General features: G+C 69.7%; 98 protein-coding genes and 1 other RNA gene (2 of these 99 only partly in view). 46 read left to right on the top strand and 53 right to left on the bottom strand.

The window, feature by feature from the left end:
• The 3 genes in view from DES41_RS19205 to DES41_RS19195 are tightly spaced (at most 8 nt apart) and all read right to left on the bottom strand, a layout consistent with a single transcriptional unit that may run on beyond the window.
• A protein-coding gene (locus DES41_RS19205) for an amidohydrolase (protein WP_114469265.1) crosses the window boundary here: on the bottom strand, window positions 1–1,545 show its 5' portion. The gene continues 354 nt to the left of window position 1, outside the view; 1,545 of the gene's 1,899 nt are visible here — the first part of the coding sequence; its start codon is at window positions 1,543–1,545; its stop codon lies beyond the left edge, outside the window.
• Window positions 1,538–1,810 carry a DUF1427 family protein gene (locus DES41_RS19200; protein ID WP_114469264.1) on the bottom strand — a complete coding sequence of 91 codons (273 nt, stop codon included), beginning with the start codon at window positions 1,808–1,810 and terminating at the stop codon, window positions 1,538–1,540. Before DES41_RS19200 ends, DES41_RS19205 begins: the two co-directional genes overlap by 8 nt.
• 8 nt (window positions 1,811–1,818) lie before the next feature.
• Window positions 1,819–2,643 carry an alpha/beta fold hydrolase gene (locus tag DES41_RS19195; RefSeq protein WP_114469263.1) on the bottom strand — a complete coding sequence of 275 codons (825 nt, stop codon included), beginning with the start codon at window positions 2,641–2,643 and terminating at the stop codon, window positions 1,819–1,821.
• A 322-nt stretch (window positions 2,644–2,965) separates the two neighbouring features.
• On the opposite strand from DES41_RS19195, the gene DES41_RS19190 reads away from it, so the two are divergent.
• Entirely contained in the window at window positions 2,966–4,051 is a 1,086-nt protein-coding gene (locus DES41_RS19190; protein WP_114469262.1) for a porin, read from the top strand.
• On the opposite strand, the gene DES41_RS19185 is transcribed toward DES41_RS19190, so the two are convergent.
• Entirely contained in the window at window positions 4,048–4,401 is a 354-nt protein-coding gene (locus tag DES41_RS19185) for a DUF1622 domain-containing protein (protein ID WP_211333008.1), read from the bottom strand. The two genes, DES41_RS19190 and DES41_RS19185, sit on opposite strands and share 4 nt — an antisense overlap.
• A 213-nt stretch (window positions 4,402–4,614) precedes the next feature.
• On the opposite strand from DES41_RS19185, the gene DES41_RS19180 reads away from it, so the two are divergent.
• Window positions 4,615–5,607: an SLAC1 anion channel family protein gene (locus tag DES41_RS19180; protein ID WP_170168225.1), complete on the top strand. Its 993-nt coding sequence runs from the start codon at window positions 4,615–4,617 to the stop codon at window positions 5,605–5,607.
• Between the two features lie 133 nt (window positions 5,608–5,740).
• On the opposite strand, the gene DES41_RS19175 is transcribed toward DES41_RS19180, so the two are convergent.
• Window positions 5,741–6,442, bottom strand: coding sequence for a hydrolase (locus DES41_RS19175; RefSeq protein ID WP_114469260.1), 702 nt, complete (start codon window positions 6,440–6,442; stop codon window positions 5,741–5,743).
• Window positions 6,443–6,730: 288 nt separating this feature from the next.
• On the opposite strand from DES41_RS19175, the gene DES41_RS19170 reads away from it, so the two are divergent.
• Window positions 6,731–7,660, top strand: coding sequence for a LysR family transcriptional regulator (locus DES41_RS19170; protein ID WP_114469259.1), 930 nt, complete (start codon window positions 6,731–6,733; stop codon window positions 7,658–7,660).
• Between the two features lie 4 nt (window positions 7,661–7,664).
• On the opposite strand, the gene DES41_RS19165 is transcribed toward DES41_RS19170, so the two are convergent.
• Both DES41_RS19165 and DES41_RS19160 read right to left on the bottom strand, forming a co-directional pair.
• Entirely contained in the window at window positions 7,665–9,188 is a 1,524-nt protein-coding gene (locus tag DES41_RS19165; RefSeq protein WP_114469258.1) for an ATP-binding protein, read from the bottom strand.
• A 2-nt stretch (window positions 9,189–9,190) separates the two neighbouring features.
• Complete coding sequence (locus tag DES41_RS19160) at window positions 9,191–14,239, bottom strand: AAA family ATPase (protein WP_170168224.1); 5,049 nt, start codon at window positions 14,237–14,239, stop codon at window positions 9,191–9,193.
• Between the two features lie 519 nt (window positions 14,240–14,758).
• On the opposite strand from DES41_RS19160, the gene DES41_RS19155 reads away from it, so the two are divergent.
• Window positions 14,759–15,034, top strand: coding sequence for a hypothetical protein (locus tag DES41_RS19155; protein WP_114469256.1), 276 nt, complete (start codon window positions 14,759–14,761; stop codon window positions 15,032–15,034).
• A gap of 13 nt (window positions 15,035–15,047) precedes the next feature.
• Here the strand turns inward: DES41_RS19155 and rng are convergent, their stop codons facing one another.
• The 11 genes from rng to DES41_RS19100 form a co-directional block, all read right to left on the bottom strand.
• Window positions 15,048–16,547: a ribonuclease G gene (gene rng / locus DES41_RS19150; protein ID WP_114469255.1), complete on the bottom strand. Its 1,500-nt coding sequence runs from the start codon at window positions 16,545–16,547 to the stop codon at window positions 15,048–15,050.
• Between the two features lie 102 nt (window positions 16,548–16,649).
• The gene (locus DES41_RS19145) at window positions 16,650–17,657 is read right to left on the bottom strand and encodes an aminotransferase class I/II-fold pyridoxal phosphate-dependent enzyme (RefSeq protein ID WP_114469254.1); all 1,008 of its coding nucleotides are present in this window, start codon (window positions 17,655–17,657) and stop codon (window positions 16,650–16,652) included.
• An 18-nt stretch (window positions 17,658–17,675) separates the two neighbouring features.
• Complete coding sequence (locus DES41_RS19140; protein ID WP_114469253.1) at window positions 17,676–18,134, bottom strand: SRPBCC family protein; 459 nt, start codon at window positions 18,132–18,134, stop codon at window positions 17,676–17,678.
• A gap of 78 nt (window positions 18,135–18,212) precedes the next feature.
• Window positions 18,213–18,515, bottom strand: coding sequence for a hypothetical protein (locus DES41_RS19135; RefSeq protein ID WP_114469252.1), 303 nt, complete (start codon window positions 18,513–18,515; stop codon window positions 18,213–18,215).
• A gap of 264 nt (window positions 18,516–18,779) precedes the next feature.
• Window positions 18,780–19,382 (bottom strand): Maf family protein, encoded by a 603-nt coding sequence (locus tag DES41_RS19130; RefSeq protein ID WP_114469251.1) that lies wholly within the window; start codon window positions 19,380–19,382, stop codon window positions 18,780–18,782.
• Window positions 19,383–19,394: 12 nt separating this feature from the next.
• Window positions 19,395–19,874 (bottom strand): 23S rRNA (pseudouridine(1915)-N(3))-methyltransferase RlmH, encoded by a 480-nt coding sequence (rlmH, locus tag DES41_RS19125; protein WP_114469250.1) that lies wholly within the window; start codon window positions 19,872–19,874, stop codon window positions 19,395–19,397.
• 7 nt (window positions 19,875–19,881) lie between these two features.
• Window positions 19,882–20,625 carry a ribosome silencing factor gene (gene rsfS, locus DES41_RS19120; RefSeq protein WP_114469249.1) on the bottom strand — a complete coding sequence of 248 codons (744 nt, stop codon included), beginning with the start codon at window positions 20,623–20,625 and terminating at the stop codon, window positions 19,882–19,884.
• Entirely contained in the window at window positions 20,622–21,242 is a 621-nt protein-coding gene (gene nadD / locus DES41_RS19115; protein WP_114469248.1) for a nicotinate (nicotinamide) nucleotide adenylyltransferase, read from the bottom strand. The genes rsfS and nadD overlap by 4 nt, the downstream gene beginning before the upstream one ends.
• Window positions 21,233–22,150, bottom strand: a complete 918-nt coding sequence (gene hemF / locus DES41_RS19110) for an oxygen-dependent coproporphyrinogen oxidase (protein ID WP_114469247.1) — start codon at window positions 22,148–22,150, stop codon at window positions 21,233–21,235. The genes nadD and hemF overlap by 10 nt, the downstream gene beginning before the upstream one ends.
• Entirely contained in the window at window positions 22,147–23,439 is a 1,293-nt protein-coding gene (purD, locus tag DES41_RS19105; RefSeq protein WP_114469246.1) for a phosphoribosylamine--glycine ligase, read from the bottom strand. The genes hemF and purD overlap by 4 nt, the downstream gene beginning before the upstream one ends.
• Window positions 23,436–24,155 (bottom strand): YebC/PmpR family DNA-binding transcriptional regulator, encoded by a 720-nt coding sequence (locus tag DES41_RS19100; RefSeq protein ID WP_114469245.1) that lies wholly within the window; start codon window positions 24,153–24,155, stop codon window positions 23,436–23,438. Before DES41_RS19100 ends, purD begins: the two co-directional genes overlap by 4 nt.
• A 70-nt stretch (window positions 24,156–24,225) precedes the next feature.
• Between DES41_RS19100 and DES41_RS19095 the strand changes: the two genes are divergently transcribed.
• The 7 genes from DES41_RS19095 to DES41_RS19065 all read left to right on the top strand — a co-directional run bounded on the left by DES41_RS19095 (window position 24,226) and on the right by DES41_RS19065 (window position 32,079).
• The gene (locus DES41_RS19095) at window positions 24,226–25,749 is read left to right on the top strand and encodes a helicase HerA-like C-terminal domain-containing protein (protein WP_114469531.1); all 1,524 of its coding nucleotides are present in this window, start codon (window positions 24,226–24,228) and stop codon (window positions 25,747–25,749) included.
• A 205-nt stretch (window positions 25,750–25,954) separates the two neighbouring features.
• Window positions 25,955–27,433 (top strand): amidase, encoded by a 1,479-nt coding sequence (locus DES41_RS19090; protein WP_114469244.1) that lies wholly within the window; start codon window positions 25,955–25,957, stop codon window positions 27,431–27,433.
• A gap of 162 nt (window positions 27,434–27,595) precedes the next feature.
• Entirely contained in the window at window positions 27,596–27,826 is a 231-nt protein-coding gene (locus tag DES41_RS19085) for a hypothetical protein (protein ID WP_114469243.1), read from the top strand.
• A gap of 176 nt (window positions 27,827–28,002) precedes the next feature.
• Entirely contained in the window at window positions 28,003–29,298 is a 1,296-nt protein-coding gene (locus tag DES41_RS19080; protein WP_114469242.1) for a GTP cyclohydrolase II, read from the top strand.
• Window positions 29,295–30,572, top strand: coding sequence for a URC4/urg3 family protein (locus DES41_RS19075; RefSeq protein ID WP_114469241.1), 1,278 nt, complete (start codon window positions 29,295–29,297; stop codon window positions 30,570–30,572). The genes DES41_RS19080 and DES41_RS19075 overlap by 4 nt, the downstream gene beginning before the upstream one ends.
• Window positions 30,573–30,602: 30 nt before the next feature.
• On the top strand, window positions 30,603–31,232 hold the full coding sequence (gene upp, locus DES41_RS19070; RefSeq protein WP_114469240.1) for a uracil phosphoribosyltransferase: 630 nt from the start codon (window positions 30,603–30,605) through the stop codon (window positions 31,230–31,232).
• 13 nt (window positions 31,233–31,245) lie between these two features.
• Window positions 31,246–32,079 (top strand): LOG family protein, encoded by an 834-nt coding sequence (locus tag DES41_RS19065; protein ID WP_170168223.1) that lies wholly within the window; start codon window positions 31,246–31,248, stop codon window positions 32,077–32,079.
• Here DES41_RS19065 and DES41_RS19060 read toward each other — a convergent pair whose 3' ends face one another.
• Genes DES41_RS19060 through DES41_RS19050 form a run of 3 tightly spaced genes read right to left on the bottom strand, consistent with a single transcriptional unit; the run spans window position 32,080 to window position 34,101 of the window.
• The gene (locus DES41_RS19060) at window positions 32,080–33,078 is read right to left on the bottom strand and encodes a GGDEF domain-containing protein (RefSeq protein WP_114469238.1); all 999 of its coding nucleotides are present in this window, start codon (window positions 33,076–33,078) and stop codon (window positions 32,080–32,082) included.
• Between the two features lie 31 nt (window positions 33,079–33,109).
• Window positions 33,110–33,721, bottom strand: a complete 612-nt coding sequence (locus DES41_RS19055) for a chemotaxis protein CheC (protein ID WP_114469237.1) — start codon at window positions 33,719–33,721, stop codon at window positions 33,110–33,112.
• Window positions 33,718–34,101, bottom strand: coding sequence for a response regulator transcription factor (locus DES41_RS19050; RefSeq protein ID WP_114469530.1), 384 nt, complete (start codon window positions 34,099–34,101; stop codon window positions 33,718–33,720). The genes DES41_RS19055 and DES41_RS19050 overlap by 4 nt, the downstream gene beginning before the upstream one ends.
• A 192-nt stretch (window positions 34,102–34,293) precedes the next feature.
• Between DES41_RS19050 and DES41_RS19045 the strand changes: the two genes are divergently transcribed.
• From DES41_RS19045 to DES41_RS19035, 3 genes are all read left to right on the top strand, one after another.
• The gene (locus tag DES41_RS19045) at window positions 34,294–35,595 is read left to right on the top strand and encodes an amidohydrolase family protein (RefSeq protein WP_114469236.1); all 1,302 of its coding nucleotides are present in this window, start codon (window positions 34,294–34,296) and stop codon (window positions 35,593–35,595) included.
• 79 nt (window positions 35,596–35,674) lie between these two features.
• On the top strand, window positions 35,675–39,382 hold the full coding sequence (locus tag DES41_RS38455) for a patatin-like phospholipase family protein (protein WP_170168222.1): 3,708 nt from the start codon (window positions 35,675–35,677) through the stop codon (window positions 39,380–39,382).
• An 84-nt stretch (window positions 39,383–39,466) separates the two neighbouring features.
• Window positions 39,467–40,171: a glutathione S-transferase N-terminal domain-containing protein gene (locus DES41_RS19035; protein ID WP_114469235.1), complete on the top strand. Its 705-nt coding sequence runs from the start codon at window positions 39,467–39,469 to the stop codon at window positions 40,169–40,171.
• 7 nt (window positions 40,172–40,178) lie between these two features.
• Here DES41_RS19035 and DES41_RS19030 read toward each other — a convergent pair whose 3' ends face one another.
• From DES41_RS19030 to DES41_RS19010, 5 genes are all read right to left on the bottom strand, one after another.
• Window positions 40,179–40,598, bottom strand: a complete 420-nt coding sequence (locus tag DES41_RS19030; RefSeq protein ID WP_114469234.1) for an RcnB family protein — start codon at window positions 40,596–40,598, stop codon at window positions 40,179–40,181.
• 105 nt (window positions 40,599–40,703) lie between these two features.
• Window positions 40,704–41,516, bottom strand: a complete 813-nt coding sequence (locus DES41_RS19025; RefSeq protein ID WP_211333007.1) for an NAD-dependent protein deacetylase — start codon at window positions 41,514–41,516, stop codon at window positions 40,704–40,706.
• A gap of 1 nt (window position 41,517) precedes the next feature.
• Window positions 41,518–42,969 (bottom strand): exodeoxyribonuclease I, encoded by a 1,452-nt coding sequence (gene sbcB, locus DES41_RS19020; RefSeq protein WP_114469232.1) that lies wholly within the window; start codon window positions 42,967–42,969, stop codon window positions 41,518–41,520.
• Window positions 42,970–43,028: 59 nt separating this feature from the next.
• Window positions 43,029–43,478 carry a ribonuclease HI gene (rnhA, locus tag DES41_RS19015; protein ID WP_114469231.1) on the bottom strand — a complete coding sequence of 150 codons (450 nt, stop codon included), beginning with the start codon at window positions 43,476–43,478 and terminating at the stop codon, window positions 43,029–43,031.
• On the bottom strand, window positions 43,475–44,302 hold the full coding sequence (locus DES41_RS19010) for a class I SAM-dependent methyltransferase (protein ID WP_425466377.1): 828 nt from the start codon (window positions 44,300–44,302) through the stop codon (window positions 43,475–43,477). The genes rnhA and DES41_RS19010 overlap by 4 nt, the downstream gene beginning before the upstream one ends.
• Here DES41_RS19010 and gloB point away from each other — a divergent pair.
• Window positions 44,301–45,092, top strand: a complete 792-nt coding sequence (gene gloB, locus DES41_RS19005) for a hydroxyacylglutathione hydrolase (protein WP_114469229.1) — start codon at window positions 44,301–44,303, stop codon at window positions 45,090–45,092. The genes DES41_RS19010 and gloB overlap by 2 nt on opposite strands.
• Window positions 45,089–46,621 (top strand): transglycosylase SLT domain-containing protein, encoded by a 1,533-nt coding sequence (locus tag DES41_RS19000; RefSeq protein WP_114469228.1) that lies wholly within the window; start codon window positions 45,089–45,091, stop codon window positions 46,619–46,621. The genes gloB and DES41_RS19000 overlap by 4 nt, the downstream gene beginning before the upstream one ends.
• Here DES41_RS19000 and DES41_RS18995 read toward each other — a convergent pair whose 3' ends face one another.
• The 4 genes from DES41_RS18995 to DES41_RS18980 all read right to left on the bottom strand — a co-directional run bounded on the left by DES41_RS18995 (window position 46,622) and on the right by DES41_RS18980 (window position 52,076).
• Window positions 46,622–48,250 carry a methyl-accepting chemotaxis protein gene (locus DES41_RS18995; protein WP_114469227.1) on the bottom strand — a complete coding sequence of 543 codons (1,629 nt, stop codon included), beginning with the start codon at window positions 48,248–48,250 and terminating at the stop codon, window positions 46,622–46,624.
• 107 nt (window positions 48,251–48,357) lie between these two features.
• On the bottom strand, window positions 48,358–49,515 hold the full coding sequence (locus tag DES41_RS18990; RefSeq protein WP_114469226.1) for an alpha-hydroxy acid oxidase: 1,158 nt from the start codon (window positions 49,513–49,515) through the stop codon (window positions 48,358–48,360).
• Window positions 49,515–50,609 (bottom strand): TRAP transporter substrate-binding protein, encoded by a 1,095-nt coding sequence (locus DES41_RS18985; protein ID WP_114469225.1) that lies wholly within the window; start codon window positions 50,607–50,609, stop codon window positions 49,515–49,517. The genes DES41_RS18990 and DES41_RS18985 overlap by 1 nt, the downstream gene beginning before the upstream one ends.
• Window positions 50,610–50,642: 33 nt before the next feature.
• Window positions 50,643–52,076 (bottom strand): aldehyde dehydrogenase family protein, encoded by a 1,434-nt coding sequence (locus DES41_RS18980; protein ID WP_114469224.1) that lies wholly within the window; start codon window positions 52,074–52,076, stop codon window positions 50,643–50,645.
• Between the two features lie 145 nt (window positions 52,077–52,221).
• Between DES41_RS18980 and DES41_RS18975 the strand changes: the two genes are divergently transcribed.
• On the top strand, window positions 52,222–52,974 hold the full coding sequence (locus DES41_RS18975; protein WP_114469223.1) for a FadR/GntR family transcriptional regulator: 753 nt from the start codon (window positions 52,222–52,224) through the stop codon (window positions 52,972–52,974).
• 9 nt (window positions 52,975–52,983) lie between these two features.
• Here DES41_RS18975 and DES41_RS18970 read toward each other — a convergent pair whose 3' ends face one another.
• The 4 genes from DES41_RS18970 to dnaX all read right to left on the bottom strand — a co-directional run bounded on the left by DES41_RS18970 (window position 52,984) and on the right by dnaX (window position 56,963).
• Window positions 52,984–54,030 (bottom strand): ABC transporter substrate-binding protein, encoded by a 1,047-nt coding sequence (locus DES41_RS18970; RefSeq protein WP_114469222.1) that lies wholly within the window; start codon window positions 54,028–54,030, stop codon window positions 52,984–52,986.
• 126 nt (window positions 54,031–54,156) lie between these two features.
• On the bottom strand, window positions 54,157–54,747 hold the full coding sequence (gene recR / locus DES41_RS18965) for a recombination mediator RecR (protein WP_114469221.1): 591 nt from the start codon (window positions 54,745–54,747) through the stop codon (window positions 54,157–54,159).
• Between the two features lie 19 nt (window positions 54,748–54,766).
• Window positions 54,767–55,099 (bottom strand): YbaB/EbfC family nucleoid-associated protein, encoded by a 333-nt coding sequence (locus DES41_RS18960; protein ID WP_056902480.1) that lies wholly within the window; start codon window positions 55,097–55,099, stop codon window positions 54,767–54,769.
• Window positions 55,100–55,124: 25 nt separating this feature from the next.
• Window positions 55,125–56,963: a DNA polymerase III subunit gamma/tau gene (dnaX, locus tag DES41_RS18955; RefSeq protein ID WP_114469220.1), complete on the bottom strand. Its 1,839-nt coding sequence runs from the start codon at window positions 56,961–56,963 to the stop codon at window positions 55,125–55,127.
• A 57-nt stretch (window positions 56,964–57,020) separates the two neighbouring features.
• Here dnaX and ffs point away from each other — a divergent pair.
• The 3 genes from ffs (at window position 57,021) to DES41_RS18940 (ending at window position 62,852) form a co-directional block, all read left to right on the top strand.
• An RNA gene (gene ffs / locus DES41_RS18950) (signal recognition particle sRNA small type) lies at window positions 57,021–57,117 on the top strand.
• Window positions 57,118–57,468: 351 nt separating this feature from the next.
• Window positions 57,469–61,797 (top strand): response regulator, encoded by a 4,329-nt coding sequence (locus DES41_RS18945; RefSeq protein WP_170168221.1) that lies wholly within the window; start codon window positions 57,469–57,471, stop codon window positions 61,795–61,797.
• On the top strand, window positions 61,794–62,852 hold the full coding sequence (locus DES41_RS18940) for a response regulator (protein WP_211333006.1): 1,059 nt from the start codon (window positions 61,794–61,796) through the stop codon (window positions 62,850–62,852). Before DES41_RS18945 ends, DES41_RS18940 begins: the two co-directional genes overlap by 4 nt.
• A gap of 24 nt (window positions 62,853–62,876) precedes the next feature.
• Here DES41_RS18940 and DES41_RS18935 read toward each other — a convergent pair whose 3' ends face one another.
• The 3 genes from DES41_RS18935 to DES41_RS18925 form a co-directional block, all read right to left on the bottom strand.
• Window positions 62,877–64,775 (bottom strand): MacB family efflux pump subunit, encoded by a 1,899-nt coding sequence (locus DES41_RS18935; protein ID WP_211333018.1) that lies wholly within the window; start codon window positions 64,773–64,775, stop codon window positions 62,877–62,879.
• 122 nt (window positions 64,776–64,897) lie between these two features.
• Window positions 64,898–66,109: an efflux RND transporter periplasmic adaptor subunit gene (locus DES41_RS18930; protein WP_114469216.1), complete on the bottom strand. Its 1,212-nt coding sequence runs from the start codon at window positions 66,107–66,109 to the stop codon at window positions 64,898–64,900.
• 51 nt (window positions 66,110–66,160) lie between these two features.
• Window positions 66,161–67,441, bottom strand: a complete 1,281-nt coding sequence (locus tag DES41_RS18925) for a TIGR03862 family flavoprotein (RefSeq protein WP_114469215.1) — start codon at window positions 67,439–67,441, stop codon at window positions 66,161–66,163.
• Window positions 67,442–67,583: 142 nt separating this feature from the next.
• Between DES41_RS18925 and trxA the strand changes: the two genes are divergently transcribed.
• From trxA to DES41_RS18900, 5 genes are all read left to right on the top strand, one after another.
• On the top strand, window positions 67,584–67,916 hold the full coding sequence (trxA, locus tag DES41_RS18920) for a thioredoxin TrxA (RefSeq protein WP_056673284.1): 333 nt from the start codon (window positions 67,584–67,586) through the stop codon (window positions 67,914–67,916).
• A 201-nt stretch (window positions 67,917–68,117) separates the two neighbouring features.
• Entirely contained in the window at window positions 68,118–69,380 is a 1,263-nt protein-coding gene (rho, locus tag DES41_RS18915) for a transcription termination factor Rho (RefSeq protein ID WP_056902475.1), read from the top strand.
• Window positions 69,381–69,505: 125 nt separating this feature from the next.
• A complete protein-coding gene (locus DES41_RS18910; RefSeq protein ID WP_114469214.1) occupies window positions 69,506–69,763 on the top strand; it encodes a type B 50S ribosomal protein L31 in 258 nt (85 codons plus the stop codon).
• An 87-nt stretch (window positions 69,764–69,850) separates the two neighbouring features.
• Window positions 69,851–71,542, top strand: coding sequence for a hypothetical protein (locus DES41_RS18905; protein WP_114469213.1), 1,692 nt, complete (start codon window positions 69,851–69,853; stop codon window positions 71,540–71,542).
• Complete coding sequence (locus DES41_RS18900; RefSeq protein WP_114469212.1) at window positions 71,542–72,882, top strand: MATE family efflux transporter; 1,341 nt, start codon at window positions 71,542–71,544, stop codon at window positions 72,880–72,882. The genes DES41_RS18905 and DES41_RS18900 overlap by 1 nt, the downstream gene beginning before the upstream one ends.
• On the opposite strand, the gene phoR is transcribed toward DES41_RS18900, so the two are convergent.
• The 7 genes from phoR to pstS all read right to left on the bottom strand — a co-directional run bounded on the left by phoR (window position 72,866) and on the right by pstS (window position 79,559).
• Window positions 72,866–74,206 (bottom strand): phosphate regulon sensor histidine kinase PhoR, encoded by a 1,341-nt coding sequence (gene phoR, locus DES41_RS18895; RefSeq protein WP_114469211.1) that lies wholly within the window; start codon window positions 74,204–74,206, stop codon window positions 72,866–72,868. The genes DES41_RS18900 and phoR overlap by 17 nt on opposite strands.
• 37 nt (window positions 74,207–74,243) lie before the next feature.
• Complete coding sequence (gene phoB, locus DES41_RS18890) at window positions 74,244–75,002, bottom strand: phosphate regulon transcriptional regulator PhoB (protein ID WP_114469210.1); 759 nt, start codon at window positions 75,000–75,002, stop codon at window positions 74,244–74,246.
• Complete coding sequence (gene phoU / locus DES41_RS18885) at window positions 74,999–75,700, bottom strand: phosphate signaling complex protein PhoU (RefSeq protein WP_114469209.1); 702 nt, start codon at window positions 75,698–75,700, stop codon at window positions 74,999–75,001. Before phoU ends, phoB begins: the two co-directional genes overlap by 4 nt.
• A 31-nt stretch (window positions 75,701–75,731) precedes the next feature.
• The gene (gene pstB, locus DES41_RS18880) at window positions 75,732–76,517 is read right to left on the bottom strand and encodes a phosphate ABC transporter ATP-binding protein PstB (protein WP_056902469.1); all 786 of its coding nucleotides are present in this window, start codon (window positions 76,515–76,517) and stop codon (window positions 75,732–75,734) included.
• Between the two features lie 25 nt (window positions 76,518–76,542).
• Entirely contained in the window at window positions 76,543–77,439 is an 897-nt protein-coding gene (pstA, locus tag DES41_RS18875; RefSeq protein WP_425466375.1) for a phosphate ABC transporter permease PstA, read from the bottom strand.
• On the bottom strand, window positions 77,436–78,398 hold the full coding sequence (pstC, locus tag DES41_RS18870) for a phosphate ABC transporter permease PstC (RefSeq protein WP_114469208.1): 963 nt from the start codon (window positions 78,396–78,398) through the stop codon (window positions 77,436–77,438). The genes pstA and pstC overlap by 4 nt, the downstream gene beginning before the upstream one ends.
• Window positions 78,399–78,518: 120 nt before the next feature.
• Complete coding sequence (gene pstS, locus DES41_RS18865) at window positions 78,519–79,559, bottom strand: phosphate ABC transporter substrate-binding protein PstS (protein WP_114469207.1); 1,041 nt, start codon at window positions 79,557–79,559, stop codon at window positions 78,519–78,521.
• A gap of 177 nt (window positions 79,560–79,736) precedes the next feature.
• Between pstS and DES41_RS18860 the strand changes: the two genes are divergently transcribed.
• From DES41_RS18860 to DES41_RS18825, 8 genes are all read left to right on the top strand, one after another.
• Complete coding sequence (locus DES41_RS18860) at window positions 79,737–81,242, top strand: Ppx/GppA phosphatase family protein (RefSeq protein WP_114469206.1); 1,506 nt, start codon at window positions 79,737–79,739, stop codon at window positions 81,240–81,242.
• A gap of 173 nt (window positions 81,243–81,415) precedes the next feature.
• Window positions 81,416–83,200, top strand: coding sequence for a nitrite/sulfite reductase (locus tag DES41_RS18855; protein WP_114469205.1), 1,785 nt, complete (start codon window positions 81,416–81,418; stop codon window positions 83,198–83,200).
• A gap of 15 nt (window positions 83,201–83,215) precedes the next feature.
• On the top strand, window positions 83,216–83,608 hold the full coding sequence (locus DES41_RS18850; protein ID WP_114469204.1) for a DUF934 domain-containing protein: 393 nt from the start codon (window positions 83,216–83,218) through the stop codon (window positions 83,606–83,608).
• On the top strand, window positions 83,608–84,396 hold the full coding sequence (locus tag DES41_RS18845) for a phosphoadenylyl-sulfate reductase (protein WP_114469203.1): 789 nt from the start codon (window positions 83,608–83,610) through the stop codon (window positions 84,394–84,396). The genes DES41_RS18850 and DES41_RS18845 overlap by 1 nt, the downstream gene beginning before the upstream one ends.
• Window positions 84,393–85,355, top strand: coding sequence for a sulfate adenylyltransferase subunit CysD (cysD, locus tag DES41_RS18840; RefSeq protein WP_425466374.1), 963 nt, complete (start codon window positions 84,393–84,395; stop codon window positions 85,353–85,355). Before DES41_RS18845 ends, cysD begins: the two co-directional genes overlap by 4 nt.
• Entirely contained in the window at window positions 85,355–86,686 is a 1,332-nt protein-coding gene (locus DES41_RS18835) for a sulfate adenylyltransferase subunit 1 (RefSeq protein ID WP_114469201.1), read from the top strand. The genes cysD and DES41_RS18835 overlap by 1 nt, the downstream gene beginning before the upstream one ends.
• A gap of 124 nt (window positions 86,687–86,810) precedes the next feature.
• Window positions 86,811–87,140: a ferredoxin FdxA gene (fdxA, locus tag DES41_RS18830; protein ID WP_114469200.1), complete on the top strand. Its 330-nt coding sequence runs from the start codon at window positions 86,811–86,813 to the stop codon at window positions 87,138–87,140.
• 7 nt (window positions 87,141–87,147) lie between these two features.
• On the top strand, window positions 87,148–88,176 hold the full coding sequence (locus DES41_RS18825) for an NAD(P)/FAD-dependent oxidoreductase (RefSeq protein ID WP_114469199.1): 1,029 nt from the start codon (window positions 87,148–87,150) through the stop codon (window positions 88,174–88,176).
• 27 nt (window positions 88,177–88,203) lie between these two features.
• Here the strand turns inward: DES41_RS18825 and DES41_RS18820 are convergent, their stop codons facing one another.
• Genes DES41_RS18820 through DES41_RS18805 form a run of 4 tightly spaced genes read right to left on the bottom strand, consistent with a single transcriptional unit; the run spans window position 88,204 to window position 98,512 of the window.
• Window positions 88,204–94,164: an alkaline phosphatase D family protein gene (locus tag DES41_RS18820; protein WP_114469198.1), complete on the bottom strand. Its 5,961-nt coding sequence runs from the start codon at window positions 94,162–94,164 to the stop codon at window positions 88,204–88,206.
• A gap of 45 nt (window positions 94,165–94,209) precedes the next feature.
• Complete coding sequence (locus DES41_RS18815) at window positions 94,210–95,961, bottom strand: hybrid sensor histidine kinase/response regulator (protein WP_147282893.1); 1,752 nt, start codon at window positions 95,959–95,961, stop codon at window positions 94,210–94,212.
• The gene (locus tag DES41_RS18810; RefSeq protein WP_114469196.1) at window positions 95,958–97,829 is read right to left on the bottom strand and encodes an FAD-dependent oxidoreductase; all 1,872 of its coding nucleotides are present in this window, start codon (window positions 97,827–97,829) and stop codon (window positions 95,958–95,960) included. Before DES41_RS18810 ends, DES41_RS18815 begins: the two co-directional genes overlap by 4 nt.
• A complete protein-coding gene (locus DES41_RS18805) occupies window positions 97,829–98,512 on the bottom strand; it encodes a response regulator (protein WP_114469195.1) in 684 nt (227 codons plus the stop codon). The genes DES41_RS18810 and DES41_RS18805 overlap by 1 nt, the downstream gene beginning before the upstream one ends.
• Window positions 98,513–98,695: 183 nt before the next feature.
• Between DES41_RS18805 and DES41_RS37840 the strand changes: the two genes are divergently transcribed.
• From DES41_RS37840 to DES41_RS18780, 5 genes are all read left to right on the top strand, one after another.
• Window positions 98,696–99,343 carry a helix-turn-helix transcriptional regulator gene (locus DES41_RS37840; protein WP_147282892.1) on the top strand — a complete coding sequence of 216 codons (648 nt, stop codon included), beginning with the start codon at window positions 98,696–98,698 and terminating at the stop codon, window positions 99,341–99,343.
• 46 nt (window positions 99,344–99,389) lie between these two features.
• Complete coding sequence (locus DES41_RS18795) at window positions 99,390–100,451, top strand: SAM-dependent methyltransferase (RefSeq protein ID WP_114469193.1); 1,062 nt, start codon at window positions 99,390–99,392, stop codon at window positions 100,449–100,451.
• 65 nt (window positions 100,452–100,516) lie between these two features.
• Window positions 100,517–101,047 (top strand): DUF2878 domain-containing protein, encoded by a 531-nt coding sequence (locus tag DES41_RS18790; RefSeq protein WP_170168220.1) that lies wholly within the window; start codon window positions 100,517–100,519, stop codon window positions 101,045–101,047.
• On the top strand, window positions 101,040–101,837 hold the full coding sequence (locus DES41_RS18785) for a DUF1295 domain-containing protein (RefSeq protein ID WP_114469191.1): 798 nt from the start codon (window positions 101,040–101,042) through the stop codon (window positions 101,835–101,837). The genes DES41_RS18790 and DES41_RS18785 overlap by 8 nt, the downstream gene beginning before the upstream one ends.
• Before the next feature lie 10 nt (window positions 101,838–101,847).
• Entirely contained in the window at window positions 101,848–102,477 is a 630-nt protein-coding gene (locus tag DES41_RS18780) for a DUF6134 family protein (RefSeq protein WP_114469528.1), read from the top strand.
• A 6-nt stretch (window positions 102,478–102,483) separates the two neighbouring features.
• On the opposite strand, the gene DES41_RS18775 is transcribed toward DES41_RS18780, so the two are convergent.
• The gene (locus tag DES41_RS18775) at window positions 102,484–103,407 is read right to left on the bottom strand and encodes a LysR family transcriptional regulator (protein ID WP_114469190.1); all 924 of its coding nucleotides are present in this window, start codon (window positions 103,405–103,407) and stop codon (window positions 102,484–102,486) included.
• Window positions 103,408–103,515: 108 nt separating this feature from the next.
• Here DES41_RS18775 and DES41_RS18770 point away from each other — a divergent pair, with 108 nt between their 5' ends.
• Both DES41_RS18770 and DES41_RS18765 read left to right on the top strand, forming a co-directional pair.
• Window positions 103,516–104,280 (top strand): SDR family oxidoreductase, encoded by a 765-nt coding sequence (locus tag DES41_RS18770; protein WP_114469189.1) that lies wholly within the window; start codon window positions 103,516–103,518, stop codon window positions 104,278–104,280.
• Between the two features lie 120 nt (window positions 104,281–104,400).
• Complete coding sequence (locus DES41_RS18765; RefSeq protein WP_114469188.1) at window positions 104,401–105,642, top strand: serine hydrolase domain-containing protein; 1,242 nt, start codon at window positions 104,401–104,403, stop codon at window positions 105,640–105,642.
• Window positions 105,643–105,656: 14 nt separating this feature from the next.
• Here the strand turns inward: DES41_RS18765 and DES41_RS18760 are convergent, their stop codons facing one another.
• Window positions 105,657–106,448, bottom strand: coding sequence for a PilZ domain-containing protein (locus DES41_RS18760; protein ID WP_114469187.1), 792 nt, complete (start codon window positions 106,446–106,448; stop codon window positions 105,657–105,659).
• Between the two features lie 252 nt (window positions 106,449–106,700).
• On the opposite strand from DES41_RS18760, the gene DES41_RS18755 reads away from it, so the two are divergent.
• The 6 genes from DES41_RS18755 to DES41_RS18730 all read left to right on the top strand — a co-directional run bounded on the left by DES41_RS18755 (window position 106,701) and on the right by DES41_RS18730 (window position 113,219).
• Window positions 106,701–107,285 carry a DUF2760 domain-containing protein gene (locus tag DES41_RS18755; protein ID WP_114469186.1) on the top strand — a complete coding sequence of 195 codons (585 nt, stop codon included), beginning with the start codon at window positions 106,701–106,703 and terminating at the stop codon, window positions 107,283–107,285.
• A 64-nt stretch (window positions 107,286–107,349) separates the two neighbouring features.
• Window positions 107,350–109,188 carry an Hsp70 family protein gene (locus DES41_RS18750; RefSeq protein WP_114469185.1) on the top strand — a complete coding sequence of 613 codons (1,839 nt, stop codon included), beginning with the start codon at window positions 107,350–107,352 and terminating at the stop codon, window positions 109,186–109,188.
• Window positions 109,189–109,261: 73 nt separating this feature from the next.
• Complete coding sequence (locus DES41_RS18745; protein ID WP_114469184.1) at window positions 109,262–109,588, top strand: type II toxin-antitoxin system RelE/ParE family toxin; 327 nt, start codon at window positions 109,262–109,264, stop codon at window positions 109,586–109,588.
• On the top strand, window positions 109,581–109,898 hold the full coding sequence (locus DES41_RS18740) for a helix-turn-helix domain-containing protein (RefSeq protein ID WP_114469183.1): 318 nt from the start codon (window positions 109,581–109,583) through the stop codon (window positions 109,896–109,898). Before DES41_RS18745 ends, DES41_RS18740 begins: the two co-directional genes overlap by 8 nt.
• Before the next feature lie 120 nt (window positions 109,899–110,018).
• Window positions 110,019–112,736 carry an Hsp70 family protein gene (locus tag DES41_RS18735; protein WP_114469182.1) on the top strand — a complete coding sequence of 906 codons (2,718 nt, stop codon included), beginning with the start codon at window positions 110,019–110,021 and terminating at the stop codon, window positions 112,734–112,736.
• A gap of 54 nt (window positions 112,737–112,790) precedes the next feature.
• Window positions 112,791–113,219, top strand: coding sequence for a DUF2177 family protein (locus DES41_RS18730; RefSeq protein ID WP_342769668.1), 429 nt, complete (start codon window positions 112,791–112,793; stop codon window positions 113,217–113,219).
• Window positions 113,220–113,221: 2 nt separating this feature from the next.
• Here DES41_RS18730 and DES41_RS18725 read toward each other — a convergent pair whose 3' ends face one another.
• The 3 genes in view from DES41_RS18725 to DES41_RS18715 are tightly spaced (at most 28 nt apart) and all read right to left on the bottom strand, a layout consistent with a single transcriptional unit that may run on beyond the window.
• Entirely contained in the window at window positions 113,222–113,617 is a 396-nt protein-coding gene (locus DES41_RS18725; protein WP_170168219.1) for a tautomerase family protein, read from the bottom strand.
• A gap of 28 nt (window positions 113,618–113,645) precedes the next feature.
• A complete protein-coding gene (locus tag DES41_RS18720) occupies window positions 113,646–114,308 on the bottom strand; it encodes a ChrR family anti-sigma-E factor (protein WP_114469180.1) in 663 nt (220 codons plus the stop codon).
• Window positions 114,305–114,434, bottom strand: partial view of a sigma-70 family RNA polymerase sigma factor gene (locus DES41_RS18715; RefSeq protein ID WP_114469179.1) — the 3' portion only. Its footprint extends 548 nt past the window's final position; 130 of the gene's 678 nt are visible here — the last part of the coding sequence; its start codon lies off the right edge, out of view; its stop codon occupies window positions 114,305–114,307. The genes DES41_RS18720 and DES41_RS18715 overlap by 4 nt, the downstream gene beginning before the upstream one ends.

Genomic DNA, 114,434 nt, shown 5'->3' with positions numbered 1-114,434 from the left:
GCAGGCGAAGACGTCGCGGTCCGGCACCATGAGGTCGGCCAGCATGCCTTCCTCGATGCGGCCCTTCTTGCCCACCTCGTTGCTGAACCAGGTGACCTTCTCGGTCCACATGCGCAGCGCGGTCTCGCGGTCCAGGCAGTTGCGCTGCGGGGTCAGCTGCATGCCACCCACGGTCTTGCCCGTGATGAGCCAGGACAGCGACACCCAGGGGTTGTAGGAGGCCACGCGCGTGGCGTCAGTGCCGGCGGACACGTTCAGGCCCTTCTCCAGCATCTTCGCCACGGGCGGCGTGGCCTCGGCCGCGCCATGGCCGTAGCGCTCGACGAAATACTCGCCCTGGTAGGCCATGCGGTGCTGCACGGCCACACCGCCGCCCAAGGCCGCGATGCGGTCCATCGAGCGCTCTGAGATCGTCTCGGCGTGGTCGAAGAACCAGTTCAGGCCCTGCAGCGGGATGTCCTGGTTCACCTTCTCGAACACGTCGAGCGAGCGGCTGATGGTCTCGTCGTAGGTGGCGTGCATGCGCCAGGGCCAGCGGTTCTCGGCCAGCACGCGCACCACCTCTTCGAGCTCGCCCTCCATCTCGGGCGCCATGTCGGGCCGGGGCTGGCGGAAGTCCTCGAAGTCGGCGGCCGAGAACACCAGCATCTCGCCCGCACCGTTGTGGCGGAAGTAGTCGTCGCCCTGCTTGTACTTGGAGCCCGCCGTCCAGCGCAGGAAGTCGTCCTTCTCCTGCTTGGGCTTCTGCGTGAAGAGGTTGTAGGCCAGGCGGATCGTCAGCTGCTCCTCCTTGGCCAGCTGCTCGATGACGGCGTAGTCCTCCGGGTAGTTCTGGAAACCGCCGCCTGCGTCGATGGCGCCCGTCACGCCCAGGCGGTTCAGTTCGCGCATGAAGTGGCGCGTGGAGTTGACCTGGTATTCCAGCGGCAGCTTGGGGCCCTTGGCCAGCGTGGCGTAGAGGATGGCCGCGTTCGGCTTGGCCAGCAGCAGGCCGGTGGGGTTGCCGGCGCCATCGCGCAGGATCTGGCCACCCGGTGGCTCCGGCGTGTCCTTGGTGTAGCCCACGGCGCGCAGCGCCGCGCCGTTCAGCAGCGCCCGGTCGTACAGGTGCAGGATGAACACCGGCGTGCTGGGCGCCACGGCATTCAGTTCATCGATGGTGGGCAGCCGCTTCTCGGCGAACTGGTGCTCGGTGAAACCGCCCACCACGCGCACCCACTGCGGCGCGGGCGTCACGTCGACCTGGCGCTTGAGCATGCCCATCGCATCGGCCAGGCTGCGCACACCGTCCCAGCGCAGCTCCATGTTGAAGTTGAGGCCGCCGCGGATGATGTGGATGTGGTTGTCGATCAAGCCTGGCAGCACGCGCTTGCCGCGCAGGTCGATCACCTTGGTGCCCGGCCCGGCATGCGCCATGACCTCTTGGTCGTGGCCCACGCGCAGGAAGCGCCCATCCTTGATGGCCACGGCCTGGGCCGTGGGCTGGGCGCGGTTCAGCGTCGCGATGAGGCCGCGGTGCAGGATCAGGTCGGCGGTCTCAGCCATGGTGGGTCTCCTTGGAAGTCTTGGTGTCTGCGCATTGGGGCAGCGCGCCGAACATGTGCGGCTTGACCTGGTCGTGCAGCCAGGACACGTGCGCCGTCTCGGCGCCCATGACCTTCTTGACCAGCGGCGGAATCTGCTCGCCGAGCAGGATGCCGAGCAGCCCCACGAGGGCGATGACGGGCGGCGCCGGAGAGCGCACGTTGAGCAGGGCGTAGATGACGCCCACGAGCAGGCCGACGGCCAGCGTGATGAGGTAGGTCTTCATGGCGCGGCTCAGCTCTTCAGGAAGGCCAGCAGGTCGGCGTTGAGCTTGTCCTTGTGGGTGTCCGTGAGGCCGTGCGGCGCGCCCGGGTAGACCACCAGTTGGGCGTTCCTGACCAACCTGGCGGAGGCACGGCCGGCGGCGTCGATGGGCACGACCTGGTCGTCGTCGCCATGCACCACCAGCGTGGGGATGTCGAATTTTTTCAGGTCTTCGGTGAAGTCGGTCTCCGAGAAGGCCTTGACGCAGTCGTGCGTTGCCTTGTTGCTGGCCAGCATGCCCTGCATCCAGAACCAGTCGACGAGGCCTTGCGAGACCTTCGCGCCCGGACGGTTGAAGCCGAAGAAGGGGCCGGATGCGATGTCCTTGTACAGCTGCGCACGGTTGGCGCGCTCGCCGGCGCGGATGCCGTCGAACACCTCGATGGGCAAGCCGCCGGGGTTCTTCTCGGTCTTGACCATCTGCGGCGGCACGGCCGAGATCAGGCCGGCCTTGGCCAGGCGCCGGGTGCCGTGGCGGCCGATGTAGCGCGCCACCTCGCCGCCGCCCGTGGAAAAGCCGAACAGCGCCGCGCCCTGCAGGTCCAGCTGCTCGATCAGCGCGGCCAGGTCGTCGGCATAGGTGTCCATCTCGTGGCCGCCCCAGCTCTGGCTGGAACGTCCGTGGCCACGGCGGTCATGGGCGATCACGCGGTAGCCGTGCTCGGCCAGGAACAGCATCTGCGATTCCCAGCTGTCGGCGTTCAGCGGCCAGCCGTGGCTGAACACGACGGGTTGGCCGGAGCCCCAGTCCTTGTAGTAGATCTGGGTTGCGTCCTGGGTGGTGATGAAGGGCATGGCGAGGTCCTTGGTCGGTGATGGGATGTGACGTGTGAGGTGCGGGAGGCGGCCAGCGGTCGCGCTCGGGAGAGCGGCGCCGCTTGGCTGCGGTGGGTCGGGACATCGTAGGCAAGGGGGCCGCGGCGGGCCAGTCCAGCAAGAGGGGCGCGGGCCCTTCTCGTTCGAGGGAGACGGCCCACGGCGCGCCGGGCGTCGGCCCTGCGCGGTGCCGCCCTCTTCCTTTTGCGAGAGGCGTGCGGGCCCGCGCGTCCTTATGGTCGGCGGCTCTTGCGGCAACGCCTTCGCTGCCGCGCCAGCATCCATCCTTCGAACACCACGCATGAACCCATCCCCTCTCCTGAAGGCCTGCATCGCGGCCGCCAGCGCCTGCGCCCTGCAACCGGTCCACGCACAGTCGAGCGCCACGATCTACGGACGGCTCAACGTGGCGATGGAGCACGCCAGCCAGAGCGGCGCCGGCAGCCTGAACCGCCAGGCCAACCACCGCTCCGTGCTGGGTTTTCGCGGCGAGGAGGATCTTGGCGACGGCCTGCGCGCGCTGTGGCAGCTCGAAGCCGCGGTGGCGCTCAACACCGGAGAAGGCGGCGCCTTCAACCGCGACGTGCGCGTGGGCCTGGCAGGGCGCTGGGGCACCGCTTTCGCGGGCGTGTGGACGCTGCCGTACACGGCCGCCACCTCGGCCTTCGATCCGTTCTACGCCACCACGGCGGGCTACATGGCATTGCTGGGCAACGGCTCGGCCTCGCAGACCGACCACGCGCAGAACACCAGTGCCTTCGACCGGCGCCAGGTCAACCAGGTCCAGTACTGGTCGCCCACCGTGGCGGGCGTGAGCGCGCGCCTGGCCTACGGGCTCAACGAGGGCTTCGTCGCCGCCGATGGCGCCCGGCCGTGGCTGGCCTCGGGCTCGGTGAGCTATGCGCGCGGCAACGCCTTGTTCACCGTCGCTGCGGAGCACCACGACGCCTACCAGGCCCGGGGCACATCCGACACCGCCGCCAAGCTGGGCGTGGCCTACCAATGGGGGCCGGCGCGCCTGACGGCCATGGCGGAGCGGCTGCGCTACGGCACCGCCACGGGCCGCCTCACGCGCAACGCCTGGCATCTGTCGGCCAGCTGGCGCGCCGGCACCGGCCTGCTCAAGGCCGGCTACGGCCGCGCCGGCAACGGCCAGGGTGCTTCGTCGGACACGATCGGCGCCGTGCGCAGCGGTGCGGGCACGGGCGCGGCGCAGTGGACGCTCGGCTACGACCGCGAACTCTCCAAACGGACCACGCTGTTCGCGTTCTTCAGCCGCATCCAGAACCGCAGCGCGGCGGCCTACGACTTCGCGATCAACGACCTCGGCGCGCAACCGGGCAGCCGGCTCGGTGTGCTGGCCGTGGGCCTGCGGCACAGCTTCTAGGCACTGCGGCCGCCCTGCTCTTCTTCCCGCATCTCCAGGCGCAGGAAGTGGTTCAGCGCGGTGCGGATCACCGCGATGGCGGCCAGCTTGCCGATCTGGTCCCAGTTGGGCGAGACGGCGGTGGACAGCACGTCGGCCGCCAGCTGCAGCTCCAACGCGAAGGTCAGGTAGCGCGCGAAGGTGACGCGTGCCTTGCCGAAGCCGCCCTGCGGTCCGTCCTGCCGGCTGCGCCACAGCACCTGCACGGTGGCGAGCAGGCCCAACAGGATGGCCACGGCCCCCAGGCCTTCCACCAGCAGGCGCAGCCACTCCACGCTCAGACGGACGAGATGTTCCAGGTGCTCGAACATGTGGGGGTGCATTCGCCCGCAGGGGACGAGGAGAGGTTGCCAAGGGCCCGGATGGTGGCCGCGGGCGCCCTGCGCCGCATCGCTCTTTCGAGCCAGCCGAATGGGTCCGAGCGGGGCATGCGACCCACGCGGAAGGGCTGCAGACTGCGCCATCCCTCCCTGCGGACCGCACTGCCGTGTCTGCAGACAGCGCGAACCCTGGAACACACCACCATGAACCCCACCATCCCCGCCCCTGGCACCAGCCCGGCCGTTCGCAAGCCGCTGCTGGCCCGGCTTTCCGTTTCCATGTTCGGCATGGTCATGGGCGTCGGCGGCCTGGCCAATGCCTGGGCCGCCGCGAACCGCATCTTCGGCGCGCCCATCGCCATCAGCCAGGCGCTGCTGGCGCTGGCCGTGCTGTGCTTCGGCGTGCTGGTCGTCGCGCACCTGGCCAAGCTGGTGCTGCAGTTCGACGAGGTGGCCGAGGAGTTCGCGCACCCGGTGCGCTCCAGTTTCTTCCCGGCCATCTCGGTGGCCGCCATCGTGCTGTCCATCGGCGTGCGGCAGTACTCCCTGGCCGCGGCGCACGCGCTGTGGTGCGCCGGCGCGGCGCTGCACCTGGTGTTCGCCGTGGTGCTGATCCGGCGCTGGATCCTGCATGCGCAGGACGAGGGCGTGATGACGCCCGCCTGGTTCATCCCCGTGGTCGGCAACATCCTCGTGCCGGTGGGCGGCGTGCCGCTGGGCTACATCGAGATCAGCTGGTTCTTTTTCTCCGTCGGGCTGATGCTGTGGCTGTCGTTCTTCACCATCGTGCTGCACCGCGTGCTGTTCGTGCCCGCGATGAGCCAGCGCAGCATGCCCACGCTGTTCATCCTGCTGGCGCCGCCCTCCATCGGGCTGTCGGCCTACCTGGCCTTCACGGGCGGGCAGGCCGGTGCCATGGGCGACATCCTCTACTGCCTGGCGCTGTTCATCGCCATCCTGCTGATCAGCCTGGCGCGCTACATCGCGCACGGCGCCTTCTTCATGAGCTGGTGGGCCATGACCTTCCCGATGGACGGCTGGGCCGGCGCCACCATGGGCTACTACGCGGCGCGGCCGAGCTTCTATACCGCGGCCATCGCGCTGGTCGCGCTGACACTGGCCAGCGGCATCGTCGTGTGGATCGCATGCCGCACGGCGCTGCACATGGCCAGCGGTGCGGCCTTCAACGAAGACTGAGGGAGATCCACCGCCGCGCGTCCGGTGGTCGAACGCGGCGGCGGTGAAGGGGCCAGCCCGACCATCCGTGGGGACAGGCTTGCCGGCCTGCCCGGGGCCCGGCCTGGGGGACCGGGCCGGGCAGGCCAGGCGATCAGCGCTCGATGACGGGTGCGTGCACCGGTGCCAGCGATTCATGCTTGGTGGCGGTGCGCTGGTCGGCCTTATGGACCATGGTGTAGGCGTAGTCCACGCCCATGCCGTAGGCGCCGGAGTGCTCCTTGGCCACCTTCATCACCGCGTCGTAGGTGTCGCGGTTCTTCCAGTCGCGCTGCCACTCCAGCAGCACCTGCTGCCAGGTCACGGGCACCACGCCGGCCTGCACCATGCGCTGCATGGCGTAGTCGTGGGCTTCCTTGCTGGTGCCGCCGGACGCGTCGGCCACCATGTAGATCTGGTAGTCGCCTTCGAGCATGGCGCACAGCGCGAACGTCGTGTTGCAGACCTCCGTCCACAGGCCGGCGACGACCACCTTCTTGCGGCCGTTGGCGGCCAGTGCGTCGCGCACCTTCTGGTCGTCCCACGAGTTCATCGAGGTGCGCTCCAGCGTCTGCTTGCCGGGGAACACATCGAGCAGTTCGGGGTAGGTGAAGCCCGAGAACGACTCCGACTCGACCGTGGTGATGGTGGTGGGCACGTCGAAGATCTTGGCGGCCTTGGCCAGCCCGACGACGTTGTTCTTCATGGCCTGGCGGTCCATCGACTGCACGCCGAAGGCCATCTGCGGCTGGTGGTCGATGATGATGAGCTGGCTGTTCTTGGGGGTCAGGACTTCAAGTTTGCTTTGGGTGGACATGTTGGTTCCAGAGATGTTGGCGACTGCCGCTGCCCCGAGGGGTCCGGCACCGTGCGCAGGCGGCGATCCACGCGATCGCCGTGCCCGCGCGTCCATGAGGACACCCCGAGCGTAGGCAGTCGCAGCCCATTCGGCATCTCCAATTCGGATAGGACGCGCGTGCCGCGTCCGATGGCCCCAGCCGGTACAGTCCACGGCCCGCTGCGCATGGCGTCCTGTCATCCTCCTTCGGCAAGAGGCGCAGGCGAGGCCGAGCCCGTAAGGTCGGGCCCCCCATTTGGAGATTGCATGGACAGAATCGTCGCCCTGCGCGCTTTCGGACGCGTCGTCGAAACGGGCAGCTTCACCAAGGCCGCCGACACGCTGGAGGTCAGCAAGGCCTCGGTCACGCGGCTGGTCCAGCAGCTCGAGGCCCACCTGGGCACCAAGCTGCTGACGCGCACCACGCGCAAGGTGACGGTCACGCGCGAAGGCGCCTCGTACTACGACCGCACCATCGCGCTGCTGCGCGAGCTCGAGGAGGTGGATGTCGAGGTCGGCGTCGAGCAGAACATCCCCAAGGGTCGGCTGCGGATCGAGATCAGCGCGGCGCTCGGGCAGCGGGTGCTGATCCCGCACCTGCCGAAGTTCCAGGCGTGCTATCCGGACATCCACCTGGACTTCGGCGCGAGCGACCGGCGCATCGACATCGTGGTCGACAACGTCGACTGCGCGATCCGCGCGGGCGCCATCACCGACGAGTTCCTGGTGGCCAAGCGCATCGGGCATTTCGAGTTCGCCACCTGCGCCTCGCCCGACTACCTGCGCCGCCATGGCGTGCCGCAGCACCCGAACGACCTGCTGCAGGGGCACCGGACGATCGGCTTCACGTCGGCGCGCACCGGCCGGGTCTTCTCGTTCGATTTCAGCCGCGCCGGCGAGCGGCTGGAGGTGGAAGGCCACAGCACCGTGTCGATCAACGAACTCAACGCCTATGTGGAGGCGGGTGCCGCCGGCCTGGGCCTGGTGCAGACGGCGCGCTTCGCGCAGCAGCCCTTCATCGACGCGGGCACCCTGGTGCCGGTGCTGACGGACTGGCGCTCGGCCGGCCTGGCGGCGCACATCGTCTACGCGCCCAACCGCTATGTGAGCGCGCGGCTGCGGGTGTTCATCGACTGGGTGGCCGAGCTGTTTGCACAGCATCCGGCGCTGGCGCCACGCCGCAGCGGCGGCGATTGAGTGTTCAACCCGGCGGCGCGGCCGGGGGCATGCCGGCGGCCAGCGGCAGATCGAAGGTGAGCACGGTCCCGTGCGGCAGCATCGGCGTGGCGGCCAGGCTGCCGCCGTGCGCCTCGACGATGGTCCGGCAGATCGCCAACCCCATGCCCATGCCGTCGGCCTTGGTCGTGAAGAAGGGCTTGAAGATGTCGGCTGCGGCACCGGGCGGCAGGCCGGTGCCGGTGTCGGCGACAGCGAGATGCACCTTCCCGGCTGCAGGGTCGATGCGCAGGCTGATCGTGAGGCTGCGCGCCCCGGGCGGCTGGGCGGCCATCGCGTCGATGGCATTGGCGATCAGGTTGATCAGCACCTGCTGGATCTGCACCCGGTCGGCCAGCACCTGCGGCAGCGTGTCGCGGGACTGCACCTGCAGCCGCACGCCGTGGCGGTCGATCTCGGGCCGCATCAGTTCCACCGCTTGCCGCAGCAGGGATTGCAGGTCCAGTTCTGCCACCGAGGTGCCCGCGCTCTTCACCAGGTTCCGCAGGCTCGCGATGACGTCCGCGGCGCGGCTGCCGTCGGCCTTGATGCGTTCCAGGCACTGGCGTGTCTCGTCCAGTTCCGGCGGGGCCTTGCGCAGCCAGTTGAGCCCGGCGCTGGCGTTCGTCACGATGGCGGCCAGCGGCTGGTTGATCTCGTGGGCGATCGATGCCGTCACCTCGCCCATGCTCGTCAGCAGCGAGGCCTTGCCCAGCTCCCGGTGGGCGTGGCGCAGGGCGCGCTCCATCGCCCGGCGCCCGGACAGCTCGCGGAACACCAGCACGGCGCCCGCGGAGGTCTCGCGCTCGCCGGCCAGCGGCGTGCTCTGCTCTTCCACAGGCCATTCCTCGCCCGTCCGGGACAGCAGCAGCGCAGTGCGCACGAGCTGGCCGCCCTGCGCCGGATCGCGCAGCACGTCCAGCGCGGTGCAGCGCAACGGCGAGCGCATCGTCTCGTCGACGACACGGAACACCGCGTCCAGCGGTTGGCCTTCGGCCTTGCCGGCAGGCCAGCCGGTGAGCCGCAGCGCGACCGGGTTGATGTAGGAGACCAGGGCGCCGGGGTCGACCACGATGACGGCGTCGCCGATGCTGGCGAGCGTGGCGGCATAGCGCCGCTCGCTCTGGCGCAGCCGGCGCTCGGCCGCGTGCTTGTAGACCGCCATCTCCACCACGGTGCGCAGCTGCGAGGTTTCGAAGGGCTTGAGCAGGTAGCCGAAGGGCTCGGTCAGGTTGGCGCGGCGGATGGTCTCGTCGTCGGCGTAGGCCGTGAGGAAGATGACCGGGATGTCGCACTGTTCACGGATGGCCCTGGCGGCCTGGATGCCGTCGACGGCGCCAGCCAGGCGGATGTCCATCAGGACCAGGTCGGCACCGGCGCTGCGCGCCAGGGCCGGCGCCTGCGCGCCATCCGCCGTCATGCCGGCCACGGTGTGGCCCATGGCTTCGAGCTGCTGGCGGATGTCGCGCGCGACGATGCGGTCGTCCTCCACGATCAGGATGTTGGCCATGCTCAGCGCCCTCCTCTGGCGTCCTGGCTGGGAAAGCGGATGCGGAACACCGCCCCGTCGCCCTGCTCCACCGCCAGCACGCCGCGCAGCTGCGCGGTGAGGTCGTCGACCAGTTGCAGGCCCAGCGTGGCCGCGCGCGCGACCTCCAGCCCCGTCGGCAGGCCGATGCCGTCGTCCGCCACGCGCAGTTCGCACTGGCCGTCTGCCACCACGTGCAGGCCGACCTGCACCCGGCCGCGCTCGCGCTGCGGGAAGGCGTGCTTGAGCGCGTTGGACAGCAGCTCGTTGATGATGAGCCCGCAGGACACCGCGCGGTCCAGGTCGAGCTGGATGTCGTCGACATCGATCTCCACCGCGATGCGCTGCGCTGCCGTGCCGTAGGCGCGCGCCAGCTCGGCGCACAGCTTGCCGATGTGCGGCGGCATCGGCACCCGCGCGAAGTTGCCGGCGCGGTACAGGTTCTCGTGCACCAGCGCCATGGAGCGCACCCGGTGCCGGCTTTCGGCAAACAGTTCGGCCACGCCGGCATCGTCGATGCGGGAGGCCTGCAGGCTCAGCAGGCTGCTGATCAGCTGCAGGTTGTTCTTCACACGGTGGTGCACCTCCTTGAGCAGCGACTCCTTCTCTTCCAGCGAGGCGTTCTCGATGTAGAGGGCGGCCGTCACGACGAGCAGGTTCAGCAGCGCCACCCGTGACTGCGTGAACACATGGCTGACCAGGCTGTTCTCCAGGTACAGCACCGCGATGAGTTCCTTCTTGCGGATCAGCGGCAGGCACAGCAGGGAGCGGCAGTGCCCCTGTGCGATGTAGGGGTCGGCGCAGAACGCCTCGGACGTGCGTGCGTCGTCCAACAGCACCGTGCCGGCGGTGCGGATCACGTGGCGCAGCACCGCGAGCGGCAGGTCTTCCTCAGAGACGGCCACAGATTGCAACCGCACCTGCGCACCCTTGGCGCCGAAGCGGGCCAGCGCCTCGATGCGCAGCGCATCGCCCTTGGGCAGGATCAGCAGGCCCCGGTTGGCGCCGGCGTGCTCCAGCGCGATCTCCATCAGCGCACGCATGAGTTCGTCCAGGCCGGCATCGTGGCTCACGGCCTGGGAGGTCTTCAGCATGGAGGCCACGTCGGCATCCTGGACGGGGGCCGCAACGGTGTCGGGCGCCGCGGCCCGCAGCGCGTGGAGACGGATCTCCGGGAAATCGCGCTCCAGCTGCGCGACCTTGCCGTCCGCGCCCCAGCGCCGGTAGGCATCGCGCGCCTGTGCCAGCAGGCTGTGCGCCGTGCTGCCCAGGCCGCTGCGCCGGTAGAAGCGCGCGGCGCTCTCCAGCGTCAGCGCGATGTGCTGCGGGGCCTGCGACCGGTGCACCTCTGCCAGGGCGCGCTCGTAGCCGTGCATCGCCTCCAGCACCCGCCCCTGCACGCCGGCCACCTCCGCCTCGACCAGGCTCACGCGGAAGCCGAAGGTCTCGGGGCAATGGATGGCCCAGATGCGCAACTGGTCGAGGTGGGCCTGCACCCGGGCCATCAGCGCATCGCGCTGCGCCGCAGTGGCGCCGTGGCAGTTGGCGGTGCGCGTGAGCGCCGCGCCGAAGTGGTACTGGGCCAGCTCGAAGTGGCCGGTGGAAGTCCACAGCAGCGGCTCGGCCTGCTGCAGGGCCTGCTCGGCTTCCTCGAACCGGGTGGTCATGAAGCGCGCATGGGCCTTGCGGATCCAGTACCAGCAGCAGGCGATGTCCAGGTTGCGGTTGGCCGCCAGGCGGGCCTCGTGGGCGCGTTCCGAGAAGTGCTCGTCGTCGAAGCTGCCGATCTCGCGCGTCTGGCCGCGCAGCGTGGCGATCAGCTGCAGCTGGGCCGTCATGATGTCGCTGACCAGCCCGAACTTGGCGTGTGCCACGTAGCGCAGGCGCTCGCGCGCCTCTTCCTGCACGTCGGCCAGATGGGTGCCATGGGACAGCAGGCTCGTCACCAGCGTGCAGGAGCTGAAGCCTGCATAGGTGACATCGCCGCCGTCGCGCGCGATGCGGTAGGCCTGGCGCAGCAGGTCGAGCGTGTTGCCCAGCGGCCTGGCCCAGGCGCTGACGTGGTAGGCGAAGGTCATGTAGACGCGCCCGCGGTAGCGGTTGCGCGGGTTGCGCTCGACGAGCTCGTAGCCCACGCGCCCCAGCTCGAAGGCCAGCGGATAGGCCCCGAAGCGGTGGCTGATGACCATGCCCAGGTACGCATAGGCGAGAGCCGACGCGTCCCCGTTGCCGTGGGCCAGGCTCAGGCGCGCCATCCGGCACAGCGCGTAGCAGACCAGGTTGGGATCGCTGAAGAACGCAGGCGGCAGCATGGACGCGAGCACGTCCAGGATGGCACGCTGCGCGGGGGTGCTCGCGTCCGGCAGCGCGAGCAAGGCATGGGCCCCGCCCTGGGCGTCGAGCTGGCGCACCAGCGCCTGGTATTCGCGTTCGACCTCGGCATCGTCGGGGCTCGGCGGAATGCCCACGCCCGCGGCTTGGAGGAACCGAAGGCAGGTGCGGATGGCCTCGTCGCTGCGGTCCAGCGCCGTGTAAAGCGTGACCTGCCGCCAGGTCACCGCGGCACGATCGACCGTGTCGCGTGCGCGGCCCTGGATGTCCAGCAGCAGCGCCTCGGCCGCGGGCATGTCCCCGAGCAGGAACCTGCATTCCGCCAGGCCGAGGGATACCGCCAGGGCCAGGGGGTAGCACGCTGTCCAGCGGTCGCTGCCCAGCAAGGCATCGGCGTGCTCGAAATGCCGCTGCGCGGCCTCGTACGCCGTCTCGGCCCTGGCGCGGTCGCCTGCGGCGCGCAGGTGGCCGGCAGCGCGCAGCCGCTCCTCGTCCTCGATCAGCGCCAGGCCGGGGGCGAGCTGGTTGGCGATGTCGAAGATGTGCAGCTTCACCTCGTCGGTCGACAGGCCCGCACAGAGCCTGCGGGCGATCTCCAGGTGCCGCAGCGGCCGGGCCGCCTCGGGAATGAGCGCGTACGCAGCCTCCTGGATGCGGTCGTGCACGAAGCGGTAGCCGCCTTCGGTCTTGCGGATCAGGCCGGCCTGTTCTGCCGCATCCGCGTACGCGCTGCACTGGGCGGCTTCCACGTCGCAGGCGACCGCCATGCAGCGCGTGCTGGCCATGGAGCCGAAGCAGCTCAGCGTCTCGATGCGGTAGCGCAGGTCCGCAGGCAGGCGTGCGAGCTTGGCGATCAGGAACTCCCGGACGTCGTTCTTCTGGCCCTGCGCCTCGATGGCACCCAGATCCCAGGTCCAGGCCTGGCCGGCCGCATCGAACTGCAGCAGGCCGTCGTCGGCCAGCGCCCGCAGCAACTGCAGTGCGAAGAAGGGGTTGCCGCCCGTGCAATCGGAGAGATGGGCGGCAAGCGGGGCGACGCGCTCCGGCGCGGCGTCCAGCACGTCGGCAAGCAGGCCCTGCAGCCCCGCCACCGACAGGCTGTCGAGCGGCACATCGGTGGTGCGCACGCCGTGTTCGCGCACCGTGGCGGCGAGCCTGTGCAGGCCGTGCCCGGCGTCCACTTCGTTGCCGCGGTAGGCGCCCACCAGCAGCAGGTTGGCTTGCGCATCGTGCGTGCCCAGGTGCACCAGCACATCGAGCGTCGATTCGTCGAGCCACTGCAGATCGTCGATGAACAGGACCAGAGGCTTGCCGGCCTCCGCCAGGGCAGAGGCGAGTTGGGCCATCGCGAGCTGGAAGCGCTTGGCGGCGTCCATCGGCGACAGGTCGGGCGCAGCAGCATGCACACCCGGCAGCGCCTGCAGTTCGGGCAGCATGCCCTGCAGGCTGGCCGCGTTCGCACCCAGCGCGGCGGCGAGCCTCTTCTGCCAGCGCATGCGCTGCGCACCGCCCTGCTGCAGCACATCGGCCAGCAAAGGGCCAAATCCCTGGGCCAGCGTCGCGTAGGGGGCGTCGTTCTGGTGCTGTTCGAACTTGCCCGCCGCGAAGAGGCCGCCCTGTTTGGCGACATGGACGCGCAGCTCCTGCACGAGCGCCGACTTGCCGACGCCGGAGCTTCCGCTGACCAGCACCAACTCGACGGTGCCGGTCTTGCTGACACGCTGGTAGGCCGCCACCAGTGCATCGCACTGCGCTTGGCGGTCATGCAGCCGCGTGGGATCGGCGAGTCTGTGCAGGTGCTGCGCCGCTGGCGCCGAAGCGGCGGCGGAGCCCCCGTGGTGGCGTGTGTCTTCGATGGCCTTGTCGAGGTCTTCGATCAGTTCGGCCGCCGTCTGGTGGCGGTCCTCGGCGGCCTTGGACAGCAGCCGTTCGACGATGGCCTGCACCCTCGGCGGGCAGTTGGGAACCTTCTGGACAAGCGCCTGCGGCGGCCGCGCGACGTGGCAGTGGACCCACTCCATCGGGCTGTCGGCCGCGAAAGGCAATTCGCCGGCCACGAGTTCGTACAGCAGCATGCCGAGCGCGTAGAGATCGCTGCGCGCGTCCACGGGCCGGTTCATGCGGCCGGTCAGTTCCGGCGACATGTAGGGCAGTGTTTCCGCCGCTTCGGTCAGGACCAGCGCCATGGGCGGATCGCCGGCACAGGCGGCGCGGCCGAAGCCGAGCAGCCGGATGCTCCCATCGTCCAGCAGCAGCATGTTGGCCGGCCGCAGGTCGTTGTGGACGCAGCCGCACACGTGGCTTGCGCCCACCGCCTCGGCCATGCTGCGCAGCAGACGCAGCGCCCGGCCGACCGGCAGCCGCCCGGGGGAGCGGTGGCCGAGGGGCCATCCCCCCGGGTCGTCGAGCAGCAGGCACAGCCCCGCCTCGGTGTCCAGCGCCCCCCGCACCGGCACCGCGGATCTCCCCAGGAGATCTGGCGGCTGCGAGGCGGCACGCCGCAGGCGCTGCCGGATGAAATCGGGCGCGTCGGCATGGGCCACCAGCACCAAGGTACTGCCCGGCCTGTCCGCGTAGTGGACGCGGACCAGCCGCGTCCAGGCGTCCCGGCGCAGCTCCGTGAGGTCGAGCGGCAGTTCCAGGCCCCGGCCCATCAGGGCGTCGACGATGAACACGGGCAGCGATGGGCGTGGGTCTAGCATGCGGTGGCGGCCGAGCGGTGCGCATGCGCCCGTTGCGTGGCAGTTCGGAACGATGGCATCCGGCGATTGTTTCAAAGTTCGGCGGATGACACGCACCGCAGAAGCCGGGCGGCGCCCTGCATGGAGATGTCGGCGTGCCGGGCTGCCGGCACGCACGCCGCCCGGCATGCTGCAGCAACGCCAACCGCTGGGCAACTACACCTTCGTATAGTCGACCGCGCTGCGGTCTCGGGCCCTGGGCCCTGGGCTGGCGCAGAGCCTCGCGCCTGCGCGACGCTCCGACCAGGGGCATTCGCCACACAGGACCGCGGAGCCTGCGCCAAGCACGCTGGCGCACGGCGCCATCGACGAGGAGCCGGCCTCGGCGGCGACTTCGCCTGGCCCCGAACTGCGCATCGCAGACGGTGGACGTTGGCACCGGGTCCAAGGCGCCGCGAAGTCGAATCGGCCACAATGCCCCGGCAGCCTCCTTCGTGCCCTGGTTGTCCTTGCGGTCTGAATGCACTCTCGAAAGTGCGCATGCCAGCATCCAGGGCCTTCCAGGAATGGAGGGAAGCCGAACGGCTTTTCCGCAAGGCGTTCGAGGCGCAAGCCCTCCGAATCGCCAGGCACGAGACACCATCCCCATCGGAGCGAGAGCTTGTCGCGGCGTTGCGCTTGCGTGCATCCGAATTGCTGCACCTGATGCTCGCCGACATGCGGGAGCGGGCAGCGCAACACGACTGGACGAGCCGCGTGCCGGGCAAGGTGGAGCCGTCGGGCAGCGGCGGCGAGGGTTCGCCCCGCGTTCAGTAGGCGCTGTGCAAGCTCAGAGCAGGATGATGTCGTACTGCTCCGGCGCCATCGCGCTTTCGGCCTGCAGCGAGATCGGTTTGCCGATGAAGTCCGACAGGCCGGCCAGGTGCTGGCTTTCCTCGTCCAGGAACAGCTCGACCACCTTGGGCGAGGCCACGACGCGGAACTCGCGCGGGTTGAACTGGCGCGCCTCGCGCAGGATCTCGCGCAGGATGTCGTAGGTCACGCTGCGCGCGGTCTTCACGGCACCGGTGCCGCGGCAGATCGCGCAGGGTTCGCACAGCATGTGGGCCAGCGATTCGCGCGTGCGCTTGCGCGTCATCTCCACCAGGCCCAGCGGCGAGAAACCGCTGGCCGTGGTCTTCACGCGGTCGCGGCCCAGCTGCTTGCGCAGCTCGGCCAGCACGGCGCTGCGGTGTTCGTCGCGCACCATGTCGATGAAGTCCACGATGATGATGCCGCCCAGATTGCGCAGCCGCAGCTGGCGCGCGATGGCGCCGGCCGCCTCCAGGTTGGTCTTGAAGATGGTGTCGTCGAAGTTGCGCGCACCGACATAGCCGCCGGTGTTCACGTCCACCGTGGTCAAGGCTTCCGTCTGGTCGACGATCAGGTAGCCGCCGGACTTGAGGTCCACGCGCCGGCCCAGGGCCTTGGCGACCTCGTCGTCGATCGAGAACAGGTCGAAGATCGGCCGCTCGCCCTTGTAGTGCTGCAGCTTCTGCGTGGCCGCCGGCATGAACTCGCCGCCGAAGGCCTGCAGCTTGTCGAACTGCTCGCGTGAATCGAGCCGGATGCTCTGCGTCTCCTCGGTCACCAGGTCGCGCAGCACGCGCTGCAGGAGGTCCAGGTCCTGGTGCAGCAGCGAGGCCGCCGGCAGCTTCTGCGCTGCGGCCTTGGTGCGGCCCCAGGCCTTGCGCAGGTAGGCGATGTCTTCGGCGAGTTCGGCGTCGCTGGAGTCCTCGGCATTGGTGCGCAGGATGAAGCCGCCACCACCGCCGCTGGCCGCATCGCCCACCAGGGCCTGCAGGCGCCGGCGCAGGTCCTCGCGCTGGGCGGCGGGAATCTTCTGCGACACGCCCACATGCTCGTCCTGCGGCAGGAAGACCAGCAGCCGGCCGGCGATGCTGATCTGCGTGGACAGCCGCGCGCCCTTGGTGCCGATCGGGTCCTTGATGACCTGCACCATGATGGCCTGACCCTCGAACACCTGGCGTTCGATCGGCACCTGGCCGTTGCCGCCGGGCCTGGGCTGGCTCGGCTCGCCTTCGCCGCGCACGGCGGCCGCGCTGGGCAGCAGGTCGGCCACGTGCAGGAAGGCGGCGCGCTCCAGGCCGATGTCGATGAAGGTGGACTGCATGCCGGGCAGCACGCGCACCACCTTGCCCATGTAGACGTTGCCGACCAGTCCGCGCTCCAGCGTGCGCTCCAGGTGCAGTTCCTGCACGGCCCCGTGTTCGACGATGGCCACGCGGGTCTCCTGCGGCGACCAGTTGATCAGGATGTCCTGCTGCATGCGTTCCTTGCTGTAGAGCGCGCGCGCAGCCGCCCGTCGGCGGCGACGGTGCGCACAGCGGCTCCTCGTTGTTCGTGTTGTCCGGGTCTGGATCGTACGCGCTCAGCGGCGCGCCCAGGCCTGCGCCAAGGCATCCTGGTGCGCCGGCGCCAGCGCGCCCAGCCGCACATGGCCCGGCAGGCCGAAGGAGGCGCAGTCACGCAGCTGCACGCCCTGCGCGCGCAGCCGCGCCAGGTCCTCGGCCAGGCGCGCCGGCTCGGGCGGACGCGCGCAGAAGAAGTTCGCGTCGCTGTCCAGCACCTGCCAGCCCAGGTCGGAGCACAGCAGCGCCTGCCGTGCCTTCCACACGCGCAACCGGGCCAGGCTGGCGGCCAGCCAGTCCTGTGCCGCGCGATCGGTCCAGGCCTGCAGCATGGCCACGCCGTGCGAGCCGACCGGCCAGGATGGCGCCAGCTGCGCGAGCCGCGCCAGCAGCTGCGGGTCGGCCTGCAGCGGCGCGACCGCGTAGGCCGCGCGCACGCCGGTCAGTCCCAGCGCCTTGTTCGGCGACCACAGCTGCCAGACCTGCTGGCGCTGCGCACCGTCGAGCGAGGCCTGGCCGGCCAGGCGCAACGGCGCATAGGCGCAATCCAGCACCAGCGGCACCTGCGGCGCCAGGGCCTTGAGCTGCGCGGCCAGGCCGGCATGGGCCTGGCCCAGCGGCGAGGACGGCTCGCAGGCCCAGAGCAGCTGCGCCGGCCCGTCCGCGCTGCGCACGGCCATTCCCTGCGCCTGTGCAGCCCAGGCGTAGTCGCCATAGGCATGGGCAGGTACCTGGACGAAGGCGCCCGGCCGGGCCACGGCGGCGGTGATGCGCATGATGAATTCGCTGGCGCTGGCCGCCACCAGCACGCGCGCCGGCACGACGCCGTGGAAGGCAGCGAGCTGCTCGCGCAACACGCCGTAGCCAGGGTCGGGGTAGCGCGTCGGATCGGCGAACTGCAGCGCCTGCAGCGCCGCAGGGCATGGCCCGCAGGCGTTGGCGTTGGTCGAGAAATCGTGTGCCGCCGGGCCCTTGGCATCCGGCCCGCCGTGCACGCGGGCCGCCTGCACCGGGTCAGCGCCGGCCACGGCGCGGCCACGCCTGCGTCATGCGCCGTCGGGGATCTCGGGCTCGACCAGCTGCGCCAGCAGGGTGAGCGACTCCTGCCAGCCCAGCATGCAGGCGGCAGCCGGGATCACGGCCGGAATGCCCTCCTGCTGCACATGCATCTCGGTGCCGACCACCGTCTTGGTCAGCCGCACCGTGATCTGCATCTCGCCGGGCAGGTTGGGGTCGTCGAAGCGGTCGGTGTAGCGCAGCAGCTCGCCGGGCACCAGTTCCAGGTAGGTGCCACCGAAGCTGTGGCTCTGGCCGGTCGTGAAGTTGGTGAACGACAGGCGGTGGCTGCCACCCACGCGCGCGTCCATGGCGTGCACCTTGGCCGTGAAGCCGTGCGGCGGCAGCCACTTGACCATGGCCTCGGGGTCGACGAAGGCGCGGTACACCCGTTCGGGCGGCGCGCGCAGCACGCGGTGCAGGCGAACGGTGTGGGTGGAAGCGGACATGTGGTTCTCCTGATCAAGCCGAGGACGACCCTCTGCGCCCACGACGCATGGCGCGGGCCGGAATCGACAACGGGCGGATCAGGACTTGGAGGACCTGGCCTGCTTGGCCACATCCTCGGCCAGCAGGCGGCGCACTTCCAGCGCGTCCAGCGCGTAGGGCAGCAGCGAGATCGCATGCTCGGGCCGGGCCTTGTCGCCGAACACGGCCTGGGTGGCCGACCACATGAATTCCAGCGTCTCGGTGACTTCGCCCAGCGCATCGCGCGTCATGTTGGGCAACAGTGCTTCGACCTGTGCGGATTTGGCCGCCGCCTTGCGCGCAGGTGCGGCAGCTTTGGCCTTGGCGGTGGTGGACTTGCGGGCAGGCTTGGCGGTGGTCACGGCGGCTCCTTGTTCTGGGTCGGTCTGGTGTGGCGAGAGTGTAGTCGCGCCCACGGCCGCCCCAAGACGCACAAGCCCCGCGTGTGCGGCAGCCAGGGGCAAGGTGCTGCGCATGAAGGGCCGATCTTCCACAGCGGCCGGGCTGCCCAAATAGCAGGCAATCCTGTGGCAGACCGCATGGATGCTGGCATGGCGCCACCCCCTCCCAAGCCTGTCCCCAACGATATCCACAGGCAGCCGGGACAAGTCCGGCGCGCGGAAATCTCAGCAGGGCAGCCCGGCCTGGCGCAGCAGCTGGGCGGTCTCGAACAGCGGCAGGCCCATGATGCCCGTGTAGCTGCCGCGCATCGTGCGGATGAAGGCCTGAGCCCTGCCCTGCACGGCGTAGGCGCCGGCCTTGCCGAGCGGCTCGCCGCTGGCCACGTAAGCCGCGATCTGCGCGGGCGTGAGCGCGTCGAAGCAGACCTCGGACACGCTCAGGGCCCGCAGCCGCTGGTCGCCGTGCTGCACCGCCACGGCCGTCAGCACGCGGTGCGTGTGGCCCGAGAGCGCGGCCAGCATGCGCCCTGCATCCTCCGCGTCTTCGGGCTTGCCGAGGATGGTGGCACCCAGCGCCACGGTGGTGTCGGCACACAGCACGGGGGCCGGCGGGAGGCCGCGCGCGCGCTGGCGCGCCACGGCGGCGTCGAGCTTCAGGGCCGTCACGCGCTGTACGTAGCGCGCAGGTGCCTCGCGGCCGCGCACGGCTTCGAGCGCCTCGGCGTCTTCGCCGGGCTCGGCCAGCAGCAGTTCATGGCGCACGCCGATCTGGTCGAGCAGCTGGCGCCGGCGCGGGCTCTGCGAGGCAAGGTAGACGCAATCGGGCATGCCGGGAGAAACCTACTCGCGGTGGTAGGGATGGTTGGCGTTGATGGACCAGGCGCGGTAGAGCTGCTCGATCAACAACACGCGCGCCATGGCGTGCGGCAGCGTCATGTCCGACAGGCGGATGCGCTCGTGCGCGCCCTGGCGAAAGGCAGGATCCAGGCCGTCGGGCCCGCCGATGACGAGGGCCACGCCATCGCCTTCGAGCTGCCAGGTCGACAGCCGGGTGGCCAGGGCCTGCGTGGTCAGCGTGGTGCCGCGCTCGTCGAGCGCGACCACGTGCGCATTGCGCCCCACGGCCGAGGCGATGGCCGCCTCGATGCGCTCGCGCTCGGCAGCCTGCATCTGCGCCACCGTGCGCGAACCGCGGGGCTCGGTCTTGACGGCGCGCAGTTCGACGCGCAATTCGGCGGGGAAGCGCTTGGCGTAGTCGTCGTAGGCCGTCTGTGCCCAGTCGGGCACGCGCAGGCCCACGGCCACGATGACGAGCTTCACGCGCGGATCAGGCGCGGCGCTGGGGCGCCTTCTTGGCGGGCGCCGCCTTCTTCGCCGCCGCAGCCTTCTTGGCCGGTGCCGGCTTGCCCACGACCAGGGTCTTGGGCTTGGAGGTGGCCTTCAGGGGCGCCTTCCTGGCTGGCGCGGCGGGCGCAGCGGTCTTGGCGGCAGGTGCGGCCTTCTTCGCCGGCGCCTTCTTGCGGGCCGGCACCTCGATCACGGGGCGCTCGGGGGCGTACTCGGGCTCGGGCTTGCGGGCCTTCTTGGCCGCGGCCTTCCTGCCTGCGGGCGTCTTGCCCGCGGCCGTCTTTGCAGCGACCTTCTTGGCCGGCGCCTTCTCGACCGCCTTGACCGGCGCGGCTGGCTTGGGCGCACCGAGCTTCAGGCGCACGGGCTTGTCGCCCCACAGCTCTTCCAGGTGGTAGTACTGGCGGATGCTGGGCTGCATGATGTGCACCACGGCCGGGCCGCAGTCCACGATGATCCACTCACCGTTGTCCTCGCCCTCGATGCGCGGTTTGGAGAAACCGGCCTCGCGCACGGCATCGCGCACGCTGGCGGCCAGTGCGCGGGTCTGGCGATTCGAGGTGCCCGAGGCGACGATCACGCGCTCGAACAGCGGGGACAGGTGCTCGGTGTTGAAGACCTGGATGTCCTGCGCCTTGACGTCCTCGAGGCCATCGATGATGGACCTCTGCAGCTTCTGGGTGTCTTTCTTGGCGGCGGATTCCGTGGAGGTGCCAGTGGTCATCGAGCGGTTCGGTAGAGGTGGTGTTGGTCAATATAGCCTGCAACGGCTGGCGGAACCAGATGGACAATGCCCTGGCCCGCCGCGACGCGCTGGCGTATTTCAGTGGCGCTGGTCGCCACCGGAACGGTGTGGAGGAAGTCGATTGTCGCGCCCGGCAATGCCAGGTCGGGCAGCCGGCCTTGCGGCGAGGCGTCGTCCACACGGGCGGCGACGCACAGATTTGCCAGCGCCACGATCTCCTGCCACGCGTGCCAACTGGTCAATGCACGCGCTTGATCGGAGCCGATCAGCAGGTGCAGCCGGGCGCGAGGATAGCCGATTTGCAGTTCCCGCAGGCTGTCCACGGTATAGCTGGGGCCGGTGCGCTCGATTTCGCGCGCGTCCACGACCACGCCCGGGATGCTTTCGAAGGCCAGTTCCGCCATCACCAGCCGGTGCACCGCATTGGTGGGTTGCTTGGGCCGGTGCCAGGGCTGGCCGGTGGGCAGCACATGGAGGCGGTCGAGATTCCACTGGGCCATGGCGGCGCGCACCAGGTCGACATGGGTGTTGTGCGGCGGGTCGAACGCGCCCCCATAGACGCCGACACGCAGCATCGTGGCGTCCGTCAGATCCATGCGCGCGGCACCAGGAAATGCTCGGTCAGCTGCGCCTCGGCCGAGCCGGGCTCCGGCGTGTGGCGGTAGGACCAGGCGGCCTGCGGCGGCATGGACAGCAGGATGGACTCGGTGCGTCCACCCGACTGCAGGCCGAAATGCGTGCCGCGGTCCCAGACCAGGTTGAACTCGACGTAGCGGCCGCGCCGGTACAGCTGGAAGGCACGCTCACGCTCGCCGTAAGGCAGGTCCTGGCGTCGCGCCAGGATCGGCATGTAGGCGCCCAGGAAGGCCGCGCCCAGGGCCTGGGTCATGGCCGCGCTGCGCTCCATGCCCAGCTCGGAGAAATCGTCGAAGAACACCCCGCCGATGCCGCGCGCCTCCTGCCGGTGCTTGAGGAAGAAGTATTCGTCGCACCATTGCTTGAAGCGCGGGTACTTGTCGTCGCCGTAGGGCGCGAGCGCGTCGCGGCAGGCCTGGTGGAAGTGCCGCGCATCGTCCTCGAAGCCGTAGACGGGCGTGAGATCCATGCCGCCGCCGAACCAGCAGACCGGCACCTCGCCCGGGTGGCCGGCCGCGATCATGCGCACGTTCATGTGCACGGTGGGCGCGTACGGGTTGCGCGGGTGGAACACCAGCGAGACGCCCATGGCCTCGAACGGCGCCCCTGCCAATTGGGGGCGGTGCTGCGTGGCCGACGGCGGGAGCTTCGGCCCGCGCACATGCGAGAAGCCGCAGCCGGCGCGTTCGAACACCGCGCCGTTCTCCAGGATGCGCGTGACGCCCTCGCCTTGCAGCACCTCGCCTTCGCCCTTGGTCCAGGGGTCGGTCACGAAGCTGCCGCCGTCCACCGCGGCGACGGCGCTGCAGATCTCTTCCTGCAGGCCACGCAGCCAGGCCGCGAATGGCGCAGCGGCAGACGCCGTCATTTGGCGGCGCGGTGGCCGATGTCGCGGCGGTATTGCATGCCGTCGAACTGGATGCCGCGCACGACCTCGTAGGCCCGTTGCTGGGCCAGCTTGACCTTGTCGGCCAGCACGGTCACGCAGAGCACGCGGCCACCGGTGACGCGCACGGTGCCGTCGTCATCGCGCTGGGTGCCGGCGTGGAAGACGACGGCATCCATCTCGGCGGCCGGCAGGCCCGTGATCGCATCGCCCTTGCGCGGCGTCAGCGGATAACCGTGGGCGGCCAGCACCACGCCCAGGGCGATGCGGCGGTCCCACTCGAGCTCGACCTGGTCGAGCTTGCCGTGCGGGCCCGGCTCGGTGGCGGCCCAGAGCACCTCGAACAGGTCGGACTTCAGGCGCATCAGCAGCGGCTGGGTCTCCGGGTCGCCCAGGCGGCAGTTGAACTCCAGCGTCTTGGGGCGGCCCTGCGCGTCGATCATGAGGCCGGCGTACAGGAAGCCGGTGTAGGCGATGCCGTCCTTCTCCATGCCGCGGATGGTCGGCAGGATGATCTCGCGCATGGCGCGCGCGTGCACGTCGGCCGTGACCACGGGGGCCGGCGAATAGGCGCCCATGCCACCGGTGTTCGGGCCCTGGTCGCCGTCCTGCAGGCGCTTGTGGTCCTGGCTGGTGGCCATGGCGGTCACGTTCTTGCCGTCGCACAGCACGATGAAGCTGGCTTCCTCGCCTTGCAGGAATTCCTCGATCACCACGCGTGCGCCGCCCTCGTTGTGCGTGACGCCCAGCGTGTTGTCCACCAGCATGAAGTCGATGGCCTCATGGGCCTCGGCCAGCGTGGTGGCCACGACCACGCCCTTGCCGGCCGCCAGGCCGTCGGCCTTGACCACAATGGGCGCGCCCTTGGCGTCGACATAGGCATGGGCCTGCGCCGGGTCGCTGAAGGTCTGGTACTCGGCCGTCGGGATGCCGTGGCGCTGCATGAAGGCCTTGGAGAAGGCCTTGGAGCTTTCCAGCTGGGCGGCGGCCTTGGTCGGGCCGAACACGCGCAGGCCGTGGGCGCGGAATTCGTCCACCACGCCGGCGGCCAGCGGGCCCTCGGGGCCGACCACGGCGAGGGCGATGTGCTCCTTCTGCGCCCATTCGCGCAGCGCCACCACGTCGGTGATGGGCAGGTTGACCAGGCGTTCGTCCAGCGCCGTGCCGCCATTGCCGGGTGCCACGTAGACGCGCGTGACGCGGGACGATTGCGCCAGCTTCCAGGCCAGCGCGTGCTCGCGTCCGCCGCCACCAATAACCAATACTTTCATAGCGCCCCGTTGTGGTACACGTTCTGCACATCGTCCAGGTCTTCCAGGACGTCCAGCAGCTTTTGCATGCGTTCGGCGTCTTCGCCGGTGAGTTCGATGGTGTTCTCGGCCCGCATGGTCACTTCGGCCAGCTCCAGCTGGAAGCCGGCGGCCTCCAGTGCGTTCTTGACCGTCTCGAATTCAGGATAAGGCGTCAGCACCTCGATGGCGCCGTCGTCGTCGGTGATCACATCGTCGGCGCCGGCCTCCAGCGCCACCTCCATGACCTTGTCCTCGTCGGCGCCCGGTGCCAGCACGATCTGCCCGCAATGCCGGAACTGGAAGGCGACCGAGCCGTTGGTGCCCATGTTGCCGCCGTACTTGCTGAAGGCGTGGCGCACCTCGGCCACGGTGCGCACGTGGTTGTCGGTCATGGTGTCGACGATGATGGCCGCGCCGGCGATGCCGTAGCCCTCGTAGCGGATTTCCTCGTAGTGCACGCCTTCGGCATTGCCAGTGGCCTTGTCGATGTTGTACTTGACGCGGTCGGCCGGCATGTTGGCGGCCTTGGCCTTGTCCACCGCCAGCCGCAGGCGCGGATTGGCCGACAGGTCGCCCCCACCCTGGCGGGCCGCGACCGTGATCTCACGGATGATGCGCGTCCAGATCTTGCCCCGCTTTTCGTCCTGCCTGCCCTTGCGGTGCTGGATGTTCGCCCATTTGCTGTGTCCGGCCACGAAGAATCCTTCTATCGGTCTGATTTAATCTCGGGCGCGGATTTTACTTTTCGATTGAAGGATGGACGCCATGGCCGAGCCGCTCGTGATCGCCAAGAACAGCAACACCCAGTGCGAACTGCTGCCGGGCCTGGCCAACCGGCATGGACTGATCACCGGTGCCACGGGCACCGGCAAGACGGTTTCGCTGCAGACGCTGGCCGAGAATTTCTCGAAGATCGGCGTGCCGGTGTTCATGGCCGACGTCAAGGGCGACCTGACCGGCATCAGCCAGCCCGGCACCCCCAACGCCAAGATGGCGGCTATCCTGGCCGAGCGCGGTATCGCGGCCCCGGCGCCGCTGGCCTGCCCGGTGCAGCTGTGGGACGTGTTCGGCGAACAGGGCCACCCGGTGCGCGCCACCGTCTCCGACATGGGCCCGCTGCTGCTGGCGCGCATGCTGAACCTGAACGACACCCAGGCCGGCGTGCTCAACCTGGTGTTCAAGATCGCCGACGACAGCGGCATGCTGCTGCTGGACCTGAAAGACCTGCGTGCCATGCTGCAGCACGTGGGCGAGAACGCCAAGAGCTTCACCACCGAGTACGGCAACATCAGCGCTGCCAGTGTGGGCGCGATCCAGCGCGGCCTGCTGCAGATCGAGGGCCAGGGCGGCGACAAGTTCTTCGGTGAGCCGATGCTGGACATCGCCGACTTCATGCAGACCGACCAGGCCGGCCACGGCATGGTCAACGTGCTGGCGGCCGACAAGCTGATGAATTCGCCGCGGCTGTACGCCACGTTCCTGCTGTGGCTGCTGTCCGAGCTGTTCGAGCAGCTCCCGGAAATCGGCGATCCGGACAAGCCCAAGCTGGTGTTCTTCTTCGACGAGGCGCACCTGCTCTTCAACGAGGCGCCCAAGGTGCTGGTCGAGCGCATCGAACTGGTGGTGCGGCTGGTGCGTTCCAAGGGCGTGGGCGTGTACTTCGTGACGCAGAACCCGCTGGACATTCCCGACACCGTGCTCGCACAGCTGGGCAACCGCGTGCAGCACGCACTGCGCGCGTTCACGCCGCGCGACCAGAAGGCCGTCAAGGCGACGGCCTCCACCATGCGCCAGAAACCCGGCCTGGACATCGAGGCCGCCATCACCGAGCTGGCCGTGGGCGAGGCCCTGGTCAGCCTGCTGGATGCCAAGGGCCGGCCCGGCATCACCGAGCGCGTGTACATGCTGCCGCCGGGCAGCCAGATCGGGCCGATCACGCCGCCCCAGCGCCAGGCCTTGCTGGCCAGCTCGCTGGTGGCGGGCGTGTACGAAAAAGTGGTCGACCGAGAGTCGGCCTACGAGAAGCTCAAGGGCCGCGCCGAGGATGCCGCCGCCGGGGCGGCGGACGCCAAGGCCACGGCCGGCGCGCGCCAGGGCAGCGGCGCCGACAGCGGCCTCATGGACGGGCTGAACGACATGCTGTTCGGTTCCACGGGCCCGCGCGGCGGCAAGCGCGACGGCCTGGTGCAGACCATGGCCAAGTCCACCATGCGCACCATGGGCACCAAGATCGGCAACGAGATCCTGCGCGGCGTGCTGGGCGGCATCTTCGGCGGCCGCAAGCGCTGAAGCCTTGGATTCCCGGCCCAGGTGCAGCGGCCTGCCCGCGGCTGCAACAGCGCGCGGCCCCGCCGTGCGTTGCACCCGGCGCCCACTCTGGCACCGGCGCGCCGTGCAGCAGCCGCCTTTCTCGTTCACCCGTTTCAGCCCACCCCTTACCTTCACGGACGTACACCATGGATAGCCTGTTGATTGCACCGAAGGAGACGCTGGCATGACGCTCGCGATGTCCTGGGACGAATGGACTGCGCACGACGGCACGGCGCTGGCCGCGCGCGTGCGCGCCGGCGAACTGACGCCCGCCGAACTCGCGGCCCAGGCGGCGGCCGGCATCGCGCTGACCAACGGCCCGACCAGCGCCGTCGTCGAGGTCTTCGACGATGTCGTCGCCGAGCCCTTGAAGGACGGCATGGACCCCGACGGCGTCTTCGCCGGGCTGCCCTACCTCATGAAGGACCTGGGGCCCACGCTCAAGGGCCGGCTGCAGGAGATGGGCTCCCAGCTGATGCAGGGCAACCGCGCCAGTGCCGACAGCTTCCTCGCCGGCAAGCTGCGCCGGGCCGGGCTCAACATCATCGGGCGCACCACCACGCCCGAATTCGGCGTCTGCAGCTCGGTCGAGAACGACTTGTTCGTCACGCGCAATCCCTGGAACCTGGACTACACGACCTGCGGCTCCTCGGCCGGCTCGGCGGCCATGGTGGCGGCCGGCGTGGTGCCCATCGCGCACGCCACCGATGGCGGCGGCTCGATCCGCATCCCGGCCGGCGTCAACGGCGCCATCGGCCTCAAGTGCTCGCGCGGCGTGTTCTCGATCGCGCCGGGTCTGTCGGACCTGTCCGGCCTGGTGTCCACCCAGGGCGCCATCAGCCGCAGCGTGCGCGACATGGCCAGCTTCGTGGACCACTGCCGCGGCGGTGCGCCGGGCGAGTTCATGCCCTACTGGACCGCGCCCGAACCCTATGCCGAACTGGTGCAGCGCGAGCCGGGTCGGCTGCGCATCGCGCTCGTGCACGCGTGGGGCGACTTCGCCGCCACGCCGCACATCGCGGCCGAACTGGCGCGCGTGGGCCGTTTCCTGGAGGGCCTGGGCCACCACGTCGAGTGGGCCAAGCCGTCCGTGAACATCCGCGCCGCCTTCCAGGCCCAGACCTTCTGCTACATCAGCAACTTCGCACAGACCATCGAGACGATGTTGCGCACGCTGCGCCTGGATCGCCCGCCCGCCGACAAGGTCGAGCCCATCAACATCAAGATCTGGGAAGCCGGCCGCGACGCGAGCTATGCCGAGCGATTCCAGATGCAGGCCGCGTTCAACGACACGGCGCGCGGCTTCGGCGCCTTCTTCGAGGATTGGGACATCCTGCTCTCGCCCGTGACTGCACTGCCGACGCCGCGCGTGGGCACGACCGAATACCTGACGACCAGCGACAACCCCTCGGTGCACGACTGGTTCGAGAACCTGTGGCGCAACTTCGCCTACACGCCGATCGCCAACCTGTGCGGCATCCCTGGCATCTCGCTGCCCATGGCCTGGAACGAGCACGGCCTGCCGCTGGGCATGCACGCGCAGACGCGCCAGGCCGGCGACGGCCTGCTGCTGCAGTTGGCCGCGCAGATCGAGCGCGCGCTCGGCGGGCGCTGGAACGACGGCCGCAGGCCGGGCGTGCACGTGACGGCCGGCCAGGCCTAGCAGGTTTTCGCGGCAGGCTGTGTTGCATCTGTCATCTGCGCACACGCACGGGCTGTCGCTCCGCGCGCAAGCCGCCGCGTTGTGGTTCCAAGCCAGGCAAATGCCCAGCCCACTCGACCGACTCGGAGTTGCAACGAGTCTCGCCCCTCGAAGGACCGCACCATGACCCGCACCAAGACCCTGATCGCTGCCGCTGCCCTGGCCCTGGCCGCTTCGGCCAGCTTCGCCCAGGCACCGGCCGCCGCCCCTGCCGCCCCGGCCGCTGCCACCGCACCCGCGGATGCAGCGCCCGCGGCCGCCAAGGCCACGCCGGCCAAGAAGACCGTCGCCAAGAAGAAGAGCCACAAGGCCAGCCACGCCGGCAAGAAGGCCACGGCCGCGCCCAAGGCCTGATCGGCCATGCGCCTGTGGCGCGGATGCACACCGCGCCACTGCGCCGCATGCACGCCGCATGCACGCCGCGTGCATGACAGTGCGGCGAGTCGCTATGCTTGGCGAACACCACCATCCGGTGTGCCAGCAGGCCGGCTGTGTTTCTCCGCGCAGCCGGTCCCTTTCGAGGAACGACCATGTCTGCAGAAGCCGGCGCTGCCACTCCCACCCCCTCCCCTGCGGCCAGTCCCAGATCTGCCGCGGGCCACATCCGGCTGACCTCGCATAGCGGCGGCTTCGGCGCCCTGCCGATCCGTTGGGATGCCACCACTGCGGCCGAGCGTGGCCCCGTGGTCGGCACCACCTCCAAGCGTGCCCACCGCAACGTGATCGGCACGCACAGCGGCTCCTACAGCGTCTACCGTGCGCTGGCCGTCGCGGCCGGAGCGCTCTCGCGCCAGCACAAGGCCGACCTCACCAACACCATGCCGACCGACCTGATCGGCCCCTACCCGCAGTGGAGCGAGCCCGGCCGGATCGTGAGCCTGGACCCCTGGGGCGCCTCGGTGGCCGATGTGTTCTCCACCGAACTGGCGGCCGGCTACGACATCCGCCCGACGATCGCCGTGACCAAGGCCCATGTGATCCTGCCCGAGGTGCTGGAGGCCTTGCAGACGGGGCGCCTGAAGGCCGACGGCAAGTTCCTGACCGCGGGCGGCGCGGCCATGGTGACCAAGGCCGCGATCGAGCCCGTCTGGTACCTGCCCGGCGTGGCGCAGCGCTTCAAGTGCTCGGAGACCGACCTGCGCCGCGTGCTGTTCGAGGAGACCGGCGGCATGTACCCCGAACTGGTGACGCGCTCGGACCTGGAGGTGTTCCTGCCGCCCATCGGCGGGCAGACCGTCTACATCTTCGGCGACCCGCGCGACCTGGCCAATCCCGACGTGGAGCTGACGGCGCGCGTGCACGACGAGTGCAACGGCTCGGACGTGTTCGGCTCGGACATCTGCACCTGCCGGCCCTACCTCACGCACGCCATCGAGGAATGCATCCAGGGCGCGCAGCGCGGCGGCGTGGGCCTGGTGTCGTACTCCCGCAAGGAAGGCCGGGCCCTGGGCGAGGTCACCAAGTTCCTCGTCTACAACGCACGCAAGCGCCAGGTCGGTGGCGACACGGCCGACCAGTACTTCGCGCGCACCGAGTGCGTGGCCGGCGTGCAGGACATGCGCTTCCAGGAACTCATGCCCGACGTGCTGCACTGGCTGGGCATCCGCAAGATCCACCGCCTGGTCTCGATGAGCAACATGAAGTACGACGCCATCACGGGCTCGGGCATCGAGGTCGGCGTGCGCGTGAACATCCCCGACGCACTGATCCCGGCCGATGCGCGCGTGGAGATGGACGCCAAGATGGCAGCCGGCTATTTCACACCGGGCGTGGTGCCCGACGCCGAGGAACTCAAGAAGGCCAAGGGCCGGGGATTGGACGCATGACATTCGACGGCACTTCCCTGGAACTGGACACGGGCCATCCCGAAGGCGCAGCGACGGCCCTGCGCACCACGGTGGCCGTGCGTGCACGCGCGCGCCAGCTGCTCGAGCGCGCGCGCGTCGGCGCCTCGCGCTGGTTCGTGGTGAACGACGACGCCCTGCAGGGCGTCGCGGCCGATGTGGCCGCGCTCACGCGCCAGCGCTACCCTGACCTCAGGATCCCGTTCCACAGCCGCTGGCGCCATTTCGAGGCTGGCGGCGTGGACCGCAAGGCCGAACTCGACGCCCGGCTCGCACCGCTGGACCCGCCGGCGCGCGCGCGCGCCATGATCGACCTGGCGCTCGTCAGCGTGCTGCTGGACGCTGGCGCCGGCCCGGACTGGAGCTATCTGGAGACTTCCAGCGGCCAACGCTTCGCGCGCTCCGAAGGCCTGGGCGTGGCCAGCTGGCATGCCTTCCTGGGCGGGCTGTTCTCCAGCGATCCGGCACACCCGCTGCAGGTCGACGCGGTCGGCCTGCGCAGCCTTGTTCCCGAGCGGCTGGCCCAGGCCTTCCAGGTCGGCAGCGGAAATCCGCTGGTGGGACTGGACGGCCGCGTGCTGCTGCTGCGCAAGCTCGGCGAGGCGCTGGCGGCCCAGCCCGAGGTGTTCGGCCCGCAGGGCCGGCCGGGCGGGCTGTTCGACATGCTGATCGCGCCGCTCGGCCCGACCGGCATCGCGCCCACGGCCACGGTCGCCGCGCACGACATCCTGTCGCAGCTGCTGATGTCGCTGTCCGGCATCTGGCCCGCGCAGAACACCATCGGCACGCAGCCGCTGGGCGACTGCTGGCGCCACGAGGCCGTGACCGGGCCTGGCCTCACCGCGGGCTGGATGCCGTTCCACAAACTCTCGCAATGGCTGACCTACTCGCTGCTGGAGCCGTTCCAGTGGGCGGGCGTGCACGTGGACGGCATCGACGCGCTGACCGGCCTGCCCGAGTACCGCAACGGCGGCCTGCTGCTGGATGCCGGCGTGCTGGCGCTGCGCGACCCGGCGCTGGCCCAGCGCAGCTGGCAGCCCGGCGACGAACTCGTGGTGGAATGGCGGGCCCTGACCGTCGCGCTGCTCGACGAGCTCGCGCCCATCGTGCGCGCCCAGCTCGGCGTGTCGCCCGCGCAGCTGCCCCTGGCCTGCGTGCTCGAAGGCGGCACCTGGGCCATGGGCCGGGTGCTGGCCCAGCGCTTGCGTGGGGGCCTGCCGCCGCTGCAGATCGCCAGCGATGGCACCGTGTTCTAGACCATTGTCCAAGCCAACCAAGAAGACGCCATGTCCAACGTCCACCTGATCGACCACCCCCTGGTGCAGCACAAGCTGACGCTGATGCGCCGCAAGGATGCCAGCACCAACACCTTCCGCCGGCTGCTCAACGAGCTGTCCAGCCTGATGGCCTACGAGGTCACGCGCGACATGGCCATGCAGGAGATCGAGATCGAGACGCCGCTGGAGACCATGCGCTCCAATGTCATCGACGGCAAGAAGCTGGTGTTCGTCTCCATCCTGCGCGCGGGCAACGGCATCCTGGAGGGCATGCTCAACATCGTGCCGGGCGCGCGCGTGGGCCATGTGGGCCTGTACCGCGACCCCAAGACGCTGGTGGCTGTGGAGTACTACTTCAAGATGCCGCAGGACATGCACGAGCGCGACATCATCGTCGTCGACCCGATGCTGGCCACCGGCAACTCCGCCAGCGCGGCGGTCGAGCGGCTCAAGGAGCTCAACCCCAAGTCGATCAAGTTCGTCTGCCTGCTGACCTGCCCCGAAGGCATCGCCACCATGCAGAAGGAGCATCCCGACGTGCCGATCTACACGGCGGCGATCGACCGGCAGCTCAACGAGCACGGCTACATCCTGCCCGGCCTGGGCGATGCGGGCGACCGCATCTTCGGCACCAAGTAGCCAGGGCATCGCCATGCGCGCCGCCTGCCTGTCCGTCGTCTCCGTATTGGCACTGCTGCAGGGCTGCGCCACGCCCCCTGCACCCATGGCATGCACCAGCGTGGCGCCCAACGCCGCCTACACCGGCCCGTACAAGGGCGAGGAGAACCGGCTCACGGCTGCCGACATGGCGCGCGACCTGCACTGCGCCGAAGCCTTCAAGGCCGCCAGGTACCCGCGCGGCTTCGTCGTGGTCTACGGCAGCTCGCGCCTGGGCGAGGACAAGGCTGGCGTGCCGCCCACCGAGAGCGGCCGGCTCTACCAGGGTGTGCGGCGCTTCGCGGCCGACTGGACGCGTGCGCACGGCGCTCTGTTCCCGATCCTGACCGGTGCTGGCCCCGGCATGATGGAGGCGGCCGCGCGCGGCGCGACCGAAGCCGGCGGCCCCAGCATCGGCTACACCACCTACTACGGCCCGGCGCGCGACAAAGCCGATGCGCGGCTCGCGTTCCAGACCTGGCAGGGCCAGCCCATCGTCAGCGACGGCTTGGTGTTCACGAGCGTGGCCATGCGCGAATCCATGATGGTGCTGCACGCCGCGGCCGTGGTCGTCACCCCCGGGGGCACCGGCACCGAATGGGAGATTTTCCAGACCGTGGAGTCGATCAAGAGCCGCCAGCTCGACCCGGTGCCGATCTACCTGGTCGGCCCCCGTGCGGTCTACTGGAAAGGCTTCGAGCAGCGCGTGCAGGAGATGGCGCGCCTGGGCACCATCCGCGCGGCCGAGGTGACCGACCTGGTGCGCTTCGTCGAGGATCCGCAGACCCTGGCCGAAGCGCTCGCACGCGACATGCGGCTGGCGCGCTGATCAGCGCGGCGTCGGCGGGAAGATGTCCAGCAGCGCGGCGCTGCTGAGAGTCCAGCGCACCTGGTTGCGGCCATTGCGCTTGGCCGCATAGAGCGCCCGGTCGGCCAGTTCCAGCAGCTCGTGCGCGCCGGGATCGCCGTCGCGCGGATCGTGGCAGGCCACGCCCAGGCTCACGGTCACGCAGGGCGCCACACTGGAGGCCTGGTGCGGGATGGCCAGTGCCTCGACCGCCGCGCGGATCTTCTCCGCCACCAGTTGCGCGCCGATCTTGTCGGACGCTGGCAGCACCGCCGCGAATTCCTCGCCGCCGTAGCGGGCCAGCACATCCGTGGCGCGGTTGATCTGCTCGCGGGCGGCATGGGCGATGGCCACCAGCACGCGGTCGCCGGCCGGATGGCCGTAGGTGTCGTTGTAGGCCTTGAAGCTGTCCACGTCGAACATCACCAGTGCCACCGGAATCTGGTTGCGTTGCGCGCGCTCGAGTTCGGCGCGCAGCCTGTCGTCCAGGTGCTTGCGGTTGTAGATGCCGGTCAGGCCATCGACCACGGCCTCGCGCGACAGCCGGTCCGAGCGCAGCTGCAGCACGCGCTCGCGCGTGGCCAGTGTGCTGGTGTCGGTCACCTGCAGCAGGCACAGGTGGCCGGCACCGGGCTGCACCACCGGCGTGATCGTCACCGACTGCGGCAGCCGCTGGTTGCCGGCGCGGTGCTCGGGCCGCGCGTAGAGCGGCAGCGGCGAATGGTGCAGCACGTTGGACAGCACGATGGGCAGGCGGTGCCGCAATGCGTTGGCGAGCGCCTTGCGGAACGGCGCGGAAAGCGCCTGGGGAAACAGCTGCTCCAGCGTGCGGCCCTGTGCATCGGCGAGGGCGATGCCGGCGTAGCGGCTGATCCAGCTGTTCCAGTGCAGCACGCGGCCCTTGGCGTCGAGCAGGACCAGGCCCAGCGCCAATGCGTCGGACAGCACGGGCCAGTCGACCTTCAGATGCGGTGCTGTCATCGGTACCGGGGGCACGAAGCCTCTCGCGCGCTCAAATGCGCGCCAGGAACCTGTCGACGGCGGCGATCAGATCGTGGAACGACGCCGAACTCAGCAGAAACACCAGCGCGCCGTGCGTCTCGCGCTTCTCGATGGTGAGGTCGATGTGCAGCACCAGCACCACCGGCTGCTGCATGTCCGAGGTGAGCTCGTGCAGCACCGTCTCGGTGCGGTTCACGATGTACTGCGGCAGCGTGCTGGTCATCTCCACGTCCAGCATTTCCGAGATCGAGGCCATGCACGCGTTCAGGATGATGTTGCCGAGTTCGCACATCGCCTCCTGCTCGAACTCGGGCAGGTCGTCCACGCTGACCTGCGATCCCAGCATCTCGTGCACGATCTCGAGCGCCTTGTCTTCGGTGAACAGCAGCGAGGCGTTGACCGCGAAAGCGCCGCTGAAATCCTGCCGCACCGCACCCAGGCGCTCGCTGCGCAGCAAGGCCAGGCTGGTGCCGAGTTCGTCGCGGCCGCAGAACGCGATGCGCGGGATCGACAGCAGCACCTCGTCGCCGACGATCTCCGACAGGCTGGCCGCGGCATGCCCTGCGCCGACGTTGAACATTTCGGCCAGCGCGTCGGTCTGCAGCTCCGTCAGCGTGATCACGCGGCCTCGTCGTCGAAGAAGCTCAGCGCCAGCTGCACGCTGCGCTCGCTGACCGGCTTGGGCACGAAGCACGCCCCCATGGCCGCGGCCCTCGCCTTGTGCGCCGCCTGCACGTTGGCCGAGAACACCACCATGCGCACCTGCGGGTAGGCCTGCAGGATGCGCTCGGCCACATCGGTGCCGATGGTGCCGGGCATGTTGATGTCCATGCTCACGTAGTCGGGCACGGCCTGCGCCAGCCGGACCAGCGCCTCGTCGCCGCTTTCGCATTCCTGCAGGGCCCAGTGCGGCTTGCGGGCCGCCACCAGGGTGCGGATCATCATGCGCGACACGCGGCTGTCATCGACGATCAGAAGGGTCTTGGGGGGCGCGCTGGACATGGAGCCAATGGTGCGCAGGCGGTGGGGCCGGCGCAATAGTCGAATACCTGGGGCGAATTCTAGGCGCCAGCATCGCACAATCCGGCGCCCGCAGCCCCCAGTGCAACGCACCGGTTCGGCTCCCGTGGCATGGATACTGCGAGGCAACGCCACTGCTTCTGCCCGCCGGACCGCGCGGCTTCCACCATCTCCATGCTCGACCTTCTCGTCACCCATGCCACGCTGCCTGACGGCGCATCCGACATGTCCATCGCCGTCCAGGACGGCCGCATCGTCGAGGTGGCGCCCGGACTGCAGGCCCCCGCCCACGAGACGCTGGACGCGGGCGGCCTGCTGGTCAGCCCGCCCTTCGTCGATCCGCACTTCCACCTGGACGCCACGCTGAGCCGCGGCCTGCCGCGCATCAACCAGAGCGGCACCCTGCTGGAGGGCATCGCGCTGTGGGGCGAACTCAAGCCGCTGCTCACGGCCGAGGCGCTGATCGAGCGTGCCGTGGCCTATTGCGACTGGGCCGTGGCCCGTGGCCTGCTGGCCATCCGCAGCCATGTGGACACCAGCGATGCAAGCCTGCTGCCGGTCGAGGCCATGCTCGAGGTGCGCCGGCGCGTGGCGCCCTACCTGGACCTGCAGCTGGTCGCCTTCCCGCAGGACGGCGTGCTGCGCAGCCCGGGCGGCCTCGCCAACCTGCAGCGCGCACTCGACCTGGGCGTGGACGTGGTCGGCGGCATCCCGCATTTCGAGCGCACCATGGCCGAGGGCGCGGCCAGCGTGAAGCTGCTGTGCGAGTTGGCGGCCGCGCGCGGCCTGCCGGTGGACATGCACTGCGACGAATCGGACGACCCGCTGTCGCGCCACATCGAGACGCTGGCCTGCGAGACACAGCGCCTGGGCCTGGCGGGGCGCGTCAACGGCTCGCACTGCACCTCCATGCACAGCATGGACAACTACTACGTCAGCAAGCTGCTGCCGTTGATCGCCGAGAGCGGCGTCAGCGTGGTGGCCAATCCGCTCATCAACATCACGCTGCAGGGCCGCCACGACAGCTACCCCAAGCGCCGCGGCATGACGCGCGTGCCCGAACTGCTGGCGGCCGGCGTCACCGTGGCCTTCGGGCACGACTGCGTGATGGACCCGTGGTACGGCATGGGCTCGGGCGACATGCTGGAGGTGGCCCACATGGGCCTGCATGTGGCGCAGATGACCGGCGAGGCCGGCATGGCGCAGTGCTTCGAGGCCGTCACCAGTGCGGCCGCCCGGGTGATGGGGCTGCGCAGCTACGGGCTGGCACCCGGCTGCGACGCCAGCTTCGTGCTGCTGCAGGCGCGCGACCCGGTCGAGGCGATCCGGCTGCGCGCCACGCGGCTCAAGGTCGTGCGCAAGGGCCGGGTGCTGGCCGAGAGCCCCGCAGCCACGGCCACCCTGCACCTGCCGGGCCGGCCCGATGCGACGGCGTTCATGCCGCCCCGCCACCGCGGCGGCAACGTAACGAAATAATTCGCGGCGCGCCTTTCGCGCGCGGCCCCGCTAGCCTCGTTCCCGGCACAACAGCCGCCGGGCGCGGCGGGAGGCTGGCGTGGACAACGAATTGCGCAAGCAGGTGCAGGCGCGCCGGCAGGCCTGGGCGGCCGCCGGCACCGACGACGAGCTGGGCAAGCCGCTGGAAGAAGCAGGCCTGTGGGGCCTGGCGCTGTCCGGCGGCGGCATCCGCAGTGCGACCTTCTGCTTCGGCCTGCTGCGCGCACTGGCGCGCGAGGGTCTGCTGCTGCGCTTCGACCTGCTGTCCACGGTGTCCGGTGGCGGCCACATCGGCGGCCTGCTGGGCCGCCTGTTCTCACGGGCCAGGACACCGCAGGAGGCGGCCCAGGTGCAGCAGGCCCTGGGCGCGGCCCGCACCAACTGGTTCGTCTGGTGGCTGCGCGCGAACGGCCGCTACCTGATCCCGCGCGGCGCGCGCGACGCCACCTTCGTCGCCGCGCTGTACCTGCGCAACCTGGTCGCCATCCATTTCGAGCTCGGCATGCTGGCGCTGCTGCTGGGCGTGCTGCTCACGGCGGCCAACCTGGCAGGCTGGCAGTTCATGCACCAACTGGGTTTCACGCACGCCACGCCGGTGTTCGCCATGCTGCGCAACCTGCCGGACTGGGTACCGCTGTGGCTGCCCATGGCCTGGCTGCTGCTGCCCTGCGTGGTGCTGGTGGGCGCCACGCGCGCCATGGCCTACTGGATCGTGCCCTGGCTCACGCTGGCGCGGCACTGGGCCGTGGCCGGCTGGCTGGCCGTGGCGCTGGCCACGGCCTGGCTGGTGTCGTGGTATTGGCGCCTGGCAGCGGCCAGCATCAGCCCGGTCGGCGAGGTCATGCGCAGCACGCTGTGGGCGGTCACCGCCGCCTTGCTGCTGCTGTGGCTGCTGGCCGTGCCGGTGGGCGCGCTGGCATTGCGGCGCGCGCGGCTGCGCTGTGCGGGCCCGGCCGCCGAAGCCGCGCGCAGCGATCTCACGGCCTGGCTGGCCCATTCCTTCCGCTGGTTCAGCGCGGTGGCGCTGGCCGGCCTGATCGACCGCGCGGCCTGGTTCCTGGCCTTCGAGCTGGAACCGCTGACCGAGGCCGGCCAGGGCGCGGCCGCGCTGTGGCTGGCGGTGTGGGCCGCGGCCATCCGCACGGTGCTGCCGCTGGCCTCGCAATTGCTGCCCGGGCGCATCCTCACGCGCGCGCTGCTCGTGGTCGGCCGCGTGCTGGGCTACGGCCTGTCGTTCGCGCTGTGCGTGTGGTGGGTCTCGCTCGTGCACAAGGCGGTCATGGGCGCCGTGTTCAGCTACAACGGCGCGCAGTTCGCGCAGGGCTGGCAGATGTGGCTGCTGTTCCTGCTGCCGCTGGCCGCCTTCTTCCTGGCCACGGCGCGCAACGTGGAGTTCCTCAACCTGTCCTCGCTGCACGCCTTCTACCAGGCGCGCATCGTGCGCAGCTACCTGGGCGCGGCCAATGGCGCGCGGCTGGGCGCCGGGCCCGGTGCGCTCTCGGCACTCGGCGAGGTGCCACCGGTGCTGCCGGTGCGCCGCCGCCACATTCCGGTGGACGACCTCAATGCGGACGACGACATCGCGCTGGAGCGCTACCGGCCACAAGACTGCGGTGGCCCCGTGCACCTGCTGAACTGCTGCATCAACCAGACCCGGGACCCGCGCGGCGGCCTCTTCAACCAGGACCGGCGCGGCCTGCCGCTGTCGGTGGCCTCCGGCGGGCTGGTCAAGGTCTCGCAGGAAGACTGGGAGCGCCCACCCACCACGGGCCTGCCCAGCCTGGGCGGCTGGATGGCGATCTCCGGTGCGGCCATCGCGCCGGGCCTGGGCAACCTCACGCGCGGCGGCATCTCGGCGCTGGCCACCTTCGCGGGCATCCGGCTGGGCTATTGGTGGAATGTGTCGGCCCGCACCGGCACCGAGCGCCGTTGGCCGCGGCTGTTCGTCAAGTCCTGCGGCGTGCTGAGCGAGACCTTCGGCAGCTTCCTGGGCGGGCGCGGCGACAACTGGTTCCTGACCGACGGCGGCCACTTCGAGAACACCGGCGCCTACGCGCTGCTGACCGAGCGCGCCCAGGTGATCGTGCTGGCCGACTGCGGCGCCGACCCGCGCTACGGCTTCGACAACCTGGAGGACCTGGTGCGCAAGGCGCGCATCGACCTGCAGGCCGACATCCTGTTCCAGCGCCCGCGCCGCGCACCGGCGGGCTCGGGTGAGGGGCCCGCCGGGCTGGCCCGCTTCGGTTCGCTCAACGACCTGGCCTCGCCCGAGAGCACGGCCTGCCTGGCGCTGGCCAAGGTGCTGTACGGCGGTGCACAGCCGAGCACCGGCATCCTCATCGTCATCAAGCCCAACCTGTGCGACGGCCTGCCGGTGGACCTGGTCAACTTCAAGCGGCAGAACCCCGACTTTCCGCAGGAGACCACCGCCGACCAGTTCTTCTCGGAAGCCCAATGGGAGAGCTACTTCCACCTGGGCACCTTCCTGGGCCAGAACCTGAACCGCAGCTGGATCGCCGAGTTGCTGCGCAACCCCGGCGCCTGGTTCGAGGACGACGACTGCTCGCCCTTCGCCGCCGCGCAGGCCAGCCGCGCCGCCCAGGAGCACGAAGGCGCCCGCGCGGTCGCCAGCGGCCGGCTGCCTGCGCGCATCAGCGGCACCGCGACGGCGGTGGGCGCCACGCTCAGCCTGGGCGCCGCCGCCACGCTGGGCGTGACCGTGTGGCAGGCCATCGAGACGGCGCGCACCGTGTTCACCAAGCAGACGCTGGACGAACGCGCTGCGCTCAAGGAACTGGCCGAGCTCTGGGCCAAGGCCACGCCCGGCGGACAGGCCCGGCCCGACCCGGCCGCCGCCGGCAACCTGGCGGCCGCCTTGCTGCGCACGGCCGACACGCTGTGCCCGACCGACGAGGCGCGCTGGTTCACGCGCTCCGACCTCGCGCGGCGCATTCACCAGTCGGCCATGCAGCAGTGCGCGGCGCTGAGCGAAGCCCTGCCCGCTGCCTGTGCCGCGCTGCTGGCCACCGGCGAGCGGCACGCCGACACCCGTGCCAACAGCAGCTGCCTGGTGCCCGCGCCCGAAATCCTGGCCGTGGCCCCGCCGCCGCGCTACTGGGTCTACGACTACACGGGCAAGGGCGCAAGCTCCAGCTCCCACCCGTGCGACCCGGTCGTTGCCGAGCGGGTGTATCTGCAGCAGGCCGCCACCGGCGCGCCGCGCGACGGGCCGCCGGCCAGTTGCCACTACACCGGCCGTTTCGCGGAGGGCGTGTTCGCGCGCGCGCCGGCGGCGGGCACCGTGCCGGCCGCGCCGCCCTCGCCGACGGCCACGCTGCCGCCATCGCCCCAGCCCGTGCCCAGCCATGAATGCGCGGGCGTCACGGTGTTCATGCAGATCTACGGGCCCAGCCAGCGGCGCGCGGTCTGGCCGCTGCGCCGCACCTGGCGCGCCATGGGCGCCGAGGTGCCGCCGCTCGAGGACGTGGTGGAAACCGCCAACGCACGCGGCTACGCCAGCCCCGTGCCGGTGGAGAAGACCACGGTGCGCTTCCACGACAGCGCTTCGCTGGCCTGTGCGCGTGCGCTCGGTCCCAAGGCCGGCTTCATGGACTGGATCGTCGAGCCGCTGTCGGCCCGCTACCGGCCGCGGCCCAACACCGTGGAGGTCTGGGTGGCACCGGGCGACACCACCTTGCAGGACCATCCGCTGCCCTCGGTGGAGAGCCGGCCGGCGCCGCTGCCCAGCTCGCGCGCCACGCCCTGAGCCGCAAGACCCCTGGCCGCGCGCGGCAGCCCGCTCCGGCCTATGCTGCGCGCTTCGTCCATTCCTTGAACGTTCTCAAGCACCATGCCCGATCTGTCCGCATTCGCCATCACCAAGAAGTGGCCCGCGCGCCATCCCGAGCGCCTGCAGCTGTATTCCCTGCCCACGCCCAATGGCGTCAAGGTTTCCATCGCGCTGGAAGAAACCGGACTGCCCTACGAAGTACACCGGGTCGCCTTCGACACCAACGACCAACTCTCGCCCGAGTTCCTGTCGCTGAACCCGAACAACAAGATCCCGGCCATCCTCGATCCGAACGGCCCGAACGGCCAACCGCTGGCGCTGTTCGAGTCCGGCGCCATCCTGGTGTACCTGGCGGCCAAGACCGGCCAGCTGATGCCCACGGACGACGCCGCGCGCTACGAGACGCTGCAGTGGCTCATGTTCCAGATGGGCGGCATCGGCCCGATGTTCGGCCAGCTCGGCTTCTTCCACAAATTCGCCGGCAAGGACTACGAGGACAAGCGCCCGCGCGACCGCTACGTGGCCGAGTCGCGCCGCCTGCTGCAGGTGCTGGACGGGCGGCTGGCCTCGCGCCAGTGGATCATGGGGGACGAATACAGCATCGCGGACATCGCGGTGTTCCCCTGGGTGCGCAACCTCGCGGGCTTCTATGGCGCCGGCGAGATCGTCGGCTTCGACGACTTCCGCGAGGTTCGGCGCGTGCTCGACGCCTTCGTGGCACGGCCGGCCGTGCAGCGCGGGCTGGCGATCCCGCCAGCCCCCTGAGCCCGGCTTACTGCGACAGCAGCACCTGGGCGATGATGCCGGTCGCGATCGCGATCAGCACGTACTCGGCCCCCACCTGCACCCAGTGGTAGCCGCGCGGCGGCCGCTGCAGGCGGTGGCCGCGCCAGTCGTCGATGACATAGGTGCGTGCGCGGTACGCAGGCGGCAGGCGGTCGCCGCGCTTCCAGTGGCCCGGAGGGCCGCCGTAGGCATGGCCGGGCGGGCCGCCATGCGGGTGGCGCGAAGGCTTGCCGTGGTGGCGGTCGTCATGGCGGTCCGGGCCGCGCCGGTCGTCGCGGTCGCCGCGGCGACCCCTGTCATCCCGGTCGCCGTCGCGGTCGCGGTCGCGCGGCTGGGCGATCGCGCCGATGGACGGCACTCCCAGGGCCATGGCCACCAGGGCTGCGGTGAAGATCGAGCGTTTCATCTGGACTCCTTTCAAGGCCCGGTCTGTGCTGCCGGGCTGCGACAAGCTTAGGTGGCCAATGTAAAGCAGCGGTGGCGCAATGCAGGCCTCGTGCAAAGCCGCGTATCAGCCCGGCAGTGCCGCCAGTGCGGCCCCGATGGGCAATTCGACCTTGAGCGCCAGCAGCGCGTCCGCGCGCGTGCGGCCCAGGTTCAAGGCCGCGATGGGCTTGTGCTGCTCGGCCGCGGCCAATGCGAAGCGGTAGCCCGAATACACCATGAGCGAGGAGCCGACGACCAGCAGTGCGTCGGCCCGCTGCAGCGCCGCCATGGCCTGCGCCACGCGCTCGCGCGGCACGGACTCGCCGAAGAACACCACGTCGGGCTTGAGCATGCCGCCGCAGCGGCTGCAGGGGGGCACCTGGAAGCGCGAGAAATCCGCATGCTCCAGGTCGGCATCGCCATCCGGCGCGGCGCCGGCCGACAGGCTGGCAAAGAGCGGGTTGCGCGCCACCAGATCCTGTTGCAGGGCAGCGCGCGGCGAGCGCGTGCCGCAGGCCAGGCAGACCACGGTGTCGATGCGGCCATGCAGGTCGACCACCTGCCGGCTGCCGGCCGCGCCGTGCAGGCCGTCCACGTTCTGCGTGAGCAGCAGCTCCACATGGCCTGCGGCCTCCAGCCGCGCCAACGCCAGATGCGCGGCACCGGGCCGCGCATGGGCCATGGTCGACCAGCCGAGCAGGCTGCGCGCCCAGTAGCGCTGGCGCGTGCCCTCGTCGCCCGTGAAGGCCTGGTAGGTCACGGGCTGCGGACGCTTCCAGTCGCCGTTGGCATCGCGGTAGTCGGGAATGCCGGACTCGGTGCTGACGCCTGCGCCCGTCAGCACCATGAGGCGCGGGTGGCGTGCCACGAAATCGGCCAGTGCAGCTTGCGGATCCATCTCAGCCCAGATCGGAAGCGATGTCCTCGACGTAGGCGTGCAGGGCTTCGAGGATCTCGGCGCCCCGCGCATCGGCGCTCTGGCCGTGGCGGTCGAGCTCCTCGAGCAGCTGGTCCACGTTGCGGACGCCGCCCTCGCCTTCGATCAGGCGCGCGGCGCGGTGCTGCAGCCAGCGCTCCTGTTCTTCCTCGGACAGCGTATCGGGGAAGTTGCGCGCGCGGTAGCGGAACAGCAGCTCCTCGAGCCGCCCGTCATCGAAGCTGTTGCGGGCCGTGGCCAGCGCCTGCGGCGACTGCTCGCGCAGCTGGTTGAGGCGGCGCCGGTCGGCCGGACCGATGAAGCCACCGTACAGGTCTTCGTCCACGTCGGGCGTGGCCTGCGGCTCGCGGCGCAGCAGGCCCTCCCACAAGGCCGAGAGGTCGGGCAGCGCCGCCGCATGGGCTGCGTTCTGCAACTGGACGGAGAAGTCCAGGCCCCAGCGCTCGGCCATGGCCGGTGTCAGCGTCTTGAGGTTGCCGACGACCATGGGCGACTTGTTCAGGTGCACGCTCTTGAGCGGCAGCCGTGCGACACCGGGCGGCAGCTCGGCCGTGCGCGAGTACAGGCGCAGCCGCGCGTCCTCGACCGTGAGGCCGTCGAGCTGGCGCGGGTCGTGCGCGAGGTCCCAGGCCAGCAGCTCGTTCTTGTTGGTGGGGTGCATGGCCAGCGGCCACATCAGTGCCAGGCAGCCGCGCTCTGTCCCGAACATGCCCGAGACATGCAGGAAGGGCCTGGCCGCCTGCGGCGTGGTCGGCAAGCCCAGCTCGGTGGCCACGCGGTCCTTCTTGTGCAGGGCCAGCGCGAAGTCGAACAGCTTGGGCTGGGCATTGCGGATCAGCCGCGCCAGCGCGATCGTCGCGCGCACGTCGGACAGCGCATCGTGCGCCGCCTCGTGCGCCAGGCCGTTGGCCGCGCTCAGGTGCTCGAGCCTGAAGCTGGGACCGCCGCCTTCCTCGGCGGAGCGCTGCGGCCACTGGATGCCTTCGGGCCGCAGCGCGTGCGTGAGCCGCACCACGTCCAGCAGGTCCCAGCGGCCGCAGCCGTTCTGCCATTCACGCGCATAGGGGTCGATCAGGTTGCGCCAGAACAGGAAGCGCGTGACCTCGTCGTCGAAGCGGATGGTGTTGTAGCCCACGCCGATGGTGCCGGGCTGGCTGAAGGCGGCCTCGATGCGTGCGGCGAACTCGGCCTCGGGCAGGCCGCGCTCCAGGCACAGCTGCGGCGTGATGCCCGTGATCAGGCAGGACGCGGGATCGGGCAGGTAGTCCGGCGCCGGCTGGCAGTACAGCATGATGGGCTCGCCGATCTCGTTGAGGTCGGCATCGGTGCGGATCGCGGCGAACTGCGCAGGCCGGTCGCGCCGCGGCACGACGCCGAAGGTCTCGTAGTCGTGCCAGAGAAAGGTATGGGGCATCGGTGAACCTGCGCCCTCTCGGGCTGCGGTGCGAGCGCCTGCTGGCGGCCGGGCGGCGCTCATATCCGCCCCAGCGCCTTGTCCACGCCCTTGTTGGCCAGCGCATCGGCGCGCTCGTTGCCGGGGTTGCCGGCATGGCCGCGCACCCAGCGCCAGTCGATCTTGTGGCCGCCGGCGGAAACCAGCGCGTCCAGCTTTTGCCACAGCTCCACGTTCTTGACGGGCTGCTTGGTCGAGGTGATCCAGCCGCGCGCCTTCCAGCCCTTCATCCACTCGGTGATGCCCTTGCGCACGTACTCGCTGTCCAGGTACAGCGTGACCTCGCAGGGCTTCTTGAGCGCCGCCAGCGCTTCGATCACGGCGGTCATTTCCATGCGGTTGTTGGTGGTGGCCAGTTCGCCACCGAACAACTCTTTTTCGAGCGTGCCCGACTTCAGCACCACCCCCCAGCCGCCCGGGCCGGGGTTGCCCTTGCAGGCGCCATCGGTGTAGATCTCGACGTGGTTCAACGGATGCCTTTTTCTCTCTTGGAAACAGAAGGAGGAGCCTGCGCAGCGTGCGCCGGCTCGTGGACGGGGCGCCGCGGGCGCCGGTTGGCCAGCGGCACGGGCGCGGCCTTGAGCTTGCGCGCGCCCTTCCAGTTGGCTTCGAGCAGGCGCATGCCGCGCACGCGCTTGACGGCGGTGACGAAGTAGACGGCGCCCAGGATGGGCCAGCAGCGCGCGCCCAACTGCTCCATCCAGCCAAAGCGGCCCAGCGTGGCCTCGCTGTTCACGGCCGGCCGGTAACAGCCGAAGCTGCTGGACTCGACCTCGAACGACAACAGGCGCAGCCAGTCGCGCAGCCGCAGGTAGCCGATGAAGTCGCCATCGGCCGGCAGGTACAGCTGGCCCAGGCCCAGCCTGCGGTACAGGCGTGCACGGCGCTGGCGCAGACCCCACAGGCTGGCGCTGTTGAAGCCGCAGATCACGGCCTGGCCCTCGGGAACGAGCACGCGCTCGACCTCGCGCAGCGTGGCGTGCGGATCGGGGCTCAGTTCCAGCGCATGCGGCAGCAGCACCAGGTCCAGGCTGTTGGACTCGAACGGCAGGGCCGAGAAATCGCACGCCAGCGCGGCCCGGCCCATGGCCCCGGATGGTTCCGAAGCGGCCAGCCAGCGGTTCTGGATCCGGCAGGCGCGCAGGCCGTCGAGTTGACCCGCACCCAATTGCAACGCGTGGTAACCGAAGACGTCGGCCACCGCCCTGTCGAACGCGGCCTGCTCCCAGGCCAGCAGATAACGGCCGGGCGGGGTCTGGAACCAATCGTGCAAACCTATAATTTGACCGCTCATGGAACTCATTGCGCTGCCCGCTTTCGCCGACAACTACGTGTGGATGCTGCACGACGGACAGGCGGCGCTAGTGGTCGATCCGGGCGATGCCACGCCGGTCTTCGAGGCCTTGCAGCGCCGCGGTTTGCAACTGCGCTCGATTCTAGTCACGCACCACCATGCCGATCATGTCGGCGGCGTGGCGGCGCTGCGCGAGGCCACCGGCGCCCGCGTCTTCGGTCCGTCGCGCGAGCGCATCCCCGAACCGCTCACGCGCCTGGCCGGCGGCGACCGCGTGCCGGCCGATGCCGCCACGCTGGGGCTGGCCTTCGAGGTGATCGACGTGCCGGGCCACACGGCCGGGCACATCGCCTACTGGTGTGCCGCTGTGGGCGACGCCGATGGCAGCCCCGTGCTGTTCTGCGGCGACACGCTGTTCTCCGGCGGCTGTGGCCGCCTGTTCGAAGGCACGCCCGCGCAGATGCTGGACTCGCTCGACCAGCTGGCCGCGCTGCCCGGCAACACGCGCGTGTGCTGCGCCCACGAGTACACGCTGTCCAACCTCAAATTTGCGCGCGCCGTGGAACCTGGCAGCGCCGATCTGCTCCACTACAGCGCGCAGTGCGAACAACAACGCGCGCTGAACCAGCCCACGCTGCCCTCGCGCATCGCGCTGGAACGGTGCATCAATCCCTTCCTGCGCGTACGCGAACCTTCGGTGGCCGCAGCGGCCCGCGGCTTCGATGCCAGCGCGCTCGATGCCGTCGGTGTGCTGGCCGCGCTGCGGCAGTGGAAAAACGAATTCAAATGAATGTCCTGATGAAGTACCTTGGCGTGGCAGCCCTGCTCTGGCTGACCGGCTGCGCCAGCATCGACCAACCCGCCTCCCCGATCTCCGCCAATGCGCCACAGCCGCCCACCACCGTGCAGGTCGACGGCGCCGCCATCCCCGCGGGCCCGCGCCAGGCCATCATCCCCACCGGGCCGCTGAGCCCGATCGCAGCGTCGGAGCTGCGCTCGGGCACCGTCACGCTGCAGCTGCCGCCGGCCGACCTGTGGGAGCGCATCCGCCGCGGCTTCGCCATGCCCGACCTGGACACCGACCTGGTGCGCGACCGCGAGCAGTGGTACGCCACGCGGCCCGACTACATGCAGCGCATGACCGAGCGTTCGTCCAAGTACCTGTTCCACATCGTCGAGGAACTCGAGGTGCGCGGCATGCCGACCGAGCTGGCGCTGTTGCCCTACATCGAGAGCGCCTTCAACCCGCAGGCCGTGTCGGTGGCCAAGGCCGCCGGCATGTGGCAGTTCATGCCGGCCACGGGCACCTACTTCGAACTCAAGCAGAACATCTTCCGCGACGACCGGCGCGACGTGCTGGCCTCCACGCGCGCGGCACTGGACTACCTGCAAAAGCTCTACGGCATGTTCGGCGACTGGCACCTGGCCCTGGCCGCCTACAACTGGGGCGAAGGCAGCGTGAGCCGCGCGATCCAGCGCAACCAGCGCGCCGGCCTGCCGACGGGCTACATGGACCTGTCCATGCCCAACGAGACGCGCTACTACGTGCCCAAGCTGCAGGCGGTCAAGAACATCGTGGCCCGGCCCGAGCGCTTCAGCACCGACCTGCCGCTGATCGAGAACCACCCCTACTTCCAGATGGTGGACCTGGCGCACGACATCGACGTGGCGCTGGCCGCGCAGCTGGCCGATGTCTCGCCCGAAGACTTCCGCGCGCTGAACCCGTCCATGAACAAGCAGGTGATCCTGGCCGCTGCCACGCCACAGATCCTGCTGCCCTGGGACAACGCCCTGGTCTTCAAGCGCAACCTGGACGCACGCGGCAAGGGCCAGCATGCCAGCTGGGGCGCCTGGGCCGTGCCCACCACCATGACCGTGGCCGCCGCGGCCGACCGCGTCGGCATGAGCGAGGCCGATCTGCGCACCGTCAACAGCATCCCGCCGCGCATGCTGATCAAGGCCGGCTCGGTGCTGGTGGTGCCACGCTCGGGGAAGATGGGCGACGTGGCCAGCCACCTGGCCGACAACGCATCGCTGCAGCTGGCGCCCGAGATCGTGACGCACCGCACCGTGGTCAAGGCCGCGCGCAAGGACACCGTCGCCAGCCTGGCGCGGCGCTACCGGGTGAGCGCCGCACAGGTGGCCGACTGGAACGACATCTCCGCGTCGGCCGCGCTGCGCGCCGGCCAGGCGATCACGCTGTTCCTGCCGGTGCGCGCCACCGCTGGCCGCAGGACCGTCGCGGCCAAGAGGCCCGTGACGCGCCAGGTGGCGCCTTCCGCCAGGCAGCCGGTCACCAAGAAGCGCGCCGCACGCTGATCAGGCCGGTTCCTCGGCCAACTCCTGGCGCGACGCGCGCCGCAGTGCCACCGCGTCGACCTCGGCCAGCGACTGCTCGCCGCGCACCAGCCGGAACAGCCGCATCGAGTCGCTGACGCCCTGGGCCCGGCCCTGCAGCGACTGCGCCGCCGCCGCCAGTTGCTCGACCAGCGCCGCGTTCTGCTGGGTGATGCCATCGATCTGGTTCACGCCCTCGTTGATCTGCGCGATGCCCTGCTGCTGCTCACGCGCGGCGGTGCTGATCTCGTCCAGTGTGGTGCGCACCTTGGCCACCGAGGACAGCGCCTGCTGCATGCGCTCGCGTGCCTCGGCAGTGCGGCTGGCGCCCTGCTCCACGCGCCCGGCCGATTCGACGATGAGTTCGCGGATCTGGCGCGCCGCGTCCGAACTGCGCTGCGCCAGCGCGCGCACTTCGGAGGCGACGACGGCGAAGCCGCGGCCGCTCTCGCCGGCACGCGCCGCCTCCACCGCTGCGTTGAGCGCCAGGATGTTGGTCTGGAAGGCCACGCCTTCGATGAGCTGCACGATCTCGCCGATCTGCCTGGACGACTGGGTGATGCCCTCCATGGTCTCGGCAGCGGCCAGCACCGCGGCGTTGCTGCGTTCCGTCACCTCCGCGGTGGCGTGGGCGAGTTCGGCGCCGCGCGCGGCCGATGTGGCGCTCTGCTGCACCGTGCCGTTGATCTGGTCCATCGACGCGGCCGTCTGCTGCAGGCTGCTGGCCTGCGATTCGGTGCGGGCCGACAGGTCGTGGTTGCCGGCGGCGATCTCGCCCACCGCATCACCGAGCTGGCCCACCTCCGAACGCACGTCGGACACCACTGTGCGCAGGTTGACCGACATCTGCATCAGCGCGCGCTGGAGCCGCCCCACCGCGCCCGTGGCATCGGTCGATACGCGGTGCGACAAATCGCCGGAGGCCAGCCGGTTCGCGTCCACCACCAGCCCCTTGAGCGGGGCCAGCATCAACTGGCGCACGCCCCAGACCGCTGCGGCGGTGGTCACGGCCGCCACCGCCAGCACCGCAGCGTCCGGCAGCCCGGCCCAGCTGGCCAGCACGATGGCTGCCGACGCCGCCAGCTGCAGGGCCAGCAGCTTGCCGTTGGCCTGCGGTGTGAGGCCCTGCACGAGCCGGCCCCAGGCGTCGCGGCGCCGCAGCTCACCGCGCTGCAGCACATGGCGCAGGCTCCCGCTGGCAGCTTCCTCGCGCATGTCGGCGTACAGCCGCTCGGCCGCCTGCACGGCGTCGCGCTCCGCGTGGGTGCGCACGGACAGGAAGCCGGTGATGCGGTCGCCGTCCATCATCGGCGTGGCATTGGCCCGCACCCAGTAGTGGTCGCCGTTCTTGCGCCGGTTCTTCACCAGCGCGCTCCAGGGTTCGCCGCCCTGGATCGTGGCCCACATGTCGCGGAAGGCCTCGGCCGGCATGTCCGGATGCCGCACCAGGTTGTGCGGCTGGCCCAGCAGTTCCTCCTGCCTGAAGCCGCTGACCTCGATGAAGGCCGGATTGCAGTAAGTGATGCGGCCCTTCAGGTCGGTGACCGAGACGAGCGTCTGCTCAGCGGGAAACTGGTACTCGTGCCCACTGACAGGTTGGTTGTTGCGCATTTTGTCCCCACGCGTTGGTCGGTGCGCAGAGTCTAGTCACATAAACACACAAATAAAATCAAAATCTCGTTCGCAACGCGCACGAATTGACCTGCGTCAAGTTTGCGTCACATCTGTGTCGCGCTGAGGCCGGCCCGGCGGGCGTCGGTCAGAGTGGCGACGCCGGCCAGTTGCATGGCCAGCCGCAGCTCGCCCAGCAGGATGGCGATGGCACGGTGGGCGCCGGCCTCGCCACCGGCGCAGGCGCCGAACAGCGCGGCGCGGCCGATGGCCACGGCCTGGGCCCCGAGCATGCGGGCCTTGAGCGCGTCCACGCCGCGGCGCACACCGGAATCGACCAGCAGCGGCAGGCGCCCCGCCAGCCGGCGCGCGATCTCTGCCAGCGCATCGGCCGAGGCCTGCGCGCCGTCGAGCTGGCGGCCTCCGTGGTTGGAGACCCAGATGCCGTCCACGCCCAGGGCCGCAAGGCGCTCCGCGTCGTCGGCATGCTCCACGCCCTTGACGAGCAGCCGGCCCGGCCAGCTGTTGCGCAGGGCAGCCAGGTCGTCCCAGCCGTAGGAAGCGTCGAGGTTTTGCCCGACCTTGGCCGCGATCGTGAGGCCCGCGCTGTGGTCGCCCAGCAGGCCGCGCACGTTCTCGAACTCGGGCCGGCCGCCGCGCGCCATGCGCCAGGCCCAGCCCGGATGGGTGATGCCTTCCCACAGGTGGCGCGGCGTCATGCGCAAGGGAATGGAGACGCCGTTGCGCAGGTCGCGCTCGCGCTTGCCGCCGGCGGGCAAATCGACCGTGACTACCAGCGTGCCATAGCCCGCAGCCCAGGCGCGCTGCACCAGCGCGGCGTTGAAGGCGCGGTCGCGCAGCACGTAGAGCTGGAACCATAGCGGCCCCTGCACCGCATCGGCGATGCGCTCGAGCCCCGTGTTCGACATGGTCGACAGCGTGTAGGGGATGCCATGCGCGGCCGCGGCCTTGGCGATGGCAAGGTCGGCGCCGGGCCAGCCCAGCGCGCACGAGCCCATGGGCGCGACGACGAAGGGAGCAGCCGCCGGCGTGCCCACGATGTCGGTGGCGAGGTCGGGGGCCGAGACGTCGACCAGCACGCGCGGCACGATGCGCACGCGCTCGAAGGCGGCGCGGTTGTCGGCCAGCGTGAGTTCGTCCTCGGCGCCGCCGTCGATGAACTCGAACACCGAGCGCGGCAGGCGGCGCCGCGCGATCGCACGCAGGTCGGCGATGGACAGCGCGCGCTCCAGCGCGGCGTCCATCACTTGCGGCGCGAGGCCGCGGCCATGTAGCTGTCGAACGGCCCTTCGCAGAACTGCTGCCAGAGCACCTGCTCGTTGCGGAACCTGATCCAGTGCTCGAAGATCTTCTTGAACGCGGGGCTCTTCTCGGACAGTTCGGCGTACAAGGCCTCGGCCGCCTTGTAGCTCGCATCCAGCACCGGCCGCGGGAACGCGCGCAGCACGGCGCCGCCGGCCACCAGGCGACCCATTGCGCGCGGGTTCTCCACGTCGTACTTGGCCGTGCACCATTGGTTGGCCTCGGCCGCGGCCGTGCGCAGAGCGGCCTGGTAGTGCGCCGGCAGCGCGGCCCAGGCCTTGGGGTTGATGAACAGGCCCAGCGTGGCCGATCCCTCCCACCAGCCCGGGTAGTAGTAGTACTTGGCCACCTTGTGCAGGCCCAGCTTCTCGTCGTCGTAGGGGCCGACGAATTCGGCGGCGTCCAGCGTGCCCTTCTCCAGCGCCACGTACAAGTCGCCCGCCGCCAGCTGCTGGGCGACGACGCCGAGCTTGGCGAGCACCATGCCCGCCAGGCCGCCCACCCGGAACTTCAAGCCCTTGAGGTCCTCCACGGTCTTGATTTCCTTGCGGTACCACCCGGCCATCTGCGCACCCGTGTTGCCGATGGGCATGGCCATCACGCCCTGGCTGGCATAGAACTCGTCGAGCAGCGCCTGGCCGCCGCCTTCGTAGAGCCAGGCGTTCTGGCCCCGGGCGTTGAGGCCGAACGGCAGTGCCGTGCCGAAACCGTAGGCCGGATCCTTGCCGATGTAGAAGTAGCTGGCCGAGTGGCCGGCTTCGACCGAACCGGACTGGGTCGCGTCCAGCACCTGCAGGGCCGGCACCAGTTCGCCGGCCGGGTGCAGCGAGATGTTGAAGCGCCCTTCCGTCAGTTCGCCGACGCGCTTGACGGCCATGTCCATGGCGCCGTAGATGGTGCCCAGCGAGCGCGGATAGCTCGACGCCAGGCGCCAGCGCACCTGCGGGTTGCTGCCCTGGGCCAGTGCGGGCGCGGCCAGGCCGGCGGCCAGCGTGCCGGCGGCGGTGCCGCGGGCCAGAAATCTTCTGCGTTGCATGTTGGCTTGTCTCCCTTTGTCGTTCTTGCCGGCTCAGTCGTGGCGGATGGCGATGGTCTTGAGCACCGTGAACGCGTAGAGCGCCTCGAAGCCCTTCTCGCGTCCGTGGCCGCTGGCCTTGACACCGCCGAACGGCAGCTCGATGCCGCCGCCGGCGCCGTAGTTGTTGATGAACACCTGGCCCGCGCGCAGCTTGCGCGCGAGGCGCAGCTGGCGGCCGCCGTCGCGGCTCCAGACGCTGGCCACCAGGCCGTAGTCGGTGGCGTTGGCGATGCGCACGGCATCCGCCTCGTCGTCAAAGGGCATGGCGGCCAGCACCGGGCCGAACACCTCTTCCTGCGCCAGCCGGTGCGCCACGGGCACGTCGCGCACCAGCGTGGGCGGCTGGTAGAAGCCGCCTTGCGGCGCCGCCGGGTCCACGCTGCCCTGCGCCACGATGGCCAGGCCATCGCGCCGCACCTCGTCCAGGAAGCCGGCCACGCGCTGCTGCTGTGTCTTGCGGATCAGTGGGCCGCAGTCCAGGTCCTGCTGCGCCGAGCCCACGCGCAGGGCGGCGAACATCGGGCCCAGGCGCGCCAGCACGGCCTCGTAGGCGCTGCGCTCGATCAGCAGGCGGCTGCCTGCGGAGCAGGTCTGGCCGGCGTTCTGCACGATGGCATTGACGATGACGGGCAGCGCGGCATCGAGGTCGGCATCCGCGAAGACGATCTGCGGGCTCTTGCCGCCCAGCTCCAGCGTGACGGGGGTGTGGTTCTCGCAGGCCGCGCGCGTGACCACCTTGCCGATGTTGGGCGAGCCCGTGAACGACACGTGGTCGATGCCGTGATGCCTGACCAGTGCGTCGCCGGCCTCGTGGCCGTAGCCCGTCACGATGTTGATGGCGCCGGCCGGGAAGCCGACCTCGGCCGCCAGTTCGGCCACCCGCAGCAGCGACAGGCAGGCGTCCTCGGCCGGCTTGACCACGCAGGCGTTGCCGGCGGCCAGCGCACCGCCCACGCTGCGGCCGAAGATCTGCAGCGGGTAGTTCCAGGGCACGATGTGGCCGGTCACGCCGTGCGGCTCGCGCACCGTCAGCACGGTGTAGCCGTTCTGGTAGGGAATGGTCTCCCCGTGCAGCTTGTCGCAGGCGCCGGCATAGAACTCGAAGTAGCGCACGATGGCCAGCGCGTCGGCGCGGGCCTGCTTCAGGGGTTTGCCGGCGTCGCGGGCCTCGGTCTGCGCCAGTTCCTCGGTGTGCTGGGCCAGGTGCAGCGCGAGCTTGTGCATGAGGCGGCCGCGCTCGGCTGCCGTCAGCCGGCCCCAGTCGCCCTCGTAGGCGCTGCGTGCCGCGGCGATGGCCGCATCGATGTCGGCCGCGTTGCCGCGCGCGATTTCGTCGAAGACCTGGCCATCGGAAGGATCGACGACGGGAATGCTTTCGCCCGAAGCGGGCGCGACGCGGCGGTTGCCGATGAAATGGTGCTGCATGCTTGTCTCCTGGCCAGTGTGGCGGCGGCGCGGATGTTAGGCGCCTGCTGGACAAGTTGTCAAAGCGTTTTACTACTTCCCGGCCGCGATCCCCGTACCATCCCGCTCTTCCTTTGGTGCGCATGGACCATACAAGTAAACCAGGATGACAAATTTTGACGACCCGGATCTGGGCGCAGCGCCGCTGGGCCTGGAGCCCGTGCGGCACGAGCGCTTTGCCGAGCGCGTGTACGACAGCCTGTTCCATGCCGTAATGACGGGCCGCCTGGCGCCAGGCGCGCGGCTGCCCTCCGAGGTGGAACTGGCCGCGCGCTTCCAGGTGTCACGGCCGGTGGTGCGCCAGGCGCTGGACCGCCTGCGCAGCGACCGGCTGGTGGAGTCCATCCGCGGCTCGGGCACCTACGTGCGGGCGCAACCCGCCACCATGCCCGTCGTGCCGCTGGCAAGCAGCACGGCCGACCTGAGCCACATCGCCCACGGCCTGGAGCTGCGCCTGGTGCTGGAGCCCGAGTGCGCCTACTTCGCCGCGATGCGCCGCAAGCCGCGCGATCTGGCACGCATGGAGGAGATGCTGCAGGGTTTCGAGACCGCCAACCGGCGCGGCGAGGTGGCGCACCATTTCGACTATGGCTTCCACGAAGCCATCGCCCAGGCCAGCGCCAACCCGCGCCTGGCCCAGGTGCTCAAGTCGCTGGAATACGACGTGAGCCATGCCGTCAACCTGTGGCGCCACCTGGCGCGCATGCAGCCCTGGCGCCGCACGCAAGATGCGCTGGACGAGCACCGCAACATCTTCGCGCTGATCCGCACGCAGGACGCCGAAGGCGCGCGCCGCGCGATGCGCGCGCACGTGGAGAACGCGCGCGTGCGCATGCTGGAGATCGAGCCCGGCACGTAGGCCGCCTGCTCAGAGCCTGAAGCGCTCCTTGGCCCTGCGCGCGAACAGGTTGGTGGACAGCCTCGCGGGATCGATGCGCGCGCCATCGATGTCGGGATCGAAGCTGGCCAGCGTGCGCAGCGCCGTGGCGCCACCGTCGTCCGGCACCAGGCCATCCGGGGAGATCGTGTCACGCACCTTCTGGAAGGAAGCCAGGTACAGCGCACGGTCACCCAGCAGGTAGTTCTCGGGCACGGTGCGCACGATGTCGCCCGGGCCGGCGGTCTGCAGCCACTTGAGGGCGTGCACGATGGCATGGGCCAGCGCCTGGCAGGTGCGCGGGTGGCTGGCAATGAAGGCGGTGGACGCGTAGAGGCAGGCCGCCGGCATGTTGCCGCCGAACAGCGCCTGGGAGCCCTTGAGCGTGCGGGTGTCTGCCACGATGCGCACGTCGCCATGCTGCTCGAGCATGGTCATCACGGGCTCGGTGTTGCACATGGCGTCGAGCTCGCCCGCGCGCAGCGTGGCCAGCGCTTCGGCCCCCGTGCCCACGCCGACGAAGCGCGCTTCCTGGGGCCTGAGCCCGGCCCGTGCGAGCAGCAACTGCGCCACCATCTGCGCGGACGAGCCCGATGCCGGCACGCCGATGCTGCGTCCGCGCAGGTTGGCCAGCTCCTGGTACTGGGCCAGCGTGCGCGTGGAAATGCCCATGGCGATCTGCGGAGCGCGCCCTTGCAGCACGAAGGCCTGGTAGGACTGGTTGCGGTTGCGCAACACGACCATGGCCTCGAAGGGGCCGGCACCGATGTCGGCCGCACCGCCGAGCACGGACTGCATGGCATGCGCGCCAGCGGCATGGTCTTCCACGACCACGTCCAGGCCTTCGGCCTTGAAGTAGCCGAGCTGCTCGGCGATCGTCAGCGGCAGGTAGTAGAAGGTGGCCTTGCCACCCACGGCCAGGGTCAGCCGTTGCTTCTCGGGCTTCTCCTGGGCCTGCAGGGCCGGCACCGCCACGCACGCTGCGCCAGCGAGGCCTGCGGCCACGATGCAGCGTCGTCGAAGGGCGGGCGTCTGCATGGTTCTGGTTTTGGACACGAGGCCAGCCCAGCATAGTCAGGCGCCGCGATGTGCGTCATCCGGAACATCCCCTTTGGGGAAAGCACGTAAGCGGTGCTGCGGATGGTGCAGGCAATCGCGCCGGGGCTAACGCCGGTCCACCAGCGCATGCGCGATGGTCGAGAGGTCGACGTACTCCAGCTCGCTGCCCGCGGGAACGCCGCGCGCGAGCCGCGTGACGGCCAGCCCGCGCGACTTCAGCGCGGACGCGATGGCGTGTGCCGTGGCCTCGCCTTCGGCCGTGAAGTTGGTCGCGAGGATCACCTCCTGCACCACGCCGTCGCAGGCACGCTCGATCAGCTCGTGCATGCCGATGTCCCTGGGGCCGATGCCGTCCAGCGGGCTGAGCCGCCCCATCAGCACGAAGTAGCGGCCCTTGAAGGCGGCGGTGCGTTCCACGGCCGACTGGTCGGCCGGGGTCTCCACCACGCACAGCTTGCTCGCATCGCGGCGCGGGTCGGCGCAGGTGCTGCAGATCTCGTCTTCGGTGAAGGTGTGGCACAGCGCGCAGTGGCGCACGTGGTCGACCGCCTGCGTCAGCGCGCGCGCCAGCGCCTGCGCGCCGGCGCGGTCGTGCTGCAGCAGGTGGAAGGCCATGCGCGAGGCCGATTTGGCACCCACGCCGGGGAGGCGGCGCAGTCCTTCGACCAGCACCTGCAGCGAGCCGGAATCGGCCACGGACCGGGGACCGCCGGACTCAGAACGGGAACTTCATGCCGCCGGGCAGGCCAGGCATGCCGGCCGTGAGCTTGCCCATCTTCTCCTGGCTGGTCTCCTCGGCCTTGCGCACGGCGGCGTTGAAGGCGGCGGCCACCAGGTCTTCGAGCATGTCCTTGTCGTCGGCCAGCAGGCTGGGATCGATGGTGATGCGCTTGACGTCGTGCTTGCAGGTCATGACGACCTTGACCAGGCCGGCGCCGGACTCGCCCTCGACCTCGATGAAGGCCAGTTCGTCCTGCGCCTTCTTGAGGTTGTCCTGCATGGCCTGGGCCTGCTTCATGAGGCCGGCCAGTTGTCCCTTGTTGAACATGTGAAAACTCCTAGAGGTTTTGAAATCAAAGTGGCTTGATGCCGCTGGGGACGATTTTCGCGCCAAAGTCGCGCACCAGGCTTTGCACATAACTGTCGTTGCGCACGGTCTCTTCGGCCACGCGCTGTTTCTCGGCCGCGAACGCGGCATTGCGGCGCGCCGGGCTGTCGCTGACGGTGCCCACCTCCACGCTGAGGCGCGTGCCCAGGCCGGCCTGTTCCAGCGCGGCGCGCAGCCGTTCGCGGCTGCCGGGCTGGTTCAGCGATTCGCGCTCCACACGCAGCATCCAGTGCTCGCCGTCGCGCGCGACGAGCTGGGCCTGCAGCGCCAGCTCGCGTGCCAGGGCGGTGACGGCCTCCGCGGCGACCAGCTGCTGCACGGTCTGGTGCCACAGGTCGCCCTCCTCGTTGGGCACCAGCCGGGAGGGGCCGGTGGCGGTCTGCGGCCGCTCGCGCGGGCCGGGCTCGGGCTGCTCGCGCACCGCGATGGCCACCACCTCCTGCTGCGGCACATGCGGCGGCGTCACGGGCGCGGGGGCCTGCACCTCGACGGGCGGCATCTCGACCACGCGCAGGCGCTCGCCTTCGGGCCGGGCCGCAGTGGCCGGGGGCGTCGGCGGTGGCAGTGTGGAGGCCGAGGGGCGCGGTGCCGGCGCCGGCGCCGGTGCCGGTGCCGGTGCCGGCGAAGCCACGGGCGAAGGCGCCTGCGCCGCGCGGCTCAGGCCGGCGCCACCGTCATGCGGAGTTTTTTTTTCCGCCGCGGCGCCAGCCGGCTTGAACGCCAGCAGCCGCAGCAGGACCATCGTGAGGCCCGCGTACTCGTCCGGCGCGAGGCCCAGTTCGGCGCGGCCATGCAGGCAGATGGAATAGAGCAGCTGCGTCTCGTCGGCCGGCATCGCGGCTGCCAGGCGGGCGGCGTCGGCCAGGTCGGCGTCGTCGCCACGGCCGCCGTCGGGCACGGCCTGCAGCACCGCCATGCGCTGCAGCATGGCGGCCATGTCCTCCAGCGTGGCGGCTGCCGACAGGCCCTGCAGGCGCAGCTCCTCGCAGGTGTCGACCACGGTACAGCCGTCGCCTTCGGCCAACGCCTGCAGCAGGCGCAGCACGTGGCTGCGGTCGGCGCTGCCCAGCATCTGGCGCACGCTGGCCTCCTGCAGCTGGCCGGCACCGAAGGCAATGGCCTGGTCGGTCAGCGAGAGCGCATCACGCATGGAGCCGCGCGCAGCGCGCGCCAGCAGCCGCAGCGAGGCATCGTCGGCCGGCACCTGCTCGCTCTGCAGCACGCGGCCCAGATGCTCGCGCACGGTCTCGGGCGCCATCGGCCGCAGGTTGAACTGCAGGCAGCGCGACAGCACCGTGACGGGCACCTTCTGCGGATCGGTGGTAGCCAGCACGAACTTGAGGTACTCGGGCGGCTCTTCCAGCGTCTTGAGCATGGCGTTGAAGGCCGTGTTCGTGAGCATGTGCACTTCGTCGATCATGAAGACCTTGAAGCGGCCCTGCACCGGCTTGTAGACGGCCTGCTCCAGCAGGCCCTGTACCTCGTCCACCCCGCGGTTGGAGGCCGCGTCGAGCTCGGTGTAATCGATGAAGCGACCGGCATCGATGTCGGTGCAGGCCTGGCACACGCCGCAGGGCTGGGCCGTCACGCCGCCCTGCCCGTCCGGACCCTGGCAGTTGAGCGATTTGGCCAGGATGCGTGACACCGTCGTCTTGCCGACGCCGCGCGTACCGGTGAACAGGTAGGCGTGGTGCAAGCGCTGGCTGGTGAGCGCGTTCTCCAGCGCCCGCACCACATGTTCCTGCCCCACCATCTCTCCAAACGTCTTGGGTCGGAATTTGCGCGCGAGAACCAGATAGGACATCCGCGCATTCTACGAACCGGTACGGAGGGGAATTCGGCCGCGGATACAATGCGCCTCGACGGGCCTTCCCGCATGGTGAAGCGGCCAACCGGGTCAGGTGGGGAACCAAGCAGCCCTAACTGTGTAGCCAGTGCCGGGGTCAAGGCTCGTCACCTTTTTCTTTTGTTCTTCTGCGCCGGCGCCGGGCAACCGATGCCCCGCGCATGCCGCGCCCGCCCCGGGCCGGCCTGCCGCCCGCGCTGCTAGCGGCCCAGGCCAAGCAGCCAGCCCACAAAACGCCTGAGCAGCACGAGCAGCTGCCACAGCGCCCTGGCGGCATCCCACAGATCCATCGGCCCAGCATAGTCCCGCGTGTCTGCGCCAATTGTCGGTCGCCGCGTCCTGGCTGGCGCGATGCGGCTGCGCAGCCCCCATTCCCCCCCGAACTTCCTGCGGTTTCCCGGCGTTTGGGCACGCAGTAATATGATCTTAATTTGATCAATTAAGTCGACTTAAATGCACGAAAATGGATGCAAATAAGGTCCGAGGGACCCTATGGTCTGCATTGCTGCGCGAATGGCTGCTGCTGGTTGGTGTACTTGCGGTGCTGGCCGGGCTGATGGTGTACGCCATCGCACGGGAGTACCGGCGCGTCGGCGTCTCGGAAAGCGTTCGCCTGCAGACCCAGGCCCAGGTCGTGGACCACCATGTCCGCCGCCAACTGGAAAGCGTCGACCAGGCCCTGCGCACCACGCTGCAGGCCGCGGCCCAGTGGCCCACGCCGGCCGGCGGCGTCGGCGAGGCTTCGCTGCATGCGCTGGTGGATGTGATGCCCGGCGTGCGCACGTTGACGGTGATGGACGCCAAGGGCACCGTGCTGGCCGCCAACCGGCCCGAACTGCTGGGCCGCAACTATGGCGAGCGTGATTTCTTCCGCGCCGCCGTCGGCGGCCCGCAGGCGGGCATGGTGGCGCTGTCGGCGCCGTTCCGCTCCTACCTGGGCAGCGTCGCGATGAACGCTGCGCGTGCCGGCTTCGCGCCCGATGGCCGCGTGCAGCACGTGGTCAGCGCCACGCTGGATCCAGAGTACTTCGGCGGCGTGCTCGGTTCGGTCACCTATGCGCCGGACATGTGGGCGACGGTGCTGCACGGCCAGGGCCGGCTGTTCCAGGTGGCGCCGTTGACCGCCAGCGACATGCTGGAGGATCTGCAGGAGGCCGGCTCGTTCTGGCAGCAGCATGCGGCGTCGGGCGCGCTGCACAACCTGGTCAACGACCACGGCGCCGGCCTGGAGCGGCTCGTGGCAGTGCGCACGGTGCTGTCGCCCCAGGTGCGCGTCGACCACCCGCTGGTGGTTGCCGTGGGCCGCTCCAAGGAGGCCCTGTACGTCCCGATCTGGCAGCAGGCGCAGACCTACGGCCTGCTGTTCGCGGCGGTGGCACTGGGCAGCGGCCTCGGGTTGGGCTTGTTGCAGCGCCGCCGGCTGCAGGTCGCAACGCTGCAGCAGGCCAGCCGTGCGGCGCGGCAGGAAAGTGAAGAACGCGTGGCGCTGGCGCTGCGCGGGGCCGACCTGGGCTTGTGGGAATGGAGCCTGGACAGCGGCCGCATCGTGCTCGATGCGCGCGGCTGCTCCATGCTGGGATTGACGCCGGCGCAGGTGCAGCTGGAGCGCAGGCCCTGGGCAGACCGGCTGCATCCCGACGATGTGGCCGGCGTGCTGGCCCAGGCCACCGACCACGCGCAAGGCCGCGCACCGCGGTTCGAGGCCGAGTTCCGCGTGCGGCATGCCGACGGCCACTGGGTCTGGATCCTGTCGCGCGGCAACCGCGTGGACGGCACGCCCATCCGCCTTGCAGGCACCCACATGGACGTGACGGCACGCCAGCAGTCGGCCCAGGCATTGGCGGCGCACGAGGCCGAGCTGCGCGACTTCAAGAGCATGCTGGACGAGACGCTGGACTGCGTGTTCATCCTGGACGCCCAGACGCTGCAGTTCCTCTACGTCAACGAAGGCGCGATCCGCATGAGCGGCTACGCCGAGGACGAACTGCTCGGGATGAAGCCGACCGACCTGCTCTGGGACACCACGCCCGCGCAGTACCTGGAGCGCACGCGGCCGCTGGTGGAAGGGCAAGAGCCGGCCCAGCTCGTCGAGGTCGTGCACCGGCACCGCGACGGCCATCCGATCCCCGCCGAAGTGTTCCTGCAGTACCTGCCGGCCACCGCCGAGCGCCGCCCGCGCTTCCTGGCCGTGGTGCGCGACATCACGGCGCGGCGCGCCCAGACCGCGCTGGAGCTGTCGGAGGCGCGCTTTCGCATGCTGATCGAGGGCGCGCCGACGGCCATCGCCATCCTGCGTGGCGAGCGCTTCGAGTACACCAACCGGCGCTTCCTCGCGATGCACGGCTACGCCAGCGGCGACAACCTGGCGGGCAGCCCCTGGCGGGCGGCGTTCGCGGTCGATGCGCACGCGATCCTCGCCGCCCCCCAGGCGGCGCCGGCCCATGCGGGCAAGGTCCACAGCACCCGCAAGAACGGCGAGTTGCTGCCCGTGCTGGTGGCCTGCACCGCGGTGGACCTGTCCGACGGGCCGGCCACGGTGGTGTTCCTGCAGGACATCTCGGACCTGGAGCGCGCCGAGGCCGAACTGGTGCAGGCCCGCGATGCGGCCGAACAGGCCAGCCGGGCCAAGGCGGCCTTCGTCGCCAACATGAGCCACGAGGTGCGCACGCCGCTCAACGCCATCCTGGGCCTGGCCTACCTGCTGGAACATGGCTCGCTGCAAGGCGAGCCGCTGGACCTGGTGCGCAAGATCCACGCGGCGGGGCGCACCCTGCTGGGCACCATCAACCATGTGCTGGACATCTCCAAGATCGAAGCCGGCCGGCTGGAGATCGAGCGTGCGCCGTTCCGGCTCGACGAGGTGATCGACAACGTCGCCACCATCATGGGCGCCAACGTCGGCGACAGGCCGCTGGAACTCGTGATCTCGCCGCCACCGCTCGGCGCCGGCCAGCTGATGGGCGATGCGCTGCGGCTGCAGCAGGTGCTGGTGAACCTCACCGCCAACGCCATCAAGTTCACCGAGCGTGGCCAGATCGCCCTGCACACGGAACTGGAGCACCGCGACAGCCGCCAGGTGCGGCTGCGCTTCTCGGTGGTCGATTCGGGCATCGGCATTCCCGCCGACAAGGTGGACGAGATCTTCGCGCCCTTCGCGCAGGCCGACAGCTCCACCACGCGGCGCTTCGGCGGCACCGGCCTGGGCCTGGCGATCTGCCGCCAGCTGGTGGAACTCATGGGCGGGCAGATCGGCGTGCACAGCACGCCGGGCAAGGGCAGCACCTTCTGGTTCTCGGTGCCGTTCGAGCCCGCGCCGGCCACGCACTTCTCCTCGCCCGCCATGCTGCAGGTGCAGGCGCTGGTGGCCGACGACAACCCGCTCGTGTGCGAGGCCGCCGTCGCCACAGCGCGCGGGCTGGGCTGGCAGATGGAGGCCGTGGCCTCGGGCAGCGATGCGCTGGCCTTCATCGAGCGGCGCCTGGCCACGCACACCCTGCCCGACGTGGTACTGCTGGACTGGCGCATGCCGGGCATGGACGGGCTGGCCGCTGCGCGCGCGATCCGTGCCTCCGTGCCGCCGCACGCCTGCCCCATCGTCATCATGGTCACGGCCCATGCGCGCGGCGCGCTGCTTGCCGAGGCCGGGCCCGACCTGGTCGACGCGGTGCTGGACAAACCGCTCACCAGCTCCAAGCTGTACGACGCGGTGGTGCAGGCGCAGCGCCGGCGCAGCGCCGTGCCGGAGGGCCCTGCAGCCGGGCCGGCGGCGCAGGAGCAGCCACTGGCCGGGCTGTTCATCCTGGTGGTGGACGACAGCGAGATCAACCGCGAAGTGGCCCAGCGCATCCTGCAGCGCGCCGGCGCGGCCGTGGTGCTGGCCAACGACGGCCAGCAAGCGCTGGACCGGCTTGGCGACAGCACGGCCGAGCCTGTGGACATCGTGCTGATGGACGTGCAGATGCCCGTCATGGACGGCATCGAGGCCACCCGCCGACTGCGCCGCGAAGCGCGGCTGGCCCACCTGCCCGTAGTCGCGCTGACGGCCGGGGCCTTCAAGAGCCAGCAGGACGCGGCCTGGGCGGCCGGCATGAACGGCTTCATCGGCAAGCCGTTCGACGTGGCCGAGGCCATCACCCTGATCCGGCGCCTGACAGGGCGCGACGGCACGCCCGCAGCCGTCGCCGCGCCCGGTACGCGCCGTGCAGCCCTGGCGCTGCCCGAGTTGCCCGGCATCGACCTCGCGCAGGGCCTGCAGATCTGGACCGATGAGCGCGCCTACCAGCGCTTCCTGGCGCGCTTCCTGGACGAGCATGTCAGCAACGCACAAGAGATCCGCGCGCTGGTGGCGGCCGGCGACACCGAGCAGGCCGGCGCGCTGGCCCACCGGCTGCGCGGCGGCGCCGCCCACCTGGCCCTGCCGCAGACCACCGAGGCTGCCGCCGAGGTCGAGCTGGCGCTGCAGCACGGCGAAGACCCGGCGCCTGGCCTGCAGCGTCTGGAGCAGGCGCTGGCCACGGCCGTGGCTTCGGCCAGGCAGCTGCAGTCCGCGCACCCTGCTGCACCCCTCCCCACAGCACCCGCCACGCCGGCAGCGCCGACCGAGCGGCCCCGGCTGTTGCAGGCGCTGCTGCGCGCACTCGATGCCGACGACCCCGGCCCGGCCGAGGCCCTGCTGGCCGAACTGGGCCCGCATCTGCCGCCGGGCGACATCCAGGCCCTGCAGGACCTGCTGGACAGCTACGACTTCCGTGGCGCAGAACGCCGTGTGCGCCGCCTGCTCGACACCCCATGAACCTGCCCCAAGGAGCCCCCTCCATGCAGCGCCGCCGGCCCATCCTGATCGTCGACGACGAACCGGCCAACCTCGCCACCCTGCGCCAGATCCTGGCCGACGAACACCCGCTGGTGTTCGCCCGCGACGGGGCCGAGGCGCTGGCCGCCGCCCACAAGCACCAGCCGGCGCTGGTGCTGCTGGACATCCGCATGCCCGACATGGACGGCTACGCGCTGTGCCGCCGCCTGAAGGCCGACCCGGCCACGCGCGACACGCCGGTGATCTTCGTGACGGCGCTCTCCGAGGTCGGCGACGAGGCCGCGGGCTTCGCCGCCGGCGGCGTGGACTACATCGTCAAGCCGGTGTCGCCGCCCATCGTGCGCGCCCGCGTGCGCACCCACCTGTCGCTGGTGCGCACCACGGCGCTGGAGGCCAGCTACCGCACGGCCATCTTCATGCTGGGCGAGGCCGGGCACTACAACGACAACGACACCGGCGTGCACATCTGGCGCATGGCGGCCTATGCGCGGCTGCTGGCCACGGCCTGGGGCTGGGACCCCGAGCAGGCCGCCATGCTGGAGCTGGCCGCCCCCATGCACGACACCGGCAAGATCGGCATTCCCCACACCATCCTGTGCAAGCCCGGCAAGCTCGACGCAGCCGAGTGGGAGATCATGCGCACGCACCCGCGCATCGGCCACGGCATCCTGATCAAGAGCCGCGCGCCGGTGTTCCAGCTGGCGGCCGAGGTGGCGCTGGCCCACCATGAGCGCTGGGACGGCTCGGGCTATCCCCAGGGCCTGGCGGGCAGGGACATCCCGGAATCGGCGCGCATCGTCGCCATCGCCGATGTGTTCGATGCGCTCAGCATGCGGCGCCCCTACAAGGAGCCCTGGCCGCTGGACCGCATCATGCAGGCGCTGCACGAGGGCACGGGATCGCATTTCGACCCGGAGATGGTGCCGGTGTTCGCCTCCATCCTGCCGCAGGTGCTGCAGGTCAAGCAGCGCTGGGACCAGCGGGAGGCCGACGAGGGCGAGCCCTTCAGCGCCTCGGCGCTGCTGCCGCCGTAGACCGCCGTAGACCGAAGTTCGGCCTCAGTTGCGCATCAGCGCCTCGACCGGATCCAGCCGCGCCGCGTTGCGCGCGGGCAGGTAGCCGAACACCACGCCGATGAGCGTGGAACACAGGAAGGCTGCGGCCATGGCCGTGCCGGAGAAAGCCAGCGTGAAGGTGCTGGAGAACTGCGCGAACAGTGCGCCGATGCCCAGCGCCAGCGCGATGCCCAGCAGGCCGCCGCACAAGCACACCAGCACCGCCTCGATCAGGAATTGCTGCTGGATGTCGCCCTGGCGCGCGCCCACCGCCATGCGCACACCGATCTCGCCGGTGCGCTCGGTCACGCTGACCAGCATGATGTTCATGACGCCGATGCCACCCACCACCAGCGAGATCACCGCGATGGCCGCGACCAGCAGCGTCAGCGTGGCCGTGGTGGCCTCGATGGTCTGGCGGATGCTGTCGGTGTTGAGCACGTAGAAGTCCACGCGGCCGTGGCGGCGCTCGAGCAGCTGGCCGATGCCCTGCTCGGCCGCCGCCATCGGCATGCCATCGGCCACGCGCACCGTGATGCTGGACAGGTAGGGCTGGCCCATGAGCCGGCGCATGGCCGTGGTGTAGGGCACGTAGACGTTGAGCCGGTCGCTGCCGGGGCCGAAGCCGCCGGTGGTCTTCTGCGTCACACCGACCACGGTCACCGGCATGCCGCCCAGAAGCAGCACCTGCCCCAGCGCGTCGCTGCCGGCGAACAGGCGCTCGCGCGTGTTGGCGTCGATCACGGCCACCTGGGCGAGGTTGCGCAGGGTGCCGGCGTCCAGCCCCGTGCCCTCGGCCAGCGCCATGCCCTTCACGCGGAAGTACTGCTCGCCCACGCCGCTGACGGTTACGGCCGCATCGGCATTGCGCCAGCGCGCCGTGACGGCGGTCGCCACATTGGGCGTCACGCTGTCCACGTAGCCCTGGCCCATCAGCGCGTCGGCATCGCTGGGCAGCAGTGTCTGGATGCGCGCCGCGCGCGGGTCGCCGAAGCCGGTGCCCGAATACACCTCGATGGTGTTGGTGCCGATGGCGCTGATGTCGGCCAGCACCTTGCGCCGCGCGCCCTCGCCCAGCGCCACGACCGAGACCACCGAGGCAATGCCGATCACGATGCCCAGCATGGTCAGCAGCGTGCGCAGCTTGTGCGCGTTCATGGCCAAGAGCGCCATGCGCAGCGCCTCGCGCAGCCGGTCGGCCCAGCCGCCGAGCAGGCCCCGCGCCGGGGCCACCGCTTCGGTGCGCAGCGCTGGCACAGCCTTGGCCGCCGCACGCGGCGTGGGGCCGTCGGCCACGACGCGGCCGTCGCGCAGTTCGACGATGCGCTCGGCATGGCTGGCCACGCCCATGTCGTGCGTGACGATCACCACCGTGTGGCCCAGCGCGTGCAGTTCGGCCAGGATGGCCATGACCTCGGCCCCCGAATGCGTGTCCAGCGCGCCTGTCGGCTCGTCGGCCAGGATCACACTGCCGCCGTTCATGAGCGCGCGGGCGATCGACACGCGCTGCTGCTGCCCGCCCGACAGCTTGCCGGGCGGATGCGCGCCGCGGTCGGCCAGGCCCAGGCGCGCAAGCAGCGCCTGCGCGCGTTCGGCCCGCTCGGCGCGCGGCCGGTTGGCGTAGACCGCCGGCACCTCGACGTTGGCCTGCGCCGTGAGGTCGGGCAGCAACTGGTAGCGCTGGAAGACGAAGCCGAAATGCCCGCGCCGCAGCGCCGCCAGTGCGTCGGCATCCAGCGCGCCCACCTCCTGGCCGGCCACGCGGTAGCTGCCGCGCGTGGGCCGGTCCAGGCAGCCCAACAGGTTCATGAGGGTGGACTTGCCCGAGCCGGACTGGCCGACGATGGCGACCATCTCGCCGGCGTGGATCGCCAGGTCGATCTCCTGCAGCACGGCCAGCATGCCGTCGGCCACGGGGAACTCGCGCCAGATGCCCTGCAGCGCGAGCAGCGGAACCTGGGCCACAGACGAAGCTGCGGGCTGCGCACCGCCGTGCGGCGCGCCTTCGGGCGGCCGGGCGGCGCTCATCGCGGCGGCGGCCCCATGCGCGTGCCACCGCCGCGCAGGGCCTGAGCGTCGCCAAGCACCACGCGCTCGCCTTCCTGCAGGCCTTCGAGCACCTCGGCGCGCACCTTGTTGTCGATGCCGATGCGCACGCTGCGCGGCTGGGCCTGGCCCTGCGCGTCGAGCACGCGCACCTGCTGGCGTCCGTCGGGCGCGCGCACGCCCAGCGCGCCGACCGGGATCGTCAGCGCGCCCTTGGCCTCGCCGCGCACGATGTAGACCGTGGCCGTCATCGAGATGCGCAGCGCGCGCTCCGGGTTGGCGACGTCGAACAGGCCGTTGTAGTAGATGGCCGTGGCGCTGGCCGTGCTGCTGCCCGTGGTCGAGGGCGAGAGCGCACTGGTGCCACTGGTCTTGATCGCGTCGGTGGCCGGCTCCACGGTGCGCAGGCTGGCCTCGAAGCGCTTGTCGGGCTCGCCCAGGATGGTGAAGTACACGCGCTGCCCCGGTTTCACCCGCGTCACGTCGGCCTCGGAGATCGAGGCCTTCACGGTCATGGTGTCGACCTGGGCCACGATGATGATGGTGGGCGTGGTCTGGTTGGCGTTGACGGTGGTGCCCTCCTCGGTCACCACGGCGACCACCTGGCCGGCGATCGGCGCGACGATGCGCGTGTAGCCCAGGTCCACGCGCGCCGTCTCCACGGTGATGCGGGCCTGTTCGACCTGGGCCTGCAGCGCGTTCACGCTGGCACGGCCGGTGGCCACTGCGGCCTCGGCCGTGTCCAGGTTGGCCTGCGAGGTCGCGTCCTGTTCGCGCATGCGGCGTTCACGGCCGAGCGTGGTCTCGCTCTGGGCCAGCGTGGCGCGGGCCGAGGCCAGCTGCGCCTGGATGCTGGCCAGCGCCGCCTCAGCGGTGCGGATCTTGTTCTGCTGCGGCACGGAGTCGATCTCGGCCACCAGCTGGCCGGCCTGCACCTCGTCGCCGAGCTTGACCTTGAGCGACTTGACCTGGCCGGAGACCTGGGCACCGACACTGACCTGGCGGAAGGCCTGCAAGGTGCCATTGGCGAGCACCGTGTTTTCGATGTCGGCCCGCGTGACGGGCGCCGTCACGTAGGCGGGCGGCGGCGGCGCCGCAAAGCCCCAGCGGTACAGGCCATAGGCCAGGGCGATCAGGACGACGGCGGCGAGGACGAGGCGGAGGCGCCGCGGTGCAGGAGAAGACGGCATAGACAGGCGGCATTCTCGGCGAGCGCCATGACGCCCCTACCCACCCGCAGGTCAAGCGATGTGAATCGGCGAGGCCTGGCCCAGGTGGGCCAGAACGCCCTCAGCCGCCACGACGCCGCTGGCCATGCTGGCGGTCAGCAGGTAACCGCCCGTGGGGGCCTCCCAATCCAGCATCTCGCCGGCGCAGAACACACCGGGCAGGGTCTGGAGCATCAGGCCCGCATCCAGCGCCTGCAAGGCCACGCCGCCCGCGGTGCTGATGGCTTCGGCCACCGGGCGCGGCGCCGCCAGTTGCAGGGGCGCGGCCTTGATCGCCTGGGCCAGCGCGGCCGGATCGTGCAAGGTCTCGGGCGCCAGCACCTCGTGCAGCAGCGCGAGCTTGATGCCGTCCAGCCCCAGCCGGCTCTTCAGGTGGCTGGACAGCGAACGCGCGCCGCGCGGGTGGCGGCAGGCGGCCAGCACCTGCTCGGGTGTGCGGTCGGGCAGCAGATCCAGCCACAGCCGGGCCTGGCCCGCGCGGTCGATCTCCTCGCGCAGCAGACGCGACGCGGCGTAGACCAGGCTGCCCTCGATGCCTGTGGCCGTGGCCACGAACTCGCCCTTGCGCGCGAACCAGCCGCCATCGCCATCGGCGCAGCGCAACGCGACCGACTTGAAGGGCTGGCCCGCGAAGCGTTCGGCGAAATGCGCGCTCCAGCCGGCGCCGGCCTGCGCACGCGGCGTGGGCACGAGGTCGAAGCCGCAGTTCGCCGCAGCCAGCGGCGTGATCGCCACCTGGCGTGCCGCCAGCAGCGGCACCCAGGCCGCGTCCGAACCCAGCCGCGGCCAACTGGCGCCGCCCAGCGCCAGCACCGTGGCGGCCGGCCGTGCCTGCACCGGGCCGGCCGGCGCGTCGAATTGCAGGCTGCCGTCTGCGGCCCAGCCGCCCCAGCGGTGCCGCATGTGCAGGCGCACGCCGGCTTCGCGCAAGCGGTGCAGCCAGGCGCGCAACAGCGGTGCGGCCTTCATGTCGGCCGGGAACACGCGGCCGGAGGTGCCCACGAAGGTGGGCACGCCCAGGCCCGCGGCCCAGTCGCGCACGCCCTGCGCATCCAGCCGTGCAAGCCAGCCGGCCACAGCGCCCTGTTGCGCGCCGAAGCGCGCCACGAAACGCGCGGCGTCCTCGGAATGCGTGAGATTGAGCCCGCCCTTGCCGGCCAGCAGGAACTTGCGGCCGACCGAAGGCATGGCGTCGTAGAGGTCGACCGACAGCCCTGCGCGGGCCAACCGCTCGGCGGCCATCAGCCCTGCGGGACCACCGCCGACCACGGCGATTTGCAAGGCCTGCCTCATGTTGTTTCCGCCGTGCACGGCGCCTGTTCAATAGCCGCTTTGGCTATGGCGGCTATAGCCTTTGGGGCCCCGCTTGGGTACTTGGTTTCTGTCACAATGCCGCGACTTTAGCCGTACCGTATCACCATAAAGGAAGCGACCAATGGCCAACGAATTGATCAAGCATGTGTCCGACGCGAGCTTCGAAGCCGATGTGCTGAAGTCCGCCACGCCCGTGCTGGTGGACTACTGGGCCGAATGGTGCGGCCCCTGCAAGATGATCGCCCCGATCCTGGACGACGTCGCCACGGGTTATGCCGGCAAGCTGCAGATCGCCAAGATGAACGTGGACGAGAACCGCGACATCCCCGCCAAGTTCGGCATCCGCGGTATCCCCACGCTGATGCTGTTCAAAGGTGGCGAGCTGTCGGCCACCAAGGTCGGCGCCATGAGCAAGGCCCAGCTGACCGCCTTCATCGACCAGCAGCTCGCCTGAGCTTCTCTCCCTCGCCTGCCCGGACCGGTCTTCTACGCACCGGCTCCCCGGACAGGCGATCTTTCCTGTCATAATCCCCCGCAGTTCACCGTGACCCCCACCAGGGGCCAGCGGTTCGATTCAGGTGCAAGGCGCTCGCCGCCTCATCCGCACTACCTCCCCCGCGTAAGCCACCACTGAACTCCCCGACGGAGTCATCCCATGCACTTAAACGAACTCAAGGCTCTGCACGTGTCCGAAGTCCTGCGGCAGGCCGAGGAACTGGAGATCGAGAACACGGGCCGCATGCGCAAGCAGGAGCTGATGTTCGCGATCATCAAGAAGCGTGCGCGTGCCGGCGAACAGGTGTTTGCCGATGGCGTGCTGGAAATCCTGCCCGATGGCTTCGGTTTCCTGCGCAGCCCGGACACCAGCTACACCGCCAGCACGGACGACATCTACATCAGCCCGAGCCAGGTGCGGCGCTTCAACCTGCACACCGGCGACATGATCGAAGGCGAAGTGCGCACGCCCAAGGATGGCGAGCGCTATTTCGCGTTGAACAAGCTGGACAAGGTCAACGGCGGTGGCCCCGAAGAGAACAAGCACAAGGTCATGTTCGAGAACCTGACCCCGCTGTTCCCCAAGGAGCAGATGAAGCTCGAGCGCGACATCAAGGGCGAAGAGAACATCACCGGCCGGATCATCGACATCGTCGCGCCCATCGGCAAGGGCCAGCGCGCGCTGCTGGTGGCCCCGCCCAAGAGCGGCAAGACGGTGATGATGCAGCACATCGCGCATGCCATCGCGGCCAACTATCCCAACAGCTACATGATGGTGCTGCTGGTCGACGAGCGCCCCGAGGAAGTGACCGAGATGCAGCGCTCGGTCAAGGGCGAAGTCATCGCCTCGACCTTCGACGAGCCCGCTGCGCGCCACGTGCACGTGGCCGAAATGGTGATCGAGCGCGCCAAGCGCCTGGTCGAACTCAAGAAGGATGTGGTGATCCTGCTGGACTCCATCACGCGCCTGGCCCGCGCCTACAACAACGTCGTGCCCTCGTCGGGCAAGGTGCTGACCGGCGGTGTCGATTCCAACGCGCTGCAGCGCCCCAAGCGCTTCCTGGGCGCGGCGCGCAACGTGGAAGAAGGCGGCTCGCTGACCATCATCGGCACTGCACTGGTCGACACCGGCAGCCGCATGGACGAAGTGATCTTCGAAGAGTTCAAGGGCACGGGCAACTGCGAAATCCACCTGGACCGCCGCCTGTACGAGAAGCGCGTGTTCCCCTCGCTGCAGCTGAACCGCAGCGGCACGCGCCGCGAAGAGCTGCTGCTGGCCCCCGAGATCCTGCAGAAGAGCCGCATCCTGCGCCAGTTCATGTACAACATGGACGAGATCGAATCCATGGAGCTGATGCTCAAGAACATGCGTGCGACGAAGACCAACAACGAGTTCTTCGACATGATGCGCCGCGGCGGCTGACCCCCCTGCCCGCGAGTATGTGATAATCGCGGGCTTTTCGCGGCAAGTATCTTGGCTTTGGATTGCATGAAAGGTTCATGCAAGGCACGAGACGGCTGCCGCAGCTGATTGCAGAAGGAATTCCCATGAAAGAAGGCATCCACCCGAACTACCGCGAAGTGGTGTTCCAGGACATGTCCAACAACTTCCAATTCGTCACGCGTTCGTGCGTGAACACGAAGGAAATGGTCAAGCTGGAAGACGGCCGCGAACTGCCGCTGTTCAAGCTGGACACCTCGAGCGAATCGCACCCCTTCTACACCGGCACGCAAAAGTCGGTGGACAACATGGGTGGCCGCGTCGAGCGCTTCCGCAACCGCTTCGGCAAGACCGCTGCCAAGTAAGCAGCTCCTCGCAAGGCACGCAGCCCAAGGGCAGCCCGGTTCGACCGCGCTGCCCTTTTTGCTGCCCTCGTCCATCCTCCTCGACCAGTGAACCAACCCAGCCCAGCCATCGTCGCCCAGAGTTCGGTCCGCCGCCTGCCGCGCTGGCCCTTGTTGCTGCTGTGTGCGGCCTATGTGCTGGCGGGATTCGTCGGCCGTGATCCGCTCAAGAACACCGACGTCGCCACCTTCGGCACCATGCTGGAACTGCTCGCCGGCACCACGTCGTGGTGGGACCCGACTCTGATGGGCCAGCCCGAACCCGGCGTGCTGCTGCCGTTCTGGCTGGGCGCGGCCGCGCTGGCGCTGGCCCCATCCTGGGTCGATCCGGCCTTCGCCGCGCGCATTCCCTTCATGCTGCTGCTGGCCACGGCCCTGGCCTGCACCTGGTACGGCGTGTACTACCTGGCCCGCGCACCCGGCGCCCAGCCCGTCGCCTTTGCCTTCGGCGGCGAGGCCCGCCCGGCGGACTACGCACGCGCGCTGGCCGACGGCGGCTTGCTGGCCTTGCTGGCCTGCCTGGGTCTCGCCCAGCTCTCGCACGAAACGTCTCCGGCGCTGGTGCAGCTCGGCTGCGCGGCGCTGGCCTTCTTCGGGCTGGCCGCCCTGCCCTACCGCGTGGGCCAGTCGCTGGCCGCATTGGCCTTCGGCCTGTTCGGGCTGGCCCTGTCCGGCGCGCCCAGCGTGGCCGTGCTGCTGGGGCTGGGCGGCGCCGCGACCTGCCTGATCGAGCGCGGCGAAGACGCCCCCTTGGCCGAGCGCCGCCGCGCTGCCCTGTGGGTGCTGCTGCTCACGCTGGCCACGGCTGCCCTCGCCTTCGCGCTCGATCTGTGGCACTGGCGCATTGCCCTGCCCGCCGCCCAATGGAGCACCTGGCGCAGCCTGAGCCGCCTGCTGCTGTGGTTCACCTGGCCGGTCTGGCCGCTGGCGCTGTGGACGCTGTGGCGCTGGCGCAGCCAGCTGCTGGGCGGCCGGCCGCAGCGGCATTTCGCCATTCCCCTGTGGTTCCTGCTCGTGCTGCTGGGCGGCACGCTGGTGGCCCCGCCTTCCGACCGCGCGCTGCTGCTGGGCCTTCCGGCCATGGCCGCGCTGGCTGCCTTCGCTCTGCCGACCTTCGGCCGCAGCATGGGCGCGCTGATCGACTGGTTCACGCTGCTGTTCTTCTCCAGCTGCGCGATCGCCATCTGGGTCATCTGGATCTCGCTGCAGACCGGCGTGCCGGCCAAGCCGGCGGCCAACGTGTTCAAGCTCGCGCCGGGCTTTGCGCCCGTGTTCTCGCCGATCGCCGTCGTGCTGGCGCTCGTCGCCACGGGTGTCTGGATCTGGCTGGTGCGCTGGCGTGTCGGCCGCCACCCGTCCGCAATCTGGAAGAGCCTGGTGCTCCCGGCTGGCGGCACCGCGCTGTGCTGGTTTCTGCTCATGACGCTGGGCCTGCCGACGCTGAACTACGCGCGCAGCTACGCACCGCTGGTGCGCCTGGTGCAGGCGCAGATGCAGGGTCCGCAGGGCTGCGTGGAGATCCACGGCTTCACGCGCGCGCAGATCGCGGCCTTCCGCTTCCATGGCGGCATGGACTTGCGGCCGGCCACCGACCAGCCCTCGGCCTGCCCCTGGCTGCTGGTGCACTCCGACGCCACGTCCACGCTGCGCGCCACCATCGGCGCGCAACCCTGGACCTTGGTGGGCTCCGTTCGCCGCCCGGCCGACAAGGACGAGGACATGCTGCTGTTCCGGCGCTGATGGCGTCGTCGGAACTCTCGCGCATCGCCCGGCACGCTGGGACCATCCTGGTCGGCCAACTGGCCGTGATGGCCTTCGGCGTGACCGATACGCTGGTGGCCGGCCGCCATTCGGACGCCGCGCTGGCCGCGCTGTCGGTCGGCTCGGCCCTGTACGTCAGCGTCTATGTGGGCCTGATGGGCGTGCTGCAGGCGCTGCTGCCAGTCTGGGCCGAACTGCGCGGCGGAGGCCGTGGCCACGAGATCGGCCGCTCGGTGCGCCAGTCGCTCTACCTCGCCGCAGCCTGCGCGGTGCTGGGCTGCGGCGCTTTGCTGGCGCCGGCGCCGCTGCTGCGCTGGGCCGACGTGCCGCCCGCCATGCGCGCCGAGGTACAGGACTACCTGGCCGTGCTCGCCATGGCCTTGCCGCCCGCGCTGCTGTTGCGCCTGTACAGCACGCTGAACCAGGCCCTGGCGCGGCCGCTGTTCGTGACCTGGCTGCAGGTCGTCGGCCTCGCGCTCAAGGTGCCGCTGTCCATCTGGTTCGCGTTCGGTGGCGCCGGGCTGCCCGCGGCGGGCGCGGTGGGCTGCGCCTGGGCCACGCTGGTCGTCAACTACGCCATGCTGGCCGTGGCCTGGTGGATGCTGCGCACGCAGCCGCTGTACGCCGAGCTGGCCATCCGCGCCCGCATCGAGGCACCGGACTGGCGCCGGCTGGCCGAGTTCCTGCGGCTCGGCGTGCCGGCGGGCCTCGCGGTGCTGGTCGAGGTGACCTCGTTCACGCTGATGGCGCTCATGATTGCGCGGCTGGGCACGGTGGCCTCTGCCGGCCACCAGATCGCCGCCAACATGACGGCCGTGCTCTACATGGTGCCGCTGTCGCTGGGCCTGGCGACCAGCGCGCGCGTGAGCTGGTGGCGCGGCCAGAACGACGCTGGCCGTGCGCGTGCCAGCCTGCGCACCGGCCTGGCACTGGCCGCGGGCACGGCGCTGCTGCTGGCCGCCGCCGTGGCGCTGCTGCGCAACCCCATCGCCACGCTGTACGCGGGCAGCCCGGCCGTGGCCGCCGTGGCTGCAAGCCTGCTGGGTTGGGTGGCGCTGTACCACCTGGCGGATGCGGTGCAGGCCGTTTGCGTGTTCGTGCTGCGCAGCTACCGCGTGACGCTGGCGCCGCTCCTCGTCTATGGATTGCTGCTGTGGGGCGTCGGCCTGTACGGCGGGCAGTCGCTGGCCTACCGCGGCGTCGGCCCCTGGCCGGCGCTGCAGTCGCCGGCGGCGTTCTGGATGGCGGGGGCCGCTGCGCTGGCCACGACGGCCGCCGTCTTCCTGGTGCTGCTCTGGCGCGTCACACGGGCGCGCTGAGCGGCGTGCTGGCACGCACGCGGCTGGCCGGGAACACGATGGCAAAGCGCGAGCCCTTGCCCAGCACCGACTGGATGCGCAGCTCGGCGCCATGGCGTTGCACCACGTGCTTGACGATGGCCAGCCCCAGCCCCGTGCCGCCGGTCTCGCGTGAGCGGCTGCGGTCCACACGGTAGAAGCGCTCGGTCAGGCGCGGCAGGTGCTCGGGTGCCACACCGGGACCGGTGTCTTCCACGGCGAACTCCAGCTGGCCAGCCTGCAGCGTCTGCCAGGTCACCTTGACACTGCCGCCGCCTGGCGTGTAGCGCACCGCATTGCTCACGAGGTTGGACAACGCGCTCATGAGCTCGGTGCGCGAGCCCGCCAGCGCCAGGGCGGGCGGCGGCGCGAACTCCAGTGCATGGGGCGCGCTCTGGCCCGCGGTCAGCAGCGCCGACAGGGCCTGGACCTCGTCCTCGCATTCGGCGCTGAGCTGGCCCAGCGCCGTCCATTCGCTCCGGCCGGGCGGCGGGCTGCCTTCGATGCGCGACAGCGTCAGCAGGTCGCTGACCAAGGTCTGCATGCGCGAGGCCTGCTGCGCCATGAGCTCCAGGTAGCGCGCCCGCTCGGTCTCGTCCAGCGGCAGCGATTGCAGCGTCTCGACAAAGCCGGTCAGCACCGTGAGCGGCGTGCGGATCTCGTGCGAGACGTTGGCGACGAAATCGCGCCGCATGGCCTCGGCCTGCTCGAGTGCCGTGACGTCGTTGGACAGCATGAGGCGCCGGCCTTCGCCGTAGAAGTGCAGGCGCACGGCCAGACGCACCGGACGGCCGGCGCTGTCGCCACGGCCGGTGACGATGGCGTTGCGTGTGGGGTCGGGGTTGGCGTAGTAGCTTGTGAAGGCCGGGTCGCGCACCAGGTTGCCGATCAGCTGCTCGTGGTCGCGTTCGGTGTCGATGCCGAAGTGCGCGGCCGCCGTCGGATTGCACCAGTTGATGCGGCCCTCGGCGTCCAGCAGCATCACGCCGTTGGACGAGGCCTGGATCGCGTCAAGAAATTCCTGCAGCCGGCGCTCGCTGTCCTGCTGGCGGCGTTCGCCGATGCGCTGCAGCCGGCGCAGCCGGTCCGCGAACTCCCCCCACAGGCCGCCCATGCGCGGCAGGGTCTGGGTGTCGCCGTCCCGCAGGCTGCGCAGCACCCGCAGTGCGCGCACCACATCGACGACACACCAGGCGAGACCCGCCAGCAGCATGCCCGCACAGGCGACAGGCCAGCCCCGCAGCCACCAGCCGATGGCAGCACCGACCACGAGGACGATGAGGAAACTTGTGAAACGCAACCACATGCGGGCGATTGTCGCGGCAGCCCGCGCGGGCTGGGGTTCAGGAAGCGGATGCCGACGTGGACGGTGCCTGCGCAACGCGCGCGGCGCGGGTGGTGGCCACCGGTGCCACAGGCTGCGCCGTGATGCGGTAGCCCGCGCCACGCACGGTCTCGACCATCGGGCCGGCCGCACCCAAGGCCTCGCGCAGGCGCTTGACGTGCACGTCCACCGTGCGCTCCTCGATGAACACGTGGTCGCCCCAGACGCGGTCCAGCAGCTGCGAACGGCTGTGCACGCGCTCGGCATGCTGCATGAGGTAGTGCAGCAGCTTGAACTCGGTCGGGCCCATCTTGAGCGGCTGCCCCTCGAAGCTCACACGGTGCGTGGAGCTGTCCAGCAGCAGCGCGCCGATCTGCACCGCACCACCGGCCTGCTCGGGTGCGCGGCGGCGCAGCACGGCGCGGATGCGTGCCAGCATCTCTTTGGTGGAGAACGGCTTGGCAATGTAGTCGTCGGCGCCGGCATCCAGGCCGGCCACGCGGTCATGCTCGTCACCGCGGGCGGTCAGCATGATGATGGGCACGGCCTTGGTGCGCGGGTCGGCACGCCACTTGCGCGCCAGCGACAGGCCGCTCTCACCAGGCAGCATCCAATCCAGCAGGATCACGTCGGGGAGCACGGCATCGAGCTCGACCTGGGCGGTCACGCTGTCCATGGCCCAGGTCGGCTGGAAGCCGCTGTGGCGCAGGTTCACGGCCAGCAACTCGGCGATCGCGGGCTCATCCTCGACGATCAGGACGCGCGGCATGTGCTTCATTGGACTGCCGACTCGACCTGTTCCATGGTGGCATGGCGCACGTCGGCTCCCTTGACGATGTAGATGATGAATTCGGCGATGTTCTTGGCGTGGTCGCCGATGCGCTCGATGGCCTTGGCCAGGAACAGAAGGTCCAGGCTGGCGGAGATGGTGCGTGGGTCTTCCATCATGTAGGTGATGAGCTTGCGCACGAAGCCGTCGAACTCGCGGTCGATCAGGTCGTCCTCCTTGAGGATGCTGACGGCGGCCGCCGTGTCGAGCCGCGCGAACGCGTCCAGCGCCTTGCGCAGGAGGCCCGAGGCCAGGTCGGCCGAGACGCGCAGGTCCAGCGTCGGCAACTGGCGCGCCGCGCCGCTCTGCGCGATGGACTTGGCCATGCGCGCGATCTTGGCGGATTCGTCGCCCACGCGCTCCAGGTTGGCCGTGGTCTTGGAGATGGCCAGCAGCAGGCGCAGGTCGCGCGCGGTGGGCTGGCGCCGGCCGATGATGGAGGCCAGGTCGCGGTCGATCTCCACTTCCATGGCGTTGACCTGCTGCTCGGCGGCCTCGACCTCGTCGGCGACCTCCGTGCTGAACTGGGCCAGCGCGTAGATCGCCTTGCGGATCTGCGATTCCACGAGTCCGCCGAGTTCCATGACGCGGCTGGACACGTTGTTCAGTTCGGCATCGAACTGGGTCGAAAGATGTTTGTCCGACATGTTGTGTTCCCTCTTGGACCAATGATCCGGATCAGCCGAAGCGGCCGGTGATGTAGTCCTCGGTCTCCTTGCGCTTGGGCTTGAAGAACAGCTGCTCGGTGGCGCCGAACTCCATCAGGTCGCCCAGGTACATGTAGGCCGTGTAGTCGCTGCAACGGGCAGCCTGCTGCATGTTGTGGGTCACGATCACCACCGTGTATTCGGTCTTCAGTTCGGTGATCAGTTCCTCGATCTTGGAGGTCGAGATCGGGTCCAGTGCCGAGCAGGGCTCGTCCAGCAGCAGCACTTCGGGCTTGATCGCGATGCCGCGGGCGATGCACAGGCGCTGCTGCTGGCCGCCGGACAGGCCCGAACCGCTCTGGTTCAGCTTGTCCTTGACCTCGGTCCACAGCGCGGCCTTGCGCAGCGCCCATTCCACGCGCTCTTCCATGTCGGTGGCCGAAAGGTTCTCGAACAGCTTCACGCCGAAGGCGATGTTGTCGTAGATCGACATGGGGAACGGCGTGGGCTTCTGGAACACCATGCCGACCTTGGCACGCACCAGAGCCACGTCCTGCTTGCTTTCCAGCAGGTTCTCGCCGTCCAGGATGATCTGGCCTTCGGCGCGCTGCTCGGGGTAGAGCTCGAACATGCGGTTGAAGGTGCGCAGCAGCGTGGACTTGCCGCAGCCGGAGGGGCCGATGAAGGCGGTGACCTTCTTCTCGGGAATCTCCAGGTTGATGCCCTTCAGGGCGTGGAACTTGCCGTAGTAGAAGTTCAGGTCCTTGACGGCGATCTTGGCGCGCTCGGCCACGGGAGCGGCAATGCTTGCGGACATATCGGTTCTCACTTTGGAATTCGGTTTACTGCTTGGAGCGCGTCAGCACGCGGGCCAGGATGTTGAGGCCCAGGACGGCCACCGTGATCAGGAACACACCGGCCCAGGCCAGTTGCTGCCAGTTCTCGTACGGGCTCATGGCGAACTTGAAGATCGTCACCGGCAGGCTGGCCATCGGCTCGCCCATGCTGGAAGTCCAGAACTGGTTGTTCAGCGCGGTGAACAGCAGCGGCGCTGTCTCGCCGGCGATGCGGGCCACGGCCAGCAGGATGCCGGTCACGACGCCGGCGCGGGCGGCACGCAGGGTGATGCTCATGATCACCTTCCACTTGGGGGCGCCAAGGGCGTAGGCGGCTTCGCGCAGGCCCGGCGGCACCAGTTGCAGCATGTTCTCGGTGGTGCGGATGACCACCGGGATCACGATGAGCGCCAGCGCGATGGAACCGGCAATGCCCGAGAAGGAACGCATCTGCGTGACGATCACGGCATAGACGAACAGGCCGATCACGATGGACGGTGCCGACAGCAGGATGTCGTTGACGAAGCGCGTCACCGAAGCCAGCCAGCCCTTGGGCTCGTATTCGGCCAGGTAGATGCCCGCCAGGATGCCGATGGGCGTGCCCACGCAGGTGGCGAACAGGACCATCAGGAAGGAGCCGTACAGCGCGTTGGCAATGCCACCTGCCTCGTTCGGCGGCGGCGTCATCTCGGTGAAGGTGGCGATGGCCAGGCCACCGACGCCCAAGCGGATGGTTTCCCAGAGGATCCAGACCAGCCAGAACACGCCGAAGGCCATGGCCGCCAGCGACAGCAACAGGGCGACCTGGTTGACGCGCTTGCGGCTGGCGTACTTGGCGGCCTTGGCGGCCTCGTACGCGGCCTTGTTGATGAGCGCCTGGCCTGTGGTGGTGGAGGTGTTCACGACTTGGCTCCTTCGCTCTTGCGCAGTTGTGCCAGCAGCAGCTTGGAGCAGGACAGCACGACGAAGGTGATGAAGAACAGGACCAGGCCCAGGTACATCAGCGCCGCCTGGTGCAGGCCGGCGCCGGCTTCGGCGAACTCGTTGGCCAAGGCCGAGGTGATCGAGTTGGCGGCCTGGAACAGGCTCAGGGAATCCAGCTGGTTCATGTTGCCGATCACGAAGGTCACGGCCATGGTCTCGCCCAGCGCACGGCCCAGGCCGAGCATGATGCCGCCGATGACGCCGGCCTTGGTGTAGGGCAGCACCACCTTGGACATGACCTCCCAGGTGGTCGCACCCAGGCCGTAGGCCGATTCCTTGAGCAAAGGCGGCGTGACCTCGAACACGTCGCGCATCACCGAGGCGATGAACGGGATGATCATGATGGCCAGGATGATGCCGGCCGACAGGATGCCGATGCCCACCGGGGGGCCGGAGACCAGCGCACCCAGGTAGGGCACGCCGGCGAAAAGACTTTGCAGCGGCTGCTGCACATAGGTCGACAGGATGGGGCCGAACACCAGCAGGCCCCACATGCCGTAGACGATGGAGGGCACCGCCGCCAGCAGCTCGATGGCCGTGCCCAGCGGGCGCTTGAGCCAGGCCGGCGACAGTTCCGTGAGGAACAGCGCGATGCCGAAGCTGACCGGCACCGCGATCAGCAGCGCGATGACCGATGTCATCAAGGTGCCGTAGATCATGACCAGGCCGCCGAACTCTTCCTGCACCGGATCCCAGGTGGTGCTCGTCAGGAACGACAGGCCGTACTTGGAGATCGCCGGCCAGGCACCCTGGATCAACGACAGCAGGATGCCGATCAGCAGCAACAGCGTGAGCCAGGCCGCGCCCTTGGCAGCCATGCCGAACAGCTTGTCTGCCAGGGGGCCACTGCGGGCCTTCTTTGGGGGGGGTGTAGTCATCGCGCGTTCACCCCCTTTGCCGGCACCCTTGCCGGACAAATCGAAGGGGGCGCCGTTCGCTGGGAGTGTAGAAGACACGTCGGTGGCTCGGCTGGTCAGGTCAGAGGGGGCCGCGGGCGATCAGTTGGCCGCCAGCGCGACCGGCTTGCCGGAAGCGTCGACGATCTGGCCCCAGGACTTCTCGATCACGCTCTTGACAGCGGCCGGCATCGGCACGTAGTCCAGGTCGCCAGAGGTCTTGTCGCCGTCCTTGTAGGCCCACGAGAAGAACTTCAGCGCGGAGGCGGCCACGGCCGGCTTGTCCTGCTTCTTGTGCATCAGGATGAAGGTCGCGCCGGTGATGGGCCAGGCGCCGTCGCCGTTCTGGTTCGTCAGGATCTGGTAGAAGCTCTTGTCCCACTGGGCGTTGGCGGCAGCGGCCTTGAAGGCTTCGTCGTCGGGCTGCGGGAACTTGCCCGATGCGTTCTGCAGCAGGGCGTAGGTCATCTTGTTCTGCTTGACGTAGGCGTACTCGACATAGCCGATCGAGTTGGGCAGGCGACCGACGAATGCGGCCACGCCTTCGTTGCCCTTGCCGCCCGCGCCCGTGGGCCAGTTCACGGCCGTGCCTTCACCGACCTTGGACTTCCACTCGGCGTTGACCTTGGACAGGTAGTTGGTGAACAGGAAGCTGGTGCCCGAGCCGTCGGCGCGGCGCACCGGGGCGATGGCAGCGTCGGGCAGCTTCACGCCGGCGTTCAGCGCGACGATGGCGGGGTCGTTCCACTTGGTGATCTTGCCCAGGTAGATGTCGCCCAGCACCTGGCCGTTCAGCTTCAGTTCGCCGGCCTTGATGCCCTGGATGTTGACCACGGGGATGACGCCGCCGATCACGGTGGGGAACTGCACCAGGCCCTTGGCAGCCAGGTCTTCGTCCTTCAGGGGGGCGTCGGAAGCGCCGAAGTCGACGGTCTTGGCTTCGATCTGCTTGAGGCCTGCGCCCGAACCGACGGACTGGTAGTTGATCTTGGTGCCCGTGGCCTTGTTGTAGTCGGCCGCCCACTTGGCGTACAGCGGTGCGGGGAAGCTGGCGCCGGCGCCGGTCACATCCTGGGCCGAAGCGAGGCCCGAGATGGCCAGGCCGAGCAGGCCGATGGTGGAGAAGCGGATCGTCGATTGCATGAGAAAACCTCTTTCGAGTGTTGACGGTTGGTAACCAGGCAGCAGGATTGCCACCCTCGATGGCCGTGAATTTAAGAAGCTTGTGTGACAGCAACATGACACCAAAACGGTATGCAAACATTTGCGGCCGCGCGCTGCGTTGCACTGCAGCATCGGTGCTAGCATCCCGCCCCAGCCATGCAGAACGGAACCCTCCTCGCCGCCCTGGACCTGGGCTCCAACAGCTTCCGGCTTGAAATCGGCAGGCTGGACCATGGCCAGATCCGCCGCACCGAGTACCTGAAAGAGGTCGTGCGCCAGGGCAACGGCCTGGACGAAACCCGCAACCTCAGCGAAGACGCGATGCAGCGCGGCCTGGATTGCCTGGCCCGTTTTGCCGAACGCCTGGCCGGGTTCCAGAAGCACCAGGTGCGCGCCGTCGCCACCCAGACCCTGCGAGAAGCGCGCAACCGCGACGAATTCCTGCGCCGTGGCCACGCCATCCTCGGTTTCCCGATCGACGTGATCCCGGGGCGCGAAGAAGCCCGCCTGATCTACCAAGGCGTCTCGCGCCTGCTGCCGCAGTCCGAGGAACGCCGCCTGGTGGTGGACATCGGCGGCCGCTCGACCGAGATGATCCTGGGTCAGGGCTTCGAGGCCCGGGTCATGGAGTCCTTTCGCGTGGGCAGCGTGGCCTGGTCCATGCGCTATTTCCCCAAGGGCGAATTCACGGCCGACGCCTTCCGCATGGCCCAGATCGCGGCCGAGGCGGTGCTGGACGAAGCGCTCGCCGCCTACGGCACCGGCCACTGGGACACGGCCTACGGCGCGTCTGGCACAGTCGGCGCCGTGGCCGACATGCTGACCGCGGCCGGCGGCCCGCCCGGACTGATCCCGCGCGCCGGCCTGGAATGGCTGCGCGAACGCCTGCTCAAGGCCCGCTCGGTGGACAAGCTGCAGGTCGAGGGCATGAAAGACGACCGCAAGCTCGTGATCGGCGGCGGCCTGTCCGTGCTGCTGGCCATCTTCGATTTGCTCGGCATCAGCGAGATGCACGCCGCCGACGGCGCGCTGCGCCACGGCGTGCTGTACGACCTCATGGAACGCGACGGCGCCGACAGCGATGTGCGCTCGGCCTCGGTGCGCCGCCTGGCGCGCAAGTTCGACACCGACCAGGCCCAGGCCCAGCGCGTCGGTGCCGTGGCCAACCAGTTCTTTGCCCAGCTGCAGGCCGGCGCAGAGCAACCAGCCGAGGAAATCGACCGCATGCAGCGCAAGCTGTCGTGGGCCGCGCAACTGCACGAGATCGGTTTCCTGGTCTCGCACAGCAGCTACCACCGCCATGGCGCCTACGTGCTCGACAACGCCGACGCGCCGGGCTTCGCCATGCCCGAATTGCACCGGCTCAGCCAGCTGGTGCTGGGCCACCGGGGCAAACTGAAGAAGCTCGAGGCCGAACTGGCCGACCCCGCCCTCGCCCAGCAGCTGCTGGCGTTGCGTCTGGCCGTGATCCTGTGCCATGCCCGGCGCGACCCCGACGTCGACGGCCTCAAGCTCTCCTCCGCCAAGGGCCGCCAGGCCACGCGCACGCTGAGTTGCCGCGCCGGCTGGACGGAAGCCTTCCCGCAGTCCGCGCACCTGCTGCGCGAAGAAGCCCAGGCCTGGTCCAAGACCCCCTGGCCGCTGGCCCTCAGCGGTTTTTGACGGCTTCGACGGGCCTTTTAGCGGCCCCTGGCGCTTTGCTTATAACCAAGCACGCATAGCGCCACAACAAATAAGTAGTTTGGATCTAAGGCCGAATTCCTTAGAGTACGCGGGTTTCCACTGAGTCTTGACCCCGCCGGCCCTGCGCGGCCACCGCCTTCTCAAGCACCACGATGTACCAATACACAGATTTCGACCGCGAGTTCGTCCAGCTGCGCGCTGCCCAGTACCGTGACCAGCTCGAACGCTGGCAGAAGGGCGAACTGGCGGAAGACGAGTTCCGTCCGCTGCGGCTGCAGAACGGCTGGTACGTGCAGCGCTTCGCGCCCATGCTGCGCATCGCCGTGCCCTATGGCGAGCTCAACTCCGCCCAGCTGCGCGTGCTGGGCAAGATCGCGCGCGAATACGACGACCGTGGCGCGCACGACCTGGCCAAGGCCAACGCCGGCCTGTCGGACCTGACCAGCCTGCCCGACGGCGTGGCGCACTTCACGACGCGCCAGAACATCCAGTACAACTGGATCCCGCTGGACCGCAGCGCCGACGTGATGGACCTGCTGGCCAGCGTCAACATGCACGGCATCCAGACCAGCGGCAACTGCATCCGCAACATCACGAGCGACGAGCGTGCCGGCATCGCCGTGGACGAGATCGCCGACCCGCGGCCCTTCGCCGAGATCCTGCGCCACTGGAGCACGCTGCATCCCGAGTTCGCCTTCCTGCCGCGCAAGTTCAAGATCGCGATCACGGGCGCCAGCGAAGACCGTGCAGCGACCTTCTGGCACGACGTGGGCCTGCACGTGGTGCGCAACGCCGCCGGCGAAGTCGGCTTCCGCGTGCTGGTCGGCGGCGGCATGGGCCGCACGCCCGTGGTCGGCACGGTGATCCGCGAGTTCCTGCCCTGGAACCAGGTCATCAACTACCTGGAAGCCGTGGTCCGCGTCTACAACCGCTGGGGCCGGCGCGACAACATCTACAAGGCGCGCATCAAGATCCTCGTGAAGGCCGAAGGCCAGCGCTACATCGACGAGGTCGAGGAGGAGTACGCCGAGATCATGGCGCACGACGGCGCGGCCCACACCATCACGCAGGCCGAACTCGACCGCGTGTCCGCCTCGTTCCACGCGCCTGCCCGGCCTGCCGCCAACGACGTCGACACCGCGTTGCGCGCCGCCGCGCAGCTCGATGCCCAGAGCGATGTGGACTACGCGCGCTGGCTGCAGCGCAATGTTGCTCCGCACAAGAACGCCGAACTGCGCATCGTCACGCTGTCGTTCAAGCGCGTGGGCTTCGCGCCGGGCGACGCCACGGCCGACCAGCTGGAACGTGCGGCCGACCTGGCCGACCGCTACAGCGCCGGCGAAGCGCGTGTCACGCACGACCAGAACCTGGTGCTGCCCTGGGTGCGCGCCGAGGAACTGCCCGCGCTCTGGCAGGAAGCCCGCAAGCTGGGCCTGGCCAAGTCCAACGTGCGCCTGCTGACCGACATGATCGCCTGCCCCGGCGGCGACTTCTGTGCGCTGGCCAACGCCCGCTCGCTGCCGATCGCGCACGCCATCACGGCGCGCTACCAGGACATGGACGAACTGCACGACCTGGGCGAGATCGACCTGCACATGAGCGGCTGCATCAACTCTTGCGGCCACCACCACACGGGGCACATCGGCATCCTGGGCGTGGACAAGGATGGGCAGGAGTGGTACCAGATCACGCTGGCCGGCTCGGACGGCTCGCAGCTGTCGGGCGCGCCGGCCGCCGGCAAGGTGGTCGGCCCCTCGTTCGCGGCGGCCGAAGTGCCGGAGGTCATCGAGGCCCTGCTGGACACCTACCGTGCCCAGCGCAGCAGCGGCGAGACCTTCATCTCCACGCTGCGCCGCGTCGGCCACGACCCGTTCAAGGCCGCGGCCAATGCCGCCCGCGTCAGCACGGCGCGCAAGCCCGAAGCCCAGACCGCCTGAAGAAGAGCAGCCACGATGAACATCCTGACATTCGAGCAACACGAGGCGCCCGCCGAAGGCGCCGCTGGCATCCTGGTGGTGGACAACACGGTCGACCCGCGCAGCCTGGCACTGGACGGCGTGCAGCGCATCGACCTCAACTTCCCCAAGTTCACCGACGGCCGGGCCTACAGCCAGGCCTACATGCTGCGCCGCCGCCTGGGCTTTGCGGGCGAGATCCGCGCCACGGGCGACGTGCTGATCGACCAGCTCGTGCAAATGGCGCGCTCGGGCTTCACTACGGCTGTGCTGCGCCAGGGCCTGAAGGCCGACGCTGCCCAGCGCCAGTTCGACCGCTTCAAGGGCTTCTACCAGGGCGATGCCGCGCATCCCGCGCCGCATTTCGCCGAGGCCGCGGAGCACGCCTGATGTCCGCCATCGACCTGCACGCCCGGCCCTCGGCCGACTTCGAGGCCAAGTTGACCGCCACGCGCCGTGTGCTCCAGGAGGCGCAGGTCGCGCACGGTGCCGCGTTCGTGACGCAGGCCCACAGCCTGGGCGCCGAGGACATGGTCGTCGGCCACCTGATCGACGCCCTGGGCCTGGACATCCCAGCCTTCGTGCTGGAGACCGGCCGCCTGCATCCCGAGACGCTGGCCCTGCTGGAGCGCCTGCGCGCCGAGGCGCGCCGCCCGATCGAGGTGATGCACCCGCGCGAGGAAGCCGTGGTGCACTTCGTCGCCCGCGAAGGCCTGGACGCCATGTACCGCAGCATCGACCTGCGCAAGGCCTGCTGCGACATCCGCAAGATGGAGCCCCTGGCCCGCGCCCTCGAAGGCAAGCAGGCCTGGATCACCGGCCTGCGCCGCGAACAGTCCGGCGCCCGCGCCGACGTGCCGCTGGTCGACCGCAGCAACGCCGAACGGCTCAAGTACAACCCGCTGGCCGAATGGACCTGGGGCGACGTGTGGCACTACATCCGCGAACACCAGGTGCCCTACAACCCGCTGCACGATGAGTTCTTTCCCAGCATCGGCTGCGCGCCCTGCACCCGGGCCATCAGCCTGGGCGAGGACTTCCGCGCCGGCCGCTGGTGGTGGGAAGACGAAGCCGCCAAGGAATGCGGCCTGCACGTGGCCCAGGAAGACGACCCCGTCGCCGTGAGCGCCCTGCCGATTTCCCGCCTTTCCCCGATTGCCGAACGGAGCCCCTCTTGAACGCCCGCACCCAATTCGAACAACAAGCCGACGTGCTGCACCCGCCCGTGGCCCATACCCCCCTGGCCGACGCCCAGCTCGACGCGCTGGAAGAGGAAGCGATCTTCATCCTGCGCGAGGTGGCCGCGGCCTTCGAGCGCCCGACGCTGCTGTTCTCGGGCGGCAAGGATTCGCTGGTGCTGCTCAAGTGCGCAGAGAAGGCGTTCGGCGCGGGCCGCATCCCGTATCCGCTGCTGATGATCGACACCGGCCACAACTTCCACGAAGTGACCGACTTCCGCGACCTGCGCGCCAAGGAGCTGGGTGCCGAACTGATCGTGCGCAGCGTCGAGGATTCCATGGCCCGCGGCACGGTGCGCCTTGCGCACCCCGGCGAATCGCGCAACGTGCACCAGTCGGTCACGCTGCTGGAGGCCATCGACGAATTCCGCTTCGACGCGCTGATCGGCGGCGCCCGCCGCGACGAGGAGAAGGCGCGCGCCAAGGAACGCATTTTCTCGCACCGCGACAGCTTCGGCCAATGGCAGCCCAAGGCCCAGCGCCCCGAGCTGTGGACGCTGTTCAACACCCGGCTGCAGAGCGGCGAGCACTTCCGCGTGTTCCCGATCTCCAACTGGACCGAGCGCGACGTGTGGCAGTACATCGCCCGCGAGAACATCGCCCTGCCCTCGCTGTACTACAGCCACGAGCGCACGGTGGTGGAGCGCCGCGGCCTGCTGGTGCCGGTGACCGAACTCACACCGTTGAAAGATGGCGAAGTTGCCGAGCGCCGCCAGGTGCGTTTCCGCACCGTGGGCGACATCACCTGCACCTGCCCGGTCGAGAGCCTGGCCAGCACGCCGGACGAGATCGTGGTGGAGACACTGCTGTCCGACGTGAGCGAGCGCGGCGCCACGCGCATGGACGACAAGACCTCCGAGGCTTCGATGGAGAAGCGCAAGAAAGATGGGTACTTCTGATGACCGCCACCCTTGAGCATTCCGTGACGACCGCCGCCAACGATGCCGCACCCACGGCCGCCCTGAAGTTCATCACCTGCGGCTCCGTGGACGACGGCAAGAGCACGCTGATCGGCCGCCTGCTGGTCGACAGCAAGGCGGTTCTGTCCGACCAGTTGGCCGGCGTGCAGCGCCAGGGCCAGGACGGCCGCGAGACCGATCTCGCGCTGCTGACCGATGGCCTGTCGGCCGAACGCGAGCAGGGCATCACGATCGACGTGGCCTACCGCTATTTCTCGACCACGCGGCGCAAGTTCATCATCGGCGACACGCCGGGGCATGAGCAGTACACGCGCAACATGGTGACGGCCGCGTCGAGCGCAGACGCCGCCGTGCTGCTGGTCGACGCGACCAAGCTGGCCTGGCAAGACGCGAGCTTCCCGCTGCTGGCGCAGACGCGCCGCCACGCGCTGCTGGTGCAACTGCTGCGCGTGCCGGCCATCGTGTTCGCGGTGAACAAGCTGGATGCCGTGGCCGACCCCCGGCTGGCCTACACCCGCATCGAGGCCGCGTTGCGCGGCTTTGCGCAGGAGGCCGGCATCGCGGTCGAGGCCATCGTGCCCGTCTCCGCGCTCAAGGGCTGGAACGTGGTCGATGCCGCACCGGACGCCGACTGGTGCGGCTACCACGGCCCCAGCCTGCTGCGCATCCTCGAAGGCCTGTCGAACACGCCGTCCGAGACCGGCCTGCCGCTGGCCTTCCCCGTGCAATGGGTCGAGAAGTTCTCGTCGTCGTCGGACACCAGCCAAGGGCGGCGCGTGTTCTGGGGCCGCGTGGCCACGGGCCAGGCCACGGTCGGCCAGCGCGTGCGCGTGCTGCCGAGCGGCCAGAGCGCGACCATCGCCCGCGTGCTGAGCCATGTGCGCAGCGAGCAGGACGTGGCCGCTGGCCACAGCGCCGGCATCGTGCTGGACCGCGAAGTCGACGTTTCGCGCGGCGACTGGCTGCTGGCCGAAGCCGAGGACGGCACGGCATTGCAGGGCGCCCGCGAGGTCAGCGCCACGGTCGCCTGGATGGACGACGAGCCGCTGGTGCCCGGCCGCGCGTACTGGGCGCTGCATGGCCACCGCTGGGTCAAGGCCAAGGTGCGCCGCATCGTGCATTGGCTGGACATCCACACGCTGGCCGAGCAGGACGCCAGCCAGCTCGAAGCCAACGCCATCGGCGAGGTCGAGCTGGTGCTGCAGGACAGCATCGCCACGCTGCCCTACCGCCAGTCGCGCACCCTGGGTGCGCTGGTGCTGGTCGACCAGGCCTCGCACAAGACGGCTGCCGCCGTTCTGGTGCGCTGAAAGCGCGCCACCTACAGACCCCACCCATGCCGGCCACAGGGGCTGCGCACGGTGTGGGGATGCAAATGTCCCTAAAATCGCGGGTTTCCCCCAGCGGCACCGCCCGCCCGCACCGTCAAGCACCATGACCCACGTCGTCTCCGAAAACTGTATCCGCTGCAAATACACCGACTGCGTCGACGTGTGCCCCGTGGACTGCTTCCGCGAAGGCCCGAACATGCTGGTGATCGACCCGGACGAGTGCATCGATTGCGCGGTCTGCATCCCCGAGTGCCCGGCCAACGCCATCTTCGCCGAGGAAGACCTGCCGGCCGACCAGCTCGCCTTCATCAAGCTCAACGCCGAACTGGCGCTGGCCGACGGCTGGAAGAGCATCACCAAGCGCAAGCCCGCGTTGCCCGATGCCGACGAGTGGAAAGACAAGCCGAACAAGATCGCCGAACTGGTGAAGTGAACCGGCGGTGCGCGTGATCGAGACCGACGCGCTCATCATCGGCGCCGGCCCCGCCGGCCTGTTCCAGGCCTTCCAGCTCGGCCTGCAGGAGATCCGGGCCCACATCGTCGACGTACTGCCCTATGTGGGCGGCCAGTGCGCGGCGCTGTACGCGGACAAACCCATCTACGACATTCCTGGCGTGCCGGTGTGCACCGGGCGCGAGCTGGTCGCGTCGCTGCAGGAGCAGGCCGCGCCCTTCGCGCCGCAGCTGCACCTGGGGCAGGAAGTCACGGAATTCAGCACCCTGCCCGATGGGCGGCTGCAGCTGGCCACCAATGCGGGCACGCAATTCACAACCCGTGCGCTGTTCATCGCGGCCGGCATCGGCGCCTTCCAGCCGCGGCGGCTGCGCATCGAAGGCATCGAGGCCTTCGAGGGCGGCGCGCTGCACTACTACGCGCCCGAGGCCTCGGCCGTGGCCGGCCGCCACCTCGTGGTCGCCGGCGGTGGCGAGGAGGCCGTGGCGAGCGCCCTCGCCTTCGCGCAGGCCGCACCCGCCTCGCTGACCCTGCTGCACCGGCGCGACGCCTTCGAGGCCGAGCCAGCCCAGTTGGCAGAACTGCAGCGGCTGCGCGACGCCGGCCACATCCGCGTCGCCACCGGCCAACCCACCGCTTTCGAGACCGACGCCCAGGGCCGGCTCTCCCGGCTGGTGCTGAGCCATGCCGAAGGGCCCGACACGCGGTTACCGCTCGACCTGCTTGTGGTGCGCCAGGGCCTGTCGCCCCGCCTCGGCGCGCTGGCCGATTGGGGCATGGCGATGGAGCGCAAGCAGCTGGCGGTCAACCCGGCCACCTGTGCCACCAGCCTGCCCAACGTCTATGCGGTGGGCGACATCAACCACTACCCGGGCAAGAAGAAGCTGATCCTGTGCGGCTTCCACGAGGCCACGCTGGCGGCGTTCGACGCGGCCGAGCGGCTGGTCAGCGGGCGCAAGGTGGTGGTGGAGTACACGACGACGTCGACGCGGTTGCAGGGCTTGCTGAAAGTCTGACGCGACATCAGCCCGGGCGGTTCGATGCTATTCGTCCGACGCCCAACTTGTGGAATGGCGACCGTCGGCGAGGTCAAAATCGACTGAGATTTGGTAGCCGCCCCGCCCTCGCACAGCGCTTATGACCGCGAATCCGTCCGCTTGATGGAACGTGGTCGCACTCTCGCCATGGATACGTGACGCGTCCGAGAGCCGGCACGCGAACGCGCCTGTGCAGTAGTTGGCGGGCTCCGCATTGGCAAATCGCCAAGGAGCATACAAGCCGGATGACACGATGCTGCGGACTGTGACTGGTTGCTGTGCCTCCCAAGCGATCGTCATCTTTGTGAGCATGGACAGGTGGGCATCGCCAGACAGAAACACCACGTTGCGGATCCGCTGCCTCGCGATCTCGCCCAGCAGATGGGCTTGCGAAGCGGGGTAGCCAGCCCAACCATCGTCACTCCAGGCTACCTCGCCTGGCGCGCTGCGCAACAACGGAAGAATGACGCTCGGGGTGGCGACGAACTTGGGGCATGTTGGCTCCAGCTGGTTAAGCGCCCCGAGCCACGCAAGCAGTCTATCCAACTCTTGCAATGGTGCGATGTGGGCCCTCAGAAAAGTCTGCGGCGAGCGCTGGTCCCTGCGTGTGCGCGTGTCCAGCACGAACAGCGGCCAGCCGCCGGGCGCCGCCTGGAAGCTGGCCGAACCGCAGTCATATGTAAACGGTGGGTTCAGGCTGGCTTGGCGTTCCCGGAAAGCCATCAAGGCGCGGTCGTCCTCCGCTTTCTGATCTGCGGAGCCCTGCCCCCGCTGCCAGTTGTCCCGAACTTCGTGGTCATCGAGCATGCAATAGCTGGGCACGCGCGCGAACACCTCCCGCGCAGCGGACGCTCCCTGGGTTCGGTCGTAGATCTGCTCGAGGGCGATCTTTGCAGTGACAGGGTCGAACAGACCGGCGGTCTCGTCCACATAGACCTGGTCGCCCAGTTGCAGCAACAGCTGCGGTGCGGCGCCGACCTTGTCGGACGGCGCGCGCAAGCGCTGGGCCAGGCGCGCCAGACTTGCCTGGGCCAGATCCTGATCGAGCAGACCGCCGGGGTACTGGCAGCTGCAGATGGCCACGTGCAGCGGGCTGGTCCGCGCCGCAGGAACGTCCACCGTTCTCAGATCGCGCGCGGCGATCAGTGAGGCCGGGACGCGCAGCAGAGCCGATTCAAGCGATTGGGGCGGGTCGGCGAGGAAGCGGCGTACAGCCGAGATTGCATGTCGGCTCGCTCGCCTTGATCGGATCGTCAACCAAGTCAAATCTTCCTCTGTCAGTGCACGCGGGCGCTTTGGCATGTCATCGTGCACTGTCAGCAGAAGCAATGCACTGTTCACACCATCGACCCAGGCCGGGTCGATGTCCAACGCCACTGCTCCCGCGCGTAAGCGAGGTCCTATGTCAGGCAACAACGCCTCGTCCTCCGCGTCCTCCGCGTCTTCTTCCTCCTCCTCTGCATCATCGCCGCTCTCGCTGCGGCGCTGCGCTGCAGGCTCCGTAACGAACACGATTGGAGGCGGTTCTTTGGCCATCTCCATGAGTCGAAGTGCCAGCACGTCCCCTATTGGCAGCTCGCTGTCCGATGCCTCCCACAGGATGATCGGGGCGTCTTCAGGATGAACCCACTGGCCCCGGATCAGTCGCATCGGCACGACCCCGACGAAAGAGGTGCGTGCATGCGTTGGGTTGGGACGCAGCAGGAACGAGACTTTGATCCAACCGTCCTGCGGTGCTTCACGCAACCAACCCAGCACGGGTCCAATCCAAGGCAGGACTGCAACCCAGGGTCGGGCTGGCTGCTGTGCGACGGCGACGCCAGGCGCTGGCGAGGATGCCGGTACTTTTGCCTGCTGCAACGCGCCTGTCGGCGAAGGCAGCGGCGGCAGCGGACATGTCTCCGTTTCCGCCACCCAGCGCAGGAAATCTCCGACCACCGGGTAGACCACGTCCGGCGCGCGGCTGCCGATGATCGTGTCCTGGTGGCCGAACTTCTCGAAAATGCAGAGCTGGCGCGGCGTATCCAGCCCCAGGTGGAGCCTTTCCGCGTCGCGCACGACGCGCCCGAGCGCGGGGTCCAGGCGTGGCGCATGGCTGTCGCGCAGCCACAGGTAGCTCTCCATGCTGCCACGCCAGTCGAACACGCCGCTGCGGCGCCCATGCAACATCAATACGGGAAAACCCATCCGCCGGCTCAGAGCGTCATGGTGCAGGTCGCGGTTGCGGCCGTCGTCGTCGGTCAGCATCGCGTGCTGTGTGTAGTGGATGATTTGCGCCAGCGTTCGCACGCGGGCATAGCCGAGGATGTCGTCCAGCGCATCGAGCATCGCGGCGGACACCGGGGAATCCGGTGTCAGTTCGAACAGCCTGCCCAGCATCGCATCGGCGCGGTGCCGCACCAGTCGAAAGTCTGGCCGCCCTTGCGCAACCGCCTGCGCGGCCAATTCCTGCTCGTGGTCGCGGGCCGGGTAGGGCAGGCTCGCCAAAACCGCGTCCAGTAGCGTCTGGCCCAGGCTGTTGGCGCCGCCGGGCGCGAAACTGGGGCGCGCGTCCAATGAGTCGACGCCGAGGAACTGGGCGAGGTAGCTGGCCAGATAACCCCGAAGCAGATTGGCGGGCGACATCTGGATCAGCGGGCCGACCTGGGAGAGCGTTAGCGAGCGCACGCGCTGGTGCGGACTGCCACGGCGCAAGACGGCGCGACAGAACATCGCGGCGCCGATGCAGTGCGCCAGTACATCCACCTTCATCTGCCGGCGCGGCACGGGCGGGCGCCCGAGCTCCTTGTCCTCCGCAACGCGCAGGCTCAACACCCTGCGGACAATGAACGGGATGTGCTCGGCTACATCCTCGAAGCTCTGATCGACAGCCTCTCGCTTGGCAAACGCGATGCTGGTAGGAAGCTCGACGACCCAGACGTCGCGCCGCTCACCGCACAGGTACTGCACAAGATTGCGTGGCATTGAGGGGTGGGCGAAGGTCGAGCCGCTGGCGGTGAATCCATGCAACAGCACGATGGGCGGGCCGAGCGGTGGCTCTACCTCGTTGTGATACCGCGTGAGCAGCACCTTGCGTTGCGGACGCAGGTCGTAGCGCTGGATCGACAGCCCTGGCAGTTCCGCCGGCCGCCGTGCCTTGATGCTGCGGTCGCGCTTCTCCGGCGGAACGAACTTCAGCAACTGGATCTTCAGCAACACGCGTGCTGCCATCAATGCAAAGCTGCCCAAATCTGCCAGAGCCGTGACCATGTCGGGCTGCGATTGCATTGCCAGCAGCGCGGTCTTGTGCCGTACGAAGTAGCGCAGGTCCAGCGACAGGGTGCCGAGTGGCAAGAGTGCTGGACGCAAGATTCCCTTGCTGCGCACGAGCTCCATGCGCATCTCGCTGACCTGGCGCCACGGGTTGCTGTCCAGCGAGTTGTCGATCAGCTTGCGGCCGCGCAGGCGATCGCCGGGCTGCAGCGGGCTGTTCGGGCCGGACACGCAGTCCACGTGCAGCAGATAGTCGATGCCGCGCTGCTCGCCTATGTTGGAGGCGATGGCCACCTTCTGCAGCAAGGCGCGCATGGAGGTCATTGCAGCGCGTGGTGGCCACCACTGCGCAGTCCCACCGATGCGGTTGGTACTTCCAAGGTTGACCCAGCTGCGCCACACACGGCACAGCCCCCACGACCAATGGCGGAACAGGACGTCGGCCTCGCCGCTGAGCGTGACCTCCCACAGCGGCGTGACCTCGACATCGCGCTGTGCCCGCCACTGCGGGTCATCGTCCAGCCCGCCGCGGTCCGGGTACAGGTACAGCACCACGCGCTCGAACGCTACACGCCGTGGCAGCGTGCGCGCGAAGGCCGCCACATCCTCGATCGGCGCGAAATGCACCTGCATCGCGCCCCAGTAGCGCTCGCCGCCGATCTCCAGCGCGCCGTGTGCCCTTTCGAGTAGCCGAGCTGCCGTCGCCGGTTGCAGGGGACGTGCCACGGGCTCGCTCCACACCGGCCGGGCAAACTTTGCGGATGGCTCCGCGGCGTCGGCATGCTCCTCGCCTTCAATCTCCCAGCGCTGCTGCAGTGCAGGGATGGCATGCTCGGCGAGCGCGGCGATGGTCAACGCTGGATTGATGCCAAGGGCGCGTGGCACGATCGAGCCGTCGAGCACTGCAAGGCCATGGTGAAACTGCCCTGGACCTTGGCTGGAGCCATCCGCGTTGAAGACGCACCCTGCCCAGTCGGTCACGCCGCTGTGGATGCTCTCGCCCATCGGGCACCCCCCCAGCGGGTGCACCGTCGTCACCGGCCCCCGCACACCCCGACCCTGCGCCAGGCGGTCGAGTGCCTGCGGCAGCGGGCGCCAGGCCGGATTGGGCAGGTACCAGCCTCGGCGGCGCGTGCCATAGGCTTTGCCGAGTGCCGCGTGCTGGGCATCGAACACCGTCGCGTGGCGCGCGTCGGGCCACTGCACGGCGATACGCCCATCGAACGGCTCTTCCAAGGGCGGGGTCTGCTCAAGTTGGCGCGCAAGCTGTTGCTCGCCGCGCTCGCTCGATGGCCGGCGCGTCGGTTCAAGGCGGCCGCCGGCACCGTCGTCGCCCATCAAGCCATAGACCATGGTGCGGTCCAGCGCAGCCTGCCCGGGAGACAGGGGATCGTCGCCACGCTGGTGGGGCGAATGCAAAGACCAGTCGAACCGCGGCATGGCATGCAGCATGTCCAGCGTGCCAGTCAGTTCGGCCAGCAAGGTGCGCAGTGCCGCGGGAATCGCAAATTCCTGCGCCGTGAAGCGACTAGAGCCGGCGCCGCTGCGCAGCATGCCGGTGATGGTCGGGCCGATGTGGCGTGCAGGTTTGCCATCGACCTTCGCCGGCGCGGTCTCCTCGGCGCAGATCTGCGTGTGGACCGGCAACTTGACGGCCGCGGCAAGCATGTCGCCATTGGTGGAAAAGCGCGACCCGAGCGCCTCCGAGAAGCGCAAGCGTGCCCGTCGAGCGGATCCTGACTTGTCGCCTGAGTCACTCTGCCCGGCGTCGTCCCTGGCTCGTTCGCGCATTCCCAATTCCGATCGCTGCAGCAATTCGGTCGAACCCAGGCTGCCTGCGCTAATGATGAGAAAGCGCGTGCGGATCGGTTCGGCTTCGCCAGCCCAGCCACGCGACCTGTCCGTCGGCACCCAGCGAACCTGCCAGAACTCGGAGCCGACGAGCCGCTCGATGCGCAAGGCCAGCACGCCGCAGTACATGTCGACGCCCCGGCGTTTGGCTTGCGCCAGGTAGTTCACATCCAGCGAGTTCTTGGCGCGGTGGTTGCACCCGGTAGCGCAGTCGCCGCAGTGGATGCAGGCCTTCTGTTCGACGCCGGCAGGCGTGCGTGCGTCCGAGAACGCTACCGCGAGGTTGCAGCGTTGCACGCGCGGCGCGCCCGGGAGACCATCGCCCAGATGCTGCAGCGCGCTGAGCTTGTGCAATTGCTGGCCCGCGGGCAGTGGCGCGCTTTGCAGCATAGTCTCCACCTTGCGGTAGGCGCCATCGAGTTGCCCGCCATCGATCTGCGGCGGCCAGACGCTTTGCCAGACAGCGGGCTCCGGTCGCTCCATCACCGCGGCGTTGATGAGCGAGCCACCGCCCAGGCCGCTGCCCTGCACGACATTCACATCGGGGCCGAGGCGCAGATCCCACAGCGCGGTGGCTGGCCCGCGCGGCGGCTTGCCGTCCTGCTGGCTGAAGCGCACGTGCCCGGGCAGATCTCCGGTGCGCGATGGAAACATGCCCGGCAGGTACTCGCGCCCACGCTCGACCAGCAGCACGCGCAGCGGCTTGCCGCTGTGCTGCAGCCCGGCCATGCGCGCCGCCGCCACGGCGCCTCCATATCCGCTGCCGACGATCAGCAGATCACAGTGCAGCGGCATAGCCTTTTCCTTCAGACGAATCTGCAGCGCGTGCGCATCGCGCGACAACCAGCCAACTCCAGGGTGCATGGGAAAACTCCTCGTGGATGGATGGCCGTGCGCGCCGGCCGTGCGTCAGTTGTCGAGCAGGTCGGCAAGCGCCTGCTTGAGTTGCTCCAACGACACCGGCTTGTGCAGCAGTTGCAGTCCGCTGTCGGCCGCCTCGCGCAGGCGGTCAGGCGCTGTGTCGCCGCTGATCAGCAGCGATAGCAGACCAGGATGCTGCTTCCGAAGACGCCCGATCGCATCGATTCCGTTGGCATCGTCGCGCAAACGGTAGTCGGCCATGACGATGCGCGGCCCGAAGGTGCGCGCGCACGCCAGCGCCTCGTCCGTGTCAGCCCCGCATGCCACTTCGCAGCCCAGACGGCGCAACAGGTTGCTCATGCCTTCACGGACAGCGGGCTCGTCATCGAGCACCAGAATCCGCAGCCCCCGCAAACCAGGTCCAGGCGATGGCGGGGCTGCCTCAGGTGCAGGCCGCGGAACGTCGCTGCGCTCCATTGGCAGGCGCAGCCGGATGGTCGTTCCCGCGTCTGCCTCGGAACTCAAGGTCACCGCGATGCCCAGCAGCAGTGCAAGTCGGCTGATGATCGACAGCCCCAACCCCAGCCCCTGGGTATGGCCTTGAGCGTGCCGGTCCACTTGGTAGAACTCGTCGAACACCTTGGCCTGCAGGTGCGGCGCGATCCCGATGCCGGTGTCGCTCACCACCAACTCAAGCTCTTCATGCACGACCTGCAGCGTCATCCGGATGGTCCCCGCCGGCGTGAACTTGATCGCGTTGTCGACCAGATTGCGCAGAATCCGTTCGAGCAGCATCGGATCAGTCACTGCAACGACGCCTGGGATCACCTGCAGTTCAAAACGCAATCCCTTGGACCGGACCAAAGGCAGAAAAGACCGCCCCAGCGCTTCCAGCATCCGCGACAGCTGGATGGGACGCCGGTCCGCGCGCAGCGTGCCTGCATCGAGCTTGGAAATATCGAGCAGGGAATCAAGCAGTGCTGCGACGTCCTGGATCGACCCTGCGATGGCTGCCGCAATCTGCGGCGTGTCATCGGCGCGAGGGTCGAGCAGCAGCGCGGAGCTTTGCAGCGACAGAGCGTGCAAGGGCTGGCGCAGATCATGGCTCGCAGCAGCGAGAAACCGCGTCTTGGCGACATTGGCTGCATTGGCTTGGTCGCGTGCCACCGTCAGTTCCGCCACCAACTGCTCATTCACCCGCCGGATCACAAACGACTCGGTGAACGTCTCGTTAACCTTGCGAGCAAAACGATACTGGACAGAGACAAACATCGCCATCAGCAGCGCCAGCCCTGTGCCGAGCCAGGTGCCATTCGCTGCCCAGACCAACGCAAACGGCAACATGATGCTCAGCGTATACGCCAGATAGACCTGCAGCAGCGGCCCACTGATGGCCACCGCACCGGCGGCGGCAGAAACCACGATCGTCGTCAGCACCGCGGACAACGTCAACCCCAGGCTCGGCATGAACAGCGCCGACAGGCCGTAGGCCAGCCCCAAAGCAACGTTCCACAGCAATGCGCCGCGCACCTTCGCCTGCGCGGGCACCAGCACCAGCGTGGCCTGGCGCGCCAACCACCGCGCTCGCAGCTCGAACACGAGCACCGCGCCTGCCAGCCAGGCCAGAACCCACGGCGGTGCCACGGCCTGCCAGCCGACAGCCGCCACCACCGCCGTCATGAAGAAATACGACCAACGCACGGCCAGCACCTGCACAACCATGAGCTGAAAGCGCCGCTCCGTCAGCTCCTGCGCCTCGGTGTCCGCCCGGACCGCGGCGGCCGGCATCGCAGTGTTCACGGGCTGCTGTCTCGCTGCGGTGTCGAGAATTCGTGGGGCGGCTGCGCGGCGCCCCGTGCGGTCCGCCCTTCCGGGCTGTCGACCGCTGTCTGCCCGGCGATGTGGCCAAAGACCATCGCAGCGCCGAGCGTCACGCCGTTGGCGGGATAGTGCCCGCCCATCACCGCCGCCATGTCATTGCCACATGCGTACAGGCCAGGGATGGCCGCGCCGTTGGTATCGAGCACGCGTGCGTTCTCATCGGTCGCCATGCCGGCCAGTGTGCCCAGGCTGCCGGGATGCAGGCGCACGGCGAAGAAGGGCGGCCGCATGATCGGCCCTATGCAAGGGTTGGGTGAAATGAGCGGGTCGCCGCCCCACCTTTCGTATGGCGTACCCCCGCGGCCAAACGCATGATCGTGCTTGTCGTCGAGGTTGTACTGCGCCACCGTGCCGGCCAACTCGCGCTCATCGACGCCGATGCTGCGGGCCAGTTCCGCGAGGGTGGCTGCGCGTTGCACGTATTGGCCGTACTTGGAAGCCACACAACGCAAGGTAAAGAAAGGCGGAACGGCACCAAGGCCGTAGCGCCACAGGAAGCGCCGGTCGCAGACCAGCCAGGCATCCAACCGCTTGCTCGCAGGTGTCTTGCGCATCCACTCGGACACCACATCATGGTATGACAGTGCCTCGTTGAACAGGCGCCGCCCGGATCGGCCGACCGCGATCACGCCCGGCTTGGCGCGGTCGAGAAAGTGGGGATAGACGGCGGTCGACCCATCGCGTCTGCGGTACAGCGACACCGGAGCCCAGGCGGCCGGTGCCGACAGTGGCGGGTGGACGAGCGCACCTTTCCCCTCGCCAAGATTCAGCCCGTCGCCACTGTTCTGGACCGGGGCCGCAGAGCAGATGCCTTGTCCTGTGATGGCGTGGTCCAGGTAAGCGCGCAAACGCTCGGCGTCGTGCGGAAAACCGCCCGCTGCCAGCACTACGCCGACACGCGCCCGGACTGTGCGAAGCCCCTCAGGCGTCTGGACCATCACACCCGTGATGCGCCCGTGCTCCGCTTCGAGCTTGCAAACCACGTGGGACGTCATGATGCCGATGCGCCTGAACATCCGCGCGGGCTCGGCCGCAACCCCTGCCCCCATCAGGGCCGCGTCCGTCTTGCAAGCCTGGCGTTCGATTTCAAGCGCGGCATGCACCATAGCGCCCACCAGCGCGTTGCCATTGACCAAGCGCACGTCGCGCCCGTAGAGCAGCAAGTTCCACGAGAAGCGGATTACCTGCGGGACCACTGCGCAAAACGCTTGCGGCGAGCGAAAGATGTTCAGAAAACGGTTCTGCTCACGTCCGGACTGAATGCCCATCCCGAAAGGAGCGAACTCGGGCAGCGGGCGCCGCAGCCGTTCAAGTGCGGGGCCAAGCTGGAACCCGTCGAACGCCGCCACACGCAACAGGCGCCCGGCCCCGGCGCCATCGCATGGATGGAAATCCGGCATCGGTGTGCTGTCCTCAGGCTCGAATGCCAACGGTCCAGACGGCATGCTGCTGAAGAAGCGCACCATGTTGGGCGCTTCGTTCAGATAGCGGTCGATCTTGCTGCGCTGCTTCTCGAAATCACCCTCACCGAGAACACACCGCAAATAAGACCGTGCGGCGCTTGCCTCGGACTGGCCTTTGTCCCGTGGATCCGCTGCACACGCACCTACGCCCGGCAGCCACATCCAGCCGCCGGACCAGGCCGTCGTCCCTCCGACGTGCGTATGCTTCTCAAGTACGACCACACGCAGCCCGCCGTGCGTCGCAGTGACCGCAGCCGCCAGCCCGGCTGCGCCGGAGCCGACCACGACGAGATCGACATCGCCGACGCCGGTGATCGGCGCCATCACAGTCTTTCGATGGCGCCTGCCGCGTCGGCCGACAGTACGCGGTACATGGCTTCGGTTCGATTTCGCACCCCGAGGGCGCGGAACACCATCGACAGATGCACCTTGACCGTGCCCTCAGCAATGCCGAGTTCGCGGGCAATCACCTTGTTCGGCTTACCGCGCAACGCCAGCGCGAACACCTCGCGCTGGCGCGGCGAGAACTCGCTCCGCAGGAACGACTCGATGGACTCGGCCGGCAGATCCGGCGGCTCGGCAGGCGGATCCTCATCGACCTCCAGCAGGGCCATCGGCGGTAGATAGATGCCCTGCGCCAGCACAAGCGCCAATGCGGCTTGCATCTCCCGATCGGACATGGTCTTGGGGATGTAGCCGGCAGCGCCGCCGAGGATGGCCTCGCGCGCCCGGCGTGGATCGGCGTCGGCGGACAGGATGACGATGGGTGACGCCTCGAACACCTCGCGCATTCGGGCCAATGCCGCCGTGCCGGAGAGGCCAGCAAGGTGGTAGTCCAGCAAGATGAGGTCGAAGCTGCGGTCTTCGAGCTCCACAGCCGCTTCGACCGACAGGCTGCCCTCGAAACGGGTCAAGGGACGCCTATTCGCCTGATTGGACAAGCGCTCCAGCGTGAGCCGCATCCCATTCCAGATGACTTCGTGATCATCGACGATCAGCACACGCATGAAGTACCTCCCACGGCGTAACGATTAAAGCACGCAGCCAGCGCATGCACATGCCCGATTGGCTAAACCAAAGTCCTAGGCAGAAAGATGAGCACACAAGGGCCCGACTACCCCCACGGTTGAGTGGCATGCAGCCGACGGCACTCCTAGACTGCAGCCAGCCATTCAATCGCAGGAGAAGCCATGCTGATCACCGCCGGCCGTCTGGGCCATCAACCGACCACCACGTCGCCTGCGGCTGACATCACTTCGGCATTGCAAGGCGCCCTGGTGTCCGGATTGGATCGACTGGCGCACGGTGTCGCGGTTGTGAGCATCGATGGTCGCATCCACTTCGCAAACGCTAGCGCCCGCGCCCTCTTCGCCAGGTTGGGATGGGCTGCGCATGGCGTGCGGGCCGGCGAGCACGAAGCACGCTGGCGGGCAGCGCTGCAACGGTGCTGCGCTTTTGGGCGCCGAGAACTGGTGGAGGTGGAGCTGCCGGATGCCTGCCTAGTTGCCGCACTCACCGTTGTCGCCGTTGAGGATGACAACATGGCCCTCGTCATCTTCGGTCGCGACGAAATCTGCGGCAGCGTGGAGTTGCAACTGTTCGCGTTGCGCCACGCGCTGACCAGCGCGGAGACGCGGATCCTGCTCCAGCTGTGCCGCGGCCTGCAAGCCAGCGCCATCGCGCACGAGAACGGCGTCTCGCGCACCACCGTCCTGACCCAGATCGCAGCCATCCGTTCGAAGACCCGCTACGGCAGCATCCGCAGCCTGATGGACGCACTGGCGCGGATGCCGCAGTTGGCCGCCTTTTCGCCAGTCATGCCGTCGGCCGTCCAATAGACCACCGGCATGTGATCCAGCAGCCCATCCGCCGCGTACCAGCCGCATGACCCGCAACCCCGACGTTTCCTCCGCCATCGCCCTGCGTTGGGCCGAGCAGGGTCGGCTGCCCGACCGCGTGGTGCGCGGCGGCATCCGGCATCTGCTGCGCCAGCGCCTCGCGCAATTGCACAGCGGCGACGCCGAGGCCGGCGCCAGGATCACGCAGGAATTCCTCGCGCAGATGCGCGGCGCCGAACTGGCGCCGCTGCCAGATAAGGCCAACGAGCAGCACTACGAGGTGCCGGCCGCGTTCTTCGCGCAGGTACTGGGTCCGCACCGCAAGTACAGCAGCTGCCATTGGCCACCCGGTGTGGAGACCCTGGCCGAGGCCGAGGCCGCCGCGCTTGCGAGCACCTGCGAGCGCGCCGGGCTGCAGGACGGCCAGCGCGTGCTGGAACTGGGTTGCGGCTGGGGTTCGCTGTCGCTCTGGATGGCCGAACGCTACCCGAACAGCTGGGTCACGGCGCTGTCGAACTCGCATTCGCAGCGGATCTACATCGAAGGCCAGGCCCTGTCCCGCGGCCTGCACAACCTGCGGGTGCGAACCTGCGACATCAACAGCTTCGACACCGGCGAGCGCTTCGACCGCGTGGTCTCGGTCGAGATGTTCGAGCATCTGCGCAACTGGCCCCATGCCTTCGCCCAGGTGGCGCGCTGGCTGCGGCCAGGCGGGCGCTTCTTCATGCATGTCTTCGCCCACCGCGAGGCGCCCTACGCCTTCGATGTGCACGACGAGAGCGACTGGATGAGCCGGCACTTCTTCTCCGGCGGCATGATGCCCAGCGACGACCTGGCGCTGCAGTGCCAGGACGACCTGCGTCTGCTGGAACGCTGGCGCTGGGACGGACGCCACTACCAGCGCACGGCCGCTGCCTGGCTGTCCAACATGGACGCCGCGCGCGAAGAGCTGCAGCCGCTGCTGGCCGCCACCTATGGCGAGGACCAGGCCGCGCTGTGGTGGCAGCGCTGGCGCCTGTTCTTCCTCGCCGTGGAGGAACTGTTCGGCCATGCCGACGGCCAGCAGTGGTGGGTGAGCCACTACCTGTTCGAGCGGCGCGCCGCGTGATGTCCGTGGCCTGGCCGGGGCGCCCACTGGTTGTGCCGCCTGGCCGCCGCAGGCCCACGCCGGCCATGCAACTGGCCAACGTCGCGGTGTCGCAGCTGGCTTGGTTCGCCGCCGTGCTGGGCGCGGCAAGCCACCGCCCGCTGGCCGGCACGCTGTGCGTGGCGGCGGCCATCGGCTGGCACCTGGCCGTCTCGGCCCGGCCGGCCCGGGAGGCCAGGCTGGTGCTGCTGGCCTGCGGGCTCGGCCTGGCCGTCGAGACCTGGACCGTGTTGCAGGGCCACGTGGCCTACCCGTCGGGCCAGCCGTTCGCGGCGTTGCCGCCGTACTGGATGGTCGCGCTCTGGGGCCTGCTGGCCATTGCCCTGAACGTCACCATGCGCTGGCTGCGCGGGCGCGCCTGGCTTGCCGCGGGGCTGGGCGCCATGGTGGGGCCGATGGCCTTTTCTGCCGGGGTGCGGCTGGGCGGTGCGCAGCTTGTGCACCCGACGGCCGCCCTCGCCACGCTGGCCGTGGTCTGGGCCGTGTCGCTGCCGCTGCTGGTGCGGCTGTCGGTGCAGTTCGACGGCGTGGCCGAACCGGAGGCGCCGCATGCCTGAGTCCTCGCTGGGGGGTACGGCGCTGGCCGGCCTGGCGTTCACGGCCGTTGCCGCCGTCCTGGCCTGGCTCGCCAGCGTGGTGCGCAGCGATGTGAGCCTGGTCGACCGCGTCTGGGCGCTGCTCATCGTCGGCGCCGGCTGGGTGTACTGGGCGCTGCTGCCGGCCCCGTCCGAGCGTGGGCTCGTGATACTGGTGCTGGCCAGCGTGTGGGCGTTGCGGCTGGCCGTCTTCATCACCTGGCGCAACTGGGGCCATGGCGAAGACCGGCGCTACCAGGCGATCCGCGCGCGCAACCAGCCCGGCTTCGCATGCAAGAGCCTGTACCTGGTGTTCGCGCTGCAGGCGCTGCTGGCCTGGGTGGTGTCGGCCCCGCTGCTGGCCGGCCTCGCGGGCGACCAGCCGCTGCACTGGCTGGACGCACCCGGCCTCGCGCTGGCCGCGTTCGGCCTCGTCTTCGAGACCGTGGCCGACCTGCAGCTGGCGCACTTCAAGGCCACCGCCACGCACAAGGGCCGGGTGATGGACCAGGGCCTGTGGCGCCATTCGCGCCACCCCAACTACTTCGGCGAGTGCTGCGTCTGGTGGGGCCTGTGGCTCACGGCGCTGGCCGGCGGTTGGGCGGCGGCATGGAGCATCGTCGCGCCGCTGCTGATGACGGTGTTGCTGCTCAAGGTCTCCGGAGTGCGCCTGCTGGAGCAGGACATCGCCGAACGCCGCCCGGCCTACCGCGACTACATCGCGCGCACCAATGCCTTCTTCCCCGGTCCGGTGCGCCCCCGTGGCGACTGAGGTGGTCCGCATGGCCTGGGGGGCGTGGATAGCTTGGGCAGCTGCGCTGTTCCTCGCCGCCCTGCCCGGCGTTGCAGCGGCACAGGACTTCGAGGTCACGCTGGACGGCAAGCCCATCGGCACCCACCGCTTCACGCTGGGCGGCACGCCGCAGGCACGCACCGTGCGCAGCGAGGCCATGTTCGCCGTCAAGCTGCTCGGCCTGACGGTGTACCGCTACCGCCACGTGGCCAGCGAACAATGGCGCGGCGACTGCCTGGCGGCGTTGCAGGCCGAGACCGACGACGATGGCAAGACCGGCAAGGTGGTGGCCCGGACTGCCGGCGACGCACTGGAGGTGGACGGCCCGTCCGGCACGCTCAGCCTGCCGGGCTGTGCCATGAGCTTTGCCTACTGGCATCCCGCCATGCGCACGCAGACGCAGCTGCTCAACGCCCAGACCGGCCGCTACGAGGCGGTGCGCGTGCGCCGCATGGACAGCGGCACGGTGGAGGTGCGGGGCCAGCCCCAGCCCGCAGAGCGCTGGCGCATCGAGGGGCCCGAGCAGCCGGTCGATGTCTGGTATGCGCCCTCGGGCGCGTGGATCGGCCTGGACTCCACCGTGGCCGGCGGCCGCCTGCTGCGCTACCGCCTGCGCTGAAAAGCGTCAGATGGTCTCGACCAGCCGCTCGAAGCCACGTTCGCGGAACTGCTCCAGCACGAAATCCACGAACACCCGCGTGCGCGCCGGCAGCAGCTTCTTGGCCGGGTAGTACAGAGAGATTGGCCCGGCTTCGGCCGACCAGCCGGGCAGCACGCGCGCGAGCGCCCCGCTCTGCAGCCAGGGCACGGCAAAAGGCATCGGCAGCAGGGCCACGCCCAGGCCCAGCATGGCGGCCTGGCACATGGCTTCCGGGTCGTCGAACACCACGCGGGTGCGCAGCACGGCCGCCGCCACTTCGCCGTCGGCACGGCGCAGCGTGTACTGGTAGATGCGGCCGTTCTGGCTGGAGCGGCGCACGATGCCGTCCAGCGCGGTGAGGTCCGAGGGGTGGCGTGGCACCGGCCGGCCCGCCAGGTAGCCTGGCGCCGCCACCGCCACGATGTGGATGCGGCCCAGCGTGCGTGCCACCATGCCCGGCTTGAGCTCCAGTCCGCCGCCGATGCCGGCGTCGAAGCCCTCGCCGATTAGGTCGACCTGGCGGTTCTCGAAGCGCCAGTCCGGCACCACGGCTGGGTAGCGCCGCAGGAACGCGTCCAGCAGGGGCACCAAGTAAGCCCGGCCGAAGGCCTGTCCCATGCTCACGCGCAGCGTGCCGGCCGGCTGGCGGTCCTGTTCGGCGGCATGGCCAACCGCGTCAGCCAGCGCGGCCAGCGGCCCGCCGACCTGGGCCAGCAGGCGCTCGCCGCCCTCGGTCAGGCTCAGCTGGCGTGTGCTGCGCTGGAACAGGCGCACACCAAGTTCGGCCTCCAGCCGCGCGATGTTCTTGCTCACCGCGGCCGGCGTGAGTTCCAGCAGCCGGGCGGCCGCCGAGAAGCTGCCGCGCTCGGCGGATTTGACGAAGCAGTCCAGATGGCTCAAGGAAGGCATGCCGCAATTTTCAACCAACAGTTGAAATTGATCCATCCCATTCACGGCTACCGCGATCAGCGCGACGTCCCGACACTGTGGGCATCCCACCACCACAGGAGTTCTGCCATGACCGCATCCGCCACATCCCCCTCGCCCATCCTGGCCGGCAAGGCCGCCTTCGTCACGGGCGGCTCCCGCGGCATCGGCGCCGCCATCGTCCGCCGCCTGGCGCGCGACGGCGCAGCCGTGGCCTTCAGCTACGCCGGTTCGCAAGCCGCGGCCCTTGCGCTCACAACCGAGATCGAGGGCGCTGGCGGCCGCGCGCTGGCCGTGCAGGCCGACAGCGCCGACGCCGATGCGCTGCGCGCCGCCATCGACCGGGCCGCCGCCCAGCTGGGCCGGCTGGACATCTTGGTCAACAACGCCGGCGTGGCCGTGATGGGCGAGCTCGACAGCTTCCGGCTGGAAGACCTGGACCGCACGCTGGACGTCAACGTGCGCGCCGTGTTCGTCGCCGTGCAGGCGGCCGCGCGCCACATGGGCCAGGGCGGGCGCATCGTCAACATCGGCAGCACCAACGCCGAGCGCATGCCCTGGGCCGGCGGCGCCGTCTACGCCATGAGCAAGGCCGCGATCGTCGGACTCACGCGTGGCCTGGCCCGCGACCTGGGCCCGCGCGGCATCACCATCAACAACGTGCAACCCGGCCCGGTCAACACCGACATGAACCCCGCCGACGGGCCGATGGCGGCCGGCATGCATGGCCTGATGGCGATCGACCGCCACGCCCACCCCGACGAAATCGCCGCCATGGTGGCCTACCTGGTGGGCCCGGAAGCCGGAATGGTCACGGGCGGCAGCCTGCTGATCGACGGCGGGTTCGCCGCCTGATTGCTTATTGAAACAATTGGGCGGCCCTGGCCCGCGGTCTTCTGGGGTTTACCCGTTCGCCAATTGATGCCGAAGATCGAAAGAATCTGCGCGCTTGAACAACGAATCGGGAGACAAGGCATGACGATCACGCGGCGCCAGCTCGCTTTTTCCGCCCTGGGCAGCACCTTCCTCGCCGGGTGCGCCAGCACGCCGGCCGTGCCGCGCACCATGGTGTCGGCCGACCGGCTGGCCCGCATCGCGCCGGCCCTGGATGCGCAGGTGGGCATCGGCACCTTCGCGGGTGCGGTCTCGCTGGTGGCGCAGGACGGCAAGATCGTGCACCACGAGGCCGTGGGCTTCCTGGATGCCGCCAAGACCCGGCCGATGCCGCGCGACGCCATCTTCCGCCTGGCCTCGATGACCAAGCCCATCACCTCGGTGGCGACCATGATGCTGGCCGAGCAGGGCCAGCTCAAGATCAACGACCCGGTGACGAACTGGCTGCCCGAGTTCAAGAACCTCAAGGTCGAGACGCCGCAGGGCGACGTGGCACTGGCGCGGCCCATCACCGTGCAGGACCTGCTCATGCACACGGCGGGCCTGGTCTACGGCCCGGCCAGCCCCTCGCCGCGCATCGCCAAGATGTACGCCGAACTCAACATCGAATCGCTGGAGACCGACATCTCGGGCGACGAGATGCTCAAGCGCCTGGGCACCATCCCGCTGCTCTACCAGCCCGGCACCACCTGGTTCTATTCGATCGCCACCGACGTGCTGGGCCTGCTGCTGGAGCGCGTGTCGGGCAAGCGCCTCGATGTGCTGACGCAGGAGCTGCTGCTCGGCCCGCTGGGCATGACAGACACGGCCTGGTGGGTGCCGCCTGCCAAGCGCGCGCGCCTGGCCGAGACGCTGGACAGCGATCCCCTCAAGGCCGCCATGCTGCGGGCCTACCGGCAGGACAGCGACCCGGCGCCGCGCCAATACCTCAAGGGCGGTGCCGGCCTGGTCGGCACGGGCGCGGACTACCTCAAGTTCGCGCAGATGGTGCTCAACGGCGGCACGGACGGGCGCACGCGCTACCTCTCGCGCAAGACCACCGAATTCATGCTGTCCGACCACCTGGTCGGCAAGGCCGGTGTGCCCAACGCCACCACCGGGCCGGGCTACGGCTTCGGCCTGGGCTGGGGCGTGCGCCTGTACGACGGCGTGGGCTGGACGCCCGGCAGCACCGGCGATGCGATGTGGGCGGGCGCCTGGGGCACGAGCTTCTGGATCGACCCGCGCGAACGGCTGGCGGGCGTGCTGATGGCGCAATGCCCGTCCAACCGCATCCACACGCGGATGCTCTACAAGAACCTGGTGTACGGCGCGGTGTCCTAGGTGCGGCGGCGCGGCTAGAGCGCCGTGTCCTGGAACGCGCCCGTGCCCTGGTCCATGCGCGCCAGCAGCTTTTGCACGGTCTGCTGGCTGGCCTCGCCGAGGTCGACGAACTCGCAGCCGAAGTGCAACTGCTCTCCCGCGAGGAAGGACTTGTAGGCCCGGCGCGAGCAGATGTCCAGCCGCAGGTCCATCAGCACGACCGAGCCGAGCTCCAGCCGCACCCGCTCCAGCCGCAGGCCGGCCGCCAGGTCGCGGTGCTCGGCCAGCGGGCCGCGCAGGCCCACGCCACCGAGCGACAGGTCATCCACCGTCAGCACGCGCCGCTTGCCCTTGGCCTGGAACACCGCCCGCAGCGCAGGGCCCAGCGGCGTTTCCTGCCGCGTGAAGCGGCGCCGCTGCAGCTGCAGCAGGCTGGCCGGCAGCGGCGCGCGCGCGGACAGCAGGTCGCCCGCCTGCTGCTGCCAGGTGAGATCGGCATGGAACTGCAGCCGCAGCCCCTCCGGCGCGGCCACCACCAGCGCGGCGCCGTTCGCAGGCAGCTGAGGCCCACGTACATGGACGACGACGCGCTCGCCCGGCTCGACCACCTGCACCAGCCGGCCGCATTGCGGCGCGCCGCCGTCTGCGGGAAACAGCGTGACCGGCTCGGCCCGCATGGCCAGATCCCGCAGAACGGCCAGCACGCGGCGCGGATCGTCCACCTGCAGCGCCGTCTGGGCCAGTGCCTCGCCGATCGGATCGATCAGCGGCAATGCGGGATCGGCCTCTGGGGCGGGGTTGCGGGAGAAGAACGAGGGCCAGATCATGCGGGGACGGCGGCGGCTCGACATGCGCCGGAGATGGAAAAGTGACCGGTTGTATCACCTCCCGTCCCACCGGGCCGCCAGGGCAGCGCCGCCCGTCGGCTGCCAGGCGCATTGCGCCCGGAGGCCCCCGCAGCGCCTGCGGCCCGCGGCCACAGCCCTGCTCTGCGGGGCCCATTGCTGCATCCAAGACAATAGGGCTTGCACGGCCCGTCGCCTCCGCCGGGCCGCCCGCCCGTTGCGCCCTTTTTGTCCATGACCGAACCACAAGCCCTTCCTTTCCTCTCCCGCCTGTCCCTGGCGATTGGCAGCTTCTTCGCGTTGCTGGGCGACGGCCGCCTGGCCGCCCGCGTGCAGGCCCTGCGTGCCGGCGCACCGCTGGCCAGCGAGGTGCCTGCCCCCGCGCCCGTGCAGGCCCCGCCGCCCCCGCCCCCCGCACCCGCACCCGTGCGCGCCACGGCCAACGTCGATGCGGCGTTGCAGCTGCTGGCGCTGCTGCAGCGCGAAGCCCGCTTCGTCGACTTCCTGCAGGAAGACATCGCCGCCTACTCCGACGCGGACGTCGGCGGTGCCGCGCGCCTGCTGCACGGCGGCGCGCGCAAGGTACTGCAGGAGACCTTCGACCTGGAGCCCGTCCGGGCCGAGGCCGAGGGCACCCGCCTGACGCTGCCGGCCGGCTTCGACGCCGCCGCCGTGCGCGTGACGGGCAACGTGGTGGGCCAGCCGCCGTTCACCGGCACGTTGCAGCACAAGGGCTGGCGCGCGACGGCCGTGCGGCTGCCGGCGCTGACGGCAGGGCACGATGCACGCGTGATCGCACCCGCGGAGGTCGAGCTGTGAGCCGGGCCCACCAGGCCGTCCGCAAGGAGGCGGGTACCGCAGCGCGCAGTGCCGAGGTGTCGGCATGACGAAGTACGCCATCGGCATCGACCTGGGCACCACGCACAGCGCGCTGTCCTGGGTCGACCTGCAGACCGAGGGTGCCGCACCCGAGATCCTGCCCATCGCCCAGCAGAGCGGCCCCGGCGCCGTGCAGGACTTCGCCCTGCTGCCATCCTTCCTGTACATGCCGAACGCCAGCGAGTTCGCTGCCGGCGACCTGGCCCTGCCCTGGAACGCCGCGCCGGCCCGCATCACGGGCGAGTGGGCACGCAGCCACGGCGCGCTGACGCCGATCCGCCTGGTCTCCAGCGCCAAGAGCTGGCTGGGCCATGCGGGGGTGGACCGCCGCGCCGGCATCCTGCCGGCCGACGCACCGGCCGAGGTCGAACGCATCTCGCCGCTGGCCGCCAGCACGCACTACCTGCAGCACCTGCGCGACGCCTGGAACCACCGCCATCCGGAGGCACCGTTCGAGCAGCAATCGGTCACGGTCACCATCCCGGCCTCCTTCGACCCGGCCGCGCGCGAGCTGACGGCCGAGGCCGCGCAGGCCGCCGGCTACCAGGGGATCACGCTCCTGGAAGAGCCCCAGGCCGCGCTGTACAGCTGGATCGCCGGCCACAGCGGCAAGAGCGGCAACGGCGACTGGCGCAAGCAGGTGCAGGTGGGCGACGTGATCCTCGTTGTCGACGTGGGCGGCGGCACCAGCGACTTCTCGCTGATCGCCGTGACCGAGGACGCCGGCAACCTGCAGCTCAACCGCGTGGCCGTGGGCGAGCACATCCTGCTGGGCGGCGACAACATGGACCTCGCGCTGGCCCATGGCGTGGCGCGCGGCCTGGCCGCCGAAGGCAGGCAGCTGGACCCCTGGCAGATGCGCGCGCTGACCTACGCCTGCCGCCTGGCCAAGGAGCAGTTGCTCAGCGATGACCAGTTGCACAGCGTGCCACTGGTCGTGCCCAGCCGTGGCTCCAGGCTCATCGGTGGCTCGATCAAGACCGAACTCCAGCGCGAACTGCTGCGCACCATCCTGCTGGAAGGGTTCTTTCCGGCTGTCGAGAGCGGCGCCCGACCCCTCAGCCGCCCGCGCGCCGGCCTCACGCAGATCGGCCTGCCCTATGCGCAGGACGCTGCCGTCACGCGCCATCTGGCCGCGCTGCTGGGCCGCCAGGTCGGCGCCACGGCGCAGCTGGCAGGCTTCGCGCAGGCCGAAGGCGCCAGCTTCCTGCATCCCACGGCCGTGCTGTTCAACGGCGGGGTGTTCAAGTCCCAGCTGCTGGTGGCGCGCGTGCTGGACACGCTGAACGCCTGGCTGGCCGCCGATGGCGCGCCCGCCGCGCGGCTGCTGCAGGGCACCGACATGGACCACGCCGTGGCACGCGGTGCGGCCTACTACGGCCAGGTGCGCCAAGGCCAGGGCATCCGCATCCGCGGCGGCACGGCCCAGGCGTACTACGTGGGCATCGAATCGAGCATGCCGGCCGTGCCCGGGCTGGAGCCGCCGGTGCAGGCGCTGTGCGTGGCGCCCTTCGGCATGGAGGAAGGCACGGAGGCACCGCTGCCGCCGCAGCAGCTGGGCCTGGTGGTCGGCGAATCGGTGCGCTTTCGCTTCTTCGGCTCCTCGGTGCGGCGTGAGGACCAGCCCGGCACATTGCTGGACTTCTGGTCGCCCGAAGAACTGCAGGAGCTCGCCGGCATCGAGGCCACGCTGCCGGCCGAAGGCCGCGCCGTGGGCGAGGTCGTGCCGGTGCAACTGCGCGCACGCGTGACGGAGATCGGCACGCTGGAGCTGCTGGCCGAAGCTGCCGGCGGCGCGCAGTGGAAGGTGGAGTTCGACGTGCGCGGAGACCAAACGGCCTGATGCCATGCCCGCGCTCGCCGTGGGACATCCACGCGCTGCGCATTGGCGGTGTTCACATTCTTGCTAACATCGCATGCCATACGAGATCAGCTACTTTCACGAACGGGTGCTTTCGGAGATCCGGTCATGGCCCGTGGAAGTGCTGGCCGACTACGCGCGGCTGGTCGAACTGCTGGCAGAGCACGGGCCCAGCCTGCGCCTGCCGCACTCGCGTGCTTTCGGCGACGGCCTGTTCGAGTTGCGTCCCCGCGGACGCTCCGGTATCGGCCGCGCCTTCTACTGCTTTCTCGTTGGCAAGCGCGTCGTGGTGTTGCATGCGTTCATCAAGAAGTCGCAGCAGACGCCGGACGCTGAATTGAAGCTCGCGCGCAAGCGCCTCAAGGAGTTGCAACATGGCTGAGCTGAAGTACAAGCCCGTTCGCCACGACCACGCCGCGTTCCTGGCCGAGGCCAGGCAGCGCCCCGGCTTCGCCGAGGCTTACGACGCGCTGGCGCTGGAATACACGCTGGCCGGCCAGATGTTGAAGGCGCGCGCCAAGGCCGGGTTGACGCAGGATGCGGTGGCCGCGCGCATGGGCACCACCAAGAGCGCCGTCTCCCGGCTCGAAGCCGCCGGGAAGCATGCGCCTTCGCTGGCCACCTTGAAGAGATACGCGGCCGCCGTGGGCTGTGACCTGCAGGTGAAACTCGTGCCGCACAAGGCGGCATGACGCCACCGTACGACGGCGAGGCCGGCCGTTGCAGGCCCTTGCGCACCGGCGTGACATGCGGGCGCTGTGCCGATCCCGCGCCAAGATGGTCGCTTCGCCAACGATGCTGAAGGTAGCCCGGTGAGCGCCGCCTTCCGCATCGGCATCGACCTGGGCACGACCCACACCGTGCTGGCGTTCGCGCCGGTCGGTGCGGATGGCATCCAGGTCTTCCCCGTCCCGCAGAGCATCGCCGCCGGCGAGGTGGCTCCGCGGCCGCTGCTGCCTTCGCTGCGGTTCCATGCGGCCGCAGGTGCCGTGGCGGCGGCAGACCTGCCCCTGCCCTGGCCATCGGACGAGCCGGCCATCCTGGGCGCCTTCGCGCGCGAGCTGGGCCAGCAGACGCCGGGGCGGCTGGTGGCCAGTGCCAAGAGCTGGCTGTCGCACCCGGCAGTCGACCGCACGGCCGCCATCCTGCCGTGGGGCGCGCCGGATGAGGTGCTGAAGGTTTCACCGCTCGAGGCCAGCGCGAGCTACCTGCGGCACCTGCGCCAGGCCTGGGACCAGGCCCATCCGGAGGCGCCGCTGGCCGAGCAGCCCACGGTGCTGACAGTGCCTGCCTCATTCGACGACGGCGCGCGCCAGCTGACCCTGCAGGCGGCAGCCCTGGCTGGCCTGGGCGCGGTGCACCTGATCGAGGAGCCACAGGCCGCCTTCTACGACTGGGTCCACGCCCACCGCGATGATCTGGCGCAGCAGCTCGCCGGCACGCGTCGCCTGCTCGTGGTCGACGTGGGCGGTGGCACCACCGACCTCACGCTGATCGATGTCACGCTGGACGCGCAAGGCCAGCCGCAGCTCGCACGCACAGGCGTGGGCGACCACCTGGTGCTGGGCGGCGACAACATGGACCTCGCCCTGGCGCGCTGGATCGAGCCACGGCTGTCGGGCGGAACACCGGACGCCCGTCTCAGCGCCATCCAGCTCGCCCAGCTCACGCAGCGCTGCCGCAGCGCCAAGGAGCGCCTGCTGGCCGCCGATGGGCCGGCGGAGACGACGGTCACGCTGCAGGGCAGCGGCAGCCGGCTGATCGGCGGCGCGCGCTCGGCCACGCTCACCCGCGCCGATGTGGACCGGCTGCTGGTCGAAGGCTTCTTTCCGCAGGTGGCGGCCGACGCGCAGCCCCAGCGCGCACGCGGTGCCTTGGTGGAGTTCGGCCTGCCCTATGCCAGCGACGCGGCCATCACGCGCCACATCGCCGCCTTCCTGCAGCGCCAGGGCGGCGCCCTGCCGGACACCGTGCTGCTCAACGGTGGCGTGTTCCATGCGCAGGTGCTGCGCGAGCGCCTGCTCGCCACGCTGCGCAGCTGGCAGGCCGCCGGCGCCACACCGGTGCATCTGCTGGACGCCCCGCAACTGGACGCCGCCGTCGCGCGCGGTGCCGTCGCCTACGCCATGGCCCGCGCCGGCAACGCGCCGCGCATCCGCAGCGGCGCCGCGCGCGCCTACTACCTCGCGCTCGAGGACGGCCAGGGCGTGTGCGTGTTGCCGCATGGCACGCCCGAGGGCGAGGTCGTGCGGCTCCAGGCACAGCGCTTCAGCCTGCGGCTGGGCCGCCCGGTGCGCTTCAACCTCGCCACCAGCGCCGTCGACCTGCGCCACAGCGCTGGCGATCTAGTCGCGCTGCAGGGCGACTTGCAGCGCCTGCCGCCCATCGCCACCGTGCTGCAGCCCAGGGCCGGAGCGGCCGGCGAGGTGCAGGTGCTGCTGGAAGCCCAGATCACGGAGGTCGGCACACTGGAGATGCACTGCGTCGCAGCCGATGCACCACGCCAGCGCTGGCAGCTGCAATTCCAGCTGCGCAGCGAGGCGGCCATGCAGGACGCCGATGCGCCCGTGGCCGCCCATCCGCGCCTGCCCGAGGCCCTGTCCGCGATCGCCCGCGCCTATGGCGACAAGAAACAGGGCGTGGACGCCAAGGAGGTCCGCCAACTCCGTGCCACGCTGGAGCGCCTGCTGGGCGAGCGCGGCACCTGGCATGGGGCCCTGCTGCGCACGCTGTTCGGCGCGCTGCTGCAAGGCGCCAAGCGCCGCCGACGCTCGCTGCAGCACGAACGCAGCTGGTTCAACCTGGTCGGCTTCACGCTGCGTCCCGGCTACGGCGACCCGCTGGACGGCTGGCGCATGGAACAGATGTGGGAACTGTTCGGCCCCGGCATCGCCCACAGCCACGACAGCCAGCAGTGGTCCGAATGGTGGCTGCTCTGGCGCCGCATCGCGGGCGGCCTGGACGCCGAGCAGCAGCAGATGGTCTATGAGGTCATCGCCTACTACCTGCAGCCGCCCGGTGGCAACGACATCGCCAGGCCCGACGGCCCACCCATGCAGGCGCTGGACGAGCTGCTGCGCATGGCCGCCTCCTTCGAGCGCATCGACACGGCCCAGAAGACGCAGTTCGGCGGCTGGGTGCTGCAGCGCCTGGCGCAAGGCGCCACGGCCGAACTCTGGTGGGCGCTGGGCCGCCTGGGCGCACGCCAGCCGCTGTACGCCAGCCTGCACCACGTGCTGCCGCCGGCCACGGCCCAGGCCTGGCTGGAGCGCATCGAGGCCATCGCGCCCGATTGGCCGCGCGACGAGGCGGCCGCCTTCGCTGTGGCCCAGATCGCCCAGGCCACGGGCGACCGCGCCCGTGACCTGCCCGAGGCGCTGCGCCTGCAGATCGCCAACCGGCTGCAGGCTGCCCACGCCGCGCCGAGCTGGGCCGCGATGGTGCGCGAGCCCACGGCGCTGGACGAGGCCGACCAGCGCCGCGTGTTCGGCGAGGCACTGCCACCTGGCCTGGTGCTGCTGCGCGGGTGATCCGAAACCGCGGCCGCCGCGTACTCCCGGCCATCCCCCCGTCGGAGTTCCTCCATGCCGCTGCCCCAGATCGCCATCGCCTACGTCGCCGCCGCCCTCACCTTCCTGGCGCTGGACGCCGTCTGGCTGGGCAGCATGGCGGAACGGCTGTACCGGCCCGCCATCGGCCACCTGATGGCCGAGCGCTTCGCCGTCGGGCCGGCCGCCCTGTTCTACCTGCTCTATGTGGGTGGCATCGTGTTCTTCGCCATCGCGCCGGCGCTGGAGGCACGCAAGCCGGTGCTTGCCGCACTGGGCCACGGCGCCTTGCTGGGCCTCGTCGCCTATGGCACCTTCGACCTGACCAACCAGGCCGTGCTCAAGGATTGGCCCTGGCATGTGACGCTGGCCGACCTAGCCTGGGGCAGCTTCGTGACGGCGGTGGCAGCGGCGGGCGGCGCTGCGGCGGCGCCCTGGCTGCATGGGCTGTTCGCCAAGAGCTGAGCCTAGATGTCGACCGGGTAGCCCAGCGCGACATCGCAGACCGGCAGGCCGCCCCGCACGCCGATGTTCTCCGGCGGCAGTTCGTGCAGCCGGATGAGCACACAGGCACGGGGAATGCCCAGCAGCTCCAGCCCGTCCACCAGCAGTTTGTAGAGCGCCCGCTTGGCCGCCACGGAGCGGCCCGGCAACACGAAGATGCTGACGTTGGTCAGCCGTTCGGGCGCAAGGCAGTCTGTGCGCCCCAGGAAGCGGTGCGGTGCATGCACGACGAGTGTGACGTTGCGGTGGACCGGCGACACCTTGAACGCCTGCACGATGGCCGCGTGGACGGTCTCCAGCAGCTGGACTTCCACCTCGGGCGCGTAGGTGGTCCGGATCTCGACGATGGCGCTGGGCATGGCCGGCATGGTAGCCAGCCCGCAGCCGCTACATCCCGACCAGCGCCCCCAGCCTGCGCGCGAACCAGCCGTCGAACTCCAGCCGCCCTTCGATCGAGGCCAGGCAGATGCATTCGCTGCCGGCCTGCACCACCGGCTGGTGGTGCACCTGCGTATCGGCAGCATCGAAGTCGCCCGGGCCGAACTGGGCGCGGCCGTCATGGAAGCTGCCGTGCAGCACCTGCGTGAACTCGCGGTCGCTGTGCGTGTGCTGGGCCAGGTACATGCCGGCCGCGATGCGCAGCAGCACCACATTGGCAGAAGGATCACGCGGCACGCGCACCCGCGCGTAGCGCATGCCGGGCGCCATCCAGCGCCACCGCGTGATCTGGCAGCCGGCCAGTGCGCCCGGCCAGTGGGCGCCGGCCGGCAGTGGCGGCAAGCCGCGCACGGGCACGGCCGCAGGCGCCGGGCGCGGCGTGTCGATGGCAGCCAGTGTGCGCGCCAAGGCGTCCTCGCGCAGCGTGGCCGGCGCCAGTTCCTGCAGCAGCGCGCCGCCAGCAGCCTCGAGCACGCGCAGCTGCTCCTGGCACTGCGCGCAGCCTTCCACGTGGGCGGTCAGCACCAGCGCGGGCGCGGTCGGCAACTGCCCTGCCGCAAGGGCCAGCAACAGATCGTCGCCGGGATGGTGTTGGATGCTTTCGGAACTCATGGCGTGGGGTCTTCGAAGGCGGCCAGCAGACGCCGCAAATGGTTCACGGCCAGCCGCACACGCGACTTCACCGTGCCCAGAGGGATGCCCAGCCGCTCGGCGATGCGCGCATGCGGCTGGTCTTCG

It is taken from the genome of Pseudorhodoferax soli (assembly GCF_003337555.1).
GTDB lineage: Bacteria > Pseudomonadota > Gammaproteobacteria > Burkholderiales > Burkholderiaceae_C > Pseudorhodoferax > Pseudorhodoferax soli.
The sequence above is the reverse complement of the archived record's forward strand: the minus strand, read 5'-3'. Positions and strand labels throughout refer to the sequence as shown.

Coding starts and splice junctions, on each gene's coding strand:
- DES41_RS19200 (WP_114469264.1), bottom strand. CDS start 1,810: ATGAAGACCTACCTCATCACGCTGGCCGTCGGCCTGCTCGTGGGCGTC.
- DES41_RS19195 (WP_114469263.1), bottom strand. CDS start 2,643: ATGCCCTTCATCACCACCCAGGACGCAACCCAGATCTACTACAAGGAC.
- DES41_RS19190 (WP_114469262.1), top strand. CDS start 2,966: ATGAACCCATCCCCTCTCCTGAAGGCCTGCATCGCGGCCGCCAGCGCC.
- DES41_RS19185 (WP_211333008.1), bottom strand. CDS start 4,401: ATGTTCGAGCACCTGGAACATCTCGTCCGTCTGAGCGTGGAGTGGCTG.
- DES41_RS19180 (WP_170168225.1), top strand. CDS start 4,615: ATGAACCCCACCATCCCCGCCCCTGGCACCAGCCCGGCCGTTCGCAAG.
- DES41_RS19175 (WP_114469260.1), bottom strand. CDS start 6,442: ATGTCCACCCAAAGCAAACTTGAAGTCCTGACCCCCAAGAACAGCCAG.
- DES41_RS19170 (WP_114469259.1), top strand. CDS start 6,731: ATGGACAGAATCGTCGCCCTGCGCGCTTTCGGACGCGTCGTCGAAACG.
- DES41_RS19165 (WP_114469258.1), bottom strand. CDS start 9,188: ATGGCCAACATCCTGATCGTGGAGGACGACCGCATCGTCGCGCGCGAC.
- DES41_RS19160 (WP_170168224.1), bottom strand. CDS start 14,239: ATGCTAGACCCACGCCCATCGCTGCCCGTGTTCATCGTCGACGCCCTG.
- DES41_RS19155 (WP_114469256.1), top strand. CDS start 14,759: ATGCCAGCATCCAGGGCCTTCCAGGAATGGAGGGAAGCCGAACGGCTT.
- rng (WP_114469255.1), bottom strand. CDS start 16,547: ATGCAGCAGGACATCCTGATCAACTGGTCGCCGCAGGAGACCCGCGTG.
- DES41_RS19140 (WP_114469253.1), bottom strand. CDS start 18,134: ATGTCCGCTTCCACCCACACCGTTCGCCTGCACCGCGTGCTGCGCGCG.
- DES41_RS19130 (WP_114469251.1), bottom strand. CDS start 19,382: ATGCCCGATTGCGTCTACCTTGCCTCGCAGAGCCCGCGCCGGCGCCAG.
- rsfS (WP_114469249.1), bottom strand. CDS start 20,625: ATGACCACTGGCACCTCCACGGAATCCGCCGCCAAGAAAGACACCCAG.
- nadD (WP_114469248.1), bottom strand. CDS start 21,242: ATGGATCTGACGGACGCCACGATGCTGCGTGTCGGCGTCTATGGGGGC.
- hemF (WP_114469247.1), bottom strand. CDS start 22,150: ATGACGGCGTCTGCCGCTGCGCCATTCGCGGCCTGGCTGCGTGGCCTG.
- purD (WP_114469246.1), bottom strand. CDS start 23,439: ATGAAAGTATTGGTTATTGGTGGCGGCGGACGCGAGCACGCGCTGGCC.
- DES41_RS19095 (WP_114469531.1), top strand. CDS start 24,226: ATGGCCGAGCCGCTCGTGATCGCCAAGAACAGCAACACCCAGTGCGAA.
- DES41_RS19090 (WP_114469244.1), top strand. CDS start 25,955: ATGACGCTCGCGATGTCCTGGGACGAATGGACTGCGCACGACGGCACG.
- DES41_RS19085 (WP_114469243.1), top strand. CDS start 27,596: ATGACCCGCACCAAGACCCTGATCGCTGCCGCTGCCCTGGCCCTGGCC.
- DES41_RS19080 (WP_114469242.1), top strand. CDS start 28,003: ATGTCTGCAGAAGCCGGCGCTGCCACTCCCACCCCCTCCCCTGCGGCC.
- DES41_RS19075 (WP_114469241.1), top strand. CDS start 29,295: ATGACATTCGACGGCACTTCCCTGGAACTGGACACGGGCCATCCCGAA.
- upp (WP_114469240.1), top strand. CDS start 30,603: ATGTCCAACGTCCACCTGATCGACCACCCCCTGGTGCAGCACAAGCTG.
- DES41_RS19065 (WP_170168223.1), top strand. CDS start 31,246: ATGCGCGCCGCCTGCCTGTCCGTCGTCTCCGTATTGGCACTGCTGCAG.
- DES41_RS19060 (WP_114469238.1), bottom strand. CDS start 33,078: ATGACAGCACCGCATCTGAAGGTCGACTGGCCCGTGCTGTCCGACGCA.
- DES41_RS19050 (WP_114469530.1), bottom strand. CDS start 34,101: ATGTCCAGCGCGCCCCCCAAGACCCTTCTGATCGTCGATGACAGCCGC.
- DES41_RS19045 (WP_114469236.1), top strand. CDS start 34,294: ATGCTCGACCTTCTCGTCACCCATGCCACGCTGCCTGACGGCGCATCC.
- DES41_RS19035 (WP_114469235.1), top strand. CDS start 39,467: ATGCCCGATCTGTCCGCATTCGCCATCACCAAGAAGTGGCCCGCGCGC.
- DES41_RS19030 (WP_114469234.1), bottom strand. CDS start 40,598: ATGAAACGCTCGATCTTCACCGCAGCCCTGGTGGCCATGGCCCTGGGA.
- DES41_RS19025 (WP_211333007.1), bottom strand. CDS start 41,516: ATGGATCCGCAAGCTGCACTGGCCGATTTCGTGGCACGCCACCCGCGC.
- sbcB (WP_114469232.1), bottom strand. CDS start 42,969: ATGCCCCATACCTTTCTCTGGCACGACTACGAGACCTTCGGCGTCGTG.
- gloB (WP_114469229.1), top strand. CDS start 44,301: ATGGAACTCATTGCGCTGCCCGCTTTCGCCGACAACTACGTGTGGATG.
- DES41_RS19010 (WP_425466377.1), bottom strand. CDS start 44,302: ATGAGCGGTCAAATTATAGGTTTGCACGATTGGTTCCAGACCCCGCCC.
- DES41_RS19000 (WP_114469228.1), top strand. CDS start 45,089: ATGAATGTCCTGATGAAGTACCTTGGCGTGGCAGCCCTGCTCTGGCTG.
- DES41_RS18995 (WP_114469227.1), bottom strand. CDS start 48,250: ATGCGCAACAACCAACCTGTCAGTGGGCACGAGTACCAGTTTCCCGCT.
- DES41_RS18990 (WP_114469226.1), bottom strand. CDS start 49,515: ATGGACGCCGCGCTGGAGCGCGCGCTGTCCATCGCCGACCTGCGTGCG.
- DES41_RS18985 (WP_114469225.1), bottom strand. CDS start 50,609: ATGCAACGCAGAAGATTTCTGGCCCGCGGCACCGCCGCCGGCACGCTG.
- DES41_RS18980 (WP_114469224.1), bottom strand. CDS start 52,076: ATGCAGCACCATTTCATCGGCAACCGCCGCGTCGCGCCCGCTTCGGGC.
- DES41_RS18975 (WP_114469223.1), top strand. CDS start 52,222: ATGACAAATTTTGACGACCCGGATCTGGGCGCAGCGCCGCTGGGCCTG.
- DES41_RS18970 (WP_114469222.1), bottom strand. CDS start 54,030: ATGCAGACGCCCGCCCTTCGACGACGCTGCATCGTGGCCGCAGGCCTC.
- DES41_RS18960 (WP_056902480.1), bottom strand. CDS start 55,099: ATGTTCAACAAGGGACAACTGGCCGGCCTCATGAAGCAGGCCCAGGCC.
- dnaX (WP_114469220.1), bottom strand. CDS start 56,963: ATGTCCTATCTGGTTCTCGCGCGCAAATTCCGACCCAAGACGTTTGGA.
- DES41_RS18945 (WP_170168221.1), top strand. CDS start 57,469: ATGGATGCAAATAAGGTCCGAGGGACCCTATGGTCTGCATTGCTGCGC.
- DES41_RS18940 (WP_211333006.1), top strand. CDS start 61,794: ATGAACCTGCCCCAAGGAGCCCCCTCCATGCAGCGCCGCCGGCCCATC.
- DES41_RS18935 (WP_211333018.1), bottom strand. CDS start 64,775: ATGCTGGCCGTGCTGCAGGAGATCGACCTGGCGATCCACGCCGGCGAG.
- DES41_RS18930 (WP_114469216.1), bottom strand. CDS start 66,109: ATGCCGTCTTCTCCTGCACCGCGGCGCCTCCGCCTCGTCCTCGCCGCC.
- DES41_RS18925 (WP_114469215.1), bottom strand. CDS start 67,441: ATGAGGCAGGCCTTGCAAATCGCCGTGGTCGGCGGTGGTCCCGCAGGG.
- trxA (WP_056673284.1), top strand. CDS start 67,584: ATGGCCAACGAATTGATCAAGCATGTGTCCGACGCGAGCTTCGAAGCC.
- rho (WP_056902475.1), top strand. CDS start 68,118: ATGCACTTAAACGAACTCAAGGCTCTGCACGTGTCCGAAGTCCTGCGG.
- DES41_RS18910 (WP_114469214.1), top strand. CDS start 69,506: ATGAAAGAAGGCATCCACCCGAACTACCGCGAAGTGGTGTTCCAGGAC.
- DES41_RS18900 (WP_114469212.1), top strand. CDS start 71,542: ATGGCGTCGTCGGAACTCTCGCGCATCGCCCGGCACGCTGGGACCATC.
- phoR (WP_114469211.1), bottom strand. CDS start 74,206: ATGTGGTTGCGTTTCACAAGTTTCCTCATCGTCCTCGTGGTCGGTGCT.
- phoB (WP_114469210.1), bottom strand. CDS start 75,002: ATGAAGCACATGCCGCGCGTCCTGATCGTCGAGGATGAGCCCGCGATC.
- phoU (WP_114469209.1), bottom strand. CDS start 75,700: ATGTCGGACAAACATCTTTCGACCCAGTTCGATGCCGAACTGAACAAC.
- pstB (WP_056902469.1), bottom strand. CDS start 76,517: ATGTCCGCAAGCATTGCCGCTCCCGTGGCCGAGCGCGCCAAGATCGCC.
- pstC (WP_114469208.1), bottom strand. CDS start 78,398: ATGACTACACCCCCCCCAAAGAAGGCCCGCAGTGGCCCCCTGGCAGAC.
- pstS (WP_114469207.1), bottom strand. CDS start 79,559: ATGCAATCGACGATCCGCTTCTCCACCATCGGCCTGCTCGGCCTGGCC.
- DES41_RS18860 (WP_114469206.1), top strand. CDS start 79,737: ATGCAGAACGGAACCCTCCTCGCCGCCCTGGACCTGGGCTCCAACAGC.
- DES41_RS18855 (WP_114469205.1), top strand. CDS start 81,416: ATGTACCAATACACAGATTTCGACCGCGAGTTCGTCCAGCTGCGCGCT.
- DES41_RS18850 (WP_114469204.1), top strand. CDS start 83,216: ATGAACATCCTGACATTCGAGCAACACGAGGCGCCCGCCGAAGGCGCC.
- DES41_RS18845 (WP_114469203.1), top strand. CDS start 83,608: ATGTCCGCCATCGACCTGCACGCCCGGCCCTCGGCCGACTTCGAGGCC.
- DES41_RS18835 (WP_114469201.1), top strand. CDS start 85,355: ATGACCGCCACCCTTGAGCATTCCGTGACGACCGCCGCCAACGATGCC.
- fdxA (WP_114469200.1), top strand. CDS start 86,811: ATGACCCACGTCGTCTCCGAAAACTGTATCCGCTGCAAATACACCGAC.
- DES41_RS18820 (WP_114469198.1), bottom strand. CDS start 94,164: ATGCACCCTGGAGTTGGCTGGTTGTCGCGCGATGCGCACGCGCTGCAG.
- DES41_RS18810 (WP_114469196.1), bottom strand. CDS start 97,829: ATGGCGCCGATCACCGGCGTCGGCGATGTCGATCTCGTCGTGGTCGGC.
- DES41_RS18805 (WP_114469195.1), bottom strand. CDS start 98,512: ATGCGTGTGCTGATCGTCGATGATCACGAAGTCATCTGGAATGGGATG.
- DES41_RS37840 (WP_147282892.1), top strand. CDS start 98,696: ATGCTGATCACCGCCGGCCGTCTGGGCCATCAACCGACCACCACGTCG.
- DES41_RS18795 (WP_114469193.1), top strand. CDS start 99,390: ATGACCCGCAACCCCGACGTTTCCTCCGCCATCGCCCTGCGTTGGGCC.
- DES41_RS18790 (WP_170168220.1), top strand. CDS start 100,517: ATGCAACTGGCCAACGTCGCGGTGTCGCAGCTGGCTTGGTTCGCCGCC.
- DES41_RS18785 (WP_114469191.1), top strand. CDS start 101,040: ATGCCTGAGTCCTCGCTGGGGGGTACGGCGCTGGCCGGCCTGGCGTTC.
- DES41_RS18780 (WP_114469528.1), top strand. CDS start 101,848: ATGGCCTGGGGGGCGTGGATAGCTTGGGCAGCTGCGCTGTTCCTCGCC.
- DES41_RS18775 (WP_114469190.1), bottom strand. CDS start 103,407: ATGCCTTCCTTGAGCCATCTGGACTGCTTCGTCAAATCCGCCGAGCGC.
- DES41_RS18770 (WP_114469189.1), top strand. CDS start 103,516: ATGACCGCATCCGCCACATCCCCCTCGCCCATCCTGGCCGGCAAGGCC.
- DES41_RS18765 (WP_114469188.1), top strand. CDS start 104,401: ATGACGATCACGCGGCGCCAGCTCGCTTTTTCCGCCCTGGGCAGCACC.
- DES41_RS18760 (WP_114469187.1), bottom strand. CDS start 106,448: ATGATCTGGCCCTCGTTCTTCTCCCGCAACCCCGCCCCAGAGGCCGAT.
- DES41_RS18755 (WP_114469186.1), top strand. CDS start 106,701: ATGACCGAACCACAAGCCCTTCCTTTCCTCTCCCGCCTGTCCCTGGCG.
- DES41_RS18750 (WP_114469185.1), top strand. CDS start 107,350: ATGACGAAGTACGCCATCGGCATCGACCTGGGCACCACGCACAGCGCG.
- DES41_RS18745 (WP_114469184.1), top strand. CDS start 109,262: ATGCCATACGAGATCAGCTACTTTCACGAACGGGTGCTTTCGGAGATC.
- DES41_RS18740 (WP_114469183.1), top strand. CDS start 109,581: ATGGCTGAGCTGAAGTACAAGCCCGTTCGCCACGACCACGCCGCGTTC.
- DES41_RS18730 (WP_342769668.1), top strand. CDS start 112,791: ATGCCGCTGCCCCAGATCGCCATCGCCTACGTCGCCGCCGCCCTCACC.
- DES41_RS18725 (WP_170168219.1), bottom strand. CDS start 113,617: ATGCCCAGCGCCATCGTCGAGATCCGGACCACCTACGCGCCCGAGGTG.
- DES41_RS18720 (WP_114469180.1), bottom strand. CDS start 114,308: ATGAGTTCCGAAAGCATCCAACACCATCCCGGCGACGATCTGTTGCTG.